Annotated in this window: 111 protein-coding genes and 1 tRNA gene (1 of these 112 running past the window's edge); 47 read left to right on the top strand and 65 right to left on the bottom strand. The window is 32.9% G+C overall.

Annotated features, from left to right (window positions below; all coding sequences use genetic code 11):
- The coding region (locus ACSVH2_RS10805) for a hypothetical protein (RefSeq protein ID WP_438093196.1) at positions 1–217 on the top strand (217 nt) is incomplete at its 5' end.
- Between the two features lie 51 nt (positions 218–268).
- Here ACSVH2_RS10805 and ACSVH2_RS10810 read toward each other — a convergent pair.
- Positions 269–907 (bottom strand): hypothetical protein, encoded by a 639-nt coding sequence (locus tag ACSVH2_RS10810; RefSeq protein ID WP_438093197.1) that lies wholly within the window; start codon positions 905–907, stop codon positions 269–271.
- A gap of 5 nt (positions 908–912) precedes the next feature.
- On the bottom strand, positions 913–1,407 hold the full coding sequence (locus ACSVH2_RS10815) for an RNA polymerase sigma factor (protein ID WP_438093198.1): 495 nt from the start codon (positions 1,405–1,407) through the stop codon (positions 913–915).
- 314 nt (positions 1,408–1,721) lie between these two features.
- On the opposite strand from ACSVH2_RS10815, the gene ACSVH2_RS10820 reads away from it, so the two are divergent.
- Positions 1,722–2,546 carry a CvfB family protein gene (locus ACSVH2_RS10820; protein WP_438093199.1) on the top strand — a complete coding sequence of 275 codons (825 nt, stop codon included), beginning with the start codon at positions 1,722–1,724 and terminating at the stop codon, positions 2,544–2,546.
- A gap of 79 nt (positions 2,547–2,625) precedes the next feature.
- Here ACSVH2_RS10820 and ACSVH2_RS10825 read toward each other — a convergent pair whose 3' ends face one another.
- From ACSVH2_RS10825 to recF, 11 genes are all read right to left on the bottom strand, one after another.
- The gene (locus tag ACSVH2_RS10825; protein WP_438093200.1) at positions 2,626–3,849 is read right to left on the bottom strand and encodes a serine hydrolase domain-containing protein; all 1,224 of its coding nucleotides are present in this window, start codon (positions 3,847–3,849) and stop codon (positions 2,626–2,628) included.
- A gap of 229 nt (positions 3,850–4,078) precedes the next feature.
- Complete coding sequence (locus ACSVH2_RS10830; protein WP_438093201.1) at positions 4,079–4,876, bottom strand: energy transducer TonB; 798 nt, start codon at positions 4,874–4,876, stop codon at positions 4,079–4,081.
- A gap of 169 nt (positions 4,877–5,045) precedes the next feature.
- The gene (locus tag ACSVH2_RS10835) at positions 5,046–5,597 is read right to left on the bottom strand and encodes an RNA polymerase sigma factor (RefSeq protein ID WP_438093202.1); all 552 of its coding nucleotides are present in this window, start codon (positions 5,595–5,597) and stop codon (positions 5,046–5,048) included.
- Positions 5,588–6,694, bottom strand: coding sequence for a glycosyltransferase (locus tag ACSVH2_RS10840; protein WP_438093203.1), 1,107 nt, complete (start codon positions 6,692–6,694; stop codon positions 5,588–5,590). The genes ACSVH2_RS10835 and ACSVH2_RS10840 overlap by 10 nt, the downstream gene beginning before the upstream one ends.
- Before the next feature lie 78 nt (positions 6,695–6,772).
- On the bottom strand, positions 6,773–7,381 hold the full coding sequence (locus ACSVH2_RS10845) for an FMN-binding negative transcriptional regulator (protein WP_438093204.1): 609 nt from the start codon (positions 7,379–7,381) through the stop codon (positions 6,773–6,775).
- 11 nt (positions 7,382–7,392) lie between these two features.
- Positions 7,393–8,406, bottom strand: coding sequence for a UDP-N-acetylmuramate dehydrogenase (gene murB, locus ACSVH2_RS10850; protein ID WP_438093205.1), 1,014 nt, complete (start codon positions 8,404–8,406; stop codon positions 7,393–7,395).
- Positions 8,407–8,450: 44 nt separating this feature from the next.
- Entirely contained in the window at positions 8,451–10,298 is a 1,848-nt protein-coding gene (asnB, locus tag ACSVH2_RS10855) for an asparagine synthase (glutamine-hydrolyzing) (protein WP_438093206.1), read from the bottom strand.
- 2 nt (positions 10,299–10,300) lie between these two features.
- Complete coding sequence (locus ACSVH2_RS10860) at positions 10,301–11,368, bottom strand: glycosyltransferase (RefSeq protein ID WP_438093207.1); 1,068 nt, start codon at positions 11,366–11,368, stop codon at positions 10,301–10,303.
- A 6-nt stretch (positions 11,369–11,374) separates the two neighbouring features.
- Positions 11,375–12,049, bottom strand: a complete 675-nt coding sequence (locus ACSVH2_RS10865; RefSeq protein WP_438093208.1) for a DUF2461 domain-containing protein — start codon at positions 12,047–12,049, stop codon at positions 11,375–11,377.
- A complete protein-coding gene (locus ACSVH2_RS10870; RefSeq protein ID WP_438093209.1) occupies positions 12,050–12,745 on the bottom strand; it encodes a rhodanese-like domain-containing protein in 696 nt (231 codons plus the stop codon). It lies immediately after the preceding gene.
- A 41-nt stretch (positions 12,746–12,786) separates the two neighbouring features.
- Complete coding sequence (gene recF / locus ACSVH2_RS10875; protein ID WP_438093210.1) at positions 12,787–13,866, bottom strand: DNA replication/repair protein RecF; 1,080 nt, start codon at positions 13,864–13,866, stop codon at positions 12,787–12,789.
- A 179-nt stretch (positions 13,867–14,045) separates the two neighbouring features.
- Here recF and ACSVH2_RS10880 point away from each other — a divergent pair, with 179 nt between their 5' ends.
- The 6 genes from ACSVH2_RS10880 (at position 14,046) to ACSVH2_RS10905 (ending at position 20,150) form a co-directional block, all read left to right on the top strand.
- Positions 14,046–14,834, top strand: a complete 789-nt coding sequence (locus ACSVH2_RS10880; protein ID WP_438093211.1) for a tetratricopeptide repeat protein — start codon at positions 14,046–14,048, stop codon at positions 14,832–14,834.
- Positions 14,835–14,913: 79 nt separating this feature from the next.
- Positions 14,914–15,405 carry a 6,7-dimethyl-8-ribityllumazine synthase gene (gene ribH, locus ACSVH2_RS10885; protein ID WP_438093212.1) on the top strand — a complete coding sequence of 164 codons (492 nt, stop codon included), beginning with the start codon at positions 14,914–14,916 and terminating at the stop codon, positions 15,403–15,405.
- A 147-nt stretch (positions 15,406–15,552) separates the two neighbouring features.
- Positions 15,553–17,403, top strand: coding sequence for a DNA mismatch repair endonuclease MutL (gene mutL / locus ACSVH2_RS10890; protein WP_438093213.1), 1,851 nt, complete (start codon positions 15,553–15,555; stop codon positions 17,401–17,403).
- Complete coding sequence (locus ACSVH2_RS10895; RefSeq protein WP_438093214.1) at positions 17,400–18,164, top strand: rhomboid family intramembrane serine protease; 765 nt, start codon at positions 17,400–17,402, stop codon at positions 18,162–18,164. The genes mutL and ACSVH2_RS10895 overlap by 4 nt, the downstream gene beginning before the upstream one ends.
- A 46-nt stretch (positions 18,165–18,210) precedes the next feature.
- The gene (locus ACSVH2_RS10900; protein WP_438093215.1) at positions 18,211–19,092 is read left to right on the top strand and encodes a rhomboid family intramembrane serine protease; all 882 of its coding nucleotides are present in this window, start codon (positions 18,211–18,213) and stop codon (positions 19,090–19,092) included.
- Between the two features lie 8 nt (positions 19,093–19,100).
- On the top strand, positions 19,101–20,150 hold the full coding sequence (locus tag ACSVH2_RS10905; RefSeq protein ID WP_438093216.1) for an endonuclease/exonuclease/phosphatase family protein: 1,050 nt from the start codon (positions 19,101–19,103) through the stop codon (positions 20,148–20,150).
- On the opposite strand, the gene ACSVH2_RS10910 is transcribed toward ACSVH2_RS10905, so the two are convergent.
- The 15 genes from ACSVH2_RS10910 to ACSVH2_RS10980 form a co-directional block, all read right to left on the bottom strand.
- On the bottom strand, positions 20,140–20,760 hold the full coding sequence (locus tag ACSVH2_RS10910) for a WbqC family protein (RefSeq protein WP_438093217.1): 621 nt from the start codon (positions 20,758–20,760) through the stop codon (positions 20,140–20,142). The genes ACSVH2_RS10905 and ACSVH2_RS10910 overlap by 11 nt on opposite strands.
- A 101-nt stretch (positions 20,761–20,861) precedes the next feature.
- Positions 20,862–22,409, bottom strand: coding sequence for a signal peptidase I (gene lepB, locus ACSVH2_RS10915; RefSeq protein ID WP_438093218.1), 1,548 nt, complete (start codon positions 22,407–22,409; stop codon positions 20,862–20,864).
- Between the two features lie 83 nt (positions 22,410–22,492).
- The gene (gene dapB, locus ACSVH2_RS10920) at positions 22,493–23,194 is read right to left on the bottom strand and encodes a 4-hydroxy-tetrahydrodipicolinate reductase (RefSeq protein ID WP_438093219.1); all 702 of its coding nucleotides are present in this window, start codon (positions 23,192–23,194) and stop codon (positions 22,493–22,495) included.
- Complete coding sequence (locus ACSVH2_RS10925; protein ID WP_438093220.1) at positions 23,195–23,752, bottom strand: DUF5683 domain-containing protein; 558 nt, start codon at positions 23,750–23,752, stop codon at positions 23,195–23,197.
- The gene (locus ACSVH2_RS10930) at positions 23,752–24,651 is read right to left on the bottom strand and encodes a ParB/RepB/Spo0J family partition protein (protein WP_438093221.1); all 900 of its coding nucleotides are present in this window, start codon (positions 24,649–24,651) and stop codon (positions 23,752–23,754) included. The genes ACSVH2_RS10925 and ACSVH2_RS10930 overlap by 1 nt, the downstream gene beginning before the upstream one ends.
- Before the next feature lie 3 nt (positions 24,652–24,654).
- Positions 24,655–25,422: a ParA family protein gene (locus ACSVH2_RS10935; RefSeq protein WP_438093222.1), complete on the bottom strand. Its 768-nt coding sequence runs from the start codon at positions 25,420–25,422 to the stop codon at positions 24,655–24,657.
- A gap of 157 nt (positions 25,423–25,579) precedes the next feature.
- On the bottom strand, positions 25,580–26,461 hold the full coding sequence (locus tag ACSVH2_RS10940) for an SDR family oxidoreductase (RefSeq protein WP_438093223.1): 882 nt from the start codon (positions 26,459–26,461) through the stop codon (positions 25,580–25,582).
- A 33-nt stretch (positions 26,462–26,494) separates the two neighbouring features.
- Complete coding sequence (locus tag ACSVH2_RS10945; protein ID WP_438093224.1) at positions 26,495–27,622, bottom strand: methionine aminotransferase; 1,128 nt, start codon at positions 27,620–27,622, stop codon at positions 26,495–26,497.
- A gap of 98 nt (positions 27,623–27,720) precedes the next feature.
- The gene (locus ACSVH2_RS10950) at positions 27,721–28,236 is read right to left on the bottom strand and encodes a YybH family protein (RefSeq protein WP_438093225.1); all 516 of its coding nucleotides are present in this window, start codon (positions 28,234–28,236) and stop codon (positions 27,721–27,723) included.
- A gap of 159 nt (positions 28,237–28,395) precedes the next feature.
- Positions 28,396–28,899, bottom strand: coding sequence for a YybH family protein (locus ACSVH2_RS10955; protein WP_438093226.1), 504 nt, complete (start codon positions 28,897–28,899; stop codon positions 28,396–28,398).
- A gap of 158 nt (positions 28,900–29,057) precedes the next feature.
- On the bottom strand, positions 29,058–31,181 hold the full coding sequence (gene scpA, locus ACSVH2_RS10960) for a methylmalonyl-CoA mutase (RefSeq protein ID WP_438093227.1): 2,124 nt from the start codon (positions 31,179–31,181) through the stop codon (positions 29,058–29,060).
- Between the two features lie 3 nt (positions 31,182–31,184).
- Complete coding sequence (locus ACSVH2_RS10965) at positions 31,185–32,546, bottom strand: methylmalonyl-CoA mutase subunit beta (protein WP_438093228.1); 1,362 nt, start codon at positions 32,544–32,546, stop codon at positions 31,185–31,187.
- Between the two features lie 9 nt (positions 32,547–32,555).
- Positions 32,556–32,909, bottom strand: a complete 354-nt coding sequence (locus ACSVH2_RS10970) for an FtsB family cell division protein (RefSeq protein WP_438093229.1) — start codon at positions 32,907–32,909, stop codon at positions 32,556–32,558.
- A gap of 11 nt (positions 32,910–32,920) precedes the next feature.
- The gene (gene udk / locus ACSVH2_RS10975; RefSeq protein ID WP_438093230.1) at positions 32,921–33,529 is read right to left on the bottom strand and encodes a uridine kinase; all 609 of its coding nucleotides are present in this window, start codon (positions 33,527–33,529) and stop codon (positions 32,921–32,923) included.
- Between the two features lie 117 nt (positions 33,530–33,646).
- A tRNA-Pro gene (locus ACSVH2_RS10980) sits at positions 33,647–33,721 on the bottom strand.
- 149 nt (positions 33,722–33,870) lie between these two features.
- Here ACSVH2_RS10980 and trxB point away from each other — a divergent pair.
- A complete protein-coding gene (trxB, locus tag ACSVH2_RS10985) occupies positions 33,871–34,818 on the top strand; it encodes a thioredoxin-disulfide reductase (RefSeq protein ID WP_438093231.1) in 948 nt (315 codons plus the stop codon).
- A gap of 56 nt (positions 34,819–34,874) precedes the next feature.
- Here trxB and ACSVH2_RS10990 read toward each other — a convergent pair whose 3' ends face one another.
- From ACSVH2_RS10990 to ACSVH2_RS11015, 6 genes are all read right to left on the bottom strand, one after another.
- Complete coding sequence (locus tag ACSVH2_RS10990; protein ID WP_438093232.1) at positions 34,875–35,714, bottom strand: GIN domain-containing protein; 840 nt, start codon at positions 35,712–35,714, stop codon at positions 34,875–34,877.
- Positions 35,715–35,831: 117 nt separating this feature from the next.
- Positions 35,832–36,572 (bottom strand): head GIN domain-containing protein, encoded by a 741-nt coding sequence (locus tag ACSVH2_RS10995; RefSeq protein ID WP_438093233.1) that lies wholly within the window; start codon positions 36,570–36,572, stop codon positions 35,832–35,834.
- A gap of 2 nt (positions 36,573–36,574) precedes the next feature.
- Positions 36,575–38,308 (bottom strand): PspC domain-containing protein, encoded by a 1,734-nt coding sequence (locus tag ACSVH2_RS11000; protein WP_438093234.1) that lies wholly within the window; start codon positions 38,306–38,308, stop codon positions 36,575–36,577.
- Between the two features lie 5 nt (positions 38,309–38,313).
- Positions 38,314–38,643, bottom strand: a complete 330-nt coding sequence (locus tag ACSVH2_RS11005; protein ID WP_396175488.1) for a PadR family transcriptional regulator — start codon at positions 38,641–38,643, stop codon at positions 38,314–38,316.
- Positions 38,644–38,694: 51 nt separating this feature from the next.
- Positions 38,695–39,057 carry a hypothetical protein gene (locus tag ACSVH2_RS11010; RefSeq protein ID WP_438093235.1) on the bottom strand — a complete coding sequence of 121 codons (363 nt, stop codon included), beginning with the start codon at positions 39,055–39,057 and terminating at the stop codon, positions 38,695–38,697.
- A gap of 34 nt (positions 39,058–39,091) precedes the next feature.
- Positions 39,092–39,547, bottom strand: a complete 456-nt coding sequence (locus ACSVH2_RS11015) for a DUF4870 domain-containing protein (protein WP_438093236.1) — start codon at positions 39,545–39,547, stop codon at positions 39,092–39,094.
- Between the two features lie 199 nt (positions 39,548–39,746).
- On the opposite strand from ACSVH2_RS11015, the gene ACSVH2_RS11020 reads away from it, so the two are divergent.
- The 16 genes from ACSVH2_RS11020 (at position 39,747) to ACSVH2_RS11095 (ending at position 56,543) form a co-directional block, all read left to right on the top strand.
- Positions 39,747–40,199, top strand: a complete 453-nt coding sequence (locus tag ACSVH2_RS11020) for a DUF4442 domain-containing protein (protein ID WP_438093237.1) — start codon at positions 39,747–39,749, stop codon at positions 40,197–40,199.
- 78 nt (positions 40,200–40,277) lie between these two features.
- A complete protein-coding gene (locus tag ACSVH2_RS11025) occupies positions 40,278–41,183 on the top strand; it encodes a TIGR01777 family oxidoreductase (RefSeq protein ID WP_438093238.1) in 906 nt (301 codons plus the stop codon).
- A 298-nt stretch (positions 41,184–41,481) separates the two neighbouring features.
- Entirely contained in the window at positions 41,482–42,051 is a 570-nt protein-coding gene (locus ACSVH2_RS11030; protein WP_438093365.1) for a nucleotide exchange factor GrpE, read from the top strand.
- A gap of 9 nt (positions 42,052–42,060) precedes the next feature.
- Positions 42,061–43,185 carry a molecular chaperone DnaJ gene (dnaJ, locus tag ACSVH2_RS11035; RefSeq protein ID WP_438093239.1) on the top strand — a complete coding sequence of 375 codons (1,125 nt, stop codon included), beginning with the start codon at positions 42,061–42,063 and terminating at the stop codon, positions 43,183–43,185.
- 240 nt (positions 43,186–43,425) lie between these two features.
- The gene (locus ACSVH2_RS11040; protein WP_438093240.1) at positions 43,426–44,349 is read left to right on the top strand and encodes an ABC transporter ATP-binding protein; all 924 of its coding nucleotides are present in this window, start codon (positions 43,426–43,428) and stop codon (positions 44,347–44,349) included.
- A gap of 73 nt (positions 44,350–44,422) precedes the next feature.
- Complete coding sequence (locus ACSVH2_RS11045; protein WP_438093241.1) at positions 44,423–45,727, top strand: ABC transporter permease; 1,305 nt, start codon at positions 44,423–44,425, stop codon at positions 45,725–45,727.
- A 4-nt stretch (positions 45,728–45,731) separates the two neighbouring features.
- Positions 45,732–46,163 carry a nuclear transport factor 2 family protein gene (locus tag ACSVH2_RS11050; RefSeq protein WP_438093242.1) on the top strand — a complete coding sequence of 144 codons (432 nt, stop codon included), beginning with the start codon at positions 45,732–45,734 and terminating at the stop codon, positions 46,161–46,163.
- Positions 46,164–46,197: 34 nt separating this feature from the next.
- Positions 46,198–47,538, top strand: coding sequence for a sigma-54-dependent transcriptional regulator (locus tag ACSVH2_RS11055; protein ID WP_438093243.1), 1,341 nt, complete (start codon positions 46,198–46,200; stop codon positions 47,536–47,538).
- Positions 47,539–47,703: 165 nt separating this feature from the next.
- Entirely contained in the window at positions 47,704–47,985 is a 282-nt protein-coding gene (locus ACSVH2_RS11060; RefSeq protein WP_438093244.1) for a DUF7674 family protein, read from the top strand.
- Between the two features lie 113 nt (positions 47,986–48,098).
- A complete protein-coding gene (kdpF, locus tag ACSVH2_RS11065) occupies positions 48,099–48,176 on the top strand; it encodes a K(+)-transporting ATPase subunit F (protein WP_091314114.1) in 78 nt (25 codons plus the stop codon).
- A gap of 20 nt (positions 48,177–48,196) precedes the next feature.
- Complete coding sequence (gene kdpA / locus ACSVH2_RS11070; RefSeq protein WP_438093245.1) at positions 48,197–49,918, top strand: potassium-transporting ATPase subunit KdpA; 1,722 nt, start codon at positions 48,197–48,199, stop codon at positions 49,916–49,918.
- Between the two features lie 9 nt (positions 49,919–49,927).
- Positions 49,928–51,961: a potassium-transporting ATPase subunit KdpB gene (gene kdpB, locus ACSVH2_RS11075; RefSeq protein ID WP_438093246.1), complete on the top strand. Its 2,034-nt coding sequence runs from the start codon at positions 49,928–49,930 to the stop codon at positions 51,959–51,961.
- A 12-nt stretch (positions 51,962–51,973) separates the two neighbouring features.
- Positions 51,974–52,528 carry a K(+)-transporting ATPase subunit C gene (locus ACSVH2_RS11080; RefSeq protein ID WP_438093247.1) on the top strand — a complete coding sequence of 185 codons (555 nt, stop codon included), beginning with the start codon at positions 51,974–51,976 and terminating at the stop codon, positions 52,526–52,528.
- Positions 52,529–52,535: 7 nt separating this feature from the next.
- Positions 52,536–53,612, top strand: coding sequence for a porin (locus ACSVH2_RS11085; protein ID WP_438093248.1), 1,077 nt, complete (start codon positions 52,536–52,538; stop codon positions 53,610–53,612).
- 83 nt (positions 53,613–53,695) lie between these two features.
- Positions 53,696–54,823 (top strand): sensor protein KdpD, encoded by a 1,128-nt coding sequence (locus ACSVH2_RS11090; RefSeq protein ID WP_438093249.1) that lies wholly within the window; start codon positions 53,696–53,698, stop codon positions 54,821–54,823.
- A 1-nt stretch (position 54,824) separates the two neighbouring features.
- Positions 54,825–56,543, top strand: coding sequence for an ATP-binding protein (locus ACSVH2_RS11095; protein ID WP_438093250.1), 1,719 nt, complete (start codon positions 54,825–54,827; stop codon positions 56,541–56,543).
- On the opposite strand, the gene ACSVH2_RS11100 is transcribed toward ACSVH2_RS11095, so the two are convergent.
- Positions 56,540–57,967: an L-serine ammonia-lyase gene (locus tag ACSVH2_RS11100; protein ID WP_438093251.1), complete on the bottom strand. Its 1,428-nt coding sequence runs from the start codon at positions 57,965–57,967 to the stop codon at positions 56,540–56,542. The two genes, ACSVH2_RS11095 and ACSVH2_RS11100, sit on opposite strands and share 4 nt — an antisense overlap.
- A 201-nt stretch (positions 57,968–58,168) precedes the next feature.
- Between ACSVH2_RS11100 and ACSVH2_RS11105 the strand changes: the two genes are divergently transcribed.
- Positions 58,169–59,224 (top strand): NAD(P)-dependent alcohol dehydrogenase, encoded by a 1,056-nt coding sequence (locus tag ACSVH2_RS11105; protein ID WP_438093252.1) that lies wholly within the window; start codon positions 58,169–58,171, stop codon positions 59,222–59,224.
- A 95-nt stretch (positions 59,225–59,319) separates the two neighbouring features.
- Here the strand turns inward: ACSVH2_RS11105 and ACSVH2_RS11110 are convergent, their stop codons facing one another.
- Positions 59,320–59,676, bottom strand: a complete 357-nt coding sequence (locus ACSVH2_RS11110) for a bleomycin resistance protein (RefSeq protein WP_438093253.1) — start codon at positions 59,674–59,676, stop codon at positions 59,320–59,322.
- Positions 59,677–59,695: 19 nt separating this feature from the next.
- Positions 59,696–61,567: a CocE/NonD family hydrolase gene (locus ACSVH2_RS11115; RefSeq protein ID WP_438093254.1), complete on the bottom strand. Its 1,872-nt coding sequence runs from the start codon at positions 61,565–61,567 to the stop codon at positions 59,696–59,698.
- A 93-nt stretch (positions 61,568–61,660) separates the two neighbouring features.
- On the opposite strand from ACSVH2_RS11115, the gene ACSVH2_RS11120 reads away from it, so the two are divergent.
- Positions 61,661–62,746: an acyltransferase gene (locus ACSVH2_RS11120; protein WP_438093255.1), complete on the top strand. Its 1,086-nt coding sequence runs from the start codon at positions 61,661–61,663 to the stop codon at positions 62,744–62,746.
- 122 nt (positions 62,747–62,868) lie between these two features.
- Here the strand turns inward: ACSVH2_RS11120 and ACSVH2_RS11125 are convergent, their stop codons facing one another.
- A complete protein-coding gene (locus tag ACSVH2_RS11125) occupies positions 62,869–65,658 on the bottom strand; it encodes a YCF48-related protein (RefSeq protein WP_438093256.1) in 2,790 nt (929 codons plus the stop codon).
- Positions 65,659–65,949: 291 nt separating this feature from the next.
- A complete protein-coding gene (locus tag ACSVH2_RS11130) occupies positions 65,950–66,420 on the bottom strand; it encodes a hypothetical protein (protein ID WP_438093257.1) in 471 nt (156 codons plus the stop codon).
- A 197-nt stretch (positions 66,421–66,617) separates the two neighbouring features.
- Here ACSVH2_RS11130 and yaaA point away from each other — a divergent pair, with 197 nt between their 5' ends.
- Positions 66,618–67,376: a peroxide stress protein YaaA gene (gene yaaA / locus ACSVH2_RS11135; RefSeq protein WP_438093258.1), complete on the top strand. Its 759-nt coding sequence runs from the start codon at positions 66,618–66,620 to the stop codon at positions 67,374–67,376.
- A 1-nt stretch (position 67,377) separates the two neighbouring features.
- Here yaaA and ACSVH2_RS11140 read toward each other — a convergent pair whose 3' ends face one another.
- The 15 genes from ACSVH2_RS11140 to ACSVH2_RS11210 form a co-directional block, all read right to left on the bottom strand.
- Positions 67,378–67,725, bottom strand: coding sequence for a hypothetical protein (locus ACSVH2_RS11140; protein ID WP_438093259.1), 348 nt, complete (start codon positions 67,723–67,725; stop codon positions 67,378–67,380).
- A gap of 101 nt (positions 67,726–67,826) precedes the next feature.
- Positions 67,827–69,413 carry an MDR family MFS transporter gene (locus ACSVH2_RS11145; RefSeq protein ID WP_438093260.1) on the bottom strand — a complete coding sequence of 529 codons (1,587 nt, stop codon included), beginning with the start codon at positions 69,411–69,413 and terminating at the stop codon, positions 67,827–67,829.
- 21 nt (positions 69,414–69,434) lie between these two features.
- Positions 69,435–70,514, bottom strand: coding sequence for an HlyD family secretion protein (locus ACSVH2_RS11150; protein ID WP_438093261.1), 1,080 nt, complete (start codon positions 70,512–70,514; stop codon positions 69,435–69,437).
- Positions 70,515–70,525: 11 nt separating this feature from the next.
- A complete protein-coding gene (locus ACSVH2_RS11155; protein WP_438093262.1) occupies positions 70,526–71,839 on the bottom strand; it encodes a TolC family protein in 1,314 nt (437 codons plus the stop codon).
- Positions 71,829–72,452: a TetR/AcrR family transcriptional regulator gene (locus ACSVH2_RS11160; protein ID WP_438093263.1), complete on the bottom strand. Its 624-nt coding sequence runs from the start codon at positions 72,450–72,452 to the stop codon at positions 71,829–71,831. Before ACSVH2_RS11160 ends, ACSVH2_RS11155 begins: the two co-directional genes overlap by 11 nt.
- A 161-nt stretch (positions 72,453–72,613) precedes the next feature.
- Complete coding sequence (gene trpA, locus ACSVH2_RS11165; RefSeq protein WP_438093264.1) at positions 72,614–73,375, bottom strand: tryptophan synthase subunit alpha; 762 nt, start codon at positions 73,373–73,375, stop codon at positions 72,614–72,616.
- A 2-nt stretch (positions 73,376–73,377) separates the two neighbouring features.
- On the bottom strand, positions 73,378–74,565 hold the full coding sequence (gene trpB / locus ACSVH2_RS11170; RefSeq protein ID WP_438093265.1) for a tryptophan synthase subunit beta: 1,188 nt from the start codon (positions 74,563–74,565) through the stop codon (positions 73,378–73,380).
- A gap of 5 nt (positions 74,566–74,570) precedes the next feature.
- Positions 74,571–75,188: a phosphoribosylanthranilate isomerase gene (locus ACSVH2_RS11175; RefSeq protein WP_438093266.1), complete on the bottom strand. Its 618-nt coding sequence runs from the start codon at positions 75,186–75,188 to the stop codon at positions 74,571–74,573.
- 5 nt (positions 75,189–75,193) lie between these two features.
- Positions 75,194–75,979, bottom strand: coding sequence for an indole-3-glycerol phosphate synthase TrpC (trpC, locus tag ACSVH2_RS11180; protein WP_438093267.1), 786 nt, complete (start codon positions 75,977–75,979; stop codon positions 75,194–75,196).
- A complete protein-coding gene (trpD, locus tag ACSVH2_RS11185; RefSeq protein ID WP_438093268.1) occupies positions 75,976–76,974 on the bottom strand; it encodes an anthranilate phosphoribosyltransferase in 999 nt (332 codons plus the stop codon). The genes trpC and trpD overlap by 4 nt, the downstream gene beginning before the upstream one ends.
- 58 nt (positions 76,975–77,032) lie before the next feature.
- A complete protein-coding gene (locus ACSVH2_RS11190) occupies positions 77,033–77,602 on the bottom strand; it encodes an anthranilate synthase component II (RefSeq protein ID WP_438093269.1) in 570 nt (189 codons plus the stop codon).
- 4 nt (positions 77,603–77,606) lie between these two features.
- Positions 77,607–79,001 (bottom strand): anthranilate synthase component I family protein, encoded by a 1,395-nt coding sequence (locus ACSVH2_RS11195; protein WP_438093270.1) that lies wholly within the window; start codon positions 78,999–79,001, stop codon positions 77,607–77,609.
- Positions 79,002–79,283: 282 nt separating this feature from the next.
- Entirely contained in the window at positions 79,284–79,853 is a 570-nt protein-coding gene (locus ACSVH2_RS11200; RefSeq protein WP_438093271.1) for a YceI family protein, read from the bottom strand.
- Positions 79,854–79,879: 26 nt separating this feature from the next.
- Positions 79,880–80,512, bottom strand: a complete 633-nt coding sequence (locus ACSVH2_RS11205) for an NAD(P)H-dependent oxidoreductase (protein ID WP_438093272.1) — start codon at positions 80,510–80,512, stop codon at positions 79,880–79,882.
- Positions 80,513–80,524: 12 nt separating this feature from the next.
- Positions 80,525–80,983 (bottom strand): MarR family winged helix-turn-helix transcriptional regulator, encoded by a 459-nt coding sequence (locus ACSVH2_RS11210; RefSeq protein ID WP_438093273.1) that lies wholly within the window; start codon positions 80,981–80,983, stop codon positions 80,525–80,527.
- Between the two features lie 169 nt (positions 80,984–81,152).
- On the opposite strand from ACSVH2_RS11210, the gene ACSVH2_RS11215 reads away from it, so the two are divergent.
- The 3 genes from ACSVH2_RS11215 to ACSVH2_RS11225 are packed head-to-tail and all read left to right on the top strand — an operon-like array spanning position 81,153 to position 83,452.
- Entirely contained in the window at positions 81,153–81,473 is a 321-nt protein-coding gene (locus tag ACSVH2_RS11215; RefSeq protein WP_438093274.1) for a rhodanese-like domain-containing protein, read from the top strand.
- 8 nt (positions 81,474–81,481) lie between these two features.
- Entirely contained in the window at positions 81,482–82,786 is a 1,305-nt protein-coding gene (locus ACSVH2_RS11220) for an NAD(P)/FAD-dependent oxidoreductase (protein ID WP_438093275.1), read from the top strand.
- Positions 82,787–82,789: 3 nt separating this feature from the next.
- Positions 82,790–83,452, top strand: a complete 663-nt coding sequence (locus tag ACSVH2_RS11225; RefSeq protein ID WP_438093276.1) for a M15 family metallopeptidase — start codon at positions 82,790–82,792, stop codon at positions 83,450–83,452.
- Here ACSVH2_RS11225 and ACSVH2_RS11230 read toward each other — a convergent pair.
- From ACSVH2_RS11230 to tsaD, 8 genes are all read right to left on the bottom strand, one after another.
- Positions 83,449–84,018, bottom strand: coding sequence for a hypothetical protein (locus ACSVH2_RS11230; protein ID WP_438093277.1), 570 nt, complete (start codon positions 84,016–84,018; stop codon positions 83,449–83,451). The two genes, ACSVH2_RS11225 and ACSVH2_RS11230, sit on opposite strands and share 4 nt — an antisense overlap.
- 3 nt (positions 84,019–84,021) lie before the next feature.
- Complete coding sequence (locus tag ACSVH2_RS11235; RefSeq protein ID WP_438093278.1) at positions 84,022–85,203, bottom strand: THUMP-like domain-containing protein; 1,182 nt, start codon at positions 85,201–85,203, stop codon at positions 84,022–84,024.
- Positions 85,204–85,290: 87 nt separating this feature from the next.
- Positions 85,291–86,247 carry a zinc metalloprotease gene (locus ACSVH2_RS11240; RefSeq protein WP_438093279.1) on the bottom strand — a complete coding sequence of 319 codons (957 nt, stop codon included), beginning with the start codon at positions 86,245–86,247 and terminating at the stop codon, positions 85,291–85,293.
- A gap of 151 nt (positions 86,248–86,398) precedes the next feature.
- Positions 86,399–87,490 carry an AI-2E family transporter gene (locus ACSVH2_RS11245; RefSeq protein WP_438093280.1) on the bottom strand — a complete coding sequence of 364 codons (1,092 nt, stop codon included), beginning with the start codon at positions 87,488–87,490 and terminating at the stop codon, positions 86,399–86,401.
- A gap of 4 nt (positions 87,491–87,494) precedes the next feature.
- On the bottom strand, positions 87,495–88,133 hold the full coding sequence (locus ACSVH2_RS11250; protein WP_438093281.1) for a DUF4159 domain-containing protein: 639 nt from the start codon (positions 88,131–88,133) through the stop codon (positions 87,495–87,497).
- A 17-nt stretch (positions 88,134–88,150) separates the two neighbouring features.
- Positions 88,151–88,858 (bottom strand): 16S rRNA (uracil(1498)-N(3))-methyltransferase, encoded by a 708-nt coding sequence (locus ACSVH2_RS11255; RefSeq protein WP_438093282.1) that lies wholly within the window; start codon positions 88,856–88,858, stop codon positions 88,151–88,153.
- A gap of 2 nt (positions 88,859–88,860) precedes the next feature.
- The gene (locus ACSVH2_RS11260; RefSeq protein ID WP_438093283.1) at positions 88,861–89,466 is read right to left on the bottom strand and encodes a hypothetical protein; all 606 of its coding nucleotides are present in this window, start codon (positions 89,464–89,466) and stop codon (positions 88,861–88,863) included.
- Positions 89,467–89,469: 3 nt separating this feature from the next.
- A complete protein-coding gene (gene tsaD / locus ACSVH2_RS11265) occupies positions 89,470–90,492 on the bottom strand; it encodes a tRNA (adenosine(37)-N6)-threonylcarbamoyltransferase complex transferase subunit TsaD (protein WP_438093284.1) in 1,023 nt (340 codons plus the stop codon).
- 98 nt (positions 90,493–90,590) lie between these two features.
- On the opposite strand from tsaD, the gene ACSVH2_RS11270 reads away from it, so the two are divergent.
- The 4 genes from ACSVH2_RS11270 (at position 90,591) to ACSVH2_RS11285 (ending at position 98,248) form a co-directional block, all read left to right on the top strand.
- Positions 90,591–95,138: a translocation/assembly module TamB domain-containing protein gene (locus ACSVH2_RS11270; RefSeq protein ID WP_438093285.1), complete on the top strand. Its 4,548-nt coding sequence runs from the start codon at positions 90,591–90,593 to the stop codon at positions 95,136–95,138.
- Positions 95,139–95,278: 140 nt separating this feature from the next.
- Positions 95,279–96,265: a 6-phosphofructokinase gene (gene pfkA / locus ACSVH2_RS11275; RefSeq protein ID WP_438093286.1), complete on the top strand. Its 987-nt coding sequence runs from the start codon at positions 95,279–95,281 to the stop codon at positions 96,263–96,265.
- A gap of 36 nt (positions 96,266–96,301) precedes the next feature.
- On the top strand, positions 96,302–97,306 hold the full coding sequence (gene gap / locus ACSVH2_RS11280) for a type I glyceraldehyde-3-phosphate dehydrogenase (protein ID WP_438093287.1): 1,005 nt from the start codon (positions 96,302–96,304) through the stop codon (positions 97,304–97,306).
- 90 nt (positions 97,307–97,396) lie between these two features.
- Positions 97,397–98,248: a BadF/BadG/BcrA/BcrD ATPase family protein gene (locus ACSVH2_RS11285; RefSeq protein WP_438093288.1), complete on the top strand. Its 852-nt coding sequence runs from the start codon at positions 97,397–97,399 to the stop codon at positions 98,246–98,248.
- A gap of 157 nt (positions 98,249–98,405) precedes the next feature.
- On the opposite strand, the gene ACSVH2_RS11290 is transcribed toward ACSVH2_RS11285, so the two are convergent.
- The 3 genes from ACSVH2_RS11290 to ACSVH2_RS11300 all read right to left on the bottom strand — a co-directional run bounded on the left by ACSVH2_RS11290 (position 98,406) and on the right by ACSVH2_RS11300 (position 102,562).
- Positions 98,406–98,789, bottom strand: coding sequence for a hypothetical protein (locus ACSVH2_RS11290; protein WP_438093289.1), 384 nt, complete (start codon positions 98,787–98,789; stop codon positions 98,406–98,408).
- Between the two features lie 766 nt (positions 98,790–99,555).
- Positions 99,556–99,936, bottom strand: coding sequence for a RidA family protein (locus ACSVH2_RS11295; protein ID WP_438093290.1), 381 nt, complete (start codon positions 99,934–99,936; stop codon positions 99,556–99,558).
- Positions 99,937–99,943: 7 nt separating this feature from the next.
- Positions 99,944–102,562 carry a putative LPS assembly protein LptD gene (locus ACSVH2_RS11300; protein ID WP_438093291.1) on the bottom strand — a complete coding sequence of 873 codons (2,619 nt, stop codon included), beginning with the start codon at positions 102,560–102,562 and terminating at the stop codon, positions 99,944–99,946.
- A gap of 183 nt (positions 102,563–102,745) precedes the next feature.
- Between ACSVH2_RS11300 and ACSVH2_RS11305 the strand changes: the two genes are divergently transcribed.
- From ACSVH2_RS11305 to ACSVH2_RS11360, 12 genes are all read left to right on the top strand, one after another.
- Positions 102,746–103,945, top strand: coding sequence for an N-acetylmuramoyl-L-alanine amidase (locus ACSVH2_RS11305; RefSeq protein ID WP_438093292.1), 1,200 nt, complete (start codon positions 102,746–102,748; stop codon positions 103,943–103,945).
- Positions 103,946–103,996: 51 nt separating this feature from the next.
- The gene (locus ACSVH2_RS11310) at positions 103,997–104,956 is read left to right on the top strand and encodes an MlaD family protein (protein ID WP_438093293.1); all 960 of its coding nucleotides are present in this window, start codon (positions 103,997–103,999) and stop codon (positions 104,954–104,956) included.
- Positions 104,957–104,961: 5 nt separating this feature from the next.
- Positions 104,962–106,269, top strand: coding sequence for a 4Fe-4S dicluster domain-containing protein (locus tag ACSVH2_RS11315; protein ID WP_438093294.1), 1,308 nt, complete (start codon positions 104,962–104,964; stop codon positions 106,267–106,269).
- 79 nt (positions 106,270–106,348) lie between these two features.
- On the top strand, positions 106,349–106,795 hold the full coding sequence (locus tag ACSVH2_RS11320; RefSeq protein ID WP_438093295.1) for an LNS2 domain-containing protein: 447 nt from the start codon (positions 106,349–106,351) through the stop codon (positions 106,793–106,795).
- Positions 106,796–106,882: 87 nt separating this feature from the next.
- A complete protein-coding gene (locus ACSVH2_RS11325) occupies positions 106,883–107,674 on the top strand; it encodes a (Fe-S)-binding protein (protein ID WP_438093296.1) in 792 nt (263 codons plus the stop codon).
- 20 nt (positions 107,675–107,694) lie between these two features.
- Positions 107,695–108,177, top strand: a complete 483-nt coding sequence (locus ACSVH2_RS11330; RefSeq protein WP_438093297.1) for an ABC transporter ATPase — start codon at positions 107,695–107,697, stop codon at positions 108,175–108,177.
- Positions 108,178–108,189: 12 nt separating this feature from the next.
- Entirely contained in the window at positions 108,190–111,189 is a 3,000-nt protein-coding gene (locus ACSVH2_RS11335; protein ID WP_438093298.1) for a glycoside hydrolase family 3 N-terminal domain-containing protein, read from the top strand.
- Between the two features lie 66 nt (positions 111,190–111,255).
- Positions 111,256–112,389, top strand: a complete 1,134-nt coding sequence (gene bshA, locus ACSVH2_RS11340; protein WP_438093299.1) for an N-acetyl-alpha-D-glucosaminyl L-malate synthase BshA — start codon at positions 111,256–111,258, stop codon at positions 112,387–112,389.
- On the top strand, positions 112,386–112,817 hold the full coding sequence (locus ACSVH2_RS11345; protein WP_438093300.1) for a protease complex subunit PrcB family protein: 432 nt from the start codon (positions 112,386–112,388) through the stop codon (positions 112,815–112,817). The genes bshA and ACSVH2_RS11345 overlap by 4 nt, the downstream gene beginning before the upstream one ends.
- Before the next feature lie 115 nt (positions 112,818–112,932).
- Positions 112,933–113,994: a chorismate synthase gene (gene aroC / locus ACSVH2_RS11350; RefSeq protein ID WP_438093301.1), complete on the top strand. Its 1,062-nt coding sequence runs from the start codon at positions 112,933–112,935 to the stop codon at positions 113,992–113,994.
- Entirely contained in the window at positions 113,995–115,248 is a 1,254-nt protein-coding gene (locus tag ACSVH2_RS11355; RefSeq protein WP_438093302.1) for a dicarboxylate/amino acid:cation symporter, read from the top strand.
- Between the two features lie 64 nt (positions 115,249–115,312).
- Positions 115,313–115,343, top strand: the 5' portion of a protein-coding gene (locus ACSVH2_RS11360) for a T9SS type A sorting domain-containing protein (RefSeq protein WP_438093303.1). It continues 1,028 nt past the right edge of the window; only the first 31 of its 1,059 coding nucleotides appear in the window; the start codon lies at positions 115,313–115,315; the stop codon falls past the right edge of the window.

Raw genomic sequence — 115,343 nt, forward strand, 5'->3', positions numbered from 1 at the left:
GGTTTTTGATGTAAAGCAAATGCGTAAAGATGTAAAACAAGTATATGAAGATATGGCTAACTATGTACTTTCGATGTCAAAAGCGGTAAACAGTGATGAGTTTAATCAATCATTGGATGTTATCAATGCCGTAAGATCGTACTATGATAATTTATTGGCCAAAAGAAAGCCCGCTAAAAAAGGCGAAAAACAAGAAGAAATTCCGCCAATGGAATAGGTTGCAACATCATTAGTAACACAAAAAAGCCCCAATTTCTTGGGGCTTTCGTTATAAATCTATTTTCTTCAATTCTTTATAATTGGCATTGAGTTTTCGGAGTAAAATGCCGTAGAGTAATCGGTAGAACAACCAGAAAGCACCAATTAATAGGACTACTGTAAATCCTAGAATTAGGATTATTTTGATGAGTATCCAATTGCTTTCGTCTTGGGCTATTTTTTCCTTCAGCACACTCATGTCAGGGTTGTAGATAAACGCCATTGCAAATCCTAAAATAGTGCAGAAAAATATCATACTCAAGTTATACCAAACGTAGTTTCGAACTGTTTTTCTGGTTTTTAAAATATCGGACATCAACTGTTTGGTGGAAGTAATGGTAGAAATTTTGGTATAATTTTTATAAAAACAATAAATAAATCCAGCAATGACCACGTAATTGATATAGGTCAATATTTTTAAATAGATTAAAAAATCTTCGGCATGCAAACTCTTGATAGCATCATCAGCATTATAAACAATACCAATTCCCGACCAAACAATAATTTCTAAAATACTTATAATCAAAATCCATTTTACAATAGACGATGATTTCCTATGCAGCATTTTGTATATTTCTTTTTCAGATACTTGTTCAAAAGAATGGTCCTCTTTTTTCCAAGCTTTTTTTAATAAATCCAACTCTTCCATAATCCTTAGGGATTTAATATTTTTTTTAATTTTCCTTTAATTCTGTTCATCTTCACTCTGGCATTTACTTCGCTAATACCCAATGTTTCCGATATTTCGGTATAATCTTTATCTTCTAGATACAAGAAAACTAGGGCTTTCTCGATGTCGTTGAGCTGTTGCACCGCTTGATACATCAGTTTTATTTGCTCTTCTTCCTCATGGTTATAATCATCGGGACTGAGAAAATGATATTGACCTTCATAGGTTACAGTAGAAACACTGCGCGTACTTTTTCTATACAAAGTAATAGCCGTGTTCAGTGCCACTCGATAAGCCCAAGTCGAAAATTTAGAATCGCCTCTAAATTTTGGAAATGCTTTCCAAAGCTGAATGGTTATTTCCTGAAACAAATCATTGTGTGCATCTTGATTATTGGTGTACAATCGACATATCTTGTGGATAATGTTTTGATTATCCTTAAGCTGCTTTACAAATGATTGTTCTAGGTTGTCACTCATGACTTCGTTAGTATAAGAAATGTTGATTTTGTTACACTTTCAAAAATACAAATTTTAGTTTGCAGAATAATAGTCTTTTTTAAACACATAGAGACATAGATTTTAATGGATTTTAAAAAGGCGTTTCACTTTAGGATAGTAAATCATAGCTATGTGAACCAATAATTGGTCTATCTATCCCTTTTTTTCTATGTTCCTATGTGTTTAAAACTTTTAAAATTCTAAATAATTTATCTATTTACTCTGCATAACTCAAAGGTTTCGTAGCAAAAAAGAATTAACCTATCTTTGCGCTTTAAAAATAGCATACCAAAATGAAACTAGGACACTACAATACACTTACCATAGCTCGCGAAACCAAAGTGGGACTTTTTTTAACCGATGGCAAAGACGATGTGTTGCTTCCTGTAAAATATGTTCCAAAAGAATACACCATTGGCGATGAAATTATTGTATTTGTCTATCTTGACCACGAAGAAAGACCGGTTGCCACTACTTTGGAACCTTATATTTTGATGGATGAATTTGGATTACTTCGAGTGAATTATGTCAATCAATTTGGTGCTTTCTTGGATTGGGGTTTGGAAAAAGATTTATTCGTTCCGTTCAAAGAACAAGCGCGACCTATGGAAAAAGGAAAACGCTATTTGGTTTTTGCCTACATTGATGAAAAGACAAATAGAATCATGGCTTCTAGTAAAACCAATCAGTTTTTGAATAACGAAAATTTGACCGTAGCAGTAGGAGATGAAGTGGATTTAATCATTTCACACATTACCGAAGTGGGAATTAATGTTATCATCAACGATATTCACAAAGGTTTGCTTTACAAAGACCAAGTGTATGACGAAATCCGAACAGGTGATAGAATGAAAGGGTACATCAAAGCCATTCGACCTGATCATAAAATAGATGTTACGTTGCATAAATTTGGCTACCGAAATGTAGAACCTAATGCCGAGAAAATTCTAGACGAACTTAGAGCTAGTAGAGGTTTCCTTCGATTGAACGATAATAGCCATCCCGAAGACATCAAAACCGTATTGAAGATGAGCAAAAAGACATTCAAAAAAGCCATTGGTTCGCTCTACAAAGACAAACTTATCGAGATAAAAGACGACGGGATTTATTTGATTTAAGATTGCTGAGTAAAGATTTTAGATTGATGAAGTGTAATTATTTCTGCAATCAGAAATCGTTACTCTAAAATCATAATTTTTATTCCTCACATTCCGTTTCAGGCGGAAGTGGTTTTTCGATTTCTGTTTTCTTTTTATAAAAAATACTACTCACTAGGCTCAAGGTAGCATAAGGTCGGTTGGAATATTTATTTCCCAAACAAACTACAGTTACCGTATCTTTTTTTACAGGCACAAATGACGTATTGTTGCCATGCCACCAACCGTTATGATAGACCATTTTTTCACCATTGGGTGGTAAAAATCGCATTCTCATTCCTAATCCGTAGTCCTTAATAGGTGTTTTTACTTGACCTGAACTATAGCCAAAATAGGCTTCTTGCAAAAGTTCTTGTTTGATAAAATCTGGAGAATAAGTACCTAAATCAAACTTCGCCAAATCTCTTGGTGTGGAATAAATATTCTTATCGCCATACAAGTTGTCAAATTGATCCCAAGGAAAAATAGTATTGCCTCTGTATGATTTTGAAGCGGTTTCTCTATCGGTATCATAGTTGAAAACATAGGTATTGTTCATTCCCAAAGGTTTAAAAATCAATTCTTGCATGGCATTTCTGAAATTTAATCCTGTAGCTTTTTCAATAATGAGTGCTAAAATCACATAATTGGTATTGCAATAATCGAAATGGGTATCGTGAGGAGATTTTAAACGAAATTTATTTTGCACCAATAAATTATATACATCTTGATTGGTTAGAATTTTTTTTCGGTTCCAATTTTTCTTCATCAATGCGGGAAAATTGGCATAATGTTGCAAACCGCTTCTGTGATTGAGTAATGTTCTTATGGTTGTATTTTTATAAGGAAATTTAGGAAGCCAATCGCTTACTTTTTGATCCAATGTTATATTGTCCTGTTGCACTAGTCTTAGAATAGCTGTTGCCGTCAATACTTTACTAACCGATGCTAAATGGATTGGTGTTGCAGCATCAATCTTTTTTCCAGTTTTTACATTGGAATATCCTTTATAATCTTCATAAATTATCTGACCATTTTTAACCACAATAAAACCGCCACTGTAATAAGGAGAGTTGATGAGTTTATTATAAAACGAGTCGATTTTTGTTCTCTTCTCGTTCTTGTATTCTTCTGATACAGTACCTAGTTTTATGGGAAATGGGGTTTTGATTATAGAACTGTCTTCAGAGCTATTAGTATTTGAAAAAGTATGCTGCTTTCCAGTTTTTGGGCTAGAAATAAAAAAAAGCGTAGATAAAAAAAAGGTGATTAGGGTAATCTTCATAATTGTAAAATGATTACAATGATACCAATATTAAATTGAAATTAAAATTTTGTTTTCTTAATAATTCATAAAGTTATTAAGGTATAAATGAACAAAAAAGGAATAAAATTTTAAGCCACAAATTACACTGATTTTCACGAATTAATTTGTGAAAATTAGTGTAATTTACGGCTAGTTTTTTTGTTTGGATTTTAAAATCTGTACTAATTTGAGAAATCTGTGTTCTGTTTTACTCCGATTTTACTTTAATGGGAAGCGTATATAAGGTTCTCACTTTTTCTCCATTCAAAATGCCAGGTGACCATTTGGTTTTTAAAGATTTCAAAACTCTGATGGCTTCGTTGCCCATACCATAACCCGGATTTCGTAATATTTTAATGTCTGTAATGCTACCATCAATTTCAATGACAAACGAAACCAGAACAGTAACTACAGCAGCATCTTCTATAGTTGGTCTTTCAAAATTAGCACCTACATATTGATAAAATTTATTAATTCCACCAGGAAAAGCTGGCAATTTATCCAATAAAACTGCTGGCGTTGGACTTGTGTCAACAGGACTCGCAGCTACAGAATTACCAGGTGTAGAAACTTCGGTTCCAGTTCCGCCAGTAGTACCACTAGTTGCTGTTGGTTCATTGGTAATTTGTGTATTTGTTGGAACATTAACAATAACCTGTGGCGTTGGCGCAACCACCATGTTGGATAAATTTGTAGGCTCAACAGGATTTGGATTTTGTCGTTGAGGTTCTTTTTGAGCTGGTTTTGTAATAGGAATTACTGTTAATTCTACAGGAGTGATGGTTGGACCAATTGGAATAATTGGACAGTTTATAGTTTCATTACTAAACGAGGAAAGCAATAATCCTAAACCCGAAACAGAAATAAGAAATACTACACCAGCAATAAATGCTAATAATGTGGTTCGTGAATTTTCTTGACGTAACTGATACGCACCATAGGCTTTGTTTTTGCCTTCAAAAACTAGATCTATCCAGTTTTTTTCATAAATACTAACGTTTGACATGATTAATTGTTTTTAAGTTAAGTATCTATGTTACATACGCTATTGGATTTGATTATATAACGTAGGAAATTATGAAATAGTATAAGAAGTTTTAATTTTTTTAAAATTAAAACAACAATAATCTTAAAATAGTGTGTATTTTAAGGTAAATAGAAAGAAAGAATGAGAATTATTTTGTGCTCTCGATGATTTCTGCCAAAAGTTTTTTGGCTCGAAGTAATTTGATTTTAACGTTACTCAAGGGTTCATTGAGTTGCTCTGCAATTTCTTGATAACTCATCTCTTGAAAATACCTCAGTTGTATTACTTCTTGATAATGAGGTTTTAACTCTTTTATAAATTGCAACAATCGAGATAAGTTTTGCTCGGTGATCAATTCATCTTCTGCTGATGGTGAACTGTCGGCTACATTATAAGCTTGTTGGTCTTCTTCATCAGTGATTTCTACAAAAATGGTAGATTTCTTTCTGCGAAGCATATCAATGTGCACATTTTTGGCAATAGCAATTAACCAAGTGTTGAATTGAAATTCGGGATTATAAGTAGCTATTTTATCAAAAGCTTTGGAAAAAGTTTCAATAGTAATGTCTTCCGAGTCAGTTTCGTTTTCAGTCCGTTTGAGCATAAAACCATACACATCGTTCCAGTAATGGTCGAGCAAAAAGGTAAAAGCAACTTGATCGCCTTTCTTTGCTTTTTCTATATAATGGTTTATTTCCAATGTACTGGTTTATTGAACATATTGGTTATGAAGACGTTTAATTGGGTAAAAATTAAAATAATTTCTATGATGGGAAACCAATACATAACGTCTTTTTCTTTTAGTTTTCCAGCAGCAAAACCCATGGCTATCCATGCAAAAATGTACCGGAAACCAATAATGCTCAACACAGCAATCCATTGAAATTGAAATGCTAATAATATGATTGGTAATGTTAAAAATAACATTTGAGAAATGTAAAAAACACTCAATTGATTTCTGTCAAACAATTTATAATGTTTGGCTGTAGAAACGTGACGTCTCTTTTGTGTAAACCACTCTTTGAAAGAGGTTTTAGGTTGCGAATAGGTGAAACTGTCAGGCAAATAACAAATAGCAGTGTTAGCCGCGGTTGCTGCTTGGTTGATGAATAAATCATCATCTCCCGAACGTATTTTCATGTGATCCATAAATCCGCGAACTTTGAAGAATTCTTCTCGTTTATAAGCCATATTGCGACCAACACCCATGTAAGGTTTTCCAATTTTTGCCCACGAAAAATATTGCGTTGCCGTTAGTAAAGTTTCAAATCGAATGATTTTATTCAAAAAGGAATTGGCTATTTTTTCGTAGGCACCATAACCCAAAACGATATTCTTTTTGGCAGTAAATTGAGAACTCATATTTGTAATCCAATCTTTAGAAGTTGGATAACAATCAGCATCGGTAAACAGTAAGAAATCGTATTTAGCGGCTTTAATTCCTAAGGTTAAAGCAAATTTTTTATTACCCCAAAACGCTTCGTTATTTTCTACTTTTACTAATTTAATATTGGAATATTGTTTTTCAAATTCTTCAAAAATCTCCAAAGTAGAATCGCTTGAAGCATCGTCAATCAGAACAATTTCGAAAGTGTGGTAATTTTGTTCCGCCAAAAGTGGAACAAATCTTTTTACATTTTCTTCTTCGTTTTTAGCACAAACGATAACTGATATTGGAACATTTTTAGGAGTTACTGTTTGTGGTTTTGCAAATGAAAATTTACCAAAAACAACAATGTAGTACAAAAATTGAACGACTACAACCGCAATAAATAAACAGAAAATGGATAATAACATAATGTGCTTTTGACTTTTAAAAAGGTCTGCAAATGTAGTTATTATAAGAGCAAATATCAAATGAAATTTAACAAATTCCTATCGATTATTTTTCATCTCATTAGCAATGGCAATCGATTGATTATCATTGGTTTTTTCTAGTTCTGAAATGATGTTTTTATAATTTTTATCGTCTCGGTTTTGGGATAATTTTTTCTGAGCTTCTATCGCAGTGATTTCAATTTCAAAGGCAATGATACCTCTTGCTTCGCGCATCGTTTTTTCGGATAAATGGTCTAATCGAACTGGATTTTTTGATTTTGCTTCATATTTATCAACTAATCTTTTTAACGAGTCAACTGCTTGTACATGATTGTAAACAGTAACTTTTCCATAAACGTGAACCGCCAAATAGTTCCAAGTAGGCACATTTTCATGGTCATACCAAGAAGATGAAATATAAGAATGCGCACCGTGAAATATAGCTAAAACATCATCATTAGATTTAAAACTATCGGCTTGTGGATTGGCTTTCGAAATGTGTCCAACAAGAATTTGCTTTCCGTCTTTTTCTTCCAAAAGCAACGGAATATGCGTAGCCCAAAGCTTGCCATTAGTTTGATTAACCAAAATTCCAAATCCATTCTTATGAATGAAATTTTGAATTTCCTCTTGGTTTTCGTTTTTATAGAGTTCTGGGATGTACATTATTTATAAAATTATATAACATTAACTTCTGCTTCAATAGCAATGCCAAATTCTTTAAGAATAGTGGCTTGAATATCCTTGGAAACATTCAAAATTTCTTGTCCAGTGGCTTTGCCATAATTGACTAAAACCAACGCTTGGTTTTTATGAATACCAGCATCACCAAAACGTTTTCCTTTGAAACCCGCTTTTTCAATAAGCCAACCTGCAGGAACTTTTACTTCGGTTTCCGAAATGACATAATGAGGCATTTCGGGATGCAAAGCATGAATTTTTTCAAATGCTACTTTTGAAATAATAGGATTTTTAAAAAAACTTCCGCTATTGCCGAGTTCTTTTGGGTCAGGTAATTTACTTTGTCGAATAGCGATTACAGCATTGGAAACATCCTTTAAAGTAGGAGTGATGACGTTTTGTTTTTCCAATTCCTTGGTAATATCGCCATAGGAAATATTGATTTTATGGTTGCGTTTGGTTAATTTAAAAACTACCGATGTTATAATAAATTGGTTTTTTGCTTCGTGCTTAAAAACACTTTCTCTGTACCCAAAATGACAATCTTCTTTCGAAAATGTTTTCATTTCTTGAGTAGCAATAGTCATGGCTTCGCAGGAAACAAAAGTATCTTTAATTTCTGTGCCATAGGCACCAATATTTTGCACAGGCGTAGTGCCAACATTTCCTGGAATGAGCGACATGTTTTCTAATCCACCTAAGTTTTGGTCAATAGTCCAAAGAACAAATTCATGCCAATTTTCACCAGCCATGCTTTTAACCCAAACAAAATCGTCGTCTTCCTTAATGATTTTTTTTCCTTTCAAATCAATATGGATGACTAAGGCATCAATATTTTTAGTTAGTAACATATTGCTTCCACCACCAAGAATGAACTTGGTTTCGGTTTTGTTTTCATGCAAAATGGTTTTTAATTCATCAACGGAATGAGCGGCTACAAACTGTCTGGCTTTAGCTTCGATGCCAAAGGTGTTGTATTTTTTTAAAGAAAAATTAGAATGTATTGTCATGCTTTAATTAAAAATGAATTATCACAAAAGTAACGTAAAGTTTTTTAAACAAATTTTTTAAAATAAGTTTTATACCAAATGTGCAACATGAAAATAGGCATGATGTAAGGCATCAGTTTGGTATTTCCACTGCGTAATTCCGCTACTAATTTTTTACCATCCAAATTTTCTAAAAAGTGCATTTCAAAAATAGGACTGATAGCAAACTCATTAAGTTCTTCTTTAAATGCTGGATATTCTGTTAAATAATTATACCAAGGCGCACTCAAACCTACTTTTCGGAAGTTGATTATCTCTTTTGGAAGTTTGTCTTCCATAGCAGTTTTGAGAATAAATTTTCCCTTCTTACCAGTAAAAAGCCATTTATCGTCTAAACTTCCCAAACCAGCAATTAAGCGGTAGTCTAAAAATGGTTCCCGACATTCTATAGAAGTTCCCATAGTACATCGATCATTTCGGTCGAGGAGTGAACTTATATAGGTATGTTGGTCAAAATACAGCGCTTGACGTTGCAGATTATTTGGATATACTATTTTAGCTTCTTCTAAAATTTCATGACGATAACTATTTACAGGCTTTTCCTTTCTTCCATAAAATGACATGATGTCGTCGGGATATACATTTGACCCATTAAAAATGACCAAATCATCTACGTTGTCAATTTTTGAATAGCGTAACAATTTGTCGTAACGCGGTTTTTTATTAAATCGTTCCATTAAGCTCAAACCCGAAATTACTTTAAGTAATGAAGGATTTTTTAAAGCTTTGTAGCGCACATATCCACCCATAAGTTCATCAGCACCTTCGCCAGATAACAATACTTTTACTTTTGGTTTTGCCAATTTGGACACAGCCAATAGGTGTGGTTCATTCAGGTGCATTATAGGTTCATCTTGATAATACGTTGATTCTAGTAAGTTTTGATATAAAGAATCATTATCGAGTTGTGTATTATTGAAGTTGTAATGGTATTCTTCTGTGATTTTTTTTGCCAAAAATGACTCGTTGTGTTCCGCTTCTCCAAAACCAATATTGAAAGTGTTGATGTTTTTAAAATCTTGATGGTATAATGAGGTCAAGACAGAGCAGGAGTCTAAACCACCACTCAATAAAACACCAACGGGAACATCACTAACCATTCGTAATTTTACCGAGTCGAAGAAAATTTCTTCGAACCAGTCTTTTGGGTTTTTAATCAGTGCGTAATTTTCGATTTCAGATTTTAAATTCCACCATTTTTTAAACGTAGTGTAACCATTGTTTTCCAAAACCATATAATGACCTGGAAGCAATTTTTTTACTCTGTTATACAAGGTGTTTTCTCCTGCAACAAATCGGTTAAAAAAATATTCATCTAGTCCATTTTCAGAAATTTCTAAAGGAATTCCAGCTGTGAAAAGGGCTTTTTGTTCAGAAGCAAAATAAATTGCATTTTGATAAAACGCATAATACAAAGGTTTAACACCCATTCTGTCTCGAGCCAAAATCAATTTTTTGGCTTCAGTATCCCAAATAGCAAAGGCAAACATGCCATGTAATCTGTTTAGAAAATGCATTCCATAAAGTTCAAATAACAGCATTAAAACTTCGGTGTCTGAACCTGTTTTAATGGGTATACCTTTCGCTTTTATTTCGCTATAAAATGATTTGTAATTGTAAATTTCCCCATTAAAAACTAGAATATATCTTTTGTTTTCTGAAATAAAAGGTTGATGTCCCGCAGCACTAACATCTATAATAGACAAACGTCTGTGGCCTAATCCTATATTATCTTGAACAAAAAATCCTGAATCATCTGGACCACGATGTTCAAGTGAATCTCGCATTTTCAAAAGTTGGTTTTGATCAACTTTTTCTTGATTGAATTTTAAAATGCCATTAATACCACACATAGTTAGTTGGTGATTGATTTTTGGTTAATTAGTTCGTGGTAGGTTTGGGCAATGGCTTTCATGTTAATAGTGTAGTTGGCATGTTCTTCAACAAACTTTCTGTTTTTGTGTATTACAGCTTCTCGCCAAAGGTTTCTTTCCCATGCATATTGTAACTCATCAGCTAAAATTTTAAATCGGCTATTGAAAATAAGAATACCATTTTCTTGATTTTTTATCCAGCTTCGGTTTCCAGGCAAATCGGTCACAATAGGAAAGCAACCACACGCCATTGCTTCAAATAATGAAGCTGAAACTCCTTCTGTTGCTGGTAAACTTATATAAAAATTAGATTGTTGCAGCATCTTTGCAACTTCAGTATTTGGCATTCTTCCTTTGAAAATTACTTCTTGTTCGATGTTTAAATCAACGGTTAGTTTTTCGAGTGTTTTGCGCATGCTTCCATCTCCAATAATGGTAAGACGAAAAGGAATATTTTTTTGTTTTAAAACAGCAAAAGCTCTGAGTATTTTAATGTGTCTATATTCGGGTTCCAAAGATCGAGTTACAATAGCTTCAATGAAATCTTTATTTTGATTGTTTTGGAATTTGAAATGTTCTAAATTAATTCCTTTGGGCTTTAGTAAGACTTTAGACATGTCAACATTGCTATTTTCCATGTGATCGGCCATAACTTTTCCCCAAGCATGAATTAAATCGGCATTTTTGAAAGCGTAATCTTGTAGCATTTTTTTAAAAAAATACAAAGGAGATTCATGAGGCCAAAGATCAGTAAATCCTTGTTGTGCTATAGCTATAGGTTTTATGCCTGTGAGTGCCGCAAGAAAACCATAACTTGTGGTTCGCTCTGCAATAACCATATCAGCATTGGATTTTTTTGCAATCTTTTTTATGGTCAAAAAAGCACTAGTTAATTCAACAAGTCTTTTTATGCGATGAATTCCAATACTGCTACTTTTAAGTTCCCATGTAACAATTTCGAAATCGCCAAATTCCTTGAGACCATTCATCCAAGTTATAGCATCTGCACGATACGTTTCACCAAGAAACAGAATTCTTTTTTTTGCCATTTTGAATTAATCTTCTGTCTCTAAAGCTCGGTTAAGAAAATCATTCAATGGTTTCAGCGCTATTAACTTTTGAGCAATAATTTTACTAAAATCTTTCTCTGTAAATAGTTTATCTTCTATTTTTTGGGAAGCGGTAAAACTTTTCAATTTTAAGTATTCAATGGCAGGATGATTTGGATCAAAATCTTTAGGTGCTTTTTTGAGCATGTTATTTTCTTCACGAGATAATTGTTTGAACTCGCTTTTGAAAGTTTTGTTAGCTACAATTGATTCTAAATCATCATAAAAAAAGGCAATTTCTTTTCTAATTTGTTTCAACTCATTAGGTTCAGGACACCAAACGCCACCAGCAATAAACGAATTTCCTTTTTCGAAATGAATATAATAACCAGGACTGTTTTTTCTGAATTTGTTTTGGGTCAACCAAACGCCCATATTGGTTTTATAAGGCGATTTATCTTTTGAAAAACGGATGTCCCTGTTAATTCTAAAGGTGCAATTTTTGACTTCCAATGGCTCTAATGATTTGTCCAAAGGTTTCATCTCAGCTAAAATAGAAGCAATAAAATTATGATAGTCTTTCTTGTAGTTGTCATACCTTTTCTTGTTGGCATGCATCCATTCGGTATTGTTATTGGCAATTAAATCCTCAAGAAATTGAAGTGCTTCTTTGGAAATCATCTACAATTGTTTTTTTAAATCTTCTTCAGAGATATAACCTACATTACGCCACACTTCTTTTCCTTTCTCATAAATAATAAGCACTGGTAAACCATCTAATTTAAGTTGGTCAACAATTGTTTTGTTTTCATCTGCATCTAATTGAACAATCTTAATTTTGTCTGCCATTTCAGTTTGAAATTTTAAAATATAAGGGTTCATTTTTTTGCAAGGTGCACACCATTTGGCATTAAAATCTACCATGACACGGTCACTAGATTTTATCAATCCCCCATATTCTTGATCACATATCCCAATGATTTTATCACTTGGTTTATTATTTCCAGCAGCATTCCATTTCATGATTCCGCCGTCAAGATTATAAATTTCTTTAAATCCTAATTCGGCTAATTTACTGGCAGCTTGTGAACTTCTTCCGCCAACTTTGCAGTAAACAAAAATAGGTTTTGATTTGTCATATTTCTCGGCTTTAGCTATAAAATCAGTTCCATTCCAGTTTACGTTAGTCGCATTTTCAATGTGTTCACCACTAAATTCTTCGGGTGTTCTTACATCCAAAAGTTGCGCATTATCAGTTGCTTTTAGTTTTTCTGCAAAAGTTTTTACATCAACTGTTTGAACCGTTTTTGATTGTTGTCCTTGGCAACTAAAGAATAAAAAGCTTATGACGATAAAAGAATAAATTTTTGATTTCATTTTTATTTTATTTTAAGCAAAATTAGTAATTTGTTAGCTAATTAAAGGTTAAATATTTTATAACTCTGATGCATTGTTTTTACTATGTTTTCAGTTCGTTCTGGATGTGTGTCAGAAATGAATAATTGTCCAAATTCTTCATTGTTTACCATTTCTATAATTTTGCTCACGCGAAATTCATCAAGCTTATCAAATATGTCATCAAATAGTAAGATTGGTTTTTCGCCACTTTGTTTTTTAACAAAGTCGAATTGTGCCAATTTAAGTGCAATTAGAAACGATTTCTGTTGCCCTTGTGACCCAAACTTTTTGATAGGATAATGGTCTATTTCAAACGATAAATCATCTTTATGAACGCCAACCGAAGTATATTGTAACGCTCTGTCTTTTGAGATATTTTCTTCTAACAAAGTTAAAGTGTCTTTTTCAAATAAATCACTTTGATATACTACTTGGACAGTTTCGGAAGAGTTTGTTATCGTGCGATGGTATTCGTTAAAAATCGGAATGAAATCATCCAAGAATTTTTTCCTTTTTTCAAAGATACTTTTACCCAAAGTGTTCAATTGCTCATTATAAATACTCAGTGTTTCTTTGTCGAAAACATGGTTCAATGCAAAATATTTCAATAAAGCATTGCGCTGGCTTATGATTTTTTGATATTGAATGAGCTTTTGTAAATAGGTATTGTCTAATTGCGAAATGACACTATCAATAAATTTTCTTCGCGTTTCGCTTCCTTCAATTATCAAATCTCTGTCAGCAGGTGAAATTATCACTAAAGGAATAAATCCAATATGTTCTGAGAATTTTTCATATTGTTTGCTGTTGCGTTTTAAGGTTTTCTTTTGTCCTTTTTTTAAACTGCACACAATTTGTTCGCTTCTGTTTTTTATTTCAAATTCACCATCTATTACAAAAAACTCTTCACCATGTTTAATATTTTGTACGGCTAATGGATTGAAATAACTCTTTCCATTGGCTAAATGATAAATGGCATCGATGATATTGGTTTTTCCAATGCCATTTTTTCCCACGAAACAATTGATTTTGGTATCAAATTCGAAGGTGCCTTCCGAAAAATTTTTATAATTTAGTATTGAAATTCGCTTTAAAAACAATTTAGTTTTTGTTTAAAATTAGTGTTTAAACTCCTTATTTATATGGAAAAAACGGAAGTTCAAAACGTTGAATCCTAATTCCTAAAGTAAAGAGGTGCAAATTATTCAAAAATATCGATAAAAATAGCTTTTAAATATGAATAAAAATTTTATTTTTGCGCACACTAAATTAAAAATAGATGGCAACTTTTAACAAAAGAGGATATAAAGCACCGAAAGAAAAAGCGGAGAAATTAGATAACAATTACATCGAAAATGTAAATGTAGATGAAAAAGACAGTGCAACTGCAAAAGCTTTTGATACGCTAGATCAAACGGCTTCAAGAGCTGAAGATTTTATTGCAAAAAACCAAAAATATATATTAGGTTCTCTTTTAGCAGTGGTTGTAGTTGTAGTAGGCTATTTTGCTTATGAAAAATTTATCGCTGATCCTAAAGAACAAGAAGGTGCAGAAGAATTATTTGTAGCACAACAAAACTTCCAAAAAGCAGTTGATGATACTGCAAACAAAGCGGACTCATTATATAATTTAGTATTGAAAGGTTCTGAAGGAAAATTTGGTGCAATAAAAATTGCTGAAGAATACTCAGGAACTGATGCTGGGAATTTAGCTAATTATTATGCTGGAATTGCTTATTTAAATACAGGTAAATATGCAGAAGCTATTACTAGTTTAGAGAAATTTTCTTCAGAAGACATCATGCTTAGTACTCTAGCAAAAGGAGCAATAGGTGATGCTTATGCTCAACAAAATAAACAAAAAGAAGCATTAGATAATTATATCAAAGCTGCTGATGCAAGTCAAAATAATTTTACTAGACCAAGATATTTATTAAAAGCAGGTAAAACAGCATTGGCATTAGGAAATAAAGTAGATGCTTTAAAATATTTCACCGATATCAAAGATAATTTTGAAACTTCACCAGAAGCGCAACAAATAGATGCTTTGATTGGATTAGCACAATAAATATTAGATATTAGATTTTAAATATCAGATATTTTGAAATATTTAAAATCTTAAATTTAATATAAAAAATTTAAGTAAGATGGCTACGGCAAACAAAAACTTGTCCAATTACGATAAAAACACAATCCCAAACGCGAAAGATTTTCGGTTTGGGATTGTTGTTTCTGAGTGGAATGATCATATTACCAATGGTCTGTATCATGGTGCTGAAACAGCATTGTTAGACTGTGGCGCTTTGCCAAAAAATATTATTAGAAGAAACGTTCCAGGAAGTTTTGAATTGATTTATGCAGCCAAGCAAATGATGAAATCGTGCGACTTTGATGTGATAATAACCATTGGCTCTGTCATAAAAGGCGAAACTATGCATTTTGATTTTGTGTGTCAAGGCGTAACAAGTGGTATAGCATCTTTAAATGCTGAAGGCGTTATTCCGGTTATTTTTTGTGTCTTGACCGATAATAATGAACAGCAATCCATCGATAGAAGTGGAGGAATTCACGGAAATAAAGGAACAGAAGCTGCTATAGCTGCTATTAAAATGGTAGCTTTGGATAGGATTACAAGTTAAGTAAAGCTGATTTTATATTGATAATAGTGACCTGTTCTATTTAGAATAGGTTTTTTATTTTTAGGCATTTATTAACTATAAATCCCAATACTTTTTCCTTAAATTTACAACTTCTAAAACTTGAAACTCGCAACTCGAAACCAAAAAATGTCAAGCATAATTCAATTACTTCCCGATCATGTTGCCAACCAAATTGCTGCTGGAGAAGTAGTGCAAAGACCAGCTTCTGTAGTTAAAGAATTGCTAGAGAATGCGGTTGATGCTAAAGCTACCGACATCAAATTAATCATAAAAGATGCTGGTAAATCTTTGGTTCAAGTCATTGATAATGGTTTAGGAATGAGTGTGACCGATTCGCGTTTGTGTTTTGAACGTCATGCTACTTCTAAAATTCGTCATGCCGAAGATTTATTTTCGTTGCATACCAAAGGTTTTCGTGGTGAAGCATTAGCTTCTATAGCTGCGATTGCACATGTGGAAATGAAAACCAAGCAAGATCAAGAAGAACTTGGAACTCATATAATTATTGAAGGCAGTAAGTTTGTGTCGCAAGAACCAGCGGTTTTACCCAAAGGAACTTCTTTTGCTATTAAAAATTTATTTTTCAATATTCCGGCAAGGCGTAATTTTTTGAAATCAGAAACGGTGGAACAACGACATATTGTGGATGAATTTCAGCGTGTGGCAATGGCGCATCCCAATATTCATTTCACGATGTATCACAATGGAAGTGAAATGTTCAATTTGCCAATATCAAATTTCAGGCAACGTATTGTCAATATTTTTTCGGGAAAAACCAATGAAAAATTAGTACCCGTAAAAGAAGAAACCGAAATCGTAAATCTTCACGGATTTATTGGCAAACCTGAATTTTCTAAGAAGAATAGAGGAGAGCAATTCTTTTTTGTAAATAATCGATTTATCAAAAGTGGTTATCTGCATCATGCTGTTATGGCAGCTTATGAAGGTTTACTAAAAGATGGTGCTCAACCCAGTTATTTTCTCTATCTCGATGTTCCTCCACATACGATTGACATCAATATTCATCCTACCAAAACCGAGATTAAGTTTGATGATGAACATGCGTTATATGCTATTTTGCGTTCAGCAATCAAACACAGTTTAGGACAATTTAACGTTGCACCCGTTTTGGATTTTGATCGCGATCCAAACTTAGACACACCATATCAATACCAAAATAAAGACGCCGAATATCCAACCATTCAAGTGGATAGTAATTACAATCCCTTTTCAGAGCAAAAGTCAACTAAAGGGTTTTCGTCATCTTCCAATTATAGAAAACAAGAAGCTCAACCCAGTTGGGAGAGTTTGTATGTAGGTTTAAAACAAGCCGGACAAGAAATTGCTGAAATGACTTTTGAAAACGAGGCAGTTACTTCTTCTTTATTTGACGAAACCGAAGTGGAACAAGAAGTGAAAAGAACATATCAAATTCATAAAAAATATATTGTTAGTCCTATAAAATCGGGAATGGTAATTATTAACCAAAAACGTGCTCATGAACGAGTTTTGTATGAAGAATTCTTGACAAGTATGACGGTTAAACAAGCTTCGAGCCAACAATTATTATTTCCTTTGGAATTGTATTTTTCTTCGGGTGAAATTCATTTAATAACCGAATTGAAATTATCTCTAGAAAATTTAGGTTTTATTTTTGATACCATAAATGATGATTCTATAATAGTTTCTGGTTTGCCCGTTACTATTTCAGAAAGTAAGGCTTCCATCGTTTTGGATGATTTATTAACCGATTTGCAAGATGGAATTCCAGATAGTAGTTTTTCTCAAAATGATATGATTGCCAAATCCATGTCAAAAAGTTTGGCCATAAAAACAGGAACCTATTTAACCGAAAAAGAACAAGAGAATTTAGTTCACAATCTATTTGCTTGTAAAGAACCCAACGTTTCCCCTTTTCAAAAACCTACTTTTATCACGATGAGTGTGGAAGATTTAGATAAAAAATTTGCCCTATGATGCGCATGACCGATACTGTTAAGCAGTTACTGATAATTAATATTATATTTTATATTGGGTCCAATTTTGTGGGCGATGTCGCCTATCAATTGTTTTCCATGTATTTGCCAGTAAATCCAAATTTCAGATATTGGCAACCTTTGACGAGTATGTTTATGCATGCGCCAATGCCAAACTTGATGCATATTCTTTTTAATATGTTTGCTTTGGTTTCCTTTGGTTCTGCTTTGGAACAGTTTTGGGGTTCAAAAAAGTTCATCTTTTTTTATATTTCTTGTGGATTAGGTGCAGCATTGTTGCATACAGGAGTTAATTATTTTCAGTATCATCAAGCATTGGAAGTATTACAAAGTGCTAAAATTCCTCAAGATGTTATTGCTACTATATTAAAAGAAGGAAAGTACAATGATGCTTTAGTCGATTTGGTTCCGCTATCAACAATTGAACAATTTTACTTTTCTTTCAATACGCCTTCGCTTGGTGCCTCTGGTGCTATTTATGGTTTACTTACTGCTTTCGCCTTTATGTTTCCCAATGCTGAGTTGGCTCTTATGTTTATTCCAGTTCCGATAAAAGCGAAGTATTTTGTACCCGGAATTATCGCCATTGATTTATTTTTAGGATTTAAAGGCAGTTCTCTTTTCGGTAGTGGCGGAACAGGCATTGCCCATTTTGCTCATGTTGGTGGCGCTTTGTGTGGGTTTTTGATGATGTGGTATTGGAAGAAAAATTCTTTTAACAAAAATCGTTGGGATTTATAAAATAAAAAGTGCTCAGTTTTCAGTAATTAGTTTTCAGTTTTTAGAGATGAGTATAATAGAAGATTTAAAATTACAATACAAAATAGGTGGCATTGCTGTTCGCCTGATATTCTGGAATTTGCTGTTGTTTGCTGTTCCAACTATAATTTTTGCTGTTTTGCAATTATTTCATATTCGTATCGAGTATTTAAATTTTGTTAGTTTATCAACTGATTGGAGTGATTTATTATGGAAACCTTGGTCTTTATTGTCCTATGCTTTCTTCCATTCTGGAATTTTTCATCTGATTTTCAATATGCTTATGTTGCATTTTGTGGGTCAATTGTTTTTAACTTTCTTCACCCAAAAACAACTATTTGGAGTATATATACTTGGTGCCATTTTTTCAGGATTGCTATACATGGTTGGCTATCAGTTTTTACCAGCTTTGACAGGAGTGAATGCGTCAATGGTTGGTGCTTCAGGTTCAGTTATGGCTTTACTTTTAGCTACTGTAAGTTACCAACCTTTTATGGAAGTTAGACTTCTGATTTTTGGCACTGTGAAATTATGGCAAATTGCTTTAGTCTTTATTGTCTTGGATTTGATACAATTGCCTATTGACAATACTGGAGGACATATTGCACATTTGAGTGGTGCTTTTTTTGGTTATATTTACATAAAGTTATTACAAAATGGTACTGATTTAAGTAGGATTGTAAATTCAGTTTTAGAATTCTTTTCTTCATTATTTAGTAGCAAGAAAACAACAAAGTTTAAAAGAGTTCACGTTAATCCTAAAAAACCAGCTGTTAAGAGAGAAAGTAGAATTGTTTCTAAAGACAAAACGCAACAACAAATTGACGAGATTTTAGATAAAATAAGTAAATCTGGTTATGATAGCTTAACTAGTGAGGAAAAACAGTTCCTTTTTAAAGCAGGGAAATAAAAGTTATAATGAAAAAACTTTCATGGTTTAATAAAGTGATTTTTGTATTTAATATAGTCGTGACTGTATTAACTTTTGTTGCTTATGTTTTACCGTTTTTGGCACCAAAATTATTTCCATTACTTTCAGTATTGACTTTGATTTTGCCATTATTTCTAATTCTAAACGGTTTGTTTTTTTTGTATTGGTTGCTTCAATTAAAACGACAAGTTGTCCTTTCGGGATTAGTGTTATTACTTGGGATAACCTTTATCAATAAATTTTATAAGTTTTCATCAACGGTTTCTGATGAAGAGGAAAAGGATTTTACGGTGATGAGTTACAATGTTCGATTGTTCAATATTTTTGAATGGATTCCCAAACCAACTGTAGGTGATGATATTCTGTCTTTTATCAATGAACAAAATCCTGATATTCTTTGTATTCAGGAATATTCTGAAAATGCGAAAGTTGATTTGAGAGTCTATAAATACAAAGCTATTTTTATGGAAGGAAAAAATATCCAAACGGGTCAGGCCATTTTTTCTAAATTTCCCATTTTCAACAAAGGCGACTTTAAAATTCCTCAGGCTGGAAATAATATAATTTATGCCGATATCAAAAAAGGAAAAGATACTATTAGAGTGTATAATATTCATCTGCAATCGATAAGAATTTCGCCCGATGTCAATGAAATTGAAGAACACGTTGAGACTATTGACCAGAATAAATCCCAGCAACTTTTTGGAAGAATTAGAGAAGCTTTTGAAAAACAAGAACAACAAGCTACTATTTTAATTAATCATAAAAAAATGTGTCGCTATCCTGTGATTATTTGTGGCGATATGAACAACAGTCCGTTTTCCTATATTTATAGAAATATCAAAGCCGATTTGAGTGATTGTTTTGAAGAAGCCGGTACAGGTTTTGGACAAACCTATAAGTTTAAATATTATCCAGCGCGTATTGATTATATTTTTGCGGATAAGAAAATGAAAGTGAAAAGCTTCACTAGTTTTACTAAATTTGAAAACTCAGATCATTTTCCCATAATGGCAAGACTTTCTTTTAAAGAATAGTAAGTTGTTGTTTCTTCAAATAATCCAAAGAATATCTTCCTTCATTAAATAATAAATCCAAAATGCTTAAGTTGTTGAGGTAGCCATGTTTTTCTCCAAAAACTTGAGTGTAAGATTCAAAAACAGAAGTGTCTTTTTTACCATTGACCAAGTGACGTAAGTCTTTTTTATCTGTTACATCATGAAAGTATTCTGTGGTTTCATTGTAATCAAATTCTAATCCGAGACATTTGGAAACTATCGCCATGGTTTCAAAATTTAAATCCATCAAAAAGGTGTGTTTTTTTTGAAAAATAGGCAAAATATCATCTTCAAAATATTCAAAGAAAGGTGAAGTTCTGTATGCTGCTTCTAATGATTTAAAATGTTGTTTTTGCCAATCGAAAGCCGTTTCTAGCTTGATGTCTTTGGTTTTTTGATATGCTTCTTTGGAATGTTTTATAGGAATATTGAGCAACTGAATACCATTTGGACTGTAAATGTACATTCGGTTTCTATTGGTTTGTTTTTGGAAGTTGTCATCCATTTCAAAGGTAACTAAATCACTTTTAGCTATTGCCACAAAATGACTTATAGAAGGAAAATAACTGGGATGAATTAGGATGTTCATTGGTTTGTTTAAAATGGTTTAAAGTTGTTTAATATGGTTTAAGGTTGTTTGGGTAACGGTTAACAATTTAAACTTTTAAACAACTTTAAACTCTTAAACTATTATTTTGCGTTTTTTCTTTTTTTCCAAAAATACTCTCCAATAAAATACAATACCAATAATCCAAGGAAATATTTAAAGTAGGATTGTGGTTGACCATCACCACCTACAGTTGTAAATAGTCTTTCCCAACGGATTTTATTAATTCCTTTCCCATTTGTATCCCAACTCATCCAGATAAAGACTGGTTTACCTACAATGTGATCATCGGGAACATAACCCCAATAACGACTGTCTTCAGAGTTGTTTCGGTTGTCTCCCATCATCCAATAGTAATTTTTTTGAAAGGTGTAAGTTGTAGCTTTTTTGTTATTTACATAGATATCATCGCCAACTACTTTCAAATCATTTCCTTCATATACAGAGATTATTCTTTTATAAAATGGTAATGATTTTAAATTTAATGCTACTGTTTTTCCAGCTTCTGGTATGTAAATAGGACCAAAGTTATCAGCATTCCAGTTTTCACTGTGTGAAAAAATATTTGGCTCGCCTTCTTGTGATACAATTTGTGAAACGGTTTTAATTCCAGGAATATTTTTTAGTCTATTCGCACCTTCCGAAGTTAATGCTCGTAAATATAAAGTATCTCTAGTTTCATTTTTAAAACCTGCACCATCAGTACATCCAATATCTTTTAATACATATTCAAAATCAATTGGGACATTCATATCATAAGTAACAAAATAAGAATATTGGGTTTTTGCTCTTTCTGGTAAAATCAATGCTGCGCCATTAATATAAACGGTTCCACTTTTAATTTGCAATGAATCGCCTGGCGTTCCTTGACAACGTTTTACGTAGTTTGATTTTTTGTCAATAGGCTTTACAACACTTCTTCCAGAGGTGTCAAAAAATTTATAAACGGTATCTGCTGGCCAGTTGAAAACTACAATGTCATTTTTTTGAACTTTTTGAAATCCCGGAAATCTAAAATAAGGAAGTTGTGGCCAACTTAAATAAGATTTTGTTTTTACAATAGGTAAAGTATCATGAACCATTGGCGCTGCAACAGCCGTCATTGGAGTTCTTGCACCATAATGAAATTTACTCACAAATAGGAAATCGCCAATAAGTAATGATTTTTCCAAAGAAGATGTGGGAATAGTATAAGGTTGCATTACATAGGTATGAACCAAAGTAGCTACAACAATCGCAAAAAGCAAGGAACTAATAGTGTCACCAGTTTTGGTTCTTGCCATTAGACTTCTATCAGAAATATGGGTTACTTCTTGAGTGTAATTAATGTAAAGAATGTATAATCCAAATGAAAAAAATCCTAGCCAAGTATCAGTGGTGGTATTTTTCCCAAAACTTCTTAATGTTTCTACCCAAATTACTGGAAACATTATTAAGTTGATAATAGGAATAAACAATAAAACAGTCCACCATGTAGGACGATTTATAATCTTCATCAAAACAATGGAATTGTAAACTGGAACAAAAGCTTCCCATCGTTTTCTTCCTGCTTTTTCATATAATTTCCAAGTTCCTAATCCGTGAATCAGTTGGATTATTAGGAAGAATAGTAACCAGTGAAATGTTGTCATAAAATAAATTTTAAAGATTATATTTTAAATATTATTATGTGAAAATTGTTAATTTGTTATAAGTATCTGAAGAAAGTGTTTTGTTACTTCAAATCTAAAACATCTTTCATTGTGAAAACACCTTTTTTGCCAATAATCCATTCGGCTGCAACAATAGCGCCTAACGCAAAGCCATCGCGGTTGTGTGCAACATGTTTGATTTCGATAAAATCTACGTCAGAATTGTAGGTTACGGTGTGTGTTCCAGGAACATTTTCAATTCGTTTAACGTCAATAAATAAGTCATCTTCTTTTGGATTTTCAATAGCCCAATTGTTCTTGTCACTGTGATTGATGATAGCATTAGCCAATGAAATTGCTGTTCCGCTTGGTTTGTCTAATTTTTGAGTGTGATGAATTTCTTCCATCGTGACGCTGTATTCTTTGAATTTTGACATCATTCGTGCCAAATAATCATTCAATTCAAAAAATAGATTTACCCCCAAACTGAAATTAGAACCATATAAAAACGCGGAATTTTTTTCATTGCAAAGTTTTACCATTTCATGATAATTTTCAAGCCAACCTGTAGTACCAGATATTACAGGAATTCCAGCATTAATACAAGTAGAAATATTACTCACAGCTGCAGTTGGGACACTAAAATCAATGGCAACATCAGCAGTTGAAAGTCCATCAAACGTGTTACTTTCATCTTTTCTAAGAACAATTTCATGTCCTCTTTCCAAAGCAATTTTTTCGATTACTTTTCCCATTTTTCCGTATCCTAGAAGTGCAATTTTCATTTAAAATTTATAATTAAAAGTTAAACCAATATTCGGTTTTGCCGTAAAGTCATTTTGATAAATATCGGGTGCCAATGACAGTTTTTCATTTACATTAAATTGAATTAGATGGGCATCAACATTGGCGTCTACTATATTTAAAATATAAAAACCAATCATAAAAAGCAATGAGAAATCTCTATTTCTTTGATAAAATCTTTGTGCTTCTATAAGTCGAGAGTCATCGAGATATTGATATTGATCGTCTTCAAAACCTTCTAATCGTCGCTTGTAAGCATCACGATAACTATGGTATTTTTTATTGCTGTCCAAATAGAAATAGAGACTTGTTCCAATAGCACCATATACAATAGGTATTTTCCAATATTTTTTGTTATAGGCTTGACCCAAACCAGGTAAAATAGCCGAATAAAAGGCAGCTTTTGAAGGTCTTAGCGGATCGATTTCTTGAAGTTTTGTAGTGTCTTTTGCCACAATGACATTACCGATTTCCTGAGAAAAAAGATTTTGATTTCCGAATAGAAAGAAGAATAGAGCTATGTAGAGATACCTATTCACTAACCTTTTATTAATTTGATAATACGGTTAAAATCTTCCTCGGAATGAAAAGGAATGGTAATTTTACCTTTTCCATTTCCAGCTACTTTTACATCTATTTTTGTGCCAAAGAAATTTACAAAGGCCTTTTTTTGGTTATCATCTACATTGAAAGTTGCACTCTTTTTAACTTTTGCTGGAGCAGGTTTTATACTTTCTTGATAATTTTTCACTAATGCTTCTGTCTCACGAACAGAAAGATTTTGACTTACAATTTTTTGGTAAATATCGGTTTGAACATCTTGGTTTTCAATATTAATAATAGCACGACCATGACCCATACTGATAAAACCATCGCGAATTCCGGTTTGAATAATTGGATCTAACTTCAATAAACGAAGATAGTTAGCAATAGTAGAACGTTTTTTACCAACTCTATCACTCATTTGTTCTTGTGTCAATTGGATTTCGTCAATTAATCTTTGATAGGAAAGTGCAATTTCAATTGGGTCTAAATCGTGGCGTTGAATATTCTCTACTAGAGCCATGATTAATGACTCATTATCATTAGCAATTCTAATGTAAGCAGGAACCGAAACAAGTCCAACCAATTTTGAAGCGCGTAAACGTCTCTCTCCCGAAATCAATTGGTATTTATTAAAATCTAATTTTCGGACAGTAATAGGTTGAATTAAGCCTAATTCCTTGATAGAAGAAGCCAATTCCTGTAGCGAATCTTCATTGAAATTAGTTCTCGGTTGAAACGGATTAATTTCGATGGAATCAATATCCAATTCAATGATATTACCCACTACTTTGTCAGCATTTTTATCTCCAATAGATTTGATATCGTTTTCAGGATCCTTCAAAAGAGCAGATAATCCTCTTCCTAATGCTTGTTTTTGTATCGCTTTTGCCATGACCTATTTGCTGTTTTTCTTGATAATTTCGTGTGCTAAACTTAAGTAGTTTGTGGCACCTCTGCTTGTGGCGTCAAAGTTAATAATACTTTCTCCAAAACTTGGTGCTTCACTCAACTTAACATTTCGTTGAATAATAGTTTTGAAAACCATATCGTTGAAGTGTTTTTGAACTTCTTCCACCACTTGATTGGACAAACGCAAACGCGAATCAAACATGGTTAGTAAAAGACCTTCAATATCTAAATCGGCATTATGAATTCTTTGAACGCTTTTTATAGTGTTTAATAATTTACCCAAGCCTTCTAGTGCAAAATATTCACATTGAATTGGAATAACTACACTATCAGCGGCAGTTAATGCATTTAGAGTTAATAAACCCAATGATGGTGCGCAATCAATAATAATATAATCGTATTGGTCTTTGATGGTTTCCAATGCTTGTTTAAGCATGTATTCTCGGTTTTCTTTGTCAACCAATTCTATTTCGATTGCCACCAAGTCAATATGAGCTGGAATTACCCAAACATTTGGAGCTGAACAAGCAATAACCGCTTCTTCAGGAATGTTACTATGTTCTAAAATTTGATAGGTACCAATAGCAATACTTTCAACATCAATGCCTAATCCCGAACTAGCATTGGCCTGTGGATCAGCATCTATCAATAGCACTTTTTTTTCTAAAACTCCCAGTGATGCTGCAAGATTAACCGAAGTTGTCGTTTTTCCAACACCACCTTTTTGATTGGCAATAGCAATGATTTTACCCATTTATTTTTTACAAATTTTGAACGGTAAAAATACAATTATTTATGGCTTTGTCAAGGTGTTTTTGTTAACAATGTGGTAAAGTTTTGAATGCTTTAGTTTTCATTCGCATTTGCAGTTTTTAGAAAAAAATTCTGCCTACTGAGACTGAGACTGCTAACTATTTACTTCCCTTATTCTTAATCATTGCTTCAAGCATATCCCACATTTCTTGAGGGATTTTTTCAAGGATATTAAATTGTCCTGCGCCTTGTAGCCATTCGCCACCATCAATAACAATCACTTCACCATTGATATAGGCAGAGAAATCGGAAACTAAATAAGCAGCCAAATTGGCTAATTCTTGGTGGTCACCAACACGTCTTAACGGCACTTTTTTCGCCATATCAAACTTTTCGGCTAAATCGCCAGGTAATAATCTATCCCAAGCACCTTTAGTAGGAAATGGTCCAGGAGCAATGGCGTTCATTCGTATGCCATATTTTGCCCATTCAACTGCAAGACTTCTTGTCATCGCCAAAACGCCTGCTTTTGCAGTAGCACTTGGCACTACATAACCTGAACCTGTCCAAGCATAAGTAGTTACAATATTCAAAACATTACAATTAGTTTGTTTTTTTTCAATCCAATGTTTTCCAAAAGCCAAAGTACAGTTTTTAGAACCTTTGAGCACAATATCAATGATGGTATCAAAGGCATTTGCCGATAATCTTTCGGTAGGAGAGATGAAGTTTCCAGCTGCATTGTTCAATAAAACATCTACACTGCCAAAGGTTTTCAAAACTTCGGCAAGCATGGATTCTACTTGGTCATAATGGCGAACATCACATTGAATTGGGAGACATTTCCCGCCAGTTTCCTTTTCTAGTTCAGATGCAGTAGTTTTTAGTTTTTCTATATCTCTAGAAGTGATGGCTACTTTGGCACCTAGTTCCAGAAAATATTTTGTCATGGCTTTTCCTAAGCCACTTCCGCCACCAGTTACTACTATTACTTTGTCTGATAAAGCATTATCGCGAAGCATTTTTGCTGAAAAATCCATATAGTTTTATTTTTAGTAAAGATATAATTTTAATTAGAATTTGCGTAATCGTTCTGTTGCTTGAATTAGGGTTTCGTCATCTTTGGCAAAGCAAAAACGAATACATTTATTATCATTGCCATTGGCATAAAAAGTTGAGATTGGAATAGTGGCAACTCCAAATTCTGTAACCAATCGTTTAGTGAAATCTACATCGCTTTCATTGGAAATATTTTTGTAAGATGCCACTTGAAAATAAGTCCCTTCACAAGGAAAAAGTTCAAGTTTTGTCTCTTTAAGTAGGCTTTGGAAAAAATCTCTTTTCTGTTTGTAGAATTTGCCAATTTGATTTACATCAACCAAATCGATATACTCATTAATGGCATGTTGTGCAATGCTACTCACGCTAAAAACCAAGAACTGGTGCACTTTTTTAACCTCTCGCATGAGGTTTTCGGGAGCAATTACATAACCAATCTTCCAACCTGTAATGTGAAATGATTTCCCAAAAGAGGAAATAATAATACTTTTCTCCCAAAGTTTTAGACGAAGATGCACTGAAATATGTTTTTGTTCAAATGTGATGTACTCATAATCTTCATCCGAAAGTACGATTAGATTAGGGTAGGTATCAATTAATTTTTCTAATTGCAAAAAGTCATTTTCTGTCCAAGTTTTCCCTGTTGGATTATGAGGATTGTTGATTATAATGAGTTTTGTTTTTTTATTTACTGCATTATTTATCCTTTCCCAATTGGGCGTAAATTCATTATTGAGTGGAACGCGAATGGGTTTTGCATTGCTCAACAAAATGGGTGCTTCATAGCAGTCATAACTTGGGTCAAGAATAATAACTTCTTCAGATGCTTTTACCAAAGCCTGAATTGTGGCAAATATTCCTTCGGTTGCACCAGCTGTGATTAGAATTTCTTCTTTTGGTGAAACAGTTCTTTGATAAGAGTGATTTGTTAGATTGGCTATTTTTTCCAATAGCGAAGGTAAACCACTCATTGGAGTGTATTGATGAATATTCTCTTTGGCTAAACCAGAAAGTATAGTTGTCAATCTTTCGTCAACAGGAAAATTAGGAAAACCTTGAGAAAGGTTAATAGCATTGTTTTCCAAAGCCATTTGCGACATTACGGTAAAGATACTTGTACCAATATGTGGAAGTTTTGACATAAATTTTTATTGGTTTTAAAAGTACTACTTTTATTAATTGGGCACAAAAAAAGCACCTCTTTTAAGAGATGCTTTAATATAAAAAAAGTTTTTTTAATCTATTTTTTTTCTTTTTCTGCTTCTTCAATACTTTCCAACCTTCTATCAGATGCCGACATATCTCTCACGCAAAGATATTTACCTTCTATTTTTTCAAAAACAGCTATATAATTTCCTGTATATAATGCTGTGCTTGTTGAGTCTGAAACTCTATAATTACCAATTTCCACCACTTGTATTCCATCAGAGGAAGGAAAAATTTCATTAACAACAAAGGCAATTTGGTATCCTTTTGGAAAACCAGCCAAGTCTTCTTTAATAGATTTTTCAATATCAAATCTTCCTTTAATTGGCGGTTTGTTTTGAGAAAAACTCACAGCATTTTCGTCATAATAAAGAGCGGCATTTACATTTCGATCATTAAACATTTCTGCCATCTTATTTTCAATGGCTTGTATTTCATTTTTAATTTGTTCTTTGTCTATTGCAATTGGTTCTTCTTTTTTGGGTTGACATGCAATAAAAAGAATTGACACAGCACACAGAATGGTGCTTTTTAAAATAATGTTTTTCATATATAAATTGTTTATTGGTTAGTAATTTTAGGTTTTATAACAAGATTGGGTTTTATAAAAGTAAATATAATTTGCTAAATAATGAAAGTTTTTTTTGTTTTTTTAGCACAAAAAAAACACCTCTATATAGAAGTGCTTTTCTGTTTAAAGAATATTAACTTACTTTTTTTCAGCAGGCATGATAGAAGCACTCATATCACGAATACAAATGTACTTGCCATCTCTTTTTTCAAATAAACTCATGTAATTTCCACTAGCGGTAGTGGTATTAGTTGAATCTACCACGACATAACTTCCAATTTCTACTACTTGATTTCCATCGCTTGAAGGGAAAACTTCGTTGACAGTGTATGAAATTTTACTTCCTTTAGCCATAGCTGCAGCTTCTTCTTTATAAGATTCTTGGACTGCGGCTTTTCCATCTAATGGTGGTTTGTTTTGAGGAAAGCTCTTCACATCATCTGAATAATAAGCAATAGCATCAGTGTTTCTTAGGTTCATTCCTTCAGCAAATGCTGTTTCCATCGCTTGTAATTCAGTTTTAATTTGTTCTTTGTCTACTGCAGGTGCAACAGCTGTAGCTTCTTCTTTCTTTGGATTACAGGCAATGGCAAGTGCCATAATGATACATACTGTAAATCCTTTTAACATCTTGTTTTTCATAAATTATTAGTTCATTGATTAGTAATTTTAGGTTACTTAACAAGATTAAGGGTTGTTAAAGATAATATAATTTATTGAAAATCAGTATATATAGTTTGTGAATTTACTTTTTGCAAAAAAAAACACCCTTTTGGGTGTTTTAAATAGCTATTTGTTTTTTAATCTTTTAGAAGCACTTCTAAAATACTAATCGCTGCATCACTAATTTTTGTTCCCGGACCAAAAACAGCGACAGCACCAGCATCAAAAAGGAATTGGTAGTCTTGCGCAGGAATTACACCTCCAACAATCACCATAATATCTTCTCTACCATATTTTTTGAGTTCTTCTATAACTTGTGGCACCAAAGTTTTGTGTCCAGCAGCCAATGAGGAAACGCCAAGAATGTGAACATCGTTTTCTACGGCTTGTTTTGCAGCTTCGGAGGGAGTTTGAAATAAGGGTCCAATATCAACGTCAAAACCTACGTCGGCGTAACCTGTAGCCACAACTTTTGCACCACGATCATGACCGTCTTGTCCCATTTTGGCAATCATAATTCTAGGACGACGACCTTCTTTTTTGGCGAAGGCATCGGCTAGTTGTTTTGCTTTTTCAAAACTCTCGTCGTTTTTTATTTCTTTACTATACACGCCGCTAAAACTTCTAATTTGTGCTTTATATCTTCCAAAAACGGCTTCCAAAGCATCACTAATTTCTCCTAATGTTGCTCTATTTCTTGCTGCTTCTACGGCTAAAGATAGTAAATTATCGTTTTGGTTTTTAGCACAATCGGTTAATTTTGCTAAACATTCGGCAACTTTATTGTTATCGCGAGTAGCTTTTATTTGTGTCAAACGCTCAATTTGTTGCTTGCGCACCATATCGTTATCAACATCCAAAATCTGTAATGGATCTTCTTTTTCTAAACGGTATTTGTTAACGCCAACAATAATATCTTGACTACTGTCAATTCTTGCTTGTTTTCGAGCGGCAGCTTCTTCAATACGCAATTTCGGAATTCCAGCTTCAATGGCTTTGGTCATTCCACCTAATTCTTCCACTTCTTCAATAAGTTTCCAAGCATTTTGAGCAATTTCGTTGGTCAAACTTTCTACATAATAACTTCCAGCCCAAGGATCGACAGTTTTGCAAATTTTGGTTTCTTCTTGTAAAAATATTTGAGTATTTCTAGCAATTCTAGCTGAGAAATCGGTTGGTAAAGCAATTGCTTCATCCAATGCATTAGTATGTAGTGATTGTGTTCCTCCAAATGCAGCGGCGGCAGCTTCAATAGCAGTTCGAGCCACATTATTAAAAGGATCTTGCTCTGTTAAACTCCAACCTGAGGTTTGACAATGCGTTCGTAAAGCCAATGACTTTTCGTCTTGTGGATTGAATTGTTTTAATAATTTTGCCCACAACATTCTACCAGCACGCATTTTGGCAATTTCCATGAAATGATTCATACCAATTGCCCAGAAAAAAGATAGGCGAGGAGCGAATTCATCTATTTTCATACCGGTGGCTAAACCAGTACGAATGTATTCTAATCCATCAGCTAAAGTATAGGCCAACTCAATATCTGCAGTAGCTCCAGCTTCTTGCATGTGATAACCCGAAATAGAGATGGAGTTGAATTTTGGCATTTTTTTGCTCGTATATTCAAAAATATCAGCAATGATTTTCATGGATGGCGTTGGCGGATAGATGTAGGTATTTCGAACCATGAATTCCTTCAAAATATCGTTTTGTATAGTTCCTGAAAGTAATTCTGGTGTGACACCTTGTTCTTCGGCAGCAACAATATAAAATGCCATAATGGGTAAAACAGCACCATTCATAGTCATAGAAACCGACATTTCATCTAACGGAATTTGGTCGAATAATATTTTCATATCTTCCACCGAATCAATGGCAACACCAGCTTTTCCAACATCACCAAAAACACGTTCGTGGTCAGAATCATAACCTCTGTGAGTAGCTAAATCAAATGCTACCGAAAGTCCTTTTTGTCCAGCAGCAAGATTTCTTCTGTAGAAAGCATTACTTTCTTCGGCTGTTGAAAATCCTGCATATTGACGAATTGTCCAAGGTCGGCGAACGTACATTGTAGCATATGGTCCACGAAGATTGGGTGCAAAACCTGCTCCAAAACCAATGTGTTCCAAATTATCAATATCTTTTTCAGAATAGATAGATTTTAGCTCTATATTCTCAGCGGTGTGGAAAGTTGCAGTATTGTTATTTGGAGTTTCCTTTTTGGAATTTTCCAAAGTTATATGTTGAATATTTTTTCTCATAGCTTATTGTTCTTGAGATAAACGTTCTTGTTCTATTTTCTCAGCCAATCGTTTTTCAATAATTGGTGTAATCAATGTTTTTCGTGGATTTTGTTTGACAAAAGGGTATAATTCCAAATCGTTTTTCATACGGTCATTTTTATTGGGATATTTATTGGTTCCCAATAAAATTTCTTTTCCATTATCAAACAACTCTTGTTCTTTTTGTGCGCTTTCTTGAATTTTCTTCTGTACAGTTCCTTCCATCAGTTGTGTGATGAAACCGCCACTAGCTTCAATTTCTTTAAAAAGAAGTAGTGCCTTTTCGGCTAATTGTTGTGTTAGATTTTCGATATAATAAGCACCATCAGCTGGATTATTGACTTTGTCAAAATAGCTTTCGTGTTTTAATACTAATAATTGATTTCTAGCAATTCTATCACCAAACTCATTGTCTTTGTGATATAAAGCGTCATAAGGCAAATTTGCAATAGTATTGGCACCACCTAAAATTGCTGACATACATTCGGTTGTGGTGCGCAACATATTTACATTAAAATCGTATAGCGTTTTGTTGCGTTTTGTTGGAGTTACCACAATATGACAATCCAAATTATGATGGTATTCTTTAGCTAAAGTATTGAATAATAATCGAAATGCTCTCAGCTTGGCAATTTCAAAAAAGTAATTGGTTCCTACTGAAACTTCAATTGTTATAGGTTGTTGTATAGAAGAAATTCGGTTGAAATATTCATTAATATGAGCTAAAGCATACGCCAATTGTTGTACCATATTAGCCCCAGCATTTTGATAAATATTGGAGTTGATATTTAAAAAAGACACCTTTGATGTACTAGCAATACTTTTTAATTTTTCAAAATCCTTCTCTAAATTTTCAAACCAATTGCCATCACTGCACAATTGACCAATTGGATCGATTTGAATGATGCAATTTGCCTTATTTTTTGATGAAAAGGTATTGATTTTTACAATTAAATCAGTTGAAAGTGTTGGTAATTTGAAGTAATAAGTTACTTTTTCTAAAGGAAGATTTTGCATCAAATCTTCAATAAAAATCGTTTCATTTTCTAAAGTAAAACATATACTTTCTGCACCGCGATTTAAAGTATCTAATGCTCTTTCATTTGATTTTTTTACATCGTGAACAAAGATGTTTTGTAAAATAGCAAAAGCATTTACTGGTGTATTTATTGCATATTTACTTTCAAATTCATCAACATGATAAAAAGGTTTTACTTTAATACCTTCAGGGCTTTCCCAAACTAAGGTTTCATTATAATCAGCACCTTTTAGTTCATATTGAATTTGTTGTTTCCATTGTTTGGAAGAAACGGGATTAAACTCTTTAAATAATTGATCAGACATGGTTTCTATTTATAAAGATTTTGATTTTGATTGTTCTTCGCTTAAAGAGTCACCTTCAAATTCAATGATGTAAATATCTTCGCTATCACGTTTCATGTAATATTTTTCGCGAGCGTATTTTTCTATTTGGTCTGGATTTTTGAGAAGTTTGATGTTTTCTTCATCTTTTTTTATCTCATTTTGATAATACTTCTTGTTGTCTTCTAGTTCATTTAATTGTTTATCTAGAATGCGATGTTCCATGTAGGAAGTGTTGTCTAAAAAAAGCATCCAAACGATAAAAAAAACCAACACAATTACATATCTATTTCCAAGAAATTTTAGGATAGGATAGGTATTGGTTAGATTTTTAAAAAAACTCATAAGTAGTAATGTTACGTAATTCTTTGGTTGATAACTGCTCTAACTACATCAATTGCTACTGTGTTGTACTTGTCGTTAGGTATTATAATATCTGCATATGCTTTAGTAGGCTCAATAAATTGTTGGTGCATTGGTTTTAAGGTAGTTTGATATCTGTTTAGCACTTCTTCCATGTCGCGACCACGCTCAGCAATGTCTCTTTTTAATCTTCGAATTAACCTTTCATCGGAGTCGGCATGAACAAAAACTTTGACATCAAACAAATCTCTTAGTTCAGGATTTACTAATATTAAAATTCCTTCAACAATCATTACTTTTCTTGGATGCGTAATGATAGTGTCATCAGTTCGATTATGGGTTATAAACGAATAAACTGGTTGTTCTATTGTTTTGCCTTCTTTTAAGTCTTTAAGATGTTGAACCAATAGTTCAAAATCAATCGCTCGTGGATGATCAAAATTAACGAGAGCTCTTTCTTCAAAACTTAAATTACTATTTTCCTTATAATATGAATCTTGGGATAGAACACCGACTTCGGTTTCTGGTAATTCATTCATAATTTGGTGGACAACGGTTGTTTTTCCACTTCCAGTACCTCCAGCAATTCCAATAATAAGCATAGTTGTAGTGTTATATTATTCTCAACAAAAATAGAAATTATATCGAAAGAGAATTTGATTTTTAGAGAAATATTCTAACAAAAAAATCCTTTCTGAAATTACAGAAAGGATTTTTAGTCGGGGTGGCAGGATTCGAACCTGCGGCCTCCTGCTCCCAAAGCAGGCGCGATAACCGGGCTACGCTACACCCCGAATTCTCAAAACGAGACTGCAAATATAATGCTAATATTTAGTATTCAAAGAATAATGGAAAATTATTTTTTAATAGCTTTTTCTGATTTTTTAGAATAATATTTTTCATTTTAAAAAGTTACCTTTGCACTAAAATTAAAATAAATGTTATGTCAGATACAATTGAAAAAGTAAAGTGCTTAATTATAGGTTCAGGTCCTGCAGGATATACAGCTGCAATTTATGCTGCTAGAGCCAACATGAAACCCGTTTTATATCAAGGAACACAGCCAGGAGGACAATTAACAACAACAAATGAAGTTGAAAATTGGCCTGGAAATCCAGAGGGAATAACTGGTCCACAAATGATGGTTGGTATTCAAGAGCAAGCACAACGTTTCGGTACTGATGTTCGTGACGGTTGGGCTACAAAAGTTGATTTTTCTGGAGAAGTTCACAAAGTTTGGATTAATGATACAAAAGAAATTCACGCGGAAACTGTCATAATCTCAACAGGTGCATCAGCAAAATACTTAGGATTACCTTCAGAACAGCATTATTTACAAACTGGTGGTGGTGTTTCTGCTTGTGCGGTTTGTGATGGTTTCTTCTACAGAAATCAAGAAGTTGTAATTGTTGGCGCAGGAGATTCTGCATGTGAAGAAGCACATTATTTATCTAAACTTTGTACTAAAGTTACCATGCTTGTAAGAAGCGAAAAATTTAGAGCTTCAAAAATTATGGAAGAGCGCGTTCGCAAAACTGAAAATATTACCATTCTTATGAACCATGACACGGTTGAAGTTTTGGGAGATGGTCAAGTTGTTACTGCTGTAAAAGCAAAAAATAAAACAACAGGAGAGATTTTTGATATTCCAGCTACCGGTTTTTTTGTGGCAATCGGTCACAAACCTAATACAGATATTTTTAAGGACTATTTAACGCTTGATGAAACAGGTTATATCATTAATATTCCTGGTACTTCGAAGACTAATGTTGCTGGTGTTTTTGTGGGCGGTGATGCCGCAGATCATGTTTACAGACAAGCGATAACTGCTGCGGGAACAGGTTGTATGGCAGCACTTGATGCTGAACGTTATTTGGCTTCTAAAGAATAAGTTTTTTTGTTAAAGCAAAAAATCCCGTCTTGATAATTTTCTAGACGGGATTTTTTTTATTTTGGTGTTGGTTTTTTCATGATTGTTGCACTATCTGAAAAACGCTTTATTTCAATTTTTATTGGTTCTCCATACAATTCTATTTCGCTATTTCCAGAAGCATCTATGGTAGCAATATTGCTGACAGTTATAGTATTTTTTGCATATCCAGTTACTTCTAATAAAGCATTTTTAACGATTAATTTCTTGCCCATAAACTCACTATTATTATCTAATCGAAGTTTTAAATTTGCGACATCTCCTTCAATTTCTGCTCCTGATTTTTGATACATATCAAATCTCATGTCAATCGAAGAAATTAACGCTTTTACATTAGCACTTTTACTGATATCGATGGCAGCTTTTTCTGATTTGAGGTTTAATTCCACTTTTGATTTATCATTAGCCATCAAGGTGAAATTTTTTGTTTTTGCATTTAAATACAATTTCGAATAATCATAGCTTTTAAAAGTAATATTATCTAAAACAAGATCAGAAAGTGCCGTAACATTGGTTTCGTCTTTTGCAATTACCAAATTAAATACATCAGTGTAAGTAATGCGAACACTTAGTTTTTTGTAGCTCGAAAGGTCTCTTGAAGTTGAAATTCTCAAGTTATTACCTGTGATTTTATACTCAACAAATTCAATTATATTGTCATCAGCTTCAACTTCAAGCGCGCATTCTTTTCCTTTAACCAAAAAAACTTCTAGGTTATCTTCAACTTCAATGCTTTCGAAGTTTTCGATTTGTTTTTGTTCTAGTTTAACAATTTTGGAGCCTTTTACTTTTTCTTTTTTTTGACCAAATGTTATCACTGTGAGAAAAAGGAAACTAAGTAAAATAATTTTTTTCATGAAAAATGGCACTATTAGTTTTTACTACGTACAGTTCGTTTCGTCTTCTGAACGATACTCGTGTGTCAAAAATAGAAAAAAAAACATCCCAATTTTCATTGAGATGTTTTTATTAACTTAATCTTTCGAAACGCTTCCGCCTGAACTTTCTTCTTTTATAACTGTTTTGGGTGTAGAGTAATAATTTATTGAACTACCACTAGAAGCTTTTGCATTGATGCTTACTAATGGATGAACCCTTGTTGAACTTCCGCTTGATGACTCTGATATTACATCGTTTACTAATAAATCTCTTGATTCGATCGTACTTCCGCTAGTTGATTCTGTTTTTAGACGCAATGCTTTTCCGTTTATAGTTAGTGAACTTCCACTGCTTGACTCACAACTGATATTGTCAAATTCTAATGAGAGTTTTGTTTCGCTTCCACTAGTAGTTTCTATTGAAATATCAGTTCCTTTTAGTATTCCTTTTGAGCTTACAGAAGAACCACTTGTAGATTCAACGGATGATAATAATGGTAACTTAACTCTGATGTTTCTAGCTTTTGCCTCGTCTATATTTTCATCAGTAGTAATAATTAGTGTACCATCTTCTACGCGTGTTGTGATATGATCTTGCAAGTTTTCATCGGCTTCAACTTCTACCAAATAACTATTTGATTGTTCTATGGTTACATTTAAACCACGACTGACATCGATTTTTGAAAAATTATTTTCAACGTTACGGGTTTGTGTGGTTACATTTCCATTGCCATCTATACCATTACTAAAATCAATTTTTGAATTGCAAGACGTTAACAAGAGTGTAGTGATTATAACTGCAACAAATTTTGTACTAGATTTGATTAACTGTATCATGATTATTCGGTTTTAATTATTATTCCGTCTTTGTTTATTTCAAGTTTTCCTGTTTTTCCTGATTTGGTTTCGGTTACAGTTTTTCCATTTACTTTTACGGTTACAATGTCAGTACTATCATTTTCGCTTGTGATTACTTCTGTTGTTCCTTCAACATCCATGTATTCATTTTCTTCTGGTGGACAGTTTAAACATTTCACTTGATTGGTGTCTACTTTATAAATATAGTCATCTGAACTGTGGTGTAAATTAAAAAAGTCGTTATCAGATTCATCATATAATTGTAAACTTTTGTCCATTTTAAACAACGTTTCTTTTGGTAAATACAAATAGATTTCTACCTGTTGGTTTCTATATTTACTAGCCATTTCTGTTAGTAAATAGTTATCTAAAAGTAATTGATTTCCAACTAATTTAAAGCCATACTTTATTTTTTCGGCTCTTTTGTTAGCTTCATTAAATGATTTTCCTTCGGCTAATTTTTCAATTTGTAAATAGGCAAAGGCTTTATCAGTCGATTTCAATTCAAATTTCACATTGTTGGAATAAATTACTTCTTGCTTAGTAGAGTCTTGTGTGAAAACAAAATCTTCATTGTCATAAATGCTTTTTGAAAAGAAATCATTGTTTACAAATTTTATTTGTAATGTATCTTTTGGATTAAATTGAAGTGTTTCTTTCAAAACCACTTTTCCGTCATAAGCTCTTTCAGTTGATTGTTTGATACCAATAAATATTAATGATCCAACAGCAAAAATCCAAATAGCCAATAAGCTGTATTTTGCAATGTTACCAATAGATTTTAAATTGGTCACCAATAGTTTTAATCCTAGTAATAAGAAAAAGAAAAATGGAATTCCGATAGCGAAGAATGTTAATATTCCAAAAATCCATAACGGTACATCGGTATAATTAACAGCATCAACATAGCGTTGCCATGGTGTGTCGATGAAAGATGTTGTTCCAAAAGTGAACAAGCCAATAAACAATCCAACCAATGTTAGTGCAGATATTACCAAGATTATGGCTCCTAAAACTTTGGCAAAAGCACCAAATATTTTAGTAATAATATCACCAAGTCCGCTTGCTACTCTTTCGGCACCCGTTTTGACTTGGTTTCCCATTTTGTCATAGTCAGCATTTTTAAATTTATTTGAAACACTATCAAATTCTTCTCTTACTTTCTTTTCAATATTTGAAATTGTTACAGGTTCACCGGTCATTTCAAGTTTTTCTGAAGTAGTAATGGCTTTTGGTGTAGCTATCCAGAAAACAAAATAAGCAATTAATCCTGAACCTCCAACGAAGGTAAAAAACAAGAAAATAATTTTAATCCAAACAGCGTCAATGCCAAGATAATGGCTTAAACCCGAACAAACACCAGCAATAGTTGCTCTGTCTTTATCGCGATACAATTTTTTTGATCTTGTATAAGGATAAAATGGTTCTGGAGTTTTGACATCTGAGTCATCGTCAATTCTATAATCTTCAGGTTGACCCATAACCACAATTACTTCATCAACATCTTTACTATTGATAACGTGTTTGTCGCTTTTTTGCTTTTCAGTAAGCAATTCAGCCACGCGCATTTCAATGTCTTTCATGATTTCATCTTTACCAGAAGAATTAGAAAGGGAACGTTTTATAGCCTCGAAATATCGAGTTAATTTTTGGTATGCATCTTCATCAATGTGAAAGAATAAACCACCTATATTAATATTTACTGTTTTGTTCATGATTGTTATTTTTGATTGGTTATGATATTTACAGCATCAGATAGTTCTGTCCAAGTACTGTTTAATTCAGTTAAAAATGTTTTTCCTAATTCGGTTAATCCATAATATTTTCTTGGTGGTCCCGAAGTTGATTCTTCCCAACGATAATTGAGTAAACCGTCGTTTTTGAGTCTTGTCAATAGCGGATAAACGGTTCCTTCTACTACAAGTAATTTTGCGTTTTTTAAAGTGTCTAATATTTCAGAGGTGTAGGCATCTTTTTCTTTTAGGACAGACAAGATACAAAATTCTAAAACACCTTTACGCATCTGGGCTTTTGTGTTTTCAATATTCATAATACATAATTTATTTTTTTTCGATTTAGTGATACGTTTCTATATTGGTATTTAATCCTCAGAAATACTAACAATCATATTTGACTGTCTGTTTCCATTGAGCATAATGGTGTATTTTTCATTTTCAACCATGCTAAAAGCAATTTTATTGTTCCCTTGTTTGCGGTATACTTTAGAAAAAACCACTTTGTCTTGTTCATTTCTTACCAAAACTTTTACATTGTCATCTAATTTTAAATTAAATTTTAGATTGACATCTACATCTTCCTTAGCTACAATTTCGAATTGATGAGATTCTTTTTGTAATTCAGAAGTTACTTTTTGAGAATTTTTGATTTCAATAGCATTCTCTTGTGCTACTAATTTAGTTGCTGCTACAACTAAAAACGCTGTGATTAAGATTAACTGTTTCATTTTTTGATTGATTTTAATTGATGATTAATGATTATTATTTAAAAAAAGGTATGCTCAAAGGGTATTTGTAATGTTCGCCATTGGATGTTTTGACAGCTGCATAAATAATTAATATAAATTCAATTACTTTAAGGAAGCAAAACAACAACACAGCTATAATTCCAAGGATTGCGATTCCAGTAATGTTGCCACCATTTAAATTTTTGATTAGAAAATCATCGTGGTGAATTACAGTCTCAAATGAAATATTTTTGAAAACAACAAAAATAAAAATTGGAATTGCAATAAGACATAATACCATAGAGTATAAAAATATACTCAACTGAAAGTTCAATACTTGTTTGCCATTATAATCTACAAATTCGGATTCGTTTTTCTTGGCGCTCCAAATCATTATAGGAAAAATATAATTTCCAAACGGAACAATGTACTGAGACAATGCACTTATTTGTAAAAAGGTAGCTGTGTTTTTTTCGTTAGTTGTTGTCATTTTTTTGATTGATTTAATATTGATGATTGAAACTCTTTTTTAGAATACTATAGATAGACTATTAATTTCTTATACAAAGATACAATCAAAAAAAGATACTATGCAATACAAAGTACTAATATTTAACAAAAAATTAACATTTAATAAAAATCAAGAACTAACCTAGTTTTTTGTACTTTTATAGCAAAATCAAGCACTTATGGAATTTTCTCCCTCAAAATTAAATACTTTTTTATTTTTCAAATTACCTTCTGCTTATTGGTGTGGCGTTAGGGTGAAATCACTTTCTAATCAACAATGTGTTGTAACTGTAAAACACCGTTGGTTTAATCAAAACCCATTTAAATCTATGTATTTTGCAGTTCAAGCTATGGCAGCCGAGCTAACCACAGGTGCTTTGGTTATGATGCAAATCAAAAAAAGTAAAAGAAAAATATCTATGTTAGTTGCCAATAACAATGGGAATTTCACCAAAAAAGCAACAGGCAGAATTACATTTACCTGCAATGATGGACATTTAATAGGGGAAGCAATACTAAAAACGATTGCTACAGGCGAAGGTCAAACATTTTGGATGAAATCTATTGGTATCAATGAAAAAGGAGAACAAGTTTCCGAATTAAATTTTGAATGGAGTATTAAATTGAAGTAATAAACAAAAGTTAAACCCTTTATAATTAGGTTTTATTTGTGATGCTTTGGTCGTAAATTTGTTAAAAAATTAATCGAAATGAAAATTCTAATTACAGGTGCAACAGGTTTAATAGGCGGTGAATTAGTAAAACTGTTACTAGAAAAAAATCATACGGTAAACTACTTAACAACTTCGAAGTCAAAAATTAAAGATAAACTAAATTATAAAGGTTTTTTTTGGAATCCACAAGAAGGAAAGATTGATGATCGTTGTATTTATGATGTTGAGGTTATCATTCATTTGGCTGGAGCCAATATTGCACAACGTTGGACCAATGAATACAAACAAGAAATAATTGAGAGTCGCACTTTATCAAGTGAACTAATTTTTAATTTAGTAAAGAAAGTTCCCAATCAAGTTAAACAAATAATATCAGCTTCAGGAACTGCAATTTATCCCGAAAGTTTTTCCAAAGTATATGATGAAACGGAAATAGAGTCAGAAGACAGCTTTTTATCTAACGTAGTTAAGAAATGGGAGGAAAGTGTTGACACCTTTAATACACTGGGAATAAAAGTATGCAAGCTCCGAACAGGAATTGTACTTTCCAATAAAGGTGGCGCGTTACCCGAAATGGTTAAACCTATAAAATTAGGCGTTGGTGCAGCAATGGGTTCTGGAAAACAAATTCAATCTTGGATACATATTAATGACTTGGTTGCGATGTATAATTTTGCAATTGAAAAGCAATTAAATGGTGTTTATAACGCTGTTTCGCCTAATCCAATCACCAATCAAGTCCTAACAAAAGCTATTGCGAAAAATCTTAAAAAACCATTGTGGCTTCCAAATGTTCCTGAGTTTGTGATGAAACTTGCTCTTGGTGAAATGTCTTACCTTTTGTTTTCTAGTAAAAATCTTAGTTCGAAAAAAATACTTGATACCGGCTTTCAATTTCAATTTTCAACCATTGAAAACGCAATTGAGGATTTATATGCATAAAAAAAGTGCTGTCTTATGACAGCACTTTTTTTCTATAAATAATCTTGAATTAATAATTTTTTACAGCTTTATGCTAACCTAAATGAATTCTTAGTTGATTTTGATATTCCAAATATAATTAAAACGAAAACGTAATAGTCTTAAAATTTTATTAAATTTTGGTTAAATTAATTTTAAGCCACTATTTGTTGTTGTTTGCTGCTTTTAATCCGCAATTAACAAATAATAATGACAATTTGACATTTTTAAAGAAATGGCAGTACTTTTGCATTCCGAGAAATCGGATTTAATAAAGAAAATGAAAATCAAGAATATTTTTAAAAATAAAACAGAAATGAGCACCGAAAACAAAGATAAAGAAGTCATTGAAAATGAAGTTGAAAGCGTTGTTAATGAATTAGAAACAGCTGAAGAATTAAGTGCAGAAGCCAAGTTAGAAGAAGATTTAGCGAACGAAAAAGATAAATTCCTTCGCTTGTTTGCTGAGTTTGAAAATTTCAAAAAAAGAACATCAAAAGAGCGTATCGATTTGTTTAGAACTGCCAATCAAGAAGTTTTACAAGCCATGTTGCCAGTTATGGACGATTTTGACAGAGCCATGGTTCAAATTTCAAAATCAGAAGATGAAGTTTTATTGAAAGGTGTAGAATTAATATACGAAAAACTAAAAAGCACTTTAGTATCTAAAGGTTTAGAACAAGTTGATATTAAATCTGGTGATGTTTTTAATGCTGATTTTGCAGAAGCAATTACCCAAATTCCTGCACCAACAGATGATTTAAAAGGTAAAATTGTAGATGTAATTGAAAAAGGATATAAATTGGGTGACAAAATTATTCGTTTTCCAAAAGTTGTTATCGGACAATAAATTAAGACCATGAGCAAAAAAGATTTTTACGAAATACTTGGCGTTTCAAAAAGCGCTTCACCAGAGGAAATAAAAAAGGCATACCGAAAGAAAGCTATTGAATTTCACCCTGACAAGAATCCAGGCAACAAGGAAGCGGAAGAAAACTTTAAAACAGCTGCAGAAGCTTATGAAGTTTTGAGTGATGCTGACAAAAAAGCAAAATACGATCAATATGGTCATGCTGCTTTTGATGGCAACGGAGGTTATGGCGGTGGACATCACATGAATATGGATGACATTTTCAGTCAGTTTGGAGATATTTTTGGTGGTGCTTTTGGTGGTGGAGGTTTTGGTGGTTTCGGAGGAAATTCTGGAGGTCAACGAAAAGTGAAAGGAAGCAATCTTCGTATTAAAGTGAAACTAACTTTAGAAGAAATTGCTAATGGAGTTGAGAAAAAAGTAAAAGTTAAACGCAAAGTACAAGCTGCGGGTGTTAAATATAAAACGTGTTCAACTTGTAACGGTCAAGGTCAAGTTTTGCGTGTGACCAATACAATTTTAGGAAGAATGCAATCTGCTACAACGTGCCATGTATGTGGTGGGACAGGGCAAACAATTGAAAGTAAACCATCAAATGCTGATGCTCATGGAATGATACTTGAGGACGAAACAGTATCGATTAAAATTCCAGCTGGAGTTGTTGATGGTATGCAATTAAAAGTTTCTGGCAAAGGAAATGATGCGCCAGGAAATAGTATTTCTGGTGATTTAATTGTTGTTATCGAAGAGTTAGAACACGAGTTTTTAAAACGCGAAGGAGAAAATCTACATTATGATTTATACATTAGTATAGCTGAAGCGGCTCTTGGAGTATCCAAAGAGATTGAAGCTATCAATGGTAAAGTTAGAATTAAACTGGAAGAAGGAATTCAATCTGGTAAAATTTTACGTTTGAAAGGAAAAGGAATTCCAAGTATTAATAGTTATGGTAGTGGCGATTTATTAGTCCATGTAAATGTTTGGACACCCAAAACATTATCAAAAGAACAACGTCAATTCTTTGAGAAATCATTGAATGATGAGAACTTTACACCAAACCCTGAAAAGGGTGACAAATCTTTTTTTGAAAAAGTAAAAGATATGTTTTCATAATTAAAAAAATAGTTTTACTTTTGAATATTACTTGGAAATAGGTAATTTCTTTTTCATAGCAATTTTTCCCATCCTCATGTAAAAATTAGGGTGGGTTTTTTTTGTAACATTTATTTCTCATTGCTTACTTATTAAGTACTTTTACAAAATTCAATAACAGTATCAATCGCAATTACAAAAATCAAAAAAGTAATTATCATTGATATTGATTTTTGAAATTGATTATTTGAAATTTTAAATATGAGTACTATTCTTGAAGTAAAGAACGTTGTTAAGCAATATGGTGATTATACCGCGCTCAACGAAGTTTCTTTAACTGTTCCAAAAGGCAGTATATATGGGCTTCTTGGTCCAAATGGCGCTGGAAAAACTTCCTTAATTCGAATTATAAACCAAATCACCATGCCTGATAGTGGTGAAATTATTTTGGATGGCGAAAAATTAAATCCTTCCCATGTACACAGTATTGGTTACATGCCCGAAGAACGTGGTTTGTACAAAACTATGAAAGTAGGTGAACAGTGTTTGTATTTGGCACAACTAAAAGGATTAACAAAAGCCGAAGCCAAACACGAATTGGAGTATTGGTTTAAACGACTAGAAATCGAAGGTTGGTGGAATAAAAAAGTAGAAGAGTTGTCTAAAGGAATGGCTCAAAAAGTGCAGTTTGTGGTTACTGTTTTGCATAAACCAAAGTTGCTTATTCTGGACGAACCGTTCTCTGGTTTTGATCCCGTGAATGCCAATTTAATTAAAGATGAAATTATTGAATTAAATAGGCAAGGAACTTCTGTTATTTTCTCCACACATAGAATGGAAAGTGTAGAAGAAATGTGTGATTATATCGCTTTAATCCATAAATCGAATAAACTTATAGAAGGCAAGTTATCGGATGTCAAAAAACAATTCAGGACAAATGATTACGAAGTGGGAATTCTAACGGATAATATGGAAGGTTTGATGTATGACTTATCTCAAAAGTTTACCATTGCGCAAACAAATTTCAAATCCTTGCACGATGAGTTGAAACTCAAAATTAATATTGGTACTTCAACCCCAAATGAATTATTACATATTTTAGTGCAACGTGGACAAGTAACTCACTTTGTGGAAAAAATCCCGAGTGTGAATGATATTTTTATACAAACTGTAACTGAGAAATAATTAAGGAATTAGGATTTTGAGATTTAGGATTTTTAATTCCTAATTCCCAAATCCTTAATTGTAAATAAAAAACATGAGTAAATTAAGTTTAATTATTAAAAGAGAGTTTATTGCCAAAGTGCGTAATAAATCATTCATCGTAATGACCTTTTTAAGTCCGTTATTGTTTGTAGGGATTGCTGTTTTTGTGGGTTATTTAAGTTCTATGAAAGCCGATTTGAAAACTATAGCTATTCATGACGAAACGGGTTTGTTTGCCAAAGAATTTAAAAGCGATGACGAATATAAATATGTCGATTTATCATTGGTTGATACCAAAATTTTAAAAGACAGTATTGTCAACGAAAGCTATGAAGGACTTTTACTAATCCCAAAAGCAACTGATAACAAATCACTCGAAAAAGGCATTCAATATGTTTCAAACGATAGCCCGAGTGTTATGTTTATTGAAGATATTCAAGATGTTATCAGTAAAAAACTCACCCAAGAAAACTATATCAAATCGGGTTTAGACACTTTAGCAATAAAGAATGCGAATGCAGCTGTTGATATCAAACTCTCCAAAGCTTCTGGTGAAGCGGCACTCAAAGGTTTAAACGAAATCAAAATCGCTATTGGTGGCGCTTTTGGTTATCTCATTATGATGTTTATTATAATTTATGGCAACATGGTAATGCGAAGCGTTATCGAAGAAAAAGTATCACGAATCATAGAAGTAATTATATCATCGGTAAAACCATTTCAATTGATGATGGGAAAAATCATAGGTACCTCAATGGCTGGAATTCTACAATTTTTCATTTGGGCAATTCTCGGGTTAACAGCAATGTTTGTTTTGTCATCCATTTTTGGGGTACAAATGGGCGCAACCTCTGGTATTCAAGGGCAAGCCATGCAAACTGCCCAAAGTGAAATGGGTGGAACAATCCAACTTTATATTAAAGAACTTTGGAATTTACCGATAGCAACTATTTTAATTTCGTTTGTCATCTATTTTATTGGTGGTTACTTTCTATACAGTTCGTTTTACGCTTCCATTGGTGCTGCAGTAGATAATGAAACTGACTCACAACAATTTCTGTTGCCAATCATTATGCCATTGATTTTAGGCGTTTATATTGGTTTCTTTACCGTAATTAATGATCCACACGGAACTGTTGCTACTGTTTTCTCCATGATTCCGTTGACTTCACCTATCGTGATGATGATGCGAATTCCATTTGGTGTGCCTTTATGGCAAATTATTATCTCTATGGTGTTATTGTTTGCTACTTTCTTTTTAGTAGTTTGGTTTGCTGCCAAGATTTATCGAGTAGGTATTTTAATGTATGGAAAAAAACCAACATGGAAAGAATTGTATAAATGGTCTAAATATTAAGAATATGAAAAAAGTATATTTAATTCCGGCATTATTTTTTGTAGTCGTTGTTAATGCTCAAAAAGAGCAAGTACAAAAAACTATTGAAACTTTCTTTGAAGGATTTCATGCCAAAGACACGATCAAAATCAAATCTACTTGTAGTGATTCCATGATTTTACAATCGATTATGGAAAGTGCTAAAGGAAATAAACTCTCAAACGAAAGTCCAAGTGAATTTTACAAATCGATAGCTACCATTCCTGCGGAAATGAAATTTGAAGAAAAATTATTGAGTTTTACCATTCAAGTTGATGGAACAATGGCGCATGTTTGGACTCCTTATGAATTCTATATCAATGGAAAATTTAGTCATAAAGGGGTAAATGCTTTCACCTTATTTCTTGATGGGAAGTCGTGGAAAATAATACATCTTATAGATACTAGGAGGAAGTAAATACTGTAATTTTGCATCCTAATTTAGTTTCAAATTGAAAAATATTCTCATTATAGATGACGAAGAAAAACTTCGTGGACTTCTAGCTCGAATCTTAAAATCAGAAGGGTTTGATGTTTTTGAAGCTTGTGATTTAAAATCAGGTTATAAGAAATTAGAGCTTAATGAAATTGACGTGGTATTGTGTGATGTAAAATTACCCGACGGAAATGGCGTTGATTTTCTTGAAAAGATTAAGGCGAATTTTCCAATGGTTGAAGTTATTTTATTGACGGCTTACGGCAATATTTTAGATTGTGTTCAAGCTATGAAAAATGGTGCTTTTGATTATATTGTAAAAGGAGATGATAACGATAAAATTATTCCACTTTTATACAAAGCTCTTGAAAAATCTGAACTTCAAAAAAAGGTTAAAAATCTAGAAAAACGTATTTCAGATAAATATTCGTTTGAAACCATTATTGGAAAATCAAAAGCGATTGAACAAGTGATAGATTTGGCTAAAAAAGTAGCTAAAACCAATTCAACCGTGTTATTAACAGGCGAAACAGGAACAGGAAAAGAAGTTTTTGCTCAAGCCATTCACGAAAATAGTTCGCACGCTAGTAAATCGTTTGTAGCTTTAAATTGCAGCACTTTCAGCAAAGAAATTTTAGAAAGCGAATTATTCGGACACAAGCAAGGTGCATTTACAGGAGCTATAAAAGACAAAAAAGGATTTATTGAAGAAGCCAATGGTGGCACACTTTTTCTAGATGAAATAGGTGAAATGCCATCAGAATTACAAGCCAAATTGCTTCGAGTTTTGGAGACTAATGAGTTTATTCCTGTTGGAGATACAACGCCAAAAAAATCCAATTTCCGTTTAATTGCTGCAACTAATAGAGATTTAAAAACAGAAAGCGAAGAACACCGTTTTCGTTCCGATTTGTATTTCAGATTGAATATTTTTGAAATAAATATTCCGCCATTGCGAGAAAGAGTGAAAGATATTGCGCCTTTAGTGCATTTTTTTGTGGAACAATTTTCTAATTCAATCAATAAAAAAACTTTAAAAATTGAAGAAGATTTTCTTCCAAAATTAGAAGCCTATCATTGGCCAGGAAATGTTAGAGAATTGCGAAATGTTATAGAAAGAGCCGTAATTTTAACTAGCGAAGATGTTTTAACCCTTGATGTTTTGCCTTATGAAATTCAACATCAAAATAGTAATCAAAACAAATCAATGTCTGCATTTTCAATGAATAGTGTCGAAAAAATGCACATTCAAAAAGTATTAAATTATACAAAAGGTAACAAAGCTGAAACAGCAAGGCTACTCGAAATTGGAATTGCTACTTTATACAGGAAATTGGAAGAATATAATATTCAATAAATAATCCTATCATTTTAATAAAAGCCTATCATTTTGATAGGCTTTTTTATTGCTTTTATTTTCTTTAAAATAAATAGTTGTTTGTTTTACAGTTAATTAAGTGTTTTGTTTTGTTTGTGGAACACATTTTGGCATAAGCGATGAAGAACATAAAAATTTATCGTCATGAAAAATAAAATAAATACCATCTACAAACAAGCCGAACGCTTTGCAGAAATCACCAACAAAGCCATTATTTCGGGAAACATTTCTAGAGCAAAAAAACTCTTGAGCATTGCAGAAAATCTTTTTGAAACAGGTAGCATTGAAACTAAAAATGTAATCTCAAATGTTTATGTCTATTCCGTTTCTTCTTTTATGGAATTGAGGCATTGCAGTATTTCTAATCTTTTCCCTAAAGCATTGAAAGCAGAATACATTAAGCAAATCAATGCAACTTCAGTATAATTTTAAACTAATAAAATAACTATATGATAAGCACAATTCTTTTACTCGCATTAGGAATTTTCCTTTTTGCTATTTGTTTTAAATCGGTCGAATTTTTTGAAAAAATCTAAATTATGATAGCACTTTTTATTGTCGCGCTCGCCGTATTTGGCTACTTGGTTTATGTTTTAATTAAACCTGAAAAATTTTAAATTTTAATAATAATTAAATTATGAACACAGAAATCTTTGGAGTTATAACTGTTTTTCTTCTAACCATTGTTTTGGCAATTCCAATTGGGAAATATATTGCTAAAGTATATACTGGAGACAAAACTTTTTTAGACCCAATTTTTAATCCAATTGAACGGTTTATTTTCAAAATAAGCGGTATCAATGACAAAGAAGAAATGAATTGGAAACAACACCTAAAAGCACTTTTGAGTGTTAATATGGTATGGTTTATCCTTTGCTTTTTTGTCCTAATCTTTCAAGGAAGTTTACCCTTAAACCCTGATGGAAATCCTTCAATGAGTGCCGATTTAGCTTTTAATACGGCTATTTCATTTGTAGTCAATTGTAATTTGCAACATTATTCAGGTGAAACAGGTTTGTCTTATTTAGGACAATTAATGTTGATGTTTTTACAATTCGTTTCAGCAGGTGTTGGAATGGCAGCAGCAGCATTGGTTTTCAATGCTATGAAAGAAAGAACAACCGAACATTTAGGTAATTTCTATAATTACTTTATTAAAAGTTGTACTCGTATTTTATTGCCATTATCAGCAATTGTTGCCATAGTATTAATTTTCAGTGGTACACCAATGACCTTTGAAGGTAAAGATCATATCACAACTTTACAAGGTGATACTGTTGATGTTTCTCGTGGTCCAGCAGCTGCATTCATCGGTATAAAACATATAGGAACCAATGGTGGTGGTTTCTTCGGAGTTAATTCAGCTCATCCATTTGAAAATCCAACCTATTTTACTAATGCTGTAGAACTTGCAGCTCAATTATTAATTCCTTTTGCAATGATTTTTGCTTTAGGATTTTATCTCAAAAAACGCAAACTATCTTATGTGGTTTTCGGTGTAATGACTATCGGATTTTTACTATTGGTCATTCCAACAATTAGCTCCGAATTAAACGGAAATCCGGCTATTGCTAAAATGGGAATTACACAAGCCACAGGCGCAATGGAAGGAAAAGAAGTTCGTTTTGGTCCAGCAATTTCAGGTTTTTGGAGTATTGCGACAACGGTAATTTCAACAGGTTCTGTTAATAGTATGCACGATAGTTCAATGCCAATGTCAGGAGCAATGCAATTATTAGCTATGATGGTTAATGCTTTTTATGGTGGTTGCGGTGTTGGATGGTTGAATTTCTATATATTCATAATACTTGCTGTCTTTATTTCGGGATTAATGGTCGGCAGAACACCTGAATTTTTAGGCAAAAAAATCGAAGCACGTGAAGTAAAAATAGCGGCTTTTATCGCCATTCTTCATCCATTATTAATTTTAGCAGGCACAGCTTTAGCTTCTTATTTTGCTGCAAATGATACTGCAATGGGATATTGGTTCAACGGTAATGCAACAGGTTGGCTAAACAATCCAGGCAATCATGGTTTTTCTGAAATGCTTTATGAATTCACTTCAAGTTCTGCCAACAATGGTTCAGGTTTTGAAGGATTAGGAGATAATAATCCGTTTTGGAATATAACAACGGGTATTGTATTGCTTTTGGGAAGATTTCTACCAATTATTGGTCCGCTTGCCATTGCAGGATTACTAGCTAATAAAAAATACATTCCAGAAAGTGCCGGAACTTTAAAAACGGATACGACTATTTTCGGAATTATGGTTTTCGCTGTAATCGCAATTATTGCTGCTTTATCTTTCTTCCCAGCATTAGCTTTAGGACCATTAGCAGAATATTTTACCCTAAAATAATTAAATAAAATGACTAAAAATAAATCCAATTCATTATTTGAAAGTAAGCAAGTAAAAGCTGCACTTGTGCAATCTTTTGTAAAGCTTAATCCTAAAGTAATGTTCAAAAATCCAGTAATGTTTACTGTGGAAATTGGAACTGCCATTATGTTTGTTGTGTGTATTGCCATCTTAATGGGCGCACAAAATCAAGGCAGTTTCGCTTATAATTTCATTGTATTCTTAATTTTATTAGCAACACTTTTGTTTGCCAATTTTGCAGAAGCAATTGCAGAAGCAAGAGGAAAAGCACAAGCCGATAGTTTAAGAAAAACCAGAGAAGAAACACCTGCAAGACAAATTTTACCAAATGGTGACATCAAAAATGTAAGTTCTTCTTCCTTAAAAAAAGGAGATGTTTTCATCTGTGAAGCTGGCGATTTAATTGCAACCGATGGCGAAATTATTGAAGGTTTAGCCACTATTGATGAAAGTGCTATTACAGGTGAAAGCGCACCAGTCATTCGTGAATCTGGTGGTGATAAATCTTCTGTAACAGGAGGAACAAAAGTATTGTCCGATAAAATAAAAGTCAAAGTTACATCAGAACCAGGAGAAAGTTTCCTTGATAAAATGATTGCTTTAGTAGAAGGTGCAAGTCGTCAAAAAACTCCGAATGAAATTGCATTAACTATTTTATTAGCTGCTTTTACCTTAATCTTCGTAATCGTTTGTGTAACACTGAAACCTTTTGCAGATTATGCTAATGCACCGATAACTATTGCAGCTTTTATTTCTCTTTTTGTGTGTTTAATTCCAACTACCATTGGTGGTTTATTATCAGCTATTGGTATTGCAGGAATGGATAGAGCTTTGAGAGCTAACGTAATTACAAAATCAGGTAAAGCCGTTGAAACAGCAGGCGATATTGATGTTTTGCTTTTAGATAAAACAGGTACAATCACAATAGGAAACAGAAAAGCTACTAATTTTTATCCTACCAATGGTGTTTCGCAAGAAGAGTTTATTCAATCAGCCGTATTAAGTTCTTTGGCAGATGATACTCCCGAAGGAAAAAGTATAGTAGAATTAGCAGGTAATGAAGTGGCTCAAAAACTTTCTATTGAAGGAGCTACTTTGATAAAATTCACAGCCGAAACTAGAACTTCGGGTTTAGTTTTAAAAGATGGAACTAACATTAGAAAAGGAGCTCAAGATGCTGCCAAAAACATTTCAGAACAATCAGGAAATAAATTTCCAGAAGATACAGCCAAACAAGTTATAGAAATTTCTTCAAATGGTGGAACTCCTTTAGTGGTAATTAAAAACAGTCAAGTACAAGGAGTTATTGAATTGCAAGACATCATCAAAACAGGAATGAAAGAACGTTTTGATCGTTTGAGAAAAATGGGTGTAAAAACCGTTATGGTTACTGGTGATAATCCGTTAACAGCCAAATTTATTGCAGAAAAAGCAGGTGTAGATGATTTTATTGCAGAAGCAAAACCTGAAGATAAAATGAACTACATCAAAAACGAACAGCAATTAGGTAAACTTGTTGCGATGATGGGTGATGGAACGAATGATGCTCCTGCTTTAGCGCAAGCCGATGTTGGTGTAGCTATGAACAGTGGAACACAAGCGGCAAAAGAAGCAGGAAATATGGTCGATTTAGATAATGATCCAACCAAGTTAATTGAAATTGTAGAAATTGGAAAACAACTATTAATGACCAGAGGAACGCTTACCACTTTCTCAATTGCAAATGATGTTGCTAAATATTTTGCTATCGTTCCGGCTCTTTTTATAGCTTCAATTCCAGCATTACAAGGATTAAACATTATGCATTTACATAGTCCGGAAAGTGCCATTTTATCTGCGGTTATATTCAATGCTATCATTATTCCGATATTAATTCCTTTAGCATTACGCGGTGTGGATTACAAACCAATTGGAGCAAGTGCCATTCTAAAAAGAAACCTTTTAATTTATGGTTTAGGAGGATTAATTGTGCCATTTATTGGAATAAAATTAATTGATTTAGTAGTAGCAATGTTCTTTTAAAATTTATAAAAAATGAAAAATATAATAGCAATAATAAAATTTACGGTTTTAACAGTAATTTTGTTAGCAGTGATTTATCCAGCCGTCATATGGGGAATTGCACAATTGGCTCCAAACCAAGGAAAAGGCGAAACCATTTCGGTAATTGGAAAAGTAGTAGGTTATCAAAAAATAGGTCAAAAATTTGATAAAGCAAACTATTTTTGGGGTCGTCCATCTGCAGTAGATTACAACGCTACGGGTAGTGCAGGTAGTAATAAAGGTGCCAGTAATGCAGATTATTTGGCTCAAGTTCAAAAAAGAATTGACACTTTTTTAATTGTTCATCCTTATTTGAAAAAATCGGATATACCTTCTGATATGGTTACAGCTTCAGGTAGTGGTTTGGATCCAAATATTTCTCCACAAGGAGCTTTAATTCAGGTAAAAAGAGTAGCTGAAGAAAGAAAGTTGTCTGAAGATAAATTAAAAGAATTAGTAGAAAAAATGAGTAATAAACCAACAGTTATGGGAACTGAAACAATTAATGTTTTAGAACTTAACATAGCTTTGGATAAATTAAAATAAAAATTAAATGAAAAAAACAATAATGATTGCTTTAATAGCTTTTGGATTTACAATTAGTTACGCACAAGAAAAAACACCAAGTCCATTTACCTTTTTAGGTTATATTGACACTTATTATAGTTATGATTTTGGTAATCCTGATAATCATGAAAGACCTAGTTTTTTCTATAGTTATAATAAACACAATGAAGCGTCTTTAAATTTAGGTTTGATTAAAGTCAATTATGCCAAAGACAACATCAGAGGAAACTTTGCTCTAATGGCAGGAACTTATGCGCAATACAATATGGCTGCCGAACAAGATTTAATGAAAAATATATACGAAGCCAATGTTGGTGTAAAAATTTCTAAAACATCCAATCTGTGGATTGATGCTGGTGTTATGCCTTCTCATATTGGGTTTGAAAGTGCCATTGGAAAAGATTGTATGAACTTAACTCGAAGTATTTTAGCCGACAATTCTCCTTATTATGAAGCAGGTGTAAAATTGGGTTATACTTCTAAATCTGAAAAATGGTATTTAGCAGTTATGTACTTAAATGGTTGGCAACGTATCCAGAAAATTGATGACAATCAAACACCAGCTTTTGGAACTCAAGTTACTTATAAACCTTCGGGGAAAACTACTTTAAATTGGAGTACTTATGTTGGAAATGAGCAACCAGATAGTGATAGAAAATGGCGTTATTTCAATAATTTCTACGGACAATTTAAGGTTTCAGAAAAAACAAGTTTAGTAGCAGGTTTTGACATTGGTGCACAACAAAAATTGAATGGCAGTAGCGATTATGATACTTGGTTCTCGCCAGTGATTATTGCACAATACAAACCAACTGCTAAAATACAATTGGCTGCTAGAGGCGAATATTATCAAGACGAAAAAGGAGTAATTATCGCAACAGGAACACCAAACGGGTTTAAAACATTTGGTTATTCTGCCAACTTTGATTATTTAGTTTCTGATAATGTGATGTTTAGAATTGAAGCTCGTTCTTTAAATAGTAAAGATGAGATCTTTTTGAAAGAGGGTAATCCAACAGATACAAATACATTTTTAACGACATCTTTGGCGATTTCGTTTTAGAAAAACAACCGCAAATTCGCGAATTTTTTAACTCGCGAATTTGCGGTAAATAGCAAAAAATACTTTGTGTAAATGTTGTAAAAATGGAACAAGAAAAACAAAACAACGCTCAACACTTTCTCGATTTAATTCAAAAATCACGAAGAGGAAAGTTCAAAGTCTATATAGGCATGAGTGCTGGTGTGGGCAAAACTTTTCGAATGTTGCAGGAAGCAAGAACGTTACTTAAAAAAGGGATTGATGTAAAAATTGGTTATATAGAAACCCACAACCGTAAAGAAACCCATGAGCTTTTAGATGGCTTACCCATCATTCCTAGAAGAACAATTTTTTACAAAGGAAAATCACTAGAAGAAATGGATGTTCAAGCCATTATCAACCTTCGTCCAGAGGTAGTGATTGTTGATGAACTAGCACACACCAATATTGAAGGCAGCAAAAACGAAAAGCGTTGGCAAGATGTTTTAGAAATTCTTGAAGCTGGAATCAATGTGATTTCGGCAGTAAATATTCAACACATTGAGAGTTTGAATGAAGATGTTAAAAAGATTACTGGAGTTGATGTTCAAGAGCGAATTCCCGATAATGTTTTACGTATAGCAGATGAAGTAGTAAATATCGATTTGACTTCTGAGGATTTAATTACACGTCTTAAGGAAGGAAAAATATATACCGAAGACAAAATTCAAACAGCATTAGCTAACTTTTTTAAAGCAGATCAAATACTTCAGTTGCGCGAATTAGCTCTAAGAGAAGTTGCCGGTCAAGTTGTTAGAAAAGTAGAAAACGAAGTGCCCAAAAACACAGGTTTGCGTCACGAAAAACTATTAGCTTGTATCAGCAGTAATGACAAAACAGCCAAAATTGTTATTCGTAAAACAGCACGTTTGGCAAGTTATTACAATAGCAATTGGTATGTTTTGTATGTTGAAACGCCTAATGAAAGCAGCGATAAAATCGCTTTGGACAAACAACGACATCTCATTAATAATTTTAAACTAGCCATCGAATTAGGTGCTGAAGTTATAAAAGTTGAAAACACTAAAATCACCGACGCTATATTAGATATAGTGCAACAAAAAGGCATTACAACCGTTTGCATCGGAAAACCCCACTTCAATTTATTTAAAGTAATTTTGTCTACAACGATTTTCAGAAGATTGTTAAACAGTCTTTCACTATCCAATGTTGACCTTGTAATTCTCTCATAATATGAAAATTAAAACCAAATTAAATCTCGGAGTAGGATTGTTATTTATAATGATATTAATCCTTTCATTAGTTAGTGCATATTATATTTTTTCGATTAAAAAAGATACCGAAAATATATTGAAAGCCAACTATAATACACTTGAATATTCCCGAAACATGCTCACATCATTAGATGAAATGAATGCTAATGAAAGCAAAGCTATTGTTGTTTTTGAATCCAATCTAAAAAAACAAATTATCAATATTACTGAAGTAGGTGAGGATAAGGCAACTAATAATCTTCAAATGAGTTTTGAATTATTGAAAAGAAATAAAAAAGACGAAAAAGTAAAAGCTCAAATTCGGCAAGATATTTTTGAAATCATGAAACTCAATATGAACGCCATAAAAGACAAAAGTGATATTGCTAAAAACACTGCCGAAACGGCCAATTTATGGATTGCCATTGTGGGAACACTGTGTTTTTTAATCGCATTTAATTTGTTAGTAAACTTACCTAATAATATTGCCAATCCAATAAAGGAATTGACAGCTAGTTTTAAAGAAATTGCTAATAGAAATTATTCAGAACGTGTTCATTTTCAAAACCATAATGAGTATGGAGATTTAGCAAAATCCTTCAATACCATGGCTGAAAAACTAGAAGAATATTCCAATAGTAGTTTACACAAATTGACTTTCGAAAAAAAACGATTGGAAACGCTAATCAATAACATGCACGACCCAATAATTGGTTTGGATAATCAAGGAATAATTTTGTTTGTAAACGATGGAGCATTAAAAATCATTGGACTAAAAAAGGAAGATGTAATTGGTCAATTGGCTACCACATTAGCATTGAAAAATGATTTAATGAAATCCTTAATCATCAACGAATCGGAAAGTGCAAAAGCAAATACAATGAAAATTTTTGCTGATGGTAAAGAAAGCTACTTCGAAAAAGAAAAGGTTAATATTACTATTACGCCCACAGGAGAAGATAAAACTATTAATATTGGCGATGTAATAATTTTGAGAAACATTACTATTTTCAAAGAATTAGATTTTGCAAAAACCAACTTTATTGCCACTGTATCCCACGAGCTAAAAACACCAATTTCTTCCATCAAAATGAGTTTGCAGTTGCTTGAAAATGAAACAAATGGAAGTATAAATGACAACCAAAAACAACTCATTGAAAGCATTAAAGATGATAGCCAACGCTTGTTGAAAATTACAGGTGAATTATTAGAATTATCACAGGTTGAAACTGGAAACATTCAGCTTTCTATTGAGAAAAGTAGTCCAAATGAAATTGCAAAGCATGCTATTGAAGCAGTTAAAGTTCAGGCTGAGCAAAAGCATATAGATATTAAATTGGAGACTGATAATAATCTATCAGCAGTAAAAGCGGATAGTGAAAAATCCTCTTGGGTTCTAATTAATTTCTTAACAAATGCAATTCGCTACTCATCAGAAAATAGTGTTGTAACTGTAAAGTTGAAACAAGATAATAATCAAATTGTTTTTCAAGTATCTGACAAAGGAAAAGGAATTGACAAGCGTTATCAATCGAAAGTTTTTGATAAATATTTTCAAATACCAGGAAGTCAAAAATCGGGAACTGGTTTGGGTCTAGCAATTTCTAAAGAATTCATTGAAGCTCAAAACGGAACAATAGGACTAGAAAGTGAATTGGGTTTGGGAAGTACTTTTTATTTTAAATTGAACACAATTTAACAATCCGCCATATTTACCGCTACAGCTAAACCTCCTTCGGAGGTTTCTTTGTATTTAGAATTCATGTCTTTGGCAGTTTGCCACATCGTGTCGATAACTTTATCTAGTGGTACTTTAGCATTTTTAGCATCTGTTTCCATGGCCAATTCAGCAGCATTTATAGCTTTGATTGCGCCCATGGTATTGCGTTCTATACACGGAATTTGAACCAAACCACCAATAGGATCACAGGTTAATCCTAAGTGATGTTCCATAGCGATTTCGGCAGCCATTAATACTTGGTCTGGTGTGCCACCCATCACTTCACAAAGTGCTCCTGCAGCCATAGCCGACGAAACGCCTATTTCCGCTTGACAACCACCCATAGCAGCTGATATAGTAGAACCTTTTTTGAAGATACTGCCAATTTCTCCAGCTACCATCAGGAATTGTTTGATTTGCTTTTCGTCGGCTTGATGGTTTTCGATAACTAAATAGTACATTAATACGGCTGGGATTACACCTGCACTACCATTGGTTGGTGCCGTTACAACTCTTCCTAATGCTGCATTTACTTCGTTGACAGCAAGTGCAAAACAACTTACCCATTTAAGGATTTGTCTAAACTTTACTTCTGTTTTTCGGATGCTTTCTAGCCATTCTTGTGGTGTGGTATAATTGGCTAACCCTATTAATCCTTGGTGCATATCAAAAGCTCTTCTTCGAACATTTAATCCACCCGGAAGTATTCCTTCGGAGTGACAACCAATGTACATACATTCGAGCATGGTGTTCCAAATGCGCATCAATTCACTGTTTACTTCCGCTTCGGGACGCATCGAGATTTCATTGGCATACACAATCTCGGATATGGCTTTGTTTTCTTTTATAGTATATTCTAGTAACTCTTCAGCATTTTGTATAGGATAAGGGAAAGCACATTTTATTTGCAACTTCTTTTTGGCATTGATACGCTCTTCTTTAACAACAAATCCTCCACCAATAGAGTAGAAGGTTGAAACATATTCTGTTCCGTTAGTAATAAAAGCGGTAAATGTCATTCCATTGGCATGAAATGGCAGGAAGTTTTTGTTAAAAATAATATCAGTATCAGCATCAAATGGAATTATTAGTTCGTTGGCTAATTTGATTTGATGCGTTGTTTTTATAGTGGTAATAATACCATCAATATCTTTTACGGCAATATATTCTGGGTCTTGACCTGATAAACCTAACATTACAGCATAATCTGTAGCGTGACCTTTTCCGGTTAGGGAAAGCGAGCCGTATAAATCAATTTTTACTTTAGTTGTTTTGTTTAATAGGTTTTCTTCTCTTAGTTCGTTAAGAAAACGTTCAGCGGCACGCCAAGGTCCAAGCGTGTGTGAACTTGATGGTCCAACACCTATTTTAAGCATATCAAAAACGGAGATGCATTCTTCCATTACTATATCGATTTAGTCCGGCAAATATATTGAATTACGAATTACGAATTACGAGTTCTAAGTGAATAGTTTGGGCAGTTGAAGACTTTTTGGCTTCTTTTAATAAGACATCTGTTCAGCGTTTTGTTTTTTGAGCCAATAAATAGTATTATCTTTATAAGGTTAATTCAAAATGAAATTAGTAATCAAAATATTTTAACTATGGCAACAACAAATGTAAAAGCTTACGGAACAAGTGCTTCTGATGCACCTTTAGTACAAATGAATATTGAACGCAGAGACGTTTTGGCAAAAGATATTGAAATAGAAATTATGTATTGTGGTGTTTGTCACTCTGATTTGCATTTTGCAAAAAACGATTGGGGAATGACTACTTATCCAGTAGTTCCCGGTCACGAAATTGTGGGTAAAGTTACGCGAGTTGGGAGTGAAGTAAGCAAATTAAAAGTAGGCGATTTTGCCGCTGTAGGTTGTTTGGTTGACTCTTGCCGAACTTGTAGTAGTTGCGAAAAAGATTTGGAACAATACTGTTTAAATGGTTGGGTTGGTACTTATGGTGGTTTTGACAAACATTTAAACCAACCTACTCATGGTGGTTATTCTCAAAAAATAGTGGTTGATGAACATTTTGTATTGAGTGTACCTGCTAATTTAGATTTAGCTGCCGTAGCTCCGTTATTATGTGCCGGCATTACCACTTGGTCACCGCTTCGTCATTGGAATGTAGGCAAAGGTAGTAAAGTGGCAGTTGTAGGTCTTGGCGGATTGGGTCATATGGCTATAAAATTGGCCAAAGGATTAGGTGCCGAAGTAACGCTATTTACTAGAACACCTGGCAAGGAAAAAGATGCTAAAGATTTAGGAGCTGACGCCGTAGTTCTTTCTACTGATGATTCTCAAATGGCTAGTGTTGTTGGAAAATTTGATGTAATTATTGATACAGTTCCTTATGTGCATGATGTTAATCCTTACGTTGGGACTTTAACAGTCAGTGGAACGTTGGTTTTGGTAGGTTATTTGGGAGGTTTAGAACCAATATTGCAAACTGTTCCAATGATTATGGGAAGAAGATCTGTTGCTGGTTCATTGATAGGCGGTATTGCTGAAACACAAGAAATGTTAGATTTTTGTGGTAAGCATAATATCGTGTCTGAAATTGAAATTATCAAGATGCAGGATATTAACGAGGCTTATGAAAGAATGATAAAAAGTGATGTTCGTTACCGTTTTGTAATTGATATGGCTTCTTTGAAATGATAGCATTCAATAAATTTAGATTACAATAAATACAAATTCCACTAATTTACACATGATCAAATCATGTACATTAGTGGAATTTGTGTTATCCTATTTTAAAGTGATTGTCCAAACGTCAACAAGTTATTATCAGGGTCGAGAATAGAGAATTCTTTTTGTCCCCATGGTTTTTGTTCAAGTTTTCCATTTGGATGGATACTTGTATTATTGTTTAGTACTTCTTGGTACCATTTATCAATAGTATCGGTACGGATGTATACTTGTCCATAGTTCTCTTTTGGGTTAAGTGTTTTAAATTCAAAAAAATGAATTTGTATTTTGTCTTTTTTTAGCATCAAATAACCTTCATAGTCTGAGTTGCCAAATTCTTCAAAGCCCAATTGAATTTTATAAAAATTCCTTGTAATTGTTTTGTCCCGCATGGGAAGTTTTGGATTGATGTCTGTAAGCATGATATAGTATTAAAGTAAATTATTCTAAAACACCAACAGTTATATAACTTGTAGCGTTAGCATTATGATACAGTCGATGGAAAGCTTTTACATAATCTTCTGCTTTGGCTTGGAAGATGTTAGTAAATGTTTGCGGATTTCTGTCTGCCCAAGGGAAACACGAACTTTGTACTTGTATCATTATACGGTGTCCTTTTTTGAAAGTATGCAAAATATCTTGTAGCTCAAGAGAAACATCTGTAATTTGGTTAGGAACAAAAGGTTCAGGTGTGGAAGCATTGTTGCGATACTTGCCACGAATGATTTCGCTACGCACTAATTGTTGATAGCCAGCATAAACCACTTCGGGATGGATTGGGTCATTTGGCGCGTCATCAGGATAGACGTCTATTATTTTTACAACCCAATCGGCATCGGTTCCTGTAACTGCTACTTTGAGCATTGCTATACTATTTCCTGCTAGGGTTGTTTCTTTAGTTAAAATATCTGTTTGATAGGTAAGTACATCTGGTCGTCGGGATGCAAAACGTTGGTCTTCGACCATGTAGGATTGTACAATACCATCATCAATTTTGGCAGAATAGGGAACAGGATGTGCTGGATCTGAAAGGAATTCGTCAAATGAATTATCCCCAACTGGTGCTTCAAAACTGAGCTTTCCGTTTTTATGAAAATAGAGTTGTTTGGTTTTTAAGTTTTTGGGTGGATAAGTATCAAACTGTCGCCATTGGTTGTTGCCTGTGTTGAATAATGTGGCTTCGGGAAGGTTTAACTTCAGTTTATCATCTATTAAATAATGTTTGAAAAACTGTGCTTCTATAGTTTCTTGATAAAAAGGAGCTGTTTTTTGTTCAAAGTTAATATCGCCTAATGATTGACCAGTTTCACCAGCCCAACCACCGTGTGCCCATGGACCAATCACCACACAGTTTTGAATGCCTGGGTTTAATTTTTCAATGGTTTGATAGGTTTTGAAAGTTCCATATAAATCTTCGGCATCATACCATCCGCCAACCACCATGACCGCATGTTTAATTTTTTTCAGATGCGGCAATAGGTTTCTTTTTTTCCAATGCTCATTATAATCGGGATTTTCAGAGTTTTCGAGATAGTATTTGTTTCTTTTTTTATAATATACTTCTTCAGCATTTTTTAATGGTCCCATGTTGAGGTAGAATTGGTAGCCATCAGGTGTTCCCATTTCTAATAGCGAAGCACCATACGTTTTTGTAGGTTTCTTATGCTCTTGAAAGTAATTATAAAATCCAAAATTAGCGGCTAGCATAAAAGCACCGTTGTGAAAAGCATCGTCTCTTCGCAAGTCGGATATTGGTGCTTGTGGTGAAGACGCTTTCAACGCAGGATGTTCTGCCAATGCTCCAGCAGAAGCATAAAAACCAGGATACGAAATGCCCCATTGACCTGCTTTGCCATTATTGTTTTTGATATTTTTAATTAGCCAATCGATGGTGTCATAAGTATCAGTCGACTCATCGATATCGGTTTTCTTTTTCTTATCTTCCACTTGAGGTGTCATTTCAACAAATGTTCCTTCGGATGCCCATCTTCCTCGCACATCTTGATGTACTACAATATAGTTGTCGCGAATCATAAACCGATTGGGTGAAATTCTTTGACCCATTTCAGTATCATAAGGATAACAACTATAAGGTGTTCTATTAATAATAAAGGGATGTTGAACCGATTTGTCTTTTGGAGTGTAAACTTGGGTAAATAGTTTTACGCCATCTCGCATAGGAACCATATATTCGGCTTTTTCGTAATTGTCTTTTATATATTGGGTATCTTGTTCAGGTGTAAAAGATTTTGTGGTTTGCGAACTACCAACAAATGTGAAGAGTAGTAAGAAGAGAATGAGAACTTTTTTCATGTTTAAAATAGTTTGATTTTTGGTTTAGCTAATGTATGAAAAATCAGGGTATTAATATTTTTTATTATATTGTACTATCTAAAACATAAAAAAATGAGTACATCTTCTACCACTAAACCCGTTTTTCTCTCCTACTTGCATAGTTTTAGAGGATTTGCCATTATCAATATTGTTGCTATTCATGCTATAGGATTTTCTACTTTTATGGGAAAAAGCACTTTTAATAAAAATGTTTCAATAGCAAATGAAGTATTATTTCATAATAGTACCATTTATTTTGCTCTTATTTCGGGATTATTGTACACGGCTATTTTAAAGAAAAAGGGCTACCCACAGTTTTTTAAGAGTAAATTTAAATATGTAGTACTGCCTTATGTGTTTTTTACATTGCTGTATACAGTTTATGATAACAAGGTTTATGATTTTTTTGTTTATCAAACTAGTTTTGTAAATTATTTAAACGATTTACCACGTAATTTTATATACGGGAAAGCAATGTTTGTCCTTTGGTATATTCCGGTGCTTTTGTTTTTATATATGGTTACTCCTTTATTAGATTCTATTTTACAGATTAAAAAATGGGGAAATTGGTTGATGGCTATCATTATTGCACTACCATTGCTGGTAAGACGAGAAGAAGTGATGGAGTTATACAACGGAGATTTCATTAGTTTTCATAATATGATCTATTTTACTGGAGCTTATGCCACAGGAATGTATCTTGCCAATAACTTAGAGAAAAGTATAGCATGGATAAGAAAAAATAAAATTCTTTTGTTGGTTTTAGCTGTTGTTTTTACGGCAGCATTAGTATATGTTACCCTTCAAAAAATAGATAGGTTAGGAGTGTTTTCTATTCAATCGAGTTTGTATTATGTTCAGAAAATTGTGATGTCGTTATTGGTGCTTTTATTTTTTAAGAGTTTGGGAGAAAAACAACCTAAATGGTTACAACCCATTGCCAAAGACGCTTTTTCTATTTACTTTTTGCATATTTTATTTATAGGTGTTTTTCTCGGTTGGCTAGGAAATGTTACTCTTTTTCTTCCTATAATTCAATACAATGCTATACTTGGAGGATTGTTTATGTTAGTTGGTGCAATTGCGATGAGTATGTTGGTTACTTGGTTGTTTAGGAAACTTTTTGGGAAGTATTCCAGAATGATGATTGGTGCTTAAAAGAATAATAAACACAAAAAAAGAACGAACCTTTGAATTGATTACACATCTCCACTTTAGTAGGTGAGCAGAGTGCTTGGTCTTTTCGCCAATTCGTTCTTAGTAAGTTATTTTTAAACTTTTTATTTAATCAATAATTTGTCTTTATATACATTTACACCATCATAAATTTTGATGAAGTAAACACCTTTTGTTTGAGGCTCAAAATAGATTTCATTAGTTACTTTTTGATCAGTGTTTGTAGCTTCATATACTTTTTGACCCAATTGGTTGTAAATTTCTATTTGTAATCTTGCAGCAGGTTCTTTTATATCGAAACAGAAAAAACCATCATTAGGATTAGGATAGATAATAATTTTGTTTTTCATTGGAACTTCTGTTAAACCTAAAGATCCGCCACCATTTGTTGTTTTCAGTATTATACCATCATCGCCAACAGCGTAACTTGTATTAATACTAGTAAAACAAATTGAATATAACCCATTAATTACTCCGCTTGTTTGTGCTGTCCAAGTAGTTCCATTATCTGTTGTTTTTAAAATTGTACCATATGCACCAACAGCATATCCAACATTTTGATAAAAATTTACATCATTCAAAATAATATTAACACCACTATTTTGTTGAGTCCAGTTTGCACCAGCATCAATTGTTTTTAAGATAACTCCATTTTCTCCAACAACATAACCATTATTGGCATCAGTAAATAAGATAGAATTCAAAGTAGTTGTTATTCCGCTGTTAAGTGATGTCCAATTTACACCGCCATTAATTGTTTTTCTGATAACTCCATTCTTGCCAACAACATAGCCAATATTAGCATCAGTAAAGAAGATAGAATACAATTCATTAGTTGCTCCGCTAGTAAGAGGTGTCCATAAATCTCCACCATTTGTAGTTTTGAGCATTAATCCATTTTTGCCTACAGCATAACCTGTGCTTGGATTTGTAAAGAAAACAGAATATAATTTTTCAATAGTTCCGCTTGTTTGTGTATTCCAGCCTATACCACCATCAGTTGTTTTTAGGATTGTGCCATCATAACCTACAGCATAACCTACATTATTGTCGGGGAATTTAACAGTTATTAAGTTACTTATAGTTCCACTATTTTGTTGTGTCCAATTTTCACCACCATCTATTGTTTTAAATATTCTTCCACTAGATCCAACAATATATCCAGTATTAGTGTTGGTAAATGTGACTGATTCAAAACCCGCTCCTGTTAAACTTGTGTTCGGTATCCAATCTGTATTTATTGGTGGATTATCAGAACGAACTAAGTATGACAATAATTCTATATCAGCTCCACATTGTCCACCATCATCTAAACCAATTCGGCCTATTAAGTTGTTATTATTGTAATATCCCCAAATAGCTATTTGTCCCCAAAAAGGAGGTTCTCCAGTTCTCATAAATCCAACGTAAACTCCTAAGTCAGTATAAACTTTTCCAGTTACTGGTCCCATTAAACCTACAACAGAAGTTATGTTTCCATTAATGTCAATATTCAAAGTTACATTTCTAGAACCACAATTAGGAGTAGTAAGTGTTCCAACTATTTTATCTTTCAATGCACCTGGATTGGCAACTTTATGTAATCTCCAATTTTGTCCATCTGCGATTCCAGTTCCATCAGTAGTTGAACTTAACTGACCGCTAAAAGGAAAGCTTTCATTTCCATTTGTAAAAATTCCATTTATAGCCCCACTAGCACTAACAGTATAATTTCCAGTCCATGGACCTCCAAAACCACTGAAATCTGTTATATTCCCATTGCCATTAAAAACACAATAACTAAGATTGTCATTGTATGGATCAATTGGAGTTACATCTCTATAAAATAACCAAGGACCGTTTAAAGAAGCGTTAGAATAAGGACCAACACTATATCTTACAATTTTGTTGTCGTCAGAGGTAAACCAACCGTTGTTTTCATCCCAAAATGAAATACTAAAAGGGTTCAATGCTGGGGTATTTTGGGTTATCCAATTAGCACCACCGTCTGTTGTTTTGAGAATAATAGCATTGTCATTACTTTGATCTAATTTACTTCCTATCCAACCTGTAGTAGCATTCATGAAATATAGGGTTTTACTTGTGTAATTTGAGGTAATACCAGTATTAGTTACTGATGTCCAATTGGTTCCGCCATTTATGGTGTGAAATATTTTACCATTTTCACCAACAACCCATCCATTGTTTAAGTCTGTGAATTGTATAGCATTCAAATCACCAGCGGTATTGTCTGTAAACTGTGGTGTCCAGTTTGCTCCACCATTAGTTGTTTTATATATAGTATATGGAGGCGACATGTTTGGACCAGCAGAGTATGCCCATCCATTATTTACATCAACAAAGTAAAAAATACCAGTACCATTTGTTGGTGTCCATGTGGTACCTCCATCAGTTGTTTTTAAGAATGTTGGAGCTCCAGAAATCATATTATATACTAAAACCCAGCCATGACTTGCATCTACAAATTGAATTTGTAGACCAACATCACCTGCTGTAGTTGAAAGTACGGTTCGATTCCAATTAGTACCACCATTTGTAGTTTTATAAACTACAGCTCCAAGTGGGTTGTCGTAAGTTCCAAATGTTTTTAGAACCCAACCTGTTGAAGGATTAATAAAACTAATGTTTAATCCAGGATCGGACATTGATCCTATAACATCACCTGAATAGGGTTTCGTTACTTCACTCCAAGTTGTACCTCCATTTATAGTATGGAGTAAAAAATCATTTGAAATGGATACCCATCCCTCGGTTGCACTTACAAACTGTACTTTACCAACACTTTGAGTTGCTTGAACCGGATTGGTTTGTAAGCTCCAACTTCCTTGACCGAAAGCAGTAATATTAAATAAACCTAAAATTACTACCACGATACTTAAAATAATATTTCTCATGACATTTAAATTTAATTTCCTACTCGTATGGTTTTTCGGTTTTACCCCGTTTTTTCAATTGGTGTCTGGACTCCAAATGAACCTATATAAAGTTAGTTATATTTCTAATTAACAAACATGATAAATGTCATGTTTTGCTATTGATTATCAGTGGTTTTGGTAAGGTTTTTGAGAAGTATTTTTAAAGGAAAAGGATAAAAAAAACACCTTCTGTTCAAAGAGGTGTTTTGTAGTAGATAAAATATTTTTTTAAATAATAGAATAAGATGTTAATGTATTAAAACAAGTTAATTACATTGGCTTTGCTTTTATTTCTTGTGTAGCAATAGCAGAAACTTTGTTATCGGTTGTAACGGTAACTTTCAATTCTCTTTTGAATAACTTTTTTTCATAGTCAATAGCGTATCGAAAGATATATTCATCGTTAAATTCATCATGTGTTACATCGATGAGGTTTAGTGCTATAAATTTTCCGTTTCTTTGGTTTATCTTTTTGCAAGTAGCAGAAATTTTTTCGGCGGTAGCGTTTTGCCTTACTTTTTCTGTAGCTTCACTACTGTTAAATGCTTTAAATCGCGAAGTATTACAAGTTTCAATTAGTCTTTTGCCTAAATCATAAGCTCTATTTTTCTTTGCAACATCTACTTCGGCAGGAATCAAAATCACCATTCTTTTTTCCTTAGGTGCTTCTGTAGCAATCGTTTTTTTGCTTTTGCAAGACAGAAGTGAAAACACACAAAAGATTAGTATTACCTTTTTCATTAGAAACTTAATTACAATTAGATAGGCAAGTTAGCCCTCTGCTTTGGTAAATGCTAAGACATTAACATTTTAACAATCAATTTTTCCAATACCTAAATCAAAACAATTCATTTTTATCATCTATGAATTTCAATATTGAATTTGTATTTTTGACACAAGCCAATGAGGCGAACAGAATGAAATTAAAAATTTGCAACATGAAAATCGTTATATCGCCAGCCAAATCATTAAACTTTGAAAAAGTAGTACCAACAAATAGTTATACTGAGCCACAGTTTTTACAACAAGCGACTACCATTCAAAACACTTTAAAAAAGAAAAAGCCAAAAGAACTTTCGACGTTAATGACCATTTCGGATAAATTGTCAGAGCTCAATTGGCAACGCAATCAGGAATGGCAAACACCTTTTACTCTTGAAAATTCTCGACAAGCTATTTATGCTTTTGATGGTGATGTTTATACTGGTTTGGATGTCTATACTTTGCCTGAGGATAAATTAGCCGTTTTGCAGAACAAACTCCGAATTTTATCAGGATTATACGGTTTACTTAAACCAATGGATTTAATGCAAGCTTATCGATTGGAAATGGGAACTTCAATAGCCATTGGCAAAAACAAAAACTTGTATGAGTTTTGGAAAAAAACAATAACGAATAGTTTAAATGATGAATTAGAAACAGGAGAGTTGTTTCTTAATCTTGCCAGTAATGAGTATTTCAGTGCTGTAGATGCAAAGAATTTAAAGGTTCCCGTAATTACGCCAGAGTTCAAAGATTTTAAAGACGGTAAGTTGAAGATGATTAGTTTTTTTGCCAAAAAGGCGAGAGGCATGATGGTTCGTTATATTCTAGATACCAATACAGAAACAATTGATGACTTAAAAGGATTTAACTACGAAGGTTATTCCTTTGATGCCAATTTGAGTAAAGGAAATTCGTTGGTTTTTACAAGATAATCTAAACGTAAAGATATTCTTGATATTCTCTTATAGTTTCTTTAGTCGCCTTTTTTTGATCACGCGCTAGTTCTCGCATGGCTTCAACTCCTTTTTTGGCACAACGTTTTACTTTGTACAATCGAGAAGAAAAAGAGCGAAGTTTTTCAACATCTTGAGGGGAAAGTTTAGTTTCTAATTCGCTTACAAAAGCAGTAAACTCCTTTAAGACTATTTTGTTTTCTTCGTAATCTGTTTTTAAGTCTTCAAAAAGCTCGTTGATTTCTTTGCTGATGTCATTACTGATATCTTCACTTTTTTTGCAAAGTTCGGCAATTACTTTCTTTTCATGTGAGTTAAAAAGTCCCATAACAATTTGATTTCAAGGTTACTATTTTGACAAAATAAGACCAAATTTAAGAAATTGTTTTCAGAAAACACTATATTGTTAATAACTTGTAAATTAGTTAATTAGTGCATTGCTTCACTCATGTTAACTTTGTTTTTTCCTTTTTTGATTAAAAGAATAACAGGAATACATATTAAAAATAATATGCCTAGGTAATAAAAAACATCCATGTAGGATAACACAACACTTTGTTTGGTTACACTATAATCCAAAACTTTATAGGCTTTTTGCAATGCTACATCTGGGCTAAACCCTTTAGCAATAAACCCTCGTTGCATAGCTATAATTCTATCTTGTACAATACCTTTTGTTGGGTCCAAATGCGCAATTAAATTCACTCTATGCTCTTGTCCAAAACGAGCTAAGAAAGTGGTGATAATGGCTATCCCAAATGAACCACCCAATTGACGCATCATTCCTGTAAAAGCTGCACCTTCACCAATGCTTTTTCCTTTTAAACCAGAAAGTGACAACGTTGTGATAGGGACAAATAATAAACCTAAACCTATTCCGCGAACAATCAGTGGCCAATACATGTGCTCTTCGCCTGTGTCTGGTGACATGATATTTTGCATCCAAAAGGTGAAAATAAAAAATGCCAGGAAACCTAGTGCTACCAAATAAGTTTGTGGCACACCACGCTGTATCATTTTACCAATAAAAGGCATCATAATAGCCACTGTAATGGAACTTGGTACTAAAAGTAAACCAGCATCAGTAGCAGTCCAGCCCAAAATAGATTGGGTATAAATGGGAATGATAAAAGTTGAACCATATAAACCAAATCCAAGGATAAAACTCATCAAAACTCCAATTCGAAGGTTACCGTCTTTGAGCACTTTCAGGTTAACAATTGGAAATTCATAGGTCATTTCACGCCAAATGAAAAAGAACAACCCTGTAAAACTAATAATAGATAATCTAGTAATCCATACATCATTGAACCAATCATCTTGTTGACCGTGTTCTAAAACATATTGTAACGAACCAATAAAAGCGGAAAGTAATAGTATTCCCAGCCAATCGACCTGATTGATTTTTAGTTTTTCTCCATATTTTGGACTTCTCACAAAGGATAAAGTTAATAGAGTAGCAATAATCCCGATGGGAATGTTGATATAGAAAATATAAGGCCAAGAGAAATGATCTACCAAATAACCACCTAATGGTGGACCAAGAGTAGGACCAACAATTACACCCATGCCATAAATGGCTTGCGCCATTCCTCTTTTTTCAAGTGGATAACTTTCGGTGATAATGGTTTGTGCTGTTACTAATAAAGCACCACCACCAAGACCTTGAATAAAGCGAAAAGCTACTAATTCCCAAATGTTATCGGCATTTCCACACATAAAAGAAGCCAATGTGAAAATCATAATAGAAGCCGCAAAATAGTTTCTTCTACCAAATTGTTGTGAAAGCCAACTGGTCATCGGAATTACAATCACGTTAGCAATAGCATAAGCGGTAATCACCCAAGCCACATCGGTAAGTGAAGCACCTAAACTGCCTCGCATATTGTTCAATGCTACGTTTACAATAGTAGTATCTACAATTTCAAGTAAGGCACAAAGTACTGCAGTAATAGTGATAATCACCCTGCGAAAACCAAATTCTACTAAATCTTCTTGAACGACTGCTGTTGCCATTTAAATGGTTTTTCTTTACGCTTATTTTAAAATCACATCAACATCAGCATTCATTCCTGAACGAAGCAGTTGTATTTTTTCTTTATCATTATTTTCAGTGAAATTAATTCGAACAGGAAGCCTTTGTACTGTCTTTACAAAGTTTCCACTAGCATTATCTGGCGGTAAAAGAGAAAATTTTGAACCTGTTGCTGGAGAAAACGAAACTATTTCACCTTCAAATTCAACACCGGGAAAAGCATCAATTTTAAGTTTCACTTTTTGACCTGCACGCATTTTATCGAGTTGGGTTTCTTTAAAATTTGCCACAACCCAAGTTTCTTGATTGTTGATTATATAAAACATAGATTGTCCCGCTTGAACCAATTGTCCTGGTTGCATATCAACAGTTGAAACTTGCCCATCGATAGAAGCGGTAACAACGGTGTAGCCTAAATTTAAATTGGCAGCATCAAGCATGGCTTGAGCACGTTTGATATTAGCTGCAGCAACTAGTACTTGTTTGTTGCTAACATTGGTTTTTGCTGACGCTACATTTTTTTGATAGGAAGAAGCTTTTTGTTGTTCTTGTAGTATTTTCAACTGGCTTTCTGCTTCTTGTTTAGCAGCTTCGGCTTGTTCATATTGTTGTTTGGTTATCGAACGGTTTTTATAAAGGTTACTGTATCGTTCAAAATCGTTTGAAGCTCTTCTCAGTCTGATTTTTGCTGATTCAATTGTTCCATAAGCAGATTGAATATTAGCATCAGTTACAGAAACAGTAGCTTCAGCAGTTCCAATGTCAGCTTTGGCCACTTCAAAATTGTTTTCAGCTACCGCTAATGCTGCTTTGGCTTCGGATACTTTTACGAGATAGTCGCTGTTGTCTATTACAAAAAGGGTATCTCCTTTTTTTACGAATTGGTTATCCTTTACCAATACTTTGGTTATATAACCTGAAACTCTTGGTATAATTGGATTCATTTTTTTGGCTACTTGAGCATCATCAGTAGTTTCATGCGACAAAGAGTGAATGTATTTATATCCACCATAAGTCACACCTAATGTGAGTAATACTATGAATATTAATGTGAATTTTCTATTGGTTTTTGTAGCTGCCATAATGGTATCGTTTAGTTTTGAGTGATGTTAAATGAGTTTATTAATTTTCCAGAAGCAAATTGTAATTCATAATATTTTTGTGCAATGTCTGCTTTGGAAAGAGCTTGATTTATTTTGGATTGCAGTTGGTCATAATCGGCTTCTAGTAAATCATTAGTAGTAGAAAGGTTATTATCGTATTTGTCTTTTACAATTCTATAATTTTCAGTGGCTTGAATAACGGCTTTGTCATAAACAGTACTTTGTTTAAGAGAAAGGTTATAGTTTTCTTGTGCTTGAAAAACTTCTTCTTTGATTTGGTCAGATTTAAATTCAACGGCCAATTGGGTTTCTTTTGCTCTGCTTTGTGCTAGTTTGACTTGTTTGTTATTTTTGAAAATACTAGCTAAATCGTAGTTAAAACCAACTCCAAAACTCATGGCATTTGTAACTGCCAATACATTTCCTAAATCAAAGGCAATATAACCTCCAGTTACTGAAAGTGAAGGATAATAATTTCCTTTGGCTATTTTAATACCCGTTTCCGCAGCTGCTTTTTGAAACTCTAATGACTTTAAATCATTTCTTTCGCCAGTGCTGTTGTTTTGATTGTTTGCCATTTCTTTTTTAATGGCATCAATGTCTATTGCAATTTCAGTGTTCTCTGGTAATTTCAATAAAGTTATTAGCTTGTAATTGGCAACAGCTATATTTTTTATGGCATTATCTAGTGCTAATTGAACGTTAGATTCTTGCAACTGCGCTTTCAATAAATCGTTTCGTGCCAGCAATCCATTTTCTTCCATAGCTGTAAAATCTTTTACTCGTTGCTGAGCTACTTTTAGATTATCTTCAATCAAAGCAGTCATTTGTTGGGTTTTGTAAAGAGTTGCAAACAATTCGACAACTTCTAATCCAATTTCTTCATTAGCGTGTTTTAGAGAGTACGTTTCCGATTGATACTTACTTTCAGATGCCTTGATGTTGTTCTTTATCTTAAAACCATTAAAAACAGGCATATTTACATTCAATTGTCCAAGAAGTAGTTGGTCAATTTTGAGAGGTCTAGAATTTTCGCCTAAATTTCCCAGATTAGAGGTAACATTGGCATTAGATAATTTTAAATATTGAGCCGATACATTGGCACTTGGATATTGAATATTTTTGGTGTTATCCAATTCAAATTTAGATGTTTCAACTTTGGTTTTTGCCAATGACGATGCTGTACTATTTTTAACTGCTATTTCTATGGCTTCTTTCAACGTCAATAGTTTTTTTTCTTGAGCAACGTTTTTGGTTACTGAAACCAATAAAATGAAAATAACCAGTTGTATTTTAGTTTTCATAAACAAGAAGGGCTTTTATGGTTTTTTGAATATGTTGTGTAAGTTCGGTCAAAATGTAATTTTCATAATCAGCCTCGTTTTTTAATTCCAACAATTCCTGATAATATTTTTTGTTCATGTGGATGTGAATTAAACTTCCAATGATTAACGGTGGTATTAAAACCACATTAATATTGGACTTAAATATTCCTTGTGCTTGACCTTCTTTAACAATGTTTTCCAAAAGTTTTAGATTGTTGTTTTTTACAGTTGTAAAGGCGTCCAAGTTGATTTCTCTTTTTTTACTTGAAAGTTCAAAATGTAGTATTTGATAAATACAGCGATTTGTATTTATCTGTTGAATGTAATACGTAATTAATCTTTCAATTTTTTCAATAGGAGAGATGTTCTCTTGATTGAGTGTTTCGAGTTGTAAACTCATACCCGAAATTCGATACAAAACTAATGCCTCTAAAAGTTTTTCTTTAGAACCAAAGTAATAGGAAATCATCGCAATGTTGATATTGGCCACTTTTGCTATATCTCGAATAGAGGTTCCATCAAAACCAACTTCTGCAAATAGCTTTTCGGCTACTTGTAAAATTTCAATTTGCTTATCGTTAAACTCAGTCATTTTTAATGCGTAATTAAAACTGAGTGCAAAGTTAAACGTTTGTTTAAATTAAACATTTGTTTAAATCAAAATTAACGATTAATTAACATAAATAATCATCATAGATAATATCTATATTGATTATTTAAATATTTATTTTCCAATTATATAATAAAAATTACCTAAAGTATATTTTTGATAAAATTATCAATAGCGTGAATTCCGTTTTTTGAAATAAATTGAATAAAACTACTGCCAATTATAGCTCCTTTTTGGTGTTTTGTTGCCTGTTGAAAGGTGGTTTTATTGCTTATTCCGAAACCTACAATTTGAGGATTTTTCAAATTCATCATCGCTATTCTTTCAAAATAATTCATTTGATTTTCGTCAAAACTATCTTTGCTTCCCGTTACACTTGCTGTACTCACCATGTAAATAAACGAATTGGAATTTTCATCAATCAATCGAATTCTTTCTTCTGATGTTTGCGGTGTAATTAAGAAAATCATAGCAATACCATAATGTTCAAAGCGTTCTTTGTATTCGGATAGGTAAAATTCGAGCGGTAAATCTGGGATGATCAAACCGTCAATCCCGGTTTCTTGACATTTTTTCAAAAAATCCTCTACGCCAAATTGCAAAATAGGATTAAAATACCCCATAATAATTAATGGTATAGTTACCGTTTTACGGATATCTTTCAATTGTTCAAAAAGCAATTCCGATGTCATTCCGTTGTGTAATGCAGTTGTAGAACTCGCTTGAATGACTGGTCCATCTGCTAATGGATCGCTAAATGGTAATCCAATTTCAATCATATCAACGTTATTTTTAGCTAAATTTTTAATTAAACTTTTAGTATCGTTTAAACTAGGGAAACCTGCTGAAAAATAAATAGATAGAATTTTATTATTAGTAGATAGTGTATGTTGAATTCGGTTCATTTTTATAAATTGAAATAATTAATATAAGTATTCAAATCTTTATCGCCTCGACCTGATAAATTGACTACAATTACATCATCTGGCTTGAACTTTTTATGATGAAAAACAGCAAAGGCATGTGCGGTTTCAATAGCTGGAATAATTCCTTCGGTTTTGGCTAAATCTATTCCGGCTTGCATCGCATCTTCATCAGTAATCGCAATGAATTCAGCTCTTTTGGTTTGATATAAATTGGCATGAATTGGACCAACTCCTGGATAGTCTAATCCAGCTGATATGGAATATGGTTCTGTTATCTGACCATCAGCAGTTTGCATCAATAGTGTTTTGCTACCATGAATCACACCTACTTTCCCTAAAACAGAAGTCGCCGCACTTTTGCCGCTATCAATTCCTTTTCCTGCGGCTTCTACAGCTATTAATTTTACATTTTCGTCATCCAAAAAATGATAAAAAGCACCAGCGGCATTGCTTCCGCCGCCAACACAAGCGATGACATAATCAGGAGTTGAACGGTTTTCTTTTTCTAGTAATTGGCTTTTAATTTCCTCTGAAATTACACTTTGAAATCGCGCCACCATATCAGGATGAGGATGAGGTCCAATTACTGAACCAATGATGTAAAACGTATCAATAGGATTACTTATCCAGTCGCGAATGGCTTCGTTTGTGGCATCTTTCAAAGTTTTAGAACCCGAAGTGGCTGGACGAACTTCTGCGCCAAGCATTTTCATTCGGGCAACATTTGGCGCTTGGCGCTCAATATCAACTTCGCCCATATAAATAATGCATTGTAAACCCATGAGCGCGCAAACGGTTGCCGTTGCTACACCGTGTTGACCTGCGCCAGTTTCGGCAATAATTCTAGTTTTTCCTAATCGTTTGGCAATCAGTATTTGACCGATCGTGTTATTGATTTTATGCGCGCCAGTATGGCATAAATCTTCACGTTTGAGGTATATTTTGGTATTGAATTGCTTAGATAGTCGTTTGGCAAAATAAAGTGGCGTTGGTCTCCCGACATATTCCTTCAACAACGAATGAAATTCTTCCTGAAAGCTTGGTTCAGCCATTATTTTTAAATAGTTTACACGTAATTCTTCCACATTGGGATAGAGCATTTCGGGTATAAATGCTCCGCCAAAATCTCCATAAAATCCTTTTTCGTTAACGTTGTATTTTGAGTTCATAGCTATTATTTTAAATTTTGAATAAATTTTGTAAGCGTTGCTGCGTTTTTCATTCCAGGTTCTATTTCGAATTTACTGTTGAGGTCGATGGCAAAACAATTTTTCGCATAATCTTTTATTAGAAATTCTTTCAAAGCTGTTGTGTTTTCTAGACTAATACCACCACTTAAAAAATAGGGTTTTTCCAAATGATACTTAGCTAAAATCGACCAATCAAAAGTTACTCCGTTGCCACCGTAATTGTTGCCTTTTGTGTCAAATAAAAAATAAGAACAGGAATTATTATAATTACTTAAATTGTTATAATTAAATTGATTATCTACTGAAAATGCTTTTATCACTTTAACTAAATTTGTTTCTATTTCAGCACATAATTCGGGTGTTTCTTCTCCATGTAATTGAACTAAATCAAGATTATATTGCTTAACTTTTTCTTCAATTTTTTCATAGGTAGCATTTACAAAAACGCCTACTTTTTGGATTGATGTATCTAGAATTGGAATGCTGTTTTCAAAATTCCGAGGTGATTTTCCATAAAATATAAACCCTAAATAGTCAGGTTGTAAAGCAGCAACTTCACCAATATTTTCTGGAAATTTCATCCCACATATCTTTATTTTCATTGTCACTATGCTTGTAATTGATTAATGAATTGTGCTAAACTTTTCCCAGGATTATCAGTTTTCATAAAGTTTTCACCAATTAGAAATCCTTTAAAACCATAATTTTTTAAAAGTTGAATATCCTCTATTTGGCTTATTCCACTTTCAGATATCTTCACAAAATCATGTGGAATATGAGTAATTAAGTCAATACTATTCTGTAAATCCAATTCGAAAGTTTTTAAGTTTCTATTGTTTACTCCAATGATGTCAAGGCTTGGCATGATACTTTTTTCTAGTTCTTCGAGGTTATGAACTTCTAAAAGCACCTCCAACGCTAGTGATTGCGCCATTTCAGAAAGTTGTTTTATTTCAATACGAGTTAAAACGGCAGCGATTAACAAAATAGCATCAGCTCCATTGGATTTGGCTTCTAATAGTTGGTATTCGTCAATAATAAATTCTTTTCGAAGCAATGGCGTTTTGACAGCTGCTTTAGCCAAAATCAAATCTTCCAAAGAACCTCCAAAATACTGATTGTCAGTTAAAATTGAAATACCACTTGCACCAGCAGTTTCATAACCAACAACAACTTCTTCTACGGATAATCTATTATTTATGGTAGCTTTTGAAGGCGATCGTCGCTTGTGTTCTGCAATAATTCCGAATGGTGAATTTAATATCGATTTACTCAAGGAAATGGTTTTGGAATTAAACAAGTCACTATTTTCCAATTGTTGGATCGAAACAACTGCTTTTTTCAGAGCAATTTCTCTTTTTTTACTGGCAATTATTTGATCTAAAATAGTCATGATGTTTGGCTGATATTTTGAAGTTTTTGTAATTTTTCTAATGCTTTCCCCGATTGTAAACTTTCTTTGGCTTTAACAAATGCATCTAAAATAGAAGTATTTTCCACCGTTGCAATAGCCAAAGCGGCATTGGCACAGACTACATTTTGCTGTGCTTCAGTTCCATTTCCAGAGATGATATCCATAAAAATTTTCGCCGATTTTTCGATGGTTTCTCCACCTTTGATGTCTTCGAATTGTAATTTTGAAAGTTTAAAATCATTTGGATTAATGATACTTTCAGTATTTCGGCTAATCATTTTAGCATCACCTGTTAATGAAATCTCATCATAGCCATCTAGCGCATGTAAAATGGAATAGTTCACTTCGGTATTTTGGTACAAATAGGCATACATTCGGGCTAATTCTAAGCTAAAAACCCCAACCAATTGGTTCTTTGGAAACGAAGGATTAACCATTGGTCCAAGCATATTGAAGAACGTTTTAACGCCTAATTCTTTTCGGATTGGTCCCACATTTTTCATCGCCGGATGAAATAGCGGTGCATGAAGAATGGCAATATTGGCTTCTTCGATACATTTAGTCAAAAAACTACTTTCATTACTGAATTTCACACCCAGACTTTCCATCACATTACTAGAACCAGAAATGGAAGAGACACCATAATTTCCATGTTTAGCCACTTGAATTCCAGTACCAGCAACTACAAATGATGCTAGTGTTGATATGTTAAACGTATCTTTGCCATCGCCACCAGTGCCGCATAAATCAATCGTGTTGTATGCTGAAAAATCAATGGGAATGCAAAGTTCCAATAAAGCCTCTCTAAAACCCGAAAGTTCTTCTATAGTAATGTTACGCATCATATAAACCGTTAGGAAAGATGCTATCTGACTGGGATTGTATTGACTTGAGGAAATATTGACCAAAACTTCTTTGGCTTCCGCTTTCGACAAGCTTTCGTGATTAATCAACCTATTTAAAATTATTTTCATCTCGTGAATTATTTATTAATGCAACTGAATACTGCAAACTGCGACTGAATATTGGCCACTAACTATTTACCCAATTTTCTAAAATTTGTTTTCCAAAAGGTGTTAAAACACTTTCGGGATGAAATTGTACTCCTTTCACATCTAGCGTTTTGTGACGCAAAGACATGATTTGTCCACTTTCATCAACTGATGTGATTTCTAGTGTTTCAGGAAAACCTTCGTGATTTACTACCCATGAATGATAACGACCAACTTCAAATGCAGCAGGAAGATTATCAAATAACACTTCGTCAGTCACCGATTTAGTTACTTTGGTGGCAACACCATGAAAAACTTTGTCTAAGTTGGTGAGCGTTCCTCCAAATACTTCTCCAATGGCTTGTTGTCCTAAACAAACGCCAAGAATACTTTTGGTTTCAGCATATTTTTTAATAACTGCTTTAAGCAAACCTGCTTCATCTGGAATTCCTGGTCCAGGAGAAAGCAGAATTTTATCAAATTTTGCTAATTCTTCTAGTTCAAATTCATCGTTTCTGTAAACCGTCACTTCTGCATTCAAATCTTCTAAATAATGAACTAAGTTGTACGTGAAACTGTCGTAATTGTCAATGACTGCTATCTTTTTCATAGTTTTAAATTTTTTCTGCTAATTCTAAAGCTTTATTTAATGCTCCTAATTTATTGTAAACTTCTTGCATTTCGTTTTCTTCGGTTGAACTTTCAACAATTCCGGCACCAGCTTGATAATGCAACTGATGATTTTTAGACAAAAAACTTCTGATGATAATGGCGTGATTAAAATTGCCATCAAAATCCATGAAGCCAATAGCGCCTCCATAAAAAGTTCTATTTCTATTCTCGATATTTTCTATCAATTGCATCGCTTTGTGTTTTGGTGCACCACTTAATGTTCCTGCTGGAAAAGTATTAGCAACCAAATTCATCGAACTACCTTTTAGATTTCCAGTCACTTTTGAAACCAAATGAATGACATGTGAAAAGAATTGGACTTCCTTGTACTTTTCGACTTTTACTTGAGTGCAATTTCGGCTTAAATCATTTCGGGCTAAATCGACCAACATCACATGTTCGCTATTTTCTTTGTCATCTTCAGCTAGTTTTTTGGCTAAAATAGCATCCTGTTCATCGTTTCCTGTTCGTTTAAAAGTTCCAGCAATGGGATGAATTTCGGCGTGACTATTTGAAATTACGAGTTGAGCTTCGGGAGATGATCCAAATATTTTGAAATTTCCATAATCAAAAAAGAACAAATAGGGCGAAGGATTGATACTTCTCAAAGCACGATACACATTGAATTCGTCGCCTTTAAATGCTTGAGAAAATCGTCGAGATAAGACTAATTGGAAGACATCACCACGATGACAATGTTTTTTGGCTAGCGTCACATTGTTTTTAAATTCTTCATCGGTTAAATTGGAAATAGCACTTCCTTCTTTGGTAAAACCATAACTCGCAAAGGTTTTGGTTTGTAATAATTGTTCAATTTCTACAATGTTATTCGTATTGTTAATGCTGTGGCAAAAAATATACGCTTCATTTTTGAAATGATTGATGGCAATTATATTTTGGTAAACGGCATAATACAATTCGGGAATGGCTAAATCATTTTCTTTTTTGCTGATGTCAATTTTTTCAAAATACTGCACAGCATCATAACTCATATAGCCGAACAATCCGTTGTTGATGAATTTAAAGTTGTTTTTTTCGGGTTTGAACTGTGAAGCAAAACTTTCTAAAACATTCGGAATGTTGGTATTGGAGTTTATAGCTATGTTTTCAGTGTTTCCGTCGGGATATGTTTTGTAAATTGTTCTATTTTCAATTTTAATACTCGCTATTGGATTGCAACAGATATAGGAGAAACTGTTATCAGCTGTGTGATAGTCACTGCTTTCTAGCAAAATACTATTTGGAAATTTGTCTCTTATTTTCAAATAAATACTAACTGGCGTAATAGTGTCAGCCAGAATTTGTTTGAAGTGTGTATGGAATTGATATGTTTTCATGATTTATTTTTTAGTTGATATGTTGAAAAATTCAGCATAAAAAAAAGGCTTGTCGTGATTGACAAGCCTTTTGATATTTAGATTTAAAATATACTTATAGCAGTTCAGTTCACGACGTTTGACGTAAAATGTTCCACCACCAAGTATTGTTTAATATATTGTTCATCTTTTTTTTATGAATTACAAATGTAGCTAAGTGTTTTTTAATTTCAAACAAAAAATAAAAAAAACCTTGAAAATAAATTCAAGGTTTCTCTTCTCATAACAATTATTCCCTATTTATTAAAACTGTAGGGCAACAGTCAATTCGAATTCATCATAGATGGCTTTGTCTCCGATGCCTTCAAAGAAACTTTTTGAACCATATTTAATGTCATATTTAGTTCTGTCCACTTTGAAGGTAGTTGTTGCAGTGTTACCTTTAACAGTCATATCAAAAGTTACTGGTTTTGTAATTCCTTTGATGGTTAAATCAGCAGTAACAGTGTATAATTCTTTTGATTTTGTTGCAATAGTTTTAAATTCCAATTTTGCAGTATCAAATTTTTCAGTTCCAAAAAAATCGTCCGCTTTCAAGTGACCTTCCAATTTTTCTTTTCCTTCTCCAGCTTTCAAATCTGTAACAGTTATAGAAGCCATGTTTACGGTGAAAATTCCACCAGCTAATTTGTTTTTTTGGAAAATAATTACACCGTCTTTGAAATTGATTGTTCCTGTATGTTTTCCAGTTACTTTTTCTCCAACCCAGTTGATGTTACTTTTTTCAAGATTGATTTTTTTGTTTTGTGCAGTAGCTACTGTTGTTCCAAATGCTACTAATAATGCAATTGCAATTGTCTTAAAGTTTTTCATTTTTAAAATTGTTTTATGTTAATAGATTAAATATTGATAAAAAGTTCTTCGTTTGATTTTCTTACTTTGGCATAATGCTGTGTAGCATCATCTTCATGACGATATCCAATAGTAGCTAGTACAGAGGCATTTAAACCTAGTGCTGCAAGTCCAAGTATTTCATTTACTTTTTCTGGTTCAAAACCTTCAATAGGTGTAACGTCAATTTTCAATTCGGCTGCGGCATTCAATAAATTACCCAAAGCCAAATAAGTTTGTTTAGAAGTCCAAGTATTTCTAACATCTTCTGGAAGTGATGAAATTTTTGATTTCATAAAATCACCATATCCTTTCAAAGAATCCAAAGGAATTCCTCTTGTTGCTGCAGTATCTGCTAAACTAGCATCAATTTCAGCATCACCAATATTAGTGATATTTGCAAAAACAATCAATTGTGAGGCATCAACAATTTGTGATTGACCCCAAGCCACAGGTTGTATTTTTGCTCTTACTTCAGGATTTTCGATTATTAAAACTTTGTAAGGTTGTAATCCATAAGAAGAAGCACTTAGTTTAATCGCTTCTTTTAACGAGTTTAAATCTTCTGTTGATACTTTTTTAGTCGCATCAAATTTTTTCGTGGCATAACGCCAATTGGCATTTTTAATAAAATTTGTCATAATGTATTATTCTTATTTAATTGTTCGGTATTTTTCTAATAATAGGTTTAAACTCTCGAGCTCTTCTTGGTTTAAGTTGTTGGCAAAAAAATGTTCATGTTCGTCAACTTTTGGATCTAATTCCGATAAAACGTCAAGTCCTTTTTGAGTAATTAATACTTCAATTTTTCTGCGATTATCGGGGCATACTTCTCTGGTTACAAAATCTTTTAGTAATAGTTTATCAATCAATCGGGTAGTGTTACTATTTTTAGCAAGCATTCTTTCTTGAATGATACACATGTTGGCAGGAGAACCTTTTTGTCCACGTAAAATTCGTAACACATTATATTGTTCACCAGACAAATCATAAGGTTTCAAAATCTCATTGAATTTATCATTGATTACATTTTGTGCATACATAATGTTAAGAATGACTTTTTTGCTATCCTTTAGTGTAACATTTGATTTTATGACTTCTTCAATTTTCATATTTACTATTACAATATTTGTAGGTACAAATGTAAATACTTTTTTATTTGTATATACAAATGTTTAGTTATTTTTTTGTTAATTTTTTTAATAGCGATTATTTGAAGTGTAAAGGGTCGAATTTAAATTACTAAAAACGTTATATTTGTTAATCAAAAATTATTTGAATATGAATTTATCACAACAAGATTGGAAATCAAAATTAGACAGAGATACTAATGCAGTAATATTAGATGTTAGAACTCCCGATGAATGTAGTGATGGTATAATTCCTGGCGCTATAAACATTGACATTTATAAAGGACAAGGATTTATTTATGCCGTGGATGAATTGGATAAAACCAAAAATTATTACGTCTATTGCAAAGCGGGTGGAAGAAGTGCTCAAGCGTGCCAAATTATGAACCAACTAGGTTTTGAAAACACTTTTAATCTCGAAGGTGGATTTATGCAATGGAAAGGCGATGTTGCTTTTTCCATAGAAGAATAATTTTCATAATGAATATTCCAACTTCCAAAAATCCGAGAATTGTAATTATCGGTGGTGGTTTTGCAGGTATTGCCTTAGCGAAAAAACTCAAAAATAAAAATGTTCAAGTAGTTTTACTTGACAAGCACAACTACCATACATTTCAACCCTTGTTATATCAAGTGGCAACAGGTGGTTTGGAAGCAGGATCGATTGCTTATCCCATTCGAAAAATAGTTCAAGAATACAAGGATTTTTATTTTAGACTAACGTCGGTTAAAGAAATTGACACCGTAAATCAAAAAATAATTTCCGAAATAGGCGATTTGCATTATGATTACTTGGTCATTGCCACAGGTTCTAAAACCAATTATTTTGGCAACAAAGACATTGAACGTTACTCTATGTCAATGAAAACTATTCCTCAATCGTTGAATATCCGTAGTTTGATTTTGGAGAATTTTGAACAAGCTGTTTTGATTAAAGATGAAGTAGAGCGAAACTTATTAATCAATTTTGTGCTTGTTGGTGCTGGACCAACTGGAGTAGAACTAGCTGGTGCTTTGGCCGAAATGAAAAAAGCCATTCTTCAAAAAGATTATCCAGATTTGGATATTGATAAAATGCAAATCAACCTGATTCAAAGTGGCGATAGAATTTTGAACACTATGAGTGAAAAGTCCTCCGAAGAAGCAGAGAAGTTCCTGTTAAACTTAGGAGTAAAGATTTGGAAAAATATTCGTGTAACCAATTATGATGGACGAACAATTACAACCAACTCTGATTTGACTTTTGAAACAGCAACCGTAATTTGGACTGCTGGTGTTCAAGGGGCAAAAATTGCCGGGTTGGATGCTAAATCGCTGGTTGAGAGAGTTGAACGTATTCGAGTAAATCAATTCAATCAAGTTGTGGGTTATGACAACATTTTCGCCATTGGCGATATCGCTTCCATGGAAACCGAATTATTGCCACAAGGTCATCCTATGATGGCACAACCGGCAATGCAACAAGGAAAATTGCTGGGAGAAAATCTAGTTAAATTGTTGAAAAAGCAACCCATGAAACCTTTTGAGTACAATGACAAAGGTGCCATGGCGACTATTGGTAGAAACTTGGCCGTGGTCGATTTACCTCATTATCATTTTAGTGGCGTTTTTGCTTGGTTTGTTTGGATGTTTGTGCATTTATTTTCGTTAATAGGATTTAAAAACAAAGCTGTAGTTTTCCTCAATTGGGTGTATAATTACATTTGGTTTGATAGAGAAGGCAGATTGATTATACGTCCATTCAAAAAGAAAAGTTTTGTTACGTTTACTAGTGATGAGGTATAGCTTATGAAGAAAATAATCCTTTTAACATTATTATCAATTATTTTGTTTTCCTGCAAATCCACCCAACTTGATTCTAAAAAATCACCAACTTTACTGGATATATCAAATGAAGTTGATGATAACGCTTTTGTCAATTTAAAAAACTATAGCAGTGATTTTGTATATGATATGAAATATGCCACAGATGATAATTTTCTTAAAGAAAAAGTCTATCCATGTGCAGAATGTTTCCTTCGAGTTAAAACTGTAAAGTCGTTACTAGAAGCCAATAAAATGTTTTTGGAAAAAGGATACAAAATCAAACTCTACGATTGCTACCGACCGAAAGCTATTCAGAAAAAAATGTGGCAAATTGTTCCCAATGCTAATTTTGTTGCCAATCCTAAGAAAGGTTCCATTCACAATCGTGGTGGAGCAGTTGATATTTCGTTGGTTGATTCGCTTGGAGTAGAATTAAATATGGGTACCCAATTTGATTTTTTTGGTGAAGAAGCCAGTCACAATTATCAAACACTTCCAGAAGAGATTTTAGTAAATAGAAAATTTCTAAAAGAGATTATGTTACAAAACAACTTCAAATCCTTCGATTCAGAATGGTGGCATTATAATTTAAGCGGAAGTAATACTGATAAAGTTGAAAATTTAAAATGGCGCTGCGAAAATTAATTTTCGATACATTTTAAATAATTGATGAAGTAATTCTCAGGTTCATATTTTTTCTTATCCATTTCGGAAACGAACTCTGTTTTAAAAGGATAATCTATTGTTTCTCCAGCAAATTTTATTCTCATAAACGTTATAGGAGAGACTTTTAAATCTTCATAATTTTCTTTAGCAAAAGCGAAAGTTCCAGCTAAAATTCTATTATTTCCATTTTTATCGTCGCGAATGAATGTACCACAACTGTCACTTCCCGCATATAATAAAGTAACTATTTTACCATTTCTTAATTGCAAATAAATTCTAGAGCTGGCATCAAAACAAATGGCTTTGATGAATTCACCACTGCGTTGTAAAATTTGAGTTTCAATACCAAAAACACCATTGTTATTTGATAGAGCGAAGAAAATATTGGTTGAATTTCCGGCAAAGCTTCTTTCAAAAATTATGTGTTGTTTGGTCGATTTATACGTTCCTAAACTGTCAGTTACATTAGTGTCAATTTCGCAAGGTTTTTGGGAAAAAACACTAAAGTTAGTGAATAGAAATAAAGCTAAAACGATATTTTTCATTAGTTATTTTAATTTGTCACAAAGTAAAACTATTTTATTATTATTTACATCGGTTGTAAAAAAACAATATAAATTTCCACCAGCTGCAATTTTCCATTTTTTTCGAATATTTTCTACAGTATCTGGGAAATTTCGTGTGGTGATGTTGGCTTTTTTATTCTCCATAAATTGTTTCATATCTGTCTTGTTATAACCAATACAATTTTGAATTTCAAAAATTCTACCAGGAAAATCTTGTAATGTATCCGAAGTATATAAGTGTGAATGCTGCTGCAATTTGTCTATTTTAAATTGCATTGCAATTTCATCAAAACCTCCCGATTTCATTATAGCAGCGTTGGGTTCATAAATATATTTTTTGGGTAAACTATAATTCACCAAACACTCAGTATCATGGTCAAAACTGAATTCTTCAGTTTTATTTTTTAAAATATTTGAAGCTGTAATTCTTATTGGTTGTGAATAGTTTTTTTCTAAAACCCAAAGCAGTTCTTTAACTTCATTTTCAACAGCAACTATATGAATGGTTTTTACATTTTTCAGTTCCAATAATCCGGCAGTGATATCTAGAATTGGAGCTGTTTTAATCATAATATTGGAAGCGTATTCAAAGTAAAAATCCAAATATTCAGGAACATTTGGCAAGCAATCTTTGAGCATGAAAACTTTTCCTTTTGCTTCGTTTCTTCGGGATGGATCAATATAAATCCAATCCAATTTTTGATTTAAATTTTGTAACATTTGATAACTATCACCAGCAAGGCATTGTATGTTTTTTGCCATTAATTGCTCAAAATTATGAGCTACAATTTGGGAAAGTTCCTCATTAATTTCGCAGTGAATAACCTCTTTGAGTTTCTTTGAAAAATAATAATCGTCAATGCCAAAACCACCAGTTAAATCAATTAAACTTTCGCCCGAAACCAATTTGGATTTGTACTCGGCAGTTTTTTCTGAAGAGGTTTGTTCAATAGAAATCTTAGCCGGATAAATGATATTTTTAGCATCAAACCAAGTAGGCAATTTAGATTTTGCTTTTTGTTTGGCGTTGATTTGATTAAGAATGTCTATCCAATTTACATTTGGAAATGGATTTTTTTGCAAAGCCAAATCGGCAACATTTGTTTTTAAGTTGTAATCAATAAAATCTTGAATATCTTTTTGTAACAAAGGGTTGATTTGCATTGTTTGTTTTTTGATATACAAGTATAAAAAAAACTCGTCTAGTTTTTCATAACTAGACGAGTTTTTTTCAAAAAACATAAAATATTATTATGGTTGTGCGAAAGAAAATCTTGGTCCACCAGAGAGAAAAATGGCATCTATTCTTGCCTTTTGACCAGCGCTAAACATATACATTCCTCTATCATCAGTATAATCCATATAGTTCATTGTCATTTCTACCGGAGTTCCAGCACAAGTACTTAAATGTGGATAGGTTGGCACACCATAGTTTGCAGCATTGTGTGAAGGAGTATCTGCAACTAAATCACTACCACAAGTTGTATCTCCCCAAATGTGACGTAAGTTTAACCAGTGACCTACTTCATGAGTAGCTGTTCTTCCTAAGTTATAAGGATAACTTGAACCAGAATTACTGGTTACACCAACATATTTAGAATCACAAACTACACCATCAGTAGCTGATGTACCTCCAGGAAACTGAGCATAACCTAAAATTCCACCACCAATAGTACAAACCCAAAAGTTTAATTTTGTAGTTGGAGAAGTTGGGTTTATACCACCTTGTTTTGTTTTTTTCATAGCATCTCTTGTTCCCCAAGAAGTTTTTGTAGTTGCTTTTCTGATAACTTGATCAAGTACAAAAGATATACCTACATTTGCTTTAACTCCTGAAAATAAAGAAGGAACTAAATTGTAATCAGCATTGGTAGCATTGAAATCAGCATTTAACACATCGATTTGAGATTGAATTTGAGCGTCTGAAATATTTTCTGCAGCTGTTCTATATAGAACATTCACCACAACAGGGATTTCAATTTTTCCATTAACTAGTCGTTGTTGATTGAGCATTGCATTCTCGGTGAATGCTTCAATCTGGTTCATTTTAATTGCAAGACTAGGATTTTCTTTTAATTGACGTTCTAATACTTCTTGTGAAGCACATGCTCTTTTAGAAAGTCTAGCAGAGTTGTTCTCAACGGTATCGTCATTTTGACATGAAAATAAAAGCACTAAAGAGGCTAAGGATAAACAGATTTTTTTCATTATAATTGGTTGATTAGTTAAATAATTATACAATTTTAAGAAAAAAATTGGAGATAATTTAAAAAAATCTAATTTATATTTAAAAAAAATATGAACTACTTCAATGAAAAGATTGTTAATTAAAAATCCTCTATTGTGTATTCAATTACAACTAAATATTTTTTGTAAGTAACTCGATAAATCTATTTTTTGGAAAAAATTCCTTTCCAAATACCTTTAAAATAGTATAAAAAGGGACTGCTATAATCATTCCTGTAATTCCAAATAGGAAACCTGCAATTAAGATGACCAGAAAAATTTCTAATGGATGAGAATTGACACTTTTAGAGAAAATAAGCGGTGATGAAATGTTATTGTCAATTAATTGAACTACCCAAAAACCTATCATTACATAAATAGTTACTGGTAAAATTTCGGTTTGAAAATTTCCACCAAGGTGACATAACATCGTCAAAATGGCCGCAATAACTGATGCTATTAACGGACCAATATATGGTATAATGTTTAATACAGCACATAAAAAGGCAATGACTAATGCATTTTCAACACCAAAAATTAGTAACACACATAAATATAGAATAAAGACAATGAATAGTTGCAATAACAATCCTATGAAGTAACGCGACAATAAATGATTAATTTTATGAAGGGAATTTAGTATTCTTTCTTGATGCGCATCTGGAATTAAATACTTTCCATTTTCAATAAAAATTCTACGTTCTTTTAGAAAGAAAAACGTAATAAACATTACCGATGCTAAGCCAACACCAAAATTGCTTATAGTTCCTATTAAAGAATTGAAAAAGTTGGTTAGAAAGCTAAAATTTAATTCAGTTGGAACACCTGCATCACTCATTAGTTTTGAGGAATCGATATTGTGACTTTCTAAAAAAGATGCAATTTGATCTTTCAATAAAATTATATCTTTTTCAATTTCTGCTGTGTTCAAAAGAGATAAATTTTTTCCTTGATCCAAGATGAGAGGTACAAACAACATTATTATACCTGTAATTAGGGAAAGAAAAATAAATATAGTAGTTATTGTGGCAAGAGTATGGTTGAATTTTAATCGGTTTTTAAAAAAATCTAATATAGGATTTCCAATCAGCGTTAAAACTAGTGAAACAACCAAATAGATTATAACAGATTGGATGAGGTATAAAAAATAGAGTCCTAAAGCTGATAAAACTATAATAGCAATTGCTTTCAATATCCCGTTTGTAATAACTCTTGAAGTAATCATATTTTTAATTTTTAAAAATGTAATTTAAAATATTTACACCCATTTTCAATGCCTTTTCACGAACATCTTTGGGGTCATTGTGCACTTCTTGATCTTCCCAACCATCGCCCAAATCGCACTCAAAAGTGTAGAGTAAAACCAATCTGTTCTCGATAAAAATTCCGAACGCTTGTGGTCGTTTGTTATCGTGTTCGTGGATTTTTGGTAAACCATTCGCAAAAACATTTGGTTTCTGAAAAATGGGATGATTAGCAGGAATTTCTACCAAATCATTATTTGGGAAAATTCTTTTGATTTCTCTTCTAATATATTGATCCATTCCATAATTATCATCGGCATGAAGAAATCCTCCAGACAACAAATAGTTTCTCAAATTCACAATCTCTGCATCGCTAAAAACCACGTTACCATGACCTGTCATGTGCACATACGGATAACCAAAAATATCTGGACTTCCAGGTTCAACAGTCGCAGGTTTTGGTTTTATATTGGTGTTTATGGTTTGATTAGCGTATTTAATCAAATTAGGCAACGAAGTTGGATTCGCATACCAATCGCCACCGCCGCTATATTTTAAAAGCGCTATTTCTTGGGAAAAACAGAAAGAAGAAATCAGTAAAAAAAGAAAAAATATTTTTTTCATAAATCAAAAATCGTTTATCAATTTTCATTATTAAAAACCACACTATGACATGCTACTATCGCAGCAGTTTCAGTTCGTAAGCGCGTATTGCCCAAAGATACAGGAATATAGTTGTTCTCAATAGCTAATTGAATTTCTTTAACAGAAAAATCACCTTCTGGACCAATTAAAATGGTCACATCTTCATTGGTCTTCAATTCATTTTTCAATGATTTTTTATCGGTTTCTTCACAATGTGCAATGAATTTTTGACTGTTGAATTCTTGCTTTATAAAATCTTTAAAGGCAATGGGTTCATTTAATTTTGGTAAATAATAATGCAACGATTGCTTCATGGCAGTTTCCAATATTTTCTGAAATCGATCTGTTTTAATCACTTTTCTTTCGGAATGTTCGCAGATGATTGGGGTGATTTCTTGTATGCCAATTTCGGTAGCTTTTTCGAGAAACCATTCGTAACGTTCATTCATTTTAGTTGGAGCAACAACGAGATGCAAATGGAATTTAGGCTTTTCTTGTTTTTCAAATGAAGCTATTTTTACTGTACATTTTGTATCAGAAGCAATGGCTATTTCTGTCACAAATAAATACCCCAAACCATTGGTTACATGCAAAATATCGCCTTCTTTTTTTCGCAAAACTTTGATAATATGTTTGCTTTCTTCTTTGTCAAAAACAAAGGAAGTTTCGGTTTCGGCTATGGATGGATTGTAGAATAGTTGCATTTTTATGGAACGTCGTAAGAGTAAATTAGTGTATGTAATTTATCATTTTCATCAAAATTCATTTCGATGTTAAAACCTAAATCATCAAGAACAAAAGGTTTCAAATAGCCGTTAATGTAATTTTTGTCGTTATCTAACATTTTAAAATTCCATTTTAACACATTATATTTTTTAAAATTTGGTTGACCAAACACTTCTTCTGCATATTTTTTTGAAATTCCCAAACTAATTTTTTTGTTAGTTTCAATTTTATCAATCTTTATAGCATTTAAACTATCACTTATATTAACTCCTTCAGTATTTAAAAGGTCAATTAAATTTTTATCTTCCAATTTCCTGTTTGTTAGAATAATATTTGTAACTGAATAATCAGTGTAAGGAATGAAATAGAGTTTATTAGTATTGTTTAGAAACCATTTTGAGTTTTTACCATATTCGTATTGATTAAAATCAGTTTCCTTTAATTGAATAAAATCTGGAAATATTTCTCTCAGCTCAACCTTTTTATCAACGATTTGATTTTTTGTAATACCGGTTTTATTTACCTGTTTTTTATTACAAGCACAAAAAATAGGAAAAGCCAATAAAAATATAATTATTTTTTTCATTATTTAAAACTCAATTCTCGCTTTAGAAAAAATTGATTGATCCACAAATTTATCGTCTAAAAATTTATGATATCCCACAATACCTATCATCGCAGCATTATCGGTAGTATATTCAAATTTTGGAATAAAGGTTTTCCAGCCATATTTGTTTTGGGCATCGAGCAAGGTTTGTCTAATTCCAGAGTTTGCCGAAACACCACCGCCAATAGCAATTTGTGTTATGCCAGTTTGAGCCACAGCCATTTTCAATTTATCCATCAGTATCTCAATGATGATATTTTGAACTGAAGCACAAATATCATTTTTATTTTCTTCTATAAAATTGGGATTTTCCAATACATTTTTCTGAATGAAATATAAAATCTGTGTTTTCAGTCCAGAAAAGCTAAAGTCCAAATTGGGAACTTTTGGTTTGGTGAAAGTATATTTTTTAGGATTTCCTTCCTTGGCAAATTGATCAATTAATGGACCACCAGGATAAGGAAAACCCAGTATTTTTGCGGTTTTGTCAAATGCTTCACCCACAGCATCATCTGTAGTTTCGCCCAAGATTTCCATGTCAAAAAAACTGCTGACTTTCACAATTTGTGTATGCCCGCCAGAAATGGTCAAAGCCAAAAACGGAAATGCTGGTTTTTCAAAACCTTCTTCGTCAATAAAATGAGCCAAAATGTGTGCGTGCATGTGATGAACCGCAATCAACGGAATATTCAACGCCATCGATAATGATTTTGCAAAAGACGAACCTACCAGAAGTGAACCCATCAAACCTGGACCTTGCGTAAAGGCAATAGCCGAAAGTTGATTTTTGGGGATGTTTGCTTTTTTTAAGGCAACATCAATAACAGGAACAATATTTTGTTGATGCGCTCTTGAGGCCAACTCAGGCACAACGCCACCATATTCTTCATGAATATTTTGCCTCGCTACCACATTAGAAAGTACCTTGTTATTACACAAAACAGCTGCGGCAGTATCGTCACAGGAACTTTCAATGGCTAGAATAAAAACGTCGTCTGGATGCATAAAGGCACAATATTTGAATTATATTTGACAATCCAATGAAAAATCAAATGTAACTATTTTTCACAAAGGTAATTTTCTTTCCTAAGTCAGAATAATAATTGGAAAAAATAAAAGTAAATAGTAGGTTTAAAAAATTTAGAATAATTCTATTTCGCACCATTGTTGTGTTGCTTTTGCTTTTGTTATTGCTGAGTATTTCACTTTCGTTACCCTATGTTCAAACTAAGATTGCTCATTATGCCACCGAAAAAATCAATAAAGATTTTGGAACGAACATAAATATAGACGAAGTTGCTATAACTTTTTTTGGTGGCGTTAAGTTGAAAAAAGTATTAATCTTAGACCATCATAAAGATACTTTGATTTATGCTCAAAGGATAAAAACAACTATTTTAGGCTTTAAAAATTTAGTAAACGGAAAATTAAAGTTTGGTGATTTACGATTAGACAATTTCACCCTAAATATTGTCAATTATAAGAAAGAGAAAGAAACAAACTTAGATGTTTTTATTGCTGCTTTTGATGATGGAAAACCTGGTTCGGGCAAATTTTTATTACAATCTACCAACGTTTACATCAAGGATTCTCATTTTACTTTAATGGATTATAACAGAGAAAACCCAAAAGATGTTGATTTCTCTCAGCTAAATGCTCATTTGAAAACATTTCAAATCAAAGGGGCAAATGTTACTACAAACATAAAAAAAATGTCTTTCAAAGACCACAGAGGTTTGATTGTTAAAAACTTAGCTTCTGATTTTACTTATACCAAGAAAAAAATAGCACTTGAAAACCTAAACTTAGAAACAGAAGAATCTCATATCAAAGGGAAAGTTGTTTTAAAATACGATAGGGATAAAAAAGACTTTAGCAATTTTAATAACAAAGTGATTTTTGATATTATTATGGATAATTCCGTAATTGCTACTAATGATATCAGGTATTTTTATGACGAAATGGGGAAAGACAAAGTATTCAATTTACAATCCACCATCAAAGGAACGCTGAATGATTTTTACTTAACCAATTTGTTTTTAAAGGACAATAATAATTCTATTATTAAAGGCGATGTCAACTTTAAAAACTTATTTCCACGAAGTCCTGGAACTTTTTTCATGAAAGGTGAATTTGATAAAATAACATCAAATTATAACGATTTAACTAAATTATTGCCCAATATTCTAGGTAAAAAACTGCCTTCTTCATTACAAAAATTTGGACAATTTACTTTTGTTGGAAAAACAGAATTGACACAAAAATACATCAATGCTGATTTTGTAATGAACACTGCATTAGGTATCATAGAGTCGGATATTGCAATGTCTGACATCGATAATATTGATAATGCGAAGTACAAAGGAAATGTTATTCTTGATGATTTCAATGTAGGTTCATTGCTCAATAGAAAGGATGTGGGCAAGGTTTCATTAAATCTTGATATTGATGGGAAAGGTTTTACTCAAAAATTATTGAATACCACATTTATAGGTGACATTGATAAACTAACTTACAACGGATATACCTATACCAAAATTATAGTTGATGGTAGCTTTAAAGAACCAATTTTTAAAGGAAAAGTAAATAGTAATGACCCCAATTTATTGATGGATTTTGATGGATTAGTCGATTTAAGTAAGAAAGCAACGAGGATAGATTTCCATGCCAAAATTGATTATGCAAATCTTCAAAAACTAAATTTCATTAAAGATTCTATCTCCATTTTTAAAGGAGATTTAATAATTCAGACGAATGGAAATTCTATGGATAATTTAGTTGGTGATGTGATATTAACCTCGGCATCGTATCAAAATAAAAAAGACACCTATTTTATAGAATATCTCAATATTAATTCTGTTTTTGATGAAAATAGAGAACGAACTATAAAAATAGCCTCTGATGATGCCATTGAAGGAAATGTGGTTGGTAAATTTCAATTCAAACAGTTGTTGGCAATGGTAGAGAATTCTTTGGGAAGTTTGTATACCAATTATAAACCAAACAAGGTTGGAAGTGGTCAATATTTAAAGTTCAATTTTGAAATTTTTAGTAAAGTTATCGAAATATTTTATCCTGATATTTCAATTGCAACAAATACCATTTTGAAAGGAAATATTAGCTCGGATACAAAGGATTTTAAATTAAATTTTAGTTCTCCTCAAATTAAATATTCCGATAATATATTGGATAACATCATTGTAAAAGTAGATAATCGAAATCCTTTGTATAATTCCTATTTTCAGTTAGATTCTATCAAAACAAAACATTATAAAGTTAGAGATTTTAGTTTGATTAACACTATTTCAAATGATACTTTAATTTTCAGAACTGAATTTAAGGGCGGAAAACAAGGATTGGATTTTTACAACTTAAACTTGTATCATACCATCAACAAAGACAATCAAAATGTGGTAGGTTTTAAAAAATCGGAATTGCAGTTCAAAGACCATCTTTGGTATCTCAATGAAAAAGAAGAAACAGATAATAATCGGATTGTATTTGATAAAAAAATAAAAAACTTTTCATTTGAAAATATAATCTTTTCACATGAAAATCAAAATATCAATTTTTCGGGTTTTATTAAAGATAAGCAATCAAAGGATTTACAACTTACGTTTGAAAATGTAGATTTGAATAAAGTGACTCCCGATGTAGAGAAATTCAAGTTTGAAGGCAATCTAAATGGGAAAATAAATTTTAAACAAAACAGTACTGTTTTTCAACCCACATCTTCACTTACTATCGGTAATTTGCATGTTAATGACATAGAATTTGGAGATTTGAATTTAGATATTTCTGGAGACGAGACACTCAGTAAATTCTACGTTAATTCAAGTTTAGAAAATAATAATGTAGAATCTTTTAATACTAAAGGAACTATTGAAATTGTGAACAATCAAACGTTATTGGATGTTGATATGAGTTTCAATAATTTCAATTTAGGGATTTTGGGCGAAATTGGAGGTGATGTTTTGTCAAATATTAGAGGTTTTGCCTCTGGAAATGCTAGAATAGATGGTGATGTAGAAAAACTTGACTACAACGGAAGATTATTTGTAAATAAAGCTGGTTTAACTATTCCTTATTTGAATACCGATTATCTTTTTGAGGACAAAACTGTTGTTGATATCACAGAAAATAAGTTTATTATTAGAGAAACCTCAATTTCTGACACTAAATTTGATACCAAAGGAACTTTAAGTGGTTATATAAAACACAATCAGTTTGCCGACTGGCAGTTGGATTTATCAATAAACACCGATAGACTTTTAGTACTAAATACAGCTGACTCTGAAGGTGCAGCTTTTTATGGAGATGCATTCATGAATGGATCAGCCAATATAAAAGGTCCAACTAGTGGTTTAATGATAACTGTAAATGCGATATCTGCTAAAGGAACCGATATCAAAATCCCAATAAATGATGCAGTTGACAGTGGTCAGAATGATTATCTTCATTTTTTAAGCACCGCTGAAAAATTGAATAAGGGCAAAACTAAATTAGGTGAAAATCGAAATTATGATGGTTTAGAATTGGAATTTAATTTAGAAATTACCAATAACGCCAATGTTGAGGTAATCCTCGACAGAAATACTGGGCATTCCATGAAAGGAAAAGGGAATGGAACATTACTTTTTAGAATAAATACTCTCGGAAAATTTGAAATGTTTGGAGATTTCTCGGCCACCGAAGGATATTATAACTTTAAATATGGAGGATTAATCGATAAAAAGTTTGATGTTAAAAAAGGTGGTTATATTAACTGGACAGGAGATCCATTGGCAGCAACACTTAATCTTTCGGCAGTTTATAAAGTAGTTGGTGGTGCAAATCCTGCGGTATTGCTTGATAACCCATCTTTTAGTAAAAAAGTGGATGTAGATGTGGTTATTGATGTGAGAGGAAGTTTAACAAATCCAGAACCCGATTTTAATATTAATTTCCCAAATGTAGGAAGTACGCTAAAAGCGGAATTGCAATACAAACTTGATGATAAAGACAAACGACAAACCCAAGCATTGTATTTATTATCAACTGGTGGATTTTTGAGTCAAGATGGCGTTAGTCAAAACCAATTATCAAATAATTTATTTGAAAAAGCTAGTAGTGTTTTCAACGATTTATTTGCTGGTCAAGATGATAAACTACAGTTAGGAATAGAATATGTAACTGGTGACAATAATTCAAATCCCGAACTTCAAACTGATGGACGATTTGGAGTATCTCTTTCTTCCAAAATTAATGATAGAATAACCGTAAATGGAAAAGTAGGTGTGCCAGTTGGAGGAATTACAGAAACGGCTATCGTAGGCGATGTTGAAGTACAATATCGAGTAAATGAAGACGGAACTTTAAATTTAAGAGTTTTTAATAAAGAAAATGACATTACTTATATAGGACAAGGTGTTGGTTACACTCAAGGAATTGGGATGAATTACGAAGTTGATTTTGATACTTTTAAAGAATTGGTAAACAAAATTTTTAAGAATGCCAAAATGGATAAAGTGCCTTCAAAAAAAAATAATGATGTACACGATTCTGATATAGAAAATACAGATTTGAATAGTAAAGAAAACAAAGACAAAGACAAGAATAAGGATTTAGAAACCCCATCTTCAAATAAAGAAGCTATACCAGTTGAAGATTAATATAGAATTCCTTTAAAATTAATCATTTTCGAAAACTTATCAACGAAAACGATTGAATTCAGCCTGATTTATTAATATCTTGATGATATCGATAAAAAACTGCTTCTCGTTTGCTAATTTTACAATTAAATAGCAGAAAAATGTCAAAAGCCATAAAAAAGATTGGAGTTTTAACTTCAGGAGGAGATTCTCCAGGAATGAATGCAGCCATTCGTTCAGTTGTTAGAACTTGCGCCTATCACAATATAGAATGTATTGGAATATACAGAGGTTATCAAGGAATGATTGAAGGCGATTTTAAAGAAATGGGTCCAAGAAGTGTTAACAATATCGTTAATAAAGGCGGAACTATATTAAAATCGGCTCGTTCCAAAGAATTCATGACACCTGAAGGTAGAAAAAAAGCACATCAAAATTTAGTTGCCGCAGGAGTTGATGCACTTGTAGTTATAGGTGGTGATGGTTCTTTTACTGGTGCCGAAGTATTTAATAACGAATATGATTATCCTGTAATGGGAATTCCTGGAACTATCGATAACGATATTTTTGGAACTAGTCATACTTTAGGATTTGACACAGCACTAAATACCGTAGTGGAATGTATAGATAAAATTCGTGATACTGCCAGTTCTCACAACCGACTTTTTCTTGTAGAAGTTATGGGAAGAGATGCGGGTCATATTGCTCTTAATGCTGGAATAGGAGCTGGAGCAGAGGAAATACTTATTCCTGAGGAAGATTTGGGATTGGAAAGACTTCTCGATTCTTTAAGAAAAAGTAAAGCAGCAGGTAAATCGTCAAGTATTGTTGTTATTGCTGAAGGTGATAAAATTGGTAAAAATGTTTTTGAGTTAAAAGATTACATCGAAGAAAATTTCCCTGAATACGATATCCGTGTTTCTGTTTTAGGTCACATGCAGCGTGGTGGTTCGCCATCTTGTTATGATAGAGTTTTGGCGAGTAGACTAGGAGTAAAAGCAGTAGAATCTATCTTAGAAGGAAAATCTAATTTCATGGTAGGAATAGTGAATGATAAAGTTGCGCTAACGCCATTAGAACAAGCTATAAAAGGACATTCAGAAATTGATAGAGAACTACTTCGAGTTTCTGATATCATGTCAACATAAAAGTAAAATAGAATAATTAATATAAATTATAAAAAAATGTCAAAAGTAAAATTAGGAATTAATGGTTTCGGAAGAATTGGAAGAATTGTTTTTAGAGAAACCTTTAATAGAGATAATGTAGAAGTTGTTGCCATCAACGATTTATTAGATGTAAATCATTTGGCTTATTTGTTAAAATATGACTCAGTTCACGGACGTTTTGCTGGAAAAGTAGAAGTGAAAGACGATAAACTTTATGTAAACGATAAACACATCAGAATTACTGCAGAAAAAGATCCTTCAACTCTAAAATGGGATGAAGTAGGAGTGGATGTTGTTGCTGAATGTACAGGTATTTTCACCACACTTGAAACTGCACACGCACACATTAAAGGTGGAGCAAAAAAAGTGGTTATTTCAGCACCATCTGCCGATGCTCCAATGTTTGTTATGGGTGTAAACCATACAGAAGCTAAAGCAACTGATTTGGTTGTTTCTAATGCATCATGTACTACCAATTGTTTAGCACCATTGGCAAAAGTTATCAATGATAATTTTGGAATTGTTGAAGCATTAATGACTACTGTTCATGCAACTACATCAACGCAAATGACAGCTGATGGTCCTTCTAGAAAAGATTGGAGAGGTGGACGTGCAGCAAGTGTTAATATTATTCCATCTTCAACAGGTGCTGCAAAAGCAGTTGGAAAAGTAATCCCTGCTTTAAACGGAAAATTAACTGGTATGTCTTTCCGTGTTCCTACTGTTGACGTTTCTGTAGTTGATTTAACTGTAAAAGTGGCCAAAGAAACTTCCTATGAAGAAATTATGAAAGTTTTAAAACAAGCTTCAGAAACTTCAATGAAAGGAGTTTTAGGTTACACCGAAGATGATGTAGTATCTCAAGATTTTATTTCTGATCCAAGAACATCAATTGTTGATGCGAAAGCAGGAATAGGTCTAAACTCAACATTTTTTAAATTAGTTTCATGGTATGATAATGAGTATGGATATTCAAGTAAATTAATTGATTTATCTGTGCATATTGCTGCTTTAAAATAATAAAAATGAAAAAAGAGTATAGCGATAGAGAATAGATTTTTCACTATTTTTATTCTCTTTTCTATATTCTTTTTTCTATACTCTTAAAATATGAAACTATTAGTTGACAGTGGATCTACAAAAGCCGATTGGATTGCTATTGATGACAACGGAAAAGTATTATTCACGACACAAACATTAGGGTTAAATCCCGAAGTTCTCGATAAAGAAGAAATTATATCACGTCTTAATGAGAAGTTTGATATAGAACATAACAAAACAAAAGCCAAGCAGCTTTTCTTTTATGGTGCTGGTTGTGGAACCGATAGAATGAAAGAATTTTTATCAAAAGTGTTTCAAGAATATTTTCCTAATGCAGCCGTTACAGTTCACGAAGATACTTATGCAGCTGTCTATGCTACAACTCCCAAAGAAGAGAAAGCCATAGTTTGTATCCTTGGAACAGGATCCAATTGTAGTTATTTTGATGGTAAAGTTTTGCATCAAAAAGTACAATCGTTAGGTTATATTGTAATGGATGATGGCTCTGGAAATCGTTTTGGAAGACATTTACTTCGTGGCTATTATTTTAACACAATGCCTCCTGAATTAGCCAAAGAATTTCAAGAAGAATACAACGTTGATGCGGATTATATCAAAGCCAATTTGTACAAAGAAGCCAATCCAAATGCCTACTTAGCTACATTTGCTAAATTTATTATCAAGCATAAAGACAATGATTTTTGCAAAAAAATTATTCGTAAAGAGTTAAAAGACTTTACAAAAAACTATATCATGCAATATGAAAACTGTCATGATGTTCCCGTACATTTTGTAGGTTCAATAGCTTTTTACTTGAAAGAGGAATTAGAACAAATACTCAATAAATATGACATTAAAATGGTCAATGTGTTGCGAAGACCCATTGATGGTTTGATAGCGTATCATGTTTTAAATAAATAATTTTTATTGTCATTCCGACGAAGGAGGAATCTCATATAAAAAAGGGCTACTTATAAAAAGTAGCCCTTTTTTTTGTATCCTGACTTTGCAATTCCAAAACAAACTTTAAGTTAAGCCTTTTGCCTAAATTCGTTGTAGTATATGTTAACAAAAGTACTTACTCGGCTTCATATTTTTTTAGTATAAGTATCACATTGTCAAAAGTTAAAACGGTGTTTTCTATCTCTGTAATCAGTTCTGGTTTTGATTTTGTTACTTCTAAAAGTACTCGTTTGTAGCCTTTTAAAAATAGCCACAAGCTATATTCTTTACCATTTTCGTCGACCATATAGTCAGAAAGGATTGTTGATCCATCAAATGCATTTGTAGAAATTTTATAATACCATTTAATTTTTTTGCCATTAAAAATCAACTCCATTAAAGCCTTACCATTGTTTACATAAATCTTATTTTTACCATAAAAGTTTACAAACGTTAATTCTTTCACTTCTGAAGCATTAATTTTTTCTATTTTTTTTCCATTCTCGTCGAGTATTATCATAGTTCTGTAAAAACTACTTTCATCAATCAGTTTTTTATTAAACGGGTTTGTCCGAATTTTTATTTTTGAATAAATTGTGTCGTTATTTTTAGTAATTATTCTGACATCCAAATTTTTTTGAGAAAACGATAGTGTAGAAAATACAATAAATATCAATGTAAACGTATTTTTCATTTTAAGGTGCATTAGTGCTAATACTTTTTTTGCTAACTATCTTAATACAATCTATAAAATAGCAATTAAAACCCAAATCTGTGAAGACTGTCGCAACTCAGTAGCGCATTTTCTCCAAATATAACAAATAATTTTCCTTTTCAATTAATCATAAAGATTCTTCCTCCAAGTTAATAACCTCTTCGAATAAGCAAATAACCTCTTCAAACAAGCAAAAAGCTTCATCGAAGAAGCAAAAAGCTTTATCTAATAAGCAAAAACCCTCTTCGAACAAACAAAAAGCCTCTTCGGACAAGCAAATAACCTCTTCGAAGAAGTAAAAAGCCTCTTCGAATAAGCAAAAACCCTCATCGAAAAAGTAATAAGCCTCTTCGAACAAGCAAAAACTCTCTTCGAAGAAGTAAATAACCTCTTTGAACAAGCAAAAAGCTTCATCGAAGAAGCAAAAAGCCTCGTTTTCTTATTTTGATGGGGTGATTCGTTCGTTTTTTGGGTGGACGGTTCGTTTTTGAGGTGGATGGTTCGTTTTTGAGGTGGGAAACAAACACCACCAATGAAATGACACAGTCTATTATAAATGGAACAAAAATTACTACTTCACCGCTATCATTGAAATTTCGACATTTACACCTTTAGGCAAACTAGCCACTTGCACGGTTTCGCGAGCCGGAGCTGTTTTTTCATCAAAGTAACTGCCATAAACAGAATTTATGCTAGCAAAATCGCCCATATCCATAATGAAAATAGTTGTTTTAACGACATTTTCAAAAGTCATATCGGCAGCATTAAGAACAGCTTTCATGTTTTCCATAACTTGCTTGGTCTCGGTTTCAATATCGTCAAGAACTAATTCCATCGTGCTAGGATTGAGTGCAATTTGCCCTGAAGTGTACAAAGTGTTTCCAATCAAAACCGCTTGATTGTATGGTCCAATTGGCGCAGGAGCTTTATCTGTATAAATTATTTTTTTCATAATTATTTTAGTTAAGAGTTCTGTCTGGAAGTGAACGTTTATCCCATTTGATATCGCTCAACACTCCCGATTTTATTCCTATGAAAAATCCCCAATAGGCATTATCCCCAAAAGGAACCCAATTAAAATCCATTCGCCAACTTAACAAATCCCTCTCAAATCGAAACTGAGTAAAAGTGACTCCCTTTTGAACGAAGTCATAACCTGTGGAAACACCTATTTTCCATTTGGGTGTTATCACGGTATTTACAGAAAGCATTACAGAATTTCCAGTAATACTTTGTTCTCTATTATTGTTGGTATAGGTCAAGGTATAGGCCAAATTCATGTCCCAAGGCAATTTATATTTAAAAAATTCCGTTGTTTCTTCTTTGCCTTCTTCATCTTCACTAAACTGGCTCTGTCGCCTATCACTCAAATCAGTATTGGTTCCAAATAAGTCATCTTCACGTCCACCATTTCTTGTTCCTTGTTCATTTTTCTTTACCGAACCATCAAAATCAGTACTAGCGAATGCGTAGTTTAAAGTCATGTTAGCACTTGTCATTCGGAATAAACTTCCACCATTATCAATATTCCATGTATTGATTCGTTGTCCTGAATTATTTATCGCGTAAGGATCGAGTGTTGCAGCAAAATTCACATTCATCTTTTGGTTCAATAATTGAGTTCCACCACTTATTCGCATTGGCGACCATTTCAAAGAATCAGCAGTCATATCATAACTTGTTCCAAAATTTAAATTATTCAAAAGCATTATCTTTTTAGGTTCCGTTTTGGTAGAATCTTTATCGGTAACTTTTGCCTCAAATGTATTACTCAAATTGAATCCAACATTATTTGACATGTTTTGCCCTGGCGCTCCAAATATGCCACCTTCAAATCGGGTGTACTGTTTTTGCATCGTTCCGCTTCCGTCTGTGTTGTAAGTGTCATAATATTTTTCATAACTCGGTGCGTAACTATAAGTCACATTTGGTCTGACTACATGTCGTATCGATTGTATTTTTTTGTCTTTACCAAAATTAAATGTTCCATAAACCGTAGTTCCAATACCCGTTGTAAAAGAATAGGTTCTATAAGCGTCAAAACCTTGAATCTCTGTAGTTACAACTTCATTCTGAACGGGATCAAATTCTTTTTTGATGGTTTCAAAATACCAAACTTCGTTGTAATTTATGGTTGAAGTAGCACTAAAATATTTAAATAGTTTAAAGTTGGTGCTGACAGGAATGCTATGTTGGAAACCAGTTTGGGCATCTCGAAACATTTCGGGTTTAAAGAAAAGAGAGTCGGTGGTTTGAATTCTGTTTTCTCCTCTTAAATTATATTGGAAATTGATGTTCTTGAAAAACCCTTTTTTTACACCATCTTTTGGAGCAAATGGAAACAATCTGTCCACACTAAGTTGCAAGGTAGGCAACGTCATATTTATTTCTTCGGTATTTGTATTTTGAGAATGTGTAGCGGTTAATGATAAATTAACTTGTGGAACAGAGTTAAACGTTTTTGAATAGGAAATCGAAGAACTCAACGTGTTATTCAAATTAGAACCCACATTCACCTGATTAAGAGATTGTCTGTAATAGGTAATACTTCCTAAGTTCACCGAAGCTGAAAATCTAGAATTTGGATTGGATTTACTATCTTTTGTGTGAGACCATTGAATGTTGTAAATAGTGCTTTTGGAATAGTCGGGATAACCTCTTTCGCTGGTGATTAAATTTTCGTATCTAAGATTTATATTCCCATTGAAACTATAACGCTTGCCATAGGAAGATTGAAATCGTAAACCATAACTTCCATTGGTATAATAATCTCCCAAAACCGATAAGTCATAACTATCACTCAGCGCAAAATAATAACCGCCATTTTGAAGCGAAAAACCTCTTTGAGCACTATCAGTATAGGTCGGAACAATTATCCCTGATCTGCTTTTTTCTGTCATTGGAAAAAAAGCAAAAGGTAGCGCCAAAGGTGTGGGAACATCAGCAATGACCATATTGGTTAATCCTACGACCACTTTTTTGCCCGGAACAAGTTTTACTTTATTGGTTTGAAAATAATATTCTGGATCATCAATGTCTTTTGCAGTGGTAAAACGTGCACCTTTCATGAAATAAACGGAATCGTTTTCTTTTTTGGTAATGGCAGCTTTAACCTTAAATTCCCCTTGGTCTGTTCTTGAATTCCAAACCAATGCTTTCTTGGTTTTAAAATTAAATCGAATAGAGTCGGGTTCAACTACATTGGCTCCTTGCTTGAAAACGGGTAATTGAGTATATTTTCCTGTTGAGTCTTTTATTCTTCCGGCGTATATTTCATTTTTTTCATAATCAATAACAATTATCCCCGATTTTAACTCAATATCTTCATAATAAACCTCGGCTTTGTTGTAAAGTGTGATTTGTTTTTTCTTTTGATCTAGTTTTTCATAATCAACTGCTTTCCTTTTAATCTTACTTTCCAATAATTTCTTTTTCTTTACAATGCTATCGGTTTTGATTGTATCTACAACAGGAATAAGGGTTTCTGTTGCGGTTTTAGTTGTATCTATTTGATTTTTAGCTGGAAAAGAATCAGTTTTGAGTGGTATCTCTTGTGAATATGTTTTTTGGTTTCCCAATGTTAGGAAAATTGTTAAAAAAACGATATAAATTAAGTTTCTTTGCAAAGGTTTAATGCTATTTTTGTAGAAATATGGCTTGATTTTTGACTAGGCAAACTTAAACATATTTTCGGTCAAAAATAAAGAAATATTGTGTTTATAACTTTGAGGTTTTTATTAAAATTAACTTTTTACTTTCATATGAATAACTTGAATTGCTCCAAAATTCTATATTTAGTTGGATTATTTTTAATTTCCAATTCTATTTTCTGTCAATCTAAATTCAAAGTAGCACTTGATGCTGGTCATGGTGATCATGATTATGGCGCAGTTTATCACGGACACATTGAAAAAAATATTGCATTGGCTGTGGTATTAAAAGTGGGAAAGATTTTAGAAAAGAATCCTAACATTGATGTTATTTATACTCGCAAAACTGATGTTTTTATCGATTTGATTGAGCGTGCTAATATTGCGAACAGATCTGATGCTAACATTTTTGTGTCCATACATTGTAATGCTAATAAAAATACCGCTGCCGATGGTTGTGAGACTTATGTAATGGGTATGTCAAAAAACGCTTCCAATCTTGAAGCTGCAAAAAAAGAGAATGAAGTGATTACTTTGGAGAAAGACTATAAACAAAAATATGGTGGTTATGATCCAAAATCTCCAGAGAGTATTATTAGCACAACCATGATACAAGAAGAATACTTAGAAAGCAGCATAGCTTTGGCAGGAAAAATTCAAAACCGATTTATTGACGATTTAGGTAAAAAAAGTCGTGGAGTAAAACAAGCGCCATTCATGGTTTTACACAAAGCTTACATGCCAAGAGTATTAATAGAAATGGGCTTTATTTCAAATCCAGAAGAAGGAGCAAAATTAGACTCTGAAGAAGGACAACAAGAAATAGCCGAAGCAATTGCGAATGCTATTATTGGTTACAAAAAGGAATTCTATGGTTCAGGAGAAGGTGATAATATTATTAAACCATCTCAAAAAATGGATCCAACAATTGTTATTGACTCAAGTAAAACGGCTACACCAACTAAAAAAGGTGACCCAAAAAACCCAGTAGTTAAAAAAACTGAGACAAAACCAGTTCCACAAACTGCACCAGTACAAGATGTTGTTGAAACCACAGGAAGCATTTTTAAAGTTCAATTGTCTGCCAGCGGAAAAAAATTAGATACTGTTCCCTCAAATTTCAATGGTTTGAGTAATATTTCTGTTTCATCAGAAGGCACTTTATACAAATACATGTATGGCAATACGGCTAATTATGACGAAGCCAAACGATTATTATCAGAAGCAAAGGCAAAAGGATATTCATCAGCGTTTATAATTGCTTTTAAAAATGGCAAAAAAGTTTCAGTTCAAGAAGCATTAAAACAATAATAATAAGGAGTATTAATATTTTATTTTAACTTTGTCAAAAACGTTTTACCATTGAAAATCACTAGAGAAATTAAGACTGCGATATTGGTTATTGCTTCTATTTTATTATTTATTTGGGGTTACAGTTTCTTGAAAGGAAGAGACTTACTATCTAGCTACAACAAATATTATGTTAAATATTCCAATGTTGATGGTTTAACACCTTCATCTCCGGTTACTATAAACGGATTGGTTGTTGGTAAAGTAATGTCAATAAAACTCGATGAGCAATGGAATTCATTAGTTGAACTTCAAATTAATGGCGATTACCAAATAACTAAAGGAAGCGTTGCCGAATTGTATTCTCCAGGACCAATTGGAGGAAAACAAATCGCTATAATTCCCAATATTACCACTTCAGAAATTGCGCCTTCAGGAGAATTTTTAGTTTCGTCTATCAAGCTTGGTTTAACGGAAGTTGTTTCTAACGAAATAAAACCTATCAAAGAAAAGTTAGATAAGGTTTTGGAAAATGCTAATGTAATGCTATTGGGTATCAATCAAGTACTAGATGAGAAAACAAAACAAAATTTGCGCAACAGTTTAGACAACCTAAACGCCACACTAGCCGAATTCAAAGATGCCTCAGTAAGTGTTAACCAATTGTTAGACGATAACAAGGGAAAAATATCATCTACAATGTCAAACTTTGACAAAGCTTCAGCCAATTTAAAAACAATGTCCGATTCTTTGGCAAATGCCAATATTGGGCAAACCGTTAAAAATTTAGAAAAAACATTGGCTTGTGTTGATGAAATCATGGCCGATATTCAATCTGGAAAAGGTACTTTAGGTAAATTAGCAAAGGACGAAACGTTATACAACAATTTTGCTAAAACTTCGAAAGAGTTAGAATTACTCTTGGAAGATTTGCGTTTAAATCCAACACGCTATGTTAATGTTTCGCTTTTCGGAAAGAAAAATAAACCATATGTTGCACCAGTTTCAGACTCTTTACGCGTAAAACCATAACAATTATGATGTATATTGATAACATACTTTTTGCGATAATTTTAATTGCTGGAATTGCTTTTTTTGCCAAAAATGTAAAAAAACTATCTCGTAATATTAAGTTAGGAAGAGATGTTAACCGTTCAGATAATTCTTCAGAGCGTTGGAAAAACATGGCTATGATTGCTCTTGGACAATCTAAAATGGTAAAAAGACCAGTTGCTGGATTTTTCCATATCATCGTTTATGTTGGATTTGTGGTTATCAATTTAGAAGTTTTAGAAATAATAATCGATGGACTTTTTGGTACACACCGAATTTTTTCTTTTCTAGGAGGATTTTATGGTTTACTCATAGGTTCATTTGAAGTATTGGCGGTTTTAGTGCTTATTGCGGTTGTTGTATTTTGGATTAGAAGAAATAGTATTAGGCTAAAACGATTTGTAAGTTCTGATTTGAAAGGTTGGCCAAAAAAAGATGCCGATACTATTTTATATTTTGAAATCGTATTGATGTCTTTGTTCTTAATAATGAATGCTTCTGATTTGCATTTTCAAGAAATGAATTCTGGAAATATTATTTCGAAACATGTTGCTTCTTGGTTCAGTTCATTCAACGATTCACAATTACATTTAATCGAAAGGACAGCTTGGTGGTTGCATATCGTTGGGATTTTAATATTCCTTAATTATTTATATTTTTCCAAACATTTACATATTTTATTGGCTTTCCCTAATACGTATTTTGCCGATTTAAATCCAAAAGGACAATTCGACAATTTAGAAAGTGTTACCAAAGAAGTAAAACTGATGATGGATCCAAATGCTGATCCATTTGCAGCCCAACCTGTAGATGAAAATGCCGTTCCAAGTAAATTTGGTGCGAGTGATGTAATGGATTTGAATTGGGTGCAATTGCTCAATGCTTATACTTGTACAGAATGTGGTCGATGTACTTCATCATGTCCAGCAAATCAAACCGGTAAAAAACTTTCCCCACGAAAAATCATGATGGACACACGTGATCGTTTGGAGGAAGTTGGAAAAAATATTGATGCTAACAAAGGAGTTTTTGTACCAGATAATAAATCATTATTAAACGATTATATTACAGCTGAGGAACTTTGGGCGTGTACATCTTGCAATGCTTGTGTTGAAGAATGTCCTGTAAATATTAGTCCATTGTCTATTATTATGGATATGAGACGTTACTTGGTAATGGAGCAAAGTGCTGCGCCACAATCATTAAATGCTATGATGACTAATATTGAAAACAATGGTGCGCCATGGCAATATAACCAAATGGATAGATTAAACTGGAAAGACGAAAATTAATATATTAAAACTGATAAATTCTCATATATGTGAGACTTGAGGATTTGTCGAATGAATTTGAAAACTATAAAAGTAAAAAATGAAAGCGGAAGACATTGACAAAAACTTGCAAAGTATTACCCAAAACGGACAACATTTAAGTCCGATTTTACCAGAAGGAATTAAGAATTATCTAATCGACATTGACGGAACTGTTTGTGACGATATTCCAAACGAAGAACCAGAAAGAATGCTAACTGCAGAGGTTTATCCTGATGCGTTAGTTACTTTAAACAAATGGTATGACGAAGGACACATTATATTCTTCTTCACTTCAAGAACGGAAGCACACAGAGAATACACCGAAATTTGGTTGAAAAAACATGGTTTTAAATACCACGGAATTCTTTTCGGAAAACCTCGTGGTGGAAACTACCATTGGATTGACAATCACTTAGTAAAAGCGACTCGATACAGAGGAAAATTCACGGATTTGGTGGATAAAGAAGTGACCATTCAAGTGTTTGATGACGAACATCATGAATAATATTAGATATTAGATTTTAAATATTAAATATATTTACCAGCTGTGTAGAATATTTAATATCTAATATTTTAAATTTAAAATAAAAATATGTCTGAAGTATTAAATGTGCCAACTATGGCAGAAATGTTGTCTCAAGGTAAGCAACCCGAAGTGTTGTTTTGGGTTGGTTGTGCGGGAAGTTTTGACGATAGAGCAAAGAAAATTACCAAGGCATTTGTGCGTATTTTAAATCGTGCCAATGTGGAGTTTGCAGTGCTTGGAACCGAAGAAAGTTGCACAGGTGATCCTGCAAAACGTGCTGGAAATGAATTTTTGTTTCAAATGCAAGCCATGATGAATATCGAGGTTTTGAATGCATATGAAGCTAAAAAAATAGTTACTGCTTGTCCTCATTGTTTTAATACTCTAAAGAATGAATATCCTGAATTGGGTGGAAAATATGAAGTTGTTCATCATACAGAGTTTTTAAAATCACTATTAGATTCAGGAAGATTAACTATTGAAGGTGGACAATTCAAAGGAAAACGAATTACGTTTCACGACCCATGTTATTTAGGCAGAGCCAATAATATATATGAAGCACCAAGAGATTTAATTCAAAAATTGGATGCTGAATTAGTAGAAATGAAACGTTCTCGTGCCAATGGTTTATGTTGCGGTGCTGGTGGTGCTCAAATGTTTAAAGATGCTGAACCCGGAAATAAAGAAGTCAATATTCAAAGAACAGAAGATGCATTAGAAACCAAACCCGAAATCATAGCCTCTGGATGTCCGTTTTGCAACACTATGATGACTGATGGTGTGAAAAATAAAGAAAAAGAAGCAGATATTAAAGTAATGGATATTGCTGAATTAATTGCAAACGCCCAAGATTTATAATTTTTTAAACCTAAAATTAAATGTACGTTCCTTTTGAAAATTTACCCGAAGACTCTAAAATATGGATTTACCAATCCAACCGAAAATTTTCAGAGGATGAAATGATAGAAATTGAAAATGATTTAAAATCATTTTTAGAAAACTGGTCAGCTCATGGTACTGGACTTGAAGCATCGTATTTATTGAAGTACAACCGTTTTATTATCATTGTTGTTAACCAAGAAGTCCAACAAGCAACCGGTTGTTCTATTGACTCATCTGTAGCTTTTATTCAAAGTTTGGAACAAAAATACCAAGTAGATTTATTGGATAAAATGAATGTAACGTTCAAAAATGGCGATCATATTGCACATAAGTCTTTACTAGATTTTAAGAAAATGGCAAAAGAAAAAGCAGTAACAGCCAATACTATAGTTTTTAATAATTTGGTGAACACTATTGAAGAATTCAATGAAAACTGGGAAGTTCCAGCAGGCGAAAGTTGGCATGGACGATTTTTTTAAGCTATATTTTTCATGAAAAGTTTTTTATTCAGAATAGGTTTATTCATTGCTTTGTTGTTTTTGGTTACGAATTGTTCGTCAACTAAAAACAAGAAATCGTCATTGGGAAAAGCAGGATTTGCCGAAGATGAAGAGATTTATATTCCCCATCTTAAATCAGAGCGAAAAAACTTTTTCCCTGAAACCTATTCAGAAAACAAATGGGTTGATAGTGTATACAATCAACTTACTTTCAAAGAAAAAGTGGGACAACTTTTCATGGTTGCGGCTTATTCTAATAAAGATACTATTCATACAAATGCGATTGAAAAATTAGTCTGTGATTATACTATTGGTGGTGTAATCTTTTTTCAAGGCGGACCAAAACGTCAAGCCCGATTGACGAATAGATACCAATCGTTATCCAAAGTCCCATTATTTATTGGTATTGATGCCGAATGGGGATTAAGTATGCGTTTGGACTCCACTTTCCGCTATCCTTTTAATATGACATTGGGTGCTATTAAGGATTTAAAATTAGTAGAAAAAGTAGGAGTGAGTATGGCTAAAGAAAGCAAAAGGCTAGGTGTTCATTTTAATTTTGCTCCCGTTTTAGATATTAATACCAATCCTAAAAATCCTATAATTGGTTATCGTTCTTTTGGCGAAAGCAAAGTAAATGTTACGGAACATGCCATCGCTTTGATGAATGGTGTTCAAAGCCAAGGTATTTTTTCTACTGGAAAACATTTTCCTGGTCATGGCGACACTTCAACCGATTCTCATCATGCTTTACCAGTAGTAAATGCTTCCTTGGACCATATCGAAAAAATAGAATTATATCCTTATAAAAGAATGTTTGATGAAGGATTGGTTTCAGTAATGGTAGCGCATTTAAATGTGCCAAGTTTAGAACCAAGAGAAGGTTACCCAACATCAATTTCCCAACCTGTAGTCACAAATTTATTAAAGAACGAAATGGGTTTTGATGGTTTGATTTTTACAGATGCACTTAACATGAAAGGTGCCAGTAATTTTAAAAAACCAGGTGAAATTGATTTAGAAGCATTTCTTGCGGGTAATGATATTTTACTTTTTGCTGAAAATGTTCCATTTGCTGTGGAGAAGATAAGTTTGGCTTATAAAGATGGACTTATTACCGATAGTCGATTAGAAGAGTCAGTAAAGAAAATTTTACATTACAAATTCAAGGCAGGTTTAAATAATTACAAACCAGTAGAAGGTATTAATATTTATAATGATTTGAATCCAAAGTCTAATCTAGATTTGCAATATCAGTTATATGAAAATGCCGTGACAGTCGTAAAAAATCAGGATGCTATTTTACCAATAAAAAATCTTAATCAAAAAATTGCCTACTTTAAAATGGGCGATGATATCAATACTACTTTTGTAAATACTTTAAAAAAATACACCGAAGTCACCGAAGTTTTTGATGCCAATATCGATACATTAATGATAAAATTAATGGACTTTGAAACTGTAATTATTGGGTATCACAAATCAGATAAATCTTGGTGGAAAAACCCTGAATTAACCGAAAATGAATTGCAACTTATAGATAGAATTGCTACACAAAAGAAAGTGATTATTGATTGTTTTGCTAAACCTTATTCTCTATCAAAAATCTCAAATTTTGATGCTATTGAAGGCGTTGTTGTTTCCTATCAAAATGGCACTATTGCGCAAGAAGTTTCAGCCGAACTTCTTTTTGGAGCTATTGATGCCAAAGGAAAACTACCCGTTTCTATCAATGAAACTTTTAAAGCTGGTGATGGAATTGCAACAGAAAAACTCAATCGATTGGGATTTACCACTCCAGAAAATGTAGGTATGAGTTCTGAAAAGCTAAACCAAATTGAAAAATTGGCTCAAAAAGCTATCGATGGGAAAATGGCTCCAGGAATGCAAATTTTAGTAGCTCGAAAAGGGAAAGTGATTTACCAAAAATCGTTTGGCTCTCATACTTATGACAACACTACTAAAGTTAAAAATACAGACTTATATGATGTTGCTTCTATAACAAAAATGGTAGCAACGTTACCTAATGTTATGCAAGTATATGACAAGAAAAAAGTAAATCTTGAAACAACGCTTGGCGAAATGTTATCCATTTTCAAAGGTTCTAATAAAGAGCAAATTACTTTCAAAGAATTGTTATCGCACTATGGCAGAATGCAAGCGTGGATTCCTTTTTACAAAGCAACGGTTGACTCTGCAAAAATTCCAATGGATAAATACTATCGAAAAGTAAGTACAGAAGGTTTTACCAAACAAGTTTCCGATAGTTTATTTCTTCGTGATGATTACCATGACACTATCATTAAGAAAATCATCAATAGTCCATTAATTGATAAAAAAGAGTACCGCTATAGCGATTTTACCTTTATAATTCTAAAACAATATTTAGAAAAAATAACTGGTAAACCTCTAGATGAATTGGCTTATGATAATTTTTACAAAACTTTAGGTATGAATAATACGCTGTTCAATCCTTTGAAAAAGTTTGATAAAAAGGAAATAGTTCCAACCGAAATCGACAATTATTTCCGTCACGATACGATTCAAGGTTATGTACACGATATGGAAGCTGCCATGGAAAATGGCGTTGGCGGACATGCTGGTATTTTTTCCAATGCGATGGATGTTGCCAAGATAATGCAAATGTACCTTAAAAAAGGAAATTATGGGAATCAAACCTATTTCTCTGAAGCTACTTTTAATGATTTTAATACCTGTTGGTATTGCACTGACGGCAACCGCCGCGGATTAGGATTTGACAAACCACAGCTCGGAAATGCAGGACCAACATGTGGTTGTGTTTCTATGTCAAGTTTTGGGCACACAGGTTTTACAGGAACAATAGCTTGGGCAGATCCAGCCTCGGAGATTGTCTATATTTTCCTTTCCAATAGAACTTATCCCGATTCAAATCTTCCCAACAAACTTTCGAAAGAGAATATTAGAGAAGATATTCAGAAAGTGATACAAGATGCAATTTTAGATAAATAATCTTTAATTGTGTTTTAAAGGTTTTCGTTTCTATTTTTCTTAAATTCGTAGCTGTAAAATTTCCTTATGAAAATAGCCATTGTTTGTTATCCCACTTTTGGTGGAAGCGGTGTAGTTGCCACAGAATTAGGATTGGAATTGGCACATCGTGGTCATGAAATTCATTTCATTACCTATCGGCAACCTGTTCGCTTAGCGCTGCTCAATCCAAATGTGCATTACCACGAAGTAAACGTTCCAGAATATCCTTTATTTCACTATCAACCTTATGAATTGGCTTTGTCAAGTAAGTTGGTAGATATGGTGAAACTTTACAAAATTGAAATACTACACGTGCATTATGCCATTCCTCACGCTTATGCAGGTTACATGGCAAAGCAAATGTTGAAAGACGAAGGCATCATAATTCCGATGGTAACGACACTTCACGGAACTGATATCACACTTGTTGGAAACCATCCGTTTTACAAAACAGCTGTAAGTTTCAGTATCAACAAATCGGATGTGGTAACTTCGGTTTCTCAGAGTTTAAAAGACGATACCTATAAACTTTTTAATATCAAAAAAGAGATAAATGTTATTCCTAATTTTATTGAATTGGATAAACATAGAAATGAACCTTTAATTTCTTGTCAACGCTCTGTTATGGCAAATAAAGAAGAGCGCATTGTTACTCATATTAGTAACTTTAGGAAAGTAAAACGCATTCCTGATATTATTAAAATTTTCTATAAAATCCAACAACAAATTCCGGCCAAATTGATGATGGTAGGTGATGGTCCTGAAAAAGAAAAAGCAGAACAACTCTGTCTTGAATTAGGTATTCAAGAAAAAGTTATTTTCTTTGGTAACAGCAACGAGATTGACCAAATTTTAGCTTATTCTGATTTGTTTCTGTTACCTTCTGAAACCGAAAGTTTTGGACTAGCTGCACTTGAGGCAATGGCATGGAGTGTTCCTGTAATTTCCAGTAATTCAGGAGGTTTGCCCGAAGTAAATTTTGATGGAATTTCAGGTTATTTGAGCAATGTTGGCGATGTTGATAGTATGGCTGAGAATGCTCTGAAAATTTTATCGAATAATGAAACATTGTCTAAATTCAAGGAAAATGCATTAGAAGTTGCCAAACAATTTGATATCAAAAATATTCTTCCTTTATACGAAAACTTATATATTAAAGCTATAGAAGACTCCAAATGAAAAAAATAATCCTATTTTTTACAGCATTTCTTTTATTTTCATGTTCAACAACAAAAAGTGTGGTTGAAAATCCACTTTATGAAGTATTGAATTATAATAGCGATGGTGGAGCTAATATTAAATTTTATGAAATTCTTTCGGAACCAAATGAAATTAAGATGCTTTTATCCGATGATAATTTGAGAAAAAAAATAAAAACGGAAGATTTACAAAATTGTAATTTTATTATCCTCAACATGGGACCATTACCCGAAGGGAATTATAATATCATTATAGATAAAGTAGAAGAAACCGATGAAAATATTATACTCAATATTAAAGAAATAAATCCTCAGTCAGTTGAAAATAATCCTGTTAATCAAACAGATTATGTTTATCCTTATAGTGTTGTGAAAATCAAATCAAAAAAACCGATTATTATAAAATAATTTTTTTCAAACTATAGTAACGTTTTACATTCAAATGCGTTTACCATCATCAACTTCTTCAATTTAATTTTTACTTTCTATCAGAAATAGTATATTTGTTTAAAACACAAGAAAAATGGCTGGAAATAGTTATGGTACACTTTTTAGATTGACCACTTTTGGTGAATCACATGGCGATGCATTAGGTGGAATTATAGATGGTTGTCCCGCAGGAATTACTTTAAATTTGGAAGCTATTCGCAATGAAATGCAACGCAGAAAACCAGGTCAATCATCCATAGTTACCCAGAGAAAAGAAGAAGATGAAGTTCAGTTTCTTTCTGGTATTTTTGAAGGAAAAACTACAGGAACGCCAATAGGTTTTATCATACCAAACACCAATCAAAAATCTGACGATTACTCACATATTAAAGATTCCTATCGACCAAGTCATGCCGATTATGTTTATGAAAAAAAATATGGTGTAAGAGATTATCGCGGTGGTGGAAGAAGTTCTGCTCGCGAAACATCTTGCAGAGTTGTAGCTGGTGCTATCGCTAAACAAGTTTTGTCTGAAATCAAAATCAATGCATTTGTTTCTTCAGTTGGCGAAATTTTCATGGAAAAACGGTATCAGGAAGTTGATTTTTCTTTAATAGAAAGTAATGCAGTTCGCTGTCCCGATTTGGCTACAGCAGAGAAAATGGAAAACTATATCAAGGAAATTAAAAAACAAGGTGATACTGTTGGTGGAACAATAACCTGTGTCATTCAAAATGTTCCCATTGGTCTTGGCGAACCAGTTTTTGATAAACTTCATGCCGAATTAGGAAAAGCCATGCTTTCAATCAATGCTGTTAAAGGATTTGAATTTGGCAGCGGATTTTGCGGCGCACGTATGAAAGGTAGCGAGCATAATGATTTATACAATGAAGACGGGACAACCAAAACCAATCTTTCTGGCGGAATTCAAGGTGGTATTTCAAACGGAATGGATATTTATTTCAGAGTTGCTTTCAAACCTGTGGCTACATTAATTCAAAAACAAGAAGTTTTAACCAATCAAAACGAGATTATAGAGCAGCAAGGAAAAGGTCGTCATGATCCATGCGTTGTACCACGAGCAGTTCCCATAGTGGAAGCCATGGCTGCACTTGTTTTAGCTGATTTTTATTTACTTAATAAAACGTATCGTTAAATGAATACCCAAGAAACTCAAAAGAAATCTTTTCTATCCAATCTAACTGTTCAGATTCTTATTGCCATGATTATTGGAGCATTCATAGGGATTTATGTTCATAATAACTATTCGGTAGAATCTGCTAAAGAGTTTAGTGGGTATATAAAAATGTTGGCAACCGTTTTCATTCGATTGGTTCAAATGATTATATCACCATTGGTTTTTACAACGTTGGTTGTTGGAATTGCCAAACTTGGCGATATTAAAGCCGTCGGAAGAATAGGAGGAAAGGCATTGGGTTGGTTTTTTACAGCTTCTTTTATTTCGTTGCTAATTGGGATGTTTTGGGTCAATATTTTACAACCGGGTGTTGGCTTAAACTTATCCGATATTGATGCCTCGACTGCCTCAGAAGTAACCGAAAAAACACAAAATTTTTCGGCACAAAATTTTATTGAACACATTATTCCAAAAAGTATAGTGGAAGCTATGGCAACTAATGAAATATTGCAAATTGTAATATTTTCTATTTTCTTTGGATTGGCGGCTGCTTCTATTGGTGACCATGCCAAACCGGTTGTAAATGCATTGGATAAGACATCACATATCATTTTAAAAATGGTGAATTATGTAATGAAATTTGCTCCGATAGGTGTTTTTGGTGCCATCACTGGTGTTTTTGCTATTCGAAATTTGGAAGAATTATTAATCACCTATGCCAAATTTTTTGGTTCCTTTTTAGTTGGAATTTCATCGCTTTGGTTGGTCTTATTGTTAGTGGGTTATATTTTTCTGAAAGGTCATATGACTACTTTGTTAAAAAGAATACTTAGTCCATTAATCATTGCTTTTGGAACCACAAGTTCTGAAGCTGTTTTTCCAAAATTAACAGAGGAATTAGAACGGTTTGGAGTAAAAGACAAGATAGTTTCCTTTATGTTACCGTTAGGTTATTCCTTTAATCTTGATGGGAGCATGATGTATATGACTTTTGCCAGCATTTTTATTGCACAAGCTTATGGTGTTCATCTTGATTTAGGCACTCAAATGACGATGCTTCTAGTTTTGATGTTGACAAGTAAAGGAATTGCTGGTGTACCAAGAGCCAGTTTAGTGGTTGTTGCTGCTACTTGTGGCATGTTTAATATTCCTATTGAAGGTATTGCTTTAATTTTACCCATAGATCATTTTTGTGATATGTTCAGAAGCGCTACCAATGTGTTAGGAAATGCATTAGCAACATCTGTAGTTGGTAAATGGGAAAAAGAATAAAAAAAGTGTTGTTTTTTATTGCGTGTTCACTAAATTTGCTTTTTAATCAAAAAATAAAAACTTTATGAAAAAACTTTTACTATTATCATTATTCG

Origin of the sequence: Flavobacterium sp. RSB2_4_14 (assembly GCF_051547085.1) — a bacterium.
Taxonomy (GTDB): domain Bacteria; phylum Bacteroidota; class Bacteroidia; order Flavobacteriales; family Flavobacteriaceae; genus Flavobacterium.

What these genes read in the sequence shown, in the direction of transcription:
- ACSVH2_RS10810 (WP_438093197.1), bottom strand. Translation starts at nt 907, where the DNA reads ATGGAAGAGTTGGATTTATTAAAAAAAGCTTGGAAAAAAGAGGACCAT.
- ACSVH2_RS10815 (WP_438093198.1), bottom strand. Translation starts at nt 1,407, where the DNA reads ATGAGTGACAACCTAGAACAATCATTTGTAAAGCAGCTTAAGGATAAT.
- ACSVH2_RS10820 (WP_438093199.1), top strand. Translation starts at nt 1,722, where the DNA reads ATGAAACTAGGACACTACAATACACTTACCATAGCTCGCGAAACCAAA.
- ACSVH2_RS10825 (WP_438093200.1), bottom strand. Translation starts at nt 3,849, where the DNA reads ATGAAGATTACCCTAATCACCTTTTTTTTATCTACGCTTTTTTTTATT.
- ACSVH2_RS10830 (WP_438093201.1), bottom strand. Translation starts at nt 4,876, where the DNA reads ATGTCAAACGTTAGTATTTATGAAAAAAACTGGATAGATCTAGTTTTT.
- ACSVH2_RS10840 (WP_438093203.1), bottom strand. Translation starts at nt 6,694, where the DNA reads ATGTTATTATCCATTTTCTGTTTATTTATTGCGGTTGTAGTCGTTCAA.
- ACSVH2_RS10845 (WP_438093204.1), bottom strand. Translation starts at nt 7,381, where the DNA reads ATGTACATCCCAGAACTCTATAAAAACGAAAACCAAGAGGAAATTCAA.
- murB (WP_438093205.1), bottom strand. Translation starts at nt 8,406, where the DNA reads ATGACAATACATTCTAATTTTTCTTTAAAAAAATACAACACCTTTGGC.
- asnB (WP_438093206.1), bottom strand. Translation starts at nt 10,298, where the DNA reads ATGTGTGGTATTAATGGCATTTTAAAATTCAATCAAGAAAAAGTTGAT.
- ACSVH2_RS10860 (WP_438093207.1), bottom strand. Translation starts at nt 11,368, where the DNA reads ATGGCAAAAAAAAGAATTCTGTTTCTTGGTGAAACGTATCGTGCAGAT.
- ACSVH2_RS10865 (WP_438093208.1), bottom strand. Translation starts at nt 12,049, where the DNA reads ATGATTTCCAAAGAAGCACTTCAATTTCTTGAGGATTTAATTGCCAAT.
- ACSVH2_RS10870 (WP_438093209.1), bottom strand. Translation starts at nt 12,745, where the DNA reads ATGAAATCAAAAATTTATTCTTTTATCGTCATAAGCTTTTTATTCTTT.
- ACSVH2_RS10880 (WP_438093211.1), top strand. Translation starts at nt 14,046, where the DNA reads ATGGCAACTTTTAACAAAAGAGGATATAAAGCACCGAAAGAAAAAGCG.
- ribH (WP_438093212.1), top strand. Translation starts at nt 14,914, where the DNA reads ATGGCTACGGCAAACAAAAACTTGTCCAATTACGATAAAAACACAATC.
- mutL (WP_438093213.1), top strand. Translation starts at nt 15,553, where the DNA reads ATGTCAAGCATAATTCAATTACTTCCCGATCATGTTGCCAACCAAATT.
- ACSVH2_RS10895 (WP_438093214.1), top strand. Translation starts at nt 17,400, where the DNA reads ATGATGCGCATGACCGATACTGTTAAGCAGTTACTGATAATTAATATT.
- ACSVH2_RS10900 (WP_438093215.1), top strand. Translation starts at nt 18,211, where the DNA reads ATGAGTATAATAGAAGATTTAAAATTACAATACAAAATAGGTGGCATT.
- ACSVH2_RS10905 (WP_438093216.1), top strand. Translation starts at nt 19,101, where the DNA reads ATGAAAAAACTTTCATGGTTTAATAAAGTGATTTTTGTATTTAATATA.
- ACSVH2_RS10910 (WP_438093217.1), bottom strand. Translation starts at nt 20,760, where the DNA reads ATGAACATCCTAATTCATCCCAGTTATTTTCCTTCTATAAGTCATTTT.
- lepB (WP_438093218.1), bottom strand. Translation starts at nt 22,409, where the DNA reads ATGACAACATTTCACTGGTTACTATTCTTCCTAATAATCCAACTGATT.
- dapB (WP_438093219.1), bottom strand. Translation starts at nt 23,194, where the DNA reads ATGAAAATTGCACTTCTAGGATACGGAAAAATGGGAAAAGTAATCGAA.
- ACSVH2_RS10930 (WP_438093221.1), bottom strand. Translation starts at nt 24,651, where the DNA reads ATGGCAAAAGCGATACAAAAACAAGCATTAGGAAGAGGATTATCTGCT.
- ACSVH2_RS10935 (WP_438093222.1), bottom strand. Translation starts at nt 25,422, where the DNA reads ATGGGTAAAATCATTGCTATTGCCAATCAAAAAGGTGGTGTTGGAAAA.
- ACSVH2_RS10940 (WP_438093223.1), bottom strand. Translation starts at nt 26,461, where the DNA reads ATGGATTTTTCAGCAAAAATGCTTCGCGATAATGCTTTATCAGACAAA.
- ACSVH2_RS10945 (WP_438093224.1), bottom strand. Translation starts at nt 27,622, where the DNA reads ATGTCAAAACTTCCACATATTGGTACAAGTATCTTTACCGTAATGTCG.
- ACSVH2_RS10950 (WP_438093225.1), bottom strand. Translation starts at nt 28,236, where the DNA reads ATGAAAAACATTATTTTAAAAAGCACCATTCTGTGTGCTGTGTCAATT.
- ACSVH2_RS10955 (WP_438093226.1), bottom strand. Translation starts at nt 28,899, where the DNA reads ATGAAAAACAAGATGTTAAAAGGATTTACAGTATGTATCATTATGGCA.
- scpA (WP_438093227.1), bottom strand. Translation starts at nt 31,181, where the DNA reads ATGAGAAAAAATATTCAACATATAACTTTGGAAAATTCCAAAAAGGAA.
- ACSVH2_RS10965 (WP_438093228.1), bottom strand. Translation starts at nt 32,546, where the DNA reads ATGTCTGATCAATTATTTAAAGAGTTTAATCCCGTTTCTTCCAAACAA.
- ACSVH2_RS10970 (WP_438093229.1), bottom strand. Translation starts at nt 32,909, where the DNA reads ATGAGTTTTTTTAAAAATCTAACCAATACCTATCCTATCCTAAAATTT.
- udk (WP_438093230.1), bottom strand. Translation starts at nt 33,529, where the DNA reads ATGCTTATTATTGGAATTGCTGGAGGTACTGGAAGTGGAAAAACAACC.
- trxB (WP_438093231.1), top strand. Translation starts at nt 33,871, where the DNA reads ATGTCAGATACAATTGAAAAAGTAAAGTGCTTAATTATAGGTTCAGGT.
- ACSVH2_RS10990 (WP_438093232.1), bottom strand. Translation starts at nt 35,714, where the DNA reads ATGAAAAAAATTATTTTACTTAGTTTCCTTTTTCTCACAGTGATAACA.
- ACSVH2_RS10995 (WP_438093233.1), bottom strand. Translation starts at nt 36,572, where the DNA reads ATGATACAGTTAATCAAATCTAGTACAAAATTTGTTGCAGTTATAATC.
- ACSVH2_RS11000 (WP_438093234.1), bottom strand. Translation starts at nt 38,308, where the DNA reads ATGAACAAAACAGTAAATATTAATATAGGTGGTTTATTCTTTCACATT.
- ACSVH2_RS11005 (WP_396175488.1), bottom strand. Translation starts at nt 38,643, where the DNA reads ATGAATATTGAAAACACAAAAGCCCAGATGCGTAAAGGTGTTTTAGAA.
- ACSVH2_RS11010 (WP_438093235.1), bottom strand. Translation starts at nt 39,057, where the DNA reads ATGAAACAGTTAATCTTAATCACAGCGTTTTTAGTTGTAGCAGCAACT.
- ACSVH2_RS11015 (WP_438093236.1), bottom strand. Translation starts at nt 39,547, where the DNA reads ATGACAACAACTAACGAAAAAAACACAGCTACCTTTTTACAAATAAGT.
- ACSVH2_RS11020 (WP_438093237.1), top strand. Translation starts at nt 39,747, where the DNA reads ATGGAATTTTCTCCCTCAAAATTAAATACTTTTTTATTTTTCAAATTA.
- ACSVH2_RS11025 (WP_438093238.1), top strand. Translation starts at nt 40,278, where the DNA reads ATGAAAATTCTAATTACAGGTGCAACAGGTTTAATAGGCGGTGAATTA.
- ACSVH2_RS11030 (WP_438093365.1), top strand. Translation starts at nt 41,482, where the DNA reads ATGAAAATCAAGAATATTTTTAAAAATAAAACAGAAATGAGCACCGAA.
- dnaJ (WP_438093239.1), top strand. Translation starts at nt 42,061, where the DNA reads ATGAGCAAAAAAGATTTTTACGAAATACTTGGCGTTTCAAAAAGCGCT.
- ACSVH2_RS11040 (WP_438093240.1), top strand. Translation starts at nt 43,426, where the DNA reads ATGAGTACTATTCTTGAAGTAAAGAACGTTGTTAAGCAATATGGTGAT.
- ACSVH2_RS11045 (WP_438093241.1), top strand. Translation starts at nt 44,423, where the DNA reads ATGAGTAAATTAAGTTTAATTATTAAAAGAGAGTTTATTGCCAAAGTG.
- ACSVH2_RS11050 (WP_438093242.1), top strand. Translation starts at nt 45,732, where the DNA reads ATGAAAAAAGTATATTTAATTCCGGCATTATTTTTTGTAGTCGTTGTT.
- ACSVH2_RS11060 (WP_438093244.1), top strand. Translation starts at nt 47,704, where the DNA reads ATGAAAAATAAAATAAATACCATCTACAAACAAGCCGAACGCTTTGCA.
- kdpF (WP_091314114.1), top strand. Translation starts at nt 48,099, where the DNA reads ATGATAGCACTTTTTATTGTCGCGCTCGCCGTATTTGGCTACTTGGTT.
- kdpA (WP_438093245.1), top strand. Translation starts at nt 48,197, where the DNA reads ATGAACACAGAAATCTTTGGAGTTATAACTGTTTTTCTTCTAACCATT.
- kdpB (WP_438093246.1), top strand. Translation starts at nt 49,928, where the DNA reads ATGACTAAAAATAAATCCAATTCATTATTTGAAAGTAAGCAAGTAAAA.
- ACSVH2_RS11080 (WP_438093247.1), top strand. Translation starts at nt 51,974, where the DNA reads ATGAAAAATATAATAGCAATAATAAAATTTACGGTTTTAACAGTAATT.
- ACSVH2_RS11085 (WP_438093248.1), top strand. Translation starts at nt 52,536, where the DNA reads ATGAAAAAAACAATAATGATTGCTTTAATAGCTTTTGGATTTACAATT.
- ACSVH2_RS11090 (WP_438093249.1), top strand. Translation starts at nt 53,696, where the DNA reads ATGGAACAAGAAAAACAAAACAACGCTCAACACTTTCTCGATTTAATT.
- ACSVH2_RS11095 (WP_438093250.1), top strand. Translation starts at nt 54,825, where the DNA reads ATGAAAATTAAAACCAAATTAAATCTCGGAGTAGGATTGTTATTTATA.
- ACSVH2_RS11100 (WP_438093251.1), bottom strand. Translation starts at nt 57,967, where the DNA reads ATGGAAGAATGCATCTCCGTTTTTGATATGCTTAAAATAGGTGTTGGA.
- ACSVH2_RS11105 (WP_438093252.1), top strand. Translation starts at nt 58,169, where the DNA reads ATGGCAACAACAAATGTAAAAGCTTACGGAACAAGTGCTTCTGATGCA.
- ACSVH2_RS11110 (WP_438093253.1), bottom strand. Translation starts at nt 59,676, where the DNA reads ATGCTTACAGACATCAATCCAAAACTTCCCATGCGGGACAAAACAATT.
- ACSVH2_RS11115 (WP_438093254.1), bottom strand. Translation starts at nt 61,567, where the DNA reads ATGAAAAAAGTTCTCATTCTCTTCTTACTACTCTTCACATTTGTTGGT.
- ACSVH2_RS11120 (WP_438093255.1), top strand. Translation starts at nt 61,661, where the DNA reads ATGAGTACATCTTCTACCACTAAACCCGTTTTTCTCTCCTACTTGCAT.
- ACSVH2_RS11125 (WP_438093256.1), bottom strand. Translation starts at nt 65,658, where the DNA reads ATGAGAAATATTATTTTAAGTATCGTGGTAGTAATTTTAGGTTTATTT.
- ACSVH2_RS11130 (WP_438093257.1), bottom strand. Translation starts at nt 66,420, where the DNA reads ATGAAAAAGGTAATACTAATCTTTTGTGTGTTTTCACTTCTGTCTTGC.
- yaaA (WP_438093258.1), top strand. Translation starts at nt 66,618, where the DNA reads ATGAAAATCGTTATATCGCCAGCCAAATCATTAAACTTTGAAAAAGTA.
- ACSVH2_RS11140 (WP_438093259.1), bottom strand. Translation starts at nt 67,725, where the DNA reads ATGGGACTTTTTAACTCACATGAAAAGAAAGTAATTGCCGAACTTTGC.
- ACSVH2_RS11145 (WP_438093260.1), bottom strand. Translation starts at nt 69,413, where the DNA reads ATGGCAACAGCAGTCGTTCAAGAAGATTTAGTAGAATTTGGTTTTCGC.
- ACSVH2_RS11150 (WP_438093261.1), bottom strand. Translation starts at nt 70,514, where the DNA reads ATGGCAGCTACAAAAACCAATAGAAAATTCACATTAATATTCATAGTA.
- ACSVH2_RS11155 (WP_438093262.1), bottom strand. Translation starts at nt 71,839, where the DNA reads ATGAAAACTAAAATACAACTGGTTATTTTCATTTTATTGGTTTCAGTA.
- ACSVH2_RS11160 (WP_438093263.1), bottom strand. Translation starts at nt 72,452, where the DNA reads ATGACTGAGTTTAACGATAAGCAAATTGAAATTTTACAAGTAGCCGAA.
- trpA (WP_438093264.1), bottom strand. Translation starts at nt 73,375, where the DNA reads ATGAACCGAATTCAACATACACTATCTACTAATAATAAAATTCTATCT.
- trpB (WP_438093265.1), bottom strand. Translation starts at nt 74,565, where the DNA reads ATGAACTCAAAATACAACGTTAACGAAAAAGGATTTTATGGAGATTTT.
- ACSVH2_RS11175 (WP_438093266.1), bottom strand. Translation starts at nt 75,188, where the DNA reads ATGAAAATAAAGATATGTGGGATGAAATTTCCAGAAAATATTGGTGAA.
- trpC (WP_438093267.1), bottom strand. Translation starts at nt 75,979, where the DNA reads ATGACTATTTTAGATCAAATAATTGCCAGTAAAAAAAGAGAAATTGCT.
- trpD (WP_438093268.1), bottom strand. Translation starts at nt 76,974, where the DNA reads ATGAAAATAATTTTAAATAGGTTGATTAATCACGAAAGCTTGTCGAAA.
- ACSVH2_RS11190 (WP_438093269.1), bottom strand. Translation starts at nt 77,602, where the DNA reads ATGAAAAAGATAGCAGTCATTGACAATTACGACAGTTTCACGTACAAC.
- ACSVH2_RS11195 (WP_438093270.1), bottom strand. Translation starts at nt 79,001, where the DNA reads ATGAAAACATATCAATTCCATACACACTTCAAACAAATTCTGGCTGAC.
- ACSVH2_RS11200 (WP_438093271.1), bottom strand. Translation starts at nt 79,853, where the DNA reads ATGAAAAACTTTAAGACAATTGCAATTGCATTATTAGTAGCATTTGGA.
- ACSVH2_RS11205 (WP_438093272.1), bottom strand. Translation starts at nt 80,512, where the DNA reads ATGACAAATTTTATTAAAAATGCCAATTGGCGTTATGCCACGAAAAAA.
- ACSVH2_RS11210 (WP_438093273.1), bottom strand. Translation starts at nt 80,983, where the DNA reads ATGAAAATTGAAGAAGTCATAAAATCAAATGTTACACTAAAGGATAGC.
- ACSVH2_RS11215 (WP_438093274.1), top strand. Translation starts at nt 81,153, where the DNA reads ATGAATTTATCACAACAAGATTGGAAATCAAAATTAGACAGAGATACT.
- ACSVH2_RS11220 (WP_438093275.1), top strand. Translation starts at nt 81,482, where the DNA reads ATGAATATTCCAACTTCCAAAAATCCGAGAATTGTAATTATCGGTGGT.
- ACSVH2_RS11225 (WP_438093276.1), top strand. Translation starts at nt 82,790, where the DNA reads ATGAAGAAAATAATCCTTTTAACATTATTATCAATTATTTTGTTTTCC.
- ACSVH2_RS11230 (WP_438093277.1), bottom strand. Translation starts at nt 84,018, where the DNA reads ATGAAAAATATCGTTTTAGCTTTATTTCTATTCACTAACTTTAGTGTT.
- ACSVH2_RS11235 (WP_438093278.1), bottom strand. Translation starts at nt 85,203, where the DNA reads ATGCAAATCAACCCTTTGTTACAAAAAGATATTCAAGATTTTATTGAT.
- ACSVH2_RS11240 (WP_438093279.1), bottom strand. Translation starts at nt 86,247, where the DNA reads ATGAAAAAAATCTGTTTATCCTTAGCCTCTTTAGTGCTTTTATTTTCA.
- ACSVH2_RS11245 (WP_438093280.1), bottom strand. Translation starts at nt 87,490, where the DNA reads ATGATTACTTCAAGAGTTATTACAAACGGGATATTGAAAGCAATTGCT.
- ACSVH2_RS11250 (WP_438093281.1), bottom strand. Translation starts at nt 88,133, where the DNA reads ATGAAAAAAATATTTTTTCTTTTTTTACTGATTTCTTCTTTCTGTTTT.
- ACSVH2_RS11255 (WP_438093282.1), bottom strand. Translation starts at nt 88,858, where the DNA reads ATGCAACTATTCTACAATCCATCCATAGCCGAAACCGAAACTTCCTTT.
- ACSVH2_RS11260 (WP_438093283.1), bottom strand. Translation starts at nt 89,466, where the DNA reads ATGAAAAAAATAATTATATTTTTATTGGCTTTTCCTATTTTTTGTGCT.
- tsaD (WP_438093284.1), bottom strand. Translation starts at nt 90,492, where the DNA reads ATGCATCCAGACGACGTTTTTATTCTAGCCATTGAAAGTTCCTGTGAC.
- pfkA (WP_438093286.1), top strand. Translation starts at nt 95,279, where the DNA reads ATGTCAAAAGCCATAAAAAAGATTGGAGTTTTAACTTCAGGAGGAGAT.
- gap (WP_438093287.1), top strand. Translation starts at nt 96,302, where the DNA reads ATGTCAAAAGTAAAATTAGGAATTAATGGTTTCGGAAGAATTGGAAGA.
- ACSVH2_RS11285 (WP_438093288.1), top strand. Translation starts at nt 97,397, where the DNA reads ATGAAACTATTAGTTGACAGTGGATCTACAAAAGCCGATTGGATTGCT.
- ACSVH2_RS11290 (WP_438093289.1), bottom strand. Translation starts at nt 98,789, where the DNA reads ATGATAATACTCGACGAGAATGGAAAAAAAATAGAAAAAATTAATGCT.
- ACSVH2_RS11295 (WP_438093290.1), bottom strand. Translation starts at nt 99,936, where the DNA reads ATGAAAAAAATAATTTATACAGATAAAGCTCCTGCGCCAATTGGACCA.
- ACSVH2_RS11305 (WP_438093292.1), top strand. Translation starts at nt 102,746, where the DNA reads ATGAATAACTTGAATTGCTCCAAAATTCTATATTTAGTTGGATTATTT.
- ACSVH2_RS11315 (WP_438093294.1), top strand. Translation starts at nt 104,962, where the DNA reads ATGATGTATATTGATAACATACTTTTTGCGATAATTTTAATTGCTGGA.
- ACSVH2_RS11320 (WP_438093295.1), top strand. Translation starts at nt 106,349, where the DNA reads ATGAAAGCGGAAGACATTGACAAAAACTTGCAAAGTATTACCCAAAAC.
- ACSVH2_RS11325 (WP_438093296.1), top strand. Translation starts at nt 106,883, where the DNA reads ATGTCTGAAGTATTAAATGTGCCAACTATGGCAGAAATGTTGTCTCAA.
- ACSVH2_RS11330 (WP_438093297.1), top strand. Translation starts at nt 107,695, where the DNA reads ATGTACGTTCCTTTTGAAAATTTACCCGAAGACTCTAAAATATGGATT.
- ACSVH2_RS11335 (WP_438093298.1), top strand. Translation starts at nt 108,190, where the DNA reads ATGAAAAGTTTTTTATTCAGAATAGGTTTATTCATTGCTTTGTTGTTT.
- bshA (WP_438093299.1), top strand. Translation starts at nt 111,256, where the DNA reads ATGAAAATAGCCATTGTTTGTTATCCCACTTTTGGTGGAAGCGGTGTA.
- ACSVH2_RS11345 (WP_438093300.1), top strand. Translation starts at nt 112,386, where the DNA reads ATGAAAAAAATAATCCTATTTTTTACAGCATTTCTTTTATTTTCATGT.
- aroC (WP_438093301.1), top strand. Translation starts at nt 112,933, where the DNA reads ATGGCTGGAAATAGTTATGGTACACTTTTTAGATTGACCACTTTTGGT.
- ACSVH2_RS11355 (WP_438093302.1), top strand. Translation starts at nt 113,995, where the DNA reads ATGAATACCCAAGAAACTCAAAAGAAATCTTTTCTATCCAATCTAACT.